A 115,343-nucleotide genomic window follows, 5' to 3' on the forward strand; every position below is an offset into this window, starting at 1 on the left:
TTTGTCAGAATCTACACTTGCGTTTCCGCTATTATCGCGCTTCAAAATAGGCGTGCAATCTTTATCTTGAGGCTTGTTATTGTTCATCCAACGCACGCATACTTGAAGATTCTTCTCAACTACGTCTCGAGAATCAAAATCATCGCTAGCATCTACTAACAATTCTTTGCCGCCCACTTTACCGTTAGTGTCTGGATTACCCGTGAAAGTGAACTTAATGTCATTAGCACTAACCTCGTAAGGCTTACTCATAGTCGATTTCTGAAGCGAACCTATAGATTCAGCTTTAGGCTTTATTACATCAACCGGCACTACGTATACTGGAAGAAGTGTAGGTGCAGAGGCAACATTCTTAAAATGAGTTTGTGCATTATAGCCATACGTGTTCTTTAAGCTATTCATTGCCCAACCGTTAGAAAGCGACAAAGCATAAACTGGAGCAATAGCCTTTTTAGATGTTCCTTTTATGTCATCTGCAGTTTCTATGTTCTTATGTCCGCCTAAAACTTTTTCAAGATTAAATGATTCAGAATTGACACTCGTACAATTTGGATTTGCAGTATCACCGCCCTCACACCATTTGTTCACAGTAATATCTTGAGGACTCATATTCAAATAATTATTACCCAATGTACTGTAATTCATGCCATTAGTGTTAGAAACATTTAATCCGCCACCATAGTTTCCATTACCTAACACTAAATCAGGTATATTGATATACTCATCGTTCAGCGTGAAGAAACCAGAGCCATTGCCGAATTTATCTACTCTAGTTTTGCCATCAGGGAGCTGTACCGTAACTTCCTTACTACCTTCGCCATTTTTCTTATCTGTACCACTTACAACGCGCAAAGATGGTTGAATCTTCTTAAACTCATCTTCACTCATACCAGATGGAACATTCGGCTTAAGAGTGAGAGCATTCTGTAATTGGTTTAAATCGATGCGCTTGTCTTTCGTACTCGCGTTATAACGGTACACAAGCGATTGATGACCAGGCGCGCCAACCAGTTCAAAGCCAGGGTCGCTAGAACGCTCACCAATATATGGCTTCTTCTTATCCCAAGTAATCGTGTAGTCAGCGGCAGAATTACTATCACTTCGCAGCTTAGCAAATCTTGTTACAATATTGCGCCTAGGCTCTGGCGTTACAGTTCTCCTACGCCATCCGCGCGTAAGTATAAACGAGTCCTGCTCGCTACCTACATTAGAGTAATTATTGCGTCCATCATCCTGTTTTTGAGGAGCAATATAGTTCCCACGTTTCCACGTAACTTTCGACTCATTTGCGGCAAGAGTATCGTCATCATCATCTAAGCTAGCGTTACTATTGTCTACACTAACACCACTTCTTGTATTAGTAGCATTATCGAGCGAATCGTTATCACCCGAGTCTAGCCATTTGCCTCCTGCATTTCCGTTGCGCAATACATGATTCACAGCACGCTTTTCGGAATCATTCAGAAGCAGTGGATGCACTTGTACTACTTTCTTATTGACTACGACTGGGAAGAATACACAGTCAGACGGTTCACTCCACACCTTTGGAGCCTTACTTTCAAGACGGCATACAGAACTTCTCTTAGAAGACAAAGAGTCAACTGATTGAACACCTCGCATGTCTTCTTCTTTTGCACTATTTGCTCCGTTTTGAGCCTGACTTACATTTTCACTACCTGAAAGCTTCTTCAAATCATTATTAACAGAAGTAGTTTCATTAGCATCATTTGCTAACTCATCCAAATTTTCGGATTTAACGCCAGGCATATCTGACCAAGGTCCGTAAGATCCAGTGCGATTCCTTGCACGCACTACGCTTCCAGGGGCAAGGAAACCTGATGGGAACAATATTGCAGTTTTATCGCCACCAAATGCTGTCTGATTTAGATCATTTGTACTTAGCCCTTCTGGGAACATGTAGCCATCACACAAACTCCACCTATCACCTGTTTTAGATCTACATAAGGCCAATGATTCACTAATATCACTATCATCATTTATACCTGCAGTAGCATCTGCACTTCTACTGTATATTGCATTAGCACCAGCATTCCTTAGCGATACTGTATTACCAGTTTTTGCTGCAGCTTTCTTTGCGCGAGCAAAATACACTACGAGTCGAGTTGCATTATTTCCAGAAATCACAGACACCTTATTGCTGTAATTAGGAGCAGAGGCTCCTTCCCAATCATGAAGCCACACGCCAGAACCAGACAAATCATTATAGTGATTACCATCGTATGCTCGCACAACTGGAGCTTTAGCTACAGTCCAATTGAACTTGAATTTGCCTACTACTGCTTCGTCACTCTTGTTTCCAGAGTCGTCAGTTACTTGCGCAATCATCTTGAAGGTTGGAGACTTCGCAGCATCTTGCCCACGCCATTTTTCTATGAACGCACGCAACAGTTCCCTGTTAGTATTGCCTCCTGTTACAAACCTTACGCGAGGAGCTTTTTTAGTTTTCGGATCTGTTGCACCTTCTGCTTCAATGTCTATGCTCAGAGTATCCTTCAAAGCTTTGCTTACATGCGTAGTCTTATCTGCAACATTGAAATCATCATCCAGTGCAAGCAAATCTACTACGTTGAATAATCCCGACTGCTTTGTAATATCAGTCTTGTTCATATCAATAGTCGTAACAGTTCCGCAAGAATCAGACTTTGTTTTAGTAGGATTGCACTCGCCAAGAAGCTTCTTACTAGGATCGTTAGCATCTTTTACTGAAATCCACGGCTTGTTCTTGTCTACTGGCACGAACCACACGTTAATTACATTTGGCGTATGATCTTTGTCACCCTCGTCTCTGGCCTCTAATTCTCTCCACGGATTACCGTTGAAAATATATAGCTGCGCATGCAAAGGGTATTTGTTACCACTTTTCTTTAGAATAGCAGCACCAATATTAGCTCCAGAATCTTGCTGATTATAATCTTCGCCACCTGGCATAACGTAACCTTGAGGCTGAACAAAATTATCTTTATCAGTAATATTATTTGTGAATATAGTCTGACCGCCGCCAAGATTACTATAATTAACTAAATCAACAATATTAGCCCATTCTCCGCGCGCATTATTTACTTTACGTGCGTAGCCAATTCCATCACCGCGATTAGGCATTCTGTTGTATCCACCCCACAGCTTTTCTATGGTTGTCTTATTAGTAGAATCAGCAGCATTAGTGTTCAATGGGTATAGTGATGGCTGTATTTGGTTTCTAAGCCATCGGCTTTTCTTTGTGCCTTGGAATAAGCTCAAAGCCTCATTCGTGTTGAAGTTTTTATTATCACCTTGGTTGATGTTGAATCTGTACACCAAATACTGTGAGCTATTTTCATCACGACCGTACCACTTAAAGCCATCGTCTGTGTTACGACCGTTTATTTTTCCACTGCCGTATGACCAATCATAATCTGCACGAATATTAACAAATCGCGTGATTTTCTTCTGCTTTGGATCAAGTACAGTTTCCTGATTTAGATCATCTTTAGTGTCATTGCCTGTACCAGTTGCTTTTACTACTTTAAAAGTCTTTTCTGAACCTGACTTACCTTGAGCTGTATTTTTAGTGTCAGGAGTTACAGAAAGGCAGATTTTATACTGCTTTGTGTTGTCTTTACAAGAATATTTATCGCTTGTGCCGCCAAGAGTTTTAGTTTCATCTTTCGACCAACCAATTTCATCTTTTCGGTATTGGAACAAACGCGGATTCTTTTGCTTAATTCTATCTATCAAACCTTGTTTTTCGGAAGGATTCAGCTCATACGGGTTCACCTGAACCATGCCATCGTCTGGCCAAGTCATATCTAATGGCAATGGGTCAGAAGATGCATTCAAAGTTGTTTGAAGCTGAGAAGCATTATTGCCAACACCCGCATAAATTCTTGAACCAATCTCTGCCAAATGCTCTGGGATAGTTATTTCACCAGTTTTTGGATCAAATGTTATATCCTTCTCATAAGGCATAAAGTTAGTAAAGTACGAATGATCAGGTTTATCATCGTTAAGCTGTTGCCAATCTTCACCTGCTTGACGAGTTAACATAATACCGTGGCATGATTTATTAGGACAATCACTAAATATTCTGAATGTATCAGTTTCTCCTACAGGCTTCTGCTTTGGCTCACCTCTTTTCCATATGCGAACAGCTAATACTGCAACTTGCTTAGATTTTGTTAAAAGATTAACTTTACCAACGTATCTACCATTTGGCTGTTTTTGCCAACGAACATTAGGAGCAGTAAACTCATCGCCAGTTATAATAAGCTTAATCTTTTTTTGAACCTTATTTCCAGCATCATCCCAAGCGTGGAACGTAAACTCTTTAACACCAGAATCATTAGATTTAAGTTCAGGACCATTTGTTTCACTTGTAGTTACATAACCTGATTGATCTGTAGCACTATCAACGCCTACAGGCTTAGATTGATCATATTTATTAAAAGCAGTTGCTTTAAATTGTTCACTTGTTGACTGTATATCTGTTTTATTGTTGTTATCTTTTACCTTTTCCTTGGTTCCCATGTACACGTGTTTATCATCGTGACCAGTTACTAGGAATCTAATTCTGCTGCCAACCGATATTTTCATACCATTTTCAGGCACAGATCTAGGCTCTCCACCATTGATGCTAACTTTTACGTCTATAGTCGGCTTCTCATCATCAACATGCGTAAACACAAGTGGTAATACGCCAGTAGACTCATCCCAATACGTTATTTTTGCGTACTTTGCAGCAACATACACTGGCTTTACTTCTGGCTGTTCACCAAATTGAAGCATAATACGATTTTCATCATTAGGATTAGTTGGGGTTGCGTATTCTTCCTTTACAGGATTTGAGAAGTAGTCTTTTGCAAGTTTCGCATATTTTGCTTTTTCGTCGCCAGTTAACTTTTGGTCAACTGTTTTACCACTAGGCGCATCATAAAGTTTCCAAATATAACGCTTTGTATAATTTAGCGGACTAAGCTTACACTCTTGACTATCTTTATTTTTCGCAGCTGCATCCGCTTGTGCAGACTTATCTGCAGCTTTATCAGCAGCTTTGTCATCATCGCCCTTGCAAGGGTCTACTACGTTTACAACTGGTACTCTTACAGCAACCTTCGTTTCTGCATCTTTCAGAGTGTTAGATTTCTTAAGCGAACCATCTGCATTTGTCCATTCAACACTATAAATGGCGCGATCTTTAATCGCCGCGTTTGCACCAGAATCTTGGCTATACAAATAACTATCGTTAAGCGGATACTCTAAACCATGAGCATCACCAGGAATTTTACCATCCTTAATAGAACCGTAATAAACAGAGTCTTCTGCATCTGAATAATTATCATAGTTGTCAAGATTCTTCTTAGTGTGAGCATCTGGCATATATAAACGCGGATTCAATGCGTGAGCAAATTCATATATTTTACCCTTGTTATCAAGATAATTTACATAATCTGCAGCTTTTCCTAAACTATCTTTAGAAGACCTATATTTTGGATTATCTTGCCACTCTTGAGTCTGCAGTGGTCTAAACACATCCGCTTGACCAATAATATCGTACTTTACTTTTTTAGCAGAACCCATTTGAAGCTTGTCATTCCAATATTGAACAGTCAAATCGTGTATGCCAAACTTTGAATCTTTTGTATTAATGTTAGTTTTAGGATCTAATGGTTTTCGCCACCATCTGTTTCCACGAGCGTACTTGTTTTCTGACGCATTATACTTTGGCAATAATGAAAGCTGGCCTTTAGCCCAAACTGTATTATTACCACATTGTGCTTCAGTATCTTTATCACACACTTCTTGTCTTGTAGGTTGGAATAACAAACTCGTAACATCAATATTCTTAGTATGAGCCAATAATTGACCATTATTGCTAGTAAAAGGACCTAAATGTGTACCACGAAGGAAGGAGTAATGCGGCACATTTATATCTACAAGATTAGGTATTCCATACCATTGCTGATACAAAGTAGTGTATTCGTAAGTTGTATGGCCTGATCCAATACGATAATTTGACAAAGAGTATTTAGGATTCCTACTATATGGATCGCCTAAACCGTATCTTGAAAGAGGACCATGCCAAGTATCTCCATAATAGCTTCCTGCACCATAGTAGGAAGTACTCAGTTTTCCATATTTACCATTATTCGATGTTGTATAGTGAATATGGTAGCTATAAGGTGATTTGCTCTCATCAAATTGATTACGTAATGCAAAAATCTTTGCTCGTGGCTCTTTATCAGTTCCTCGAAGCTCAGAAAAGAGGTTATCTATCAATTTTATATAAGTGTCATTAAATTTTTGAGTACCATCTGGAGGAAGACGAGTACCAGCTTTATGTTCACCTTCACTTGGGAAACCATAGTTACCAGAATGATAGCAGTCAAAGCCGTAAGAATCACATAATCCAAGTTTACTATTGCTATCATCTCTAGACTTTTGCGTTCCACCTTCAAAAACACCAACATTGTCTATAGCATTTGAATTACCAATTCGATACCACGCTTTATCAAGGGTCTCGCCATCGTTAAGTGTCTCTTTTCTAGTGCCCTCATCAATACAAAAACCGTTTGGATTAACCCAATCTTTTGCGCAACCGCGATTCTTTGCATCAAAATGCAAGCGCTCTACATACTGGTCATACTGACCATTACTTGTGTCGAGACTCTGATCTTTAGGAACAACAAAATAGGTCAAAGCTTTAGCAGCACCATGAATGCGCGCACCCATGTTTACAAGTACATCCCAAATATATCCATTACCATCACGTTTAGGAGTACGTTTCATAAAAATGTAATCGTGAACATCGTCAAGCTGAATACGATTTAAAGAATCAACACCATTTTTATTTTTCAAATAAGCTAAGTTACGTATACGTTTTTGCAGGTATGTTCCACGCGGATATGGAGTAAAGTTTGGGTCATTATTCGTATAAATACCCTGAGGTTGATCATAACCACTATCTTCGCGCCAAGGATTATCTCCACGTTCCATATCAGCACCTTTTGACGCTCGATGACCTGTTTCATCACCATCATCTGTAATGCATTCAGAACGAGCATAATTACGATTACAGCCGGGACGAAACTCCATCCTGCTGCGATCGTAACCCATTTTGTCTCCATTTGAAGATCGTTCTGTATTATTGAATATTTCATTGGAGCGATCCATGCCAAAAGAAGTATAAGATGCACCCTGCTTAGCCATACCTTTGGCAGCGCTCATCATAGCACTGTCAATAAGTCCTTTATCAGACGCATCACCCTTAGCGGCGTTGTTAGCAAGATTATTATTTACGCTTACACCATTTTTCAGCTTTGCAAACGCATTGTTTTGCCCATCTACAAAAACTGGAGGTTGCGATGGCGCAGAAATATCGGCATTATCTGCATCTACATCGGCATTAGGCTTAGCAGCAGATTTAGGCTTATCGCCAGACTTATTGGACTCATGCTTTTTACCAGAATTACCAGAGATATCTGCATTCGCAGCAGTGCCACTGTCAGCAGCTACAGCAGTGTTTGCAGTTAGGCACATCGGCAGCCACATCGCCACCGAAATCAGGAAAATAAGAGCAGCCTTAGTCGCCTGCTGAGCTAAACGCCCTATCAAGACGATAACGCTTAGCAAAACCGTCCAAATACTTCTCATTTGTCCACCTAAACTCTCGTGTGCTAATTTCCACATGCCAATCAATGTATTAAGTTTTAAAATCTTAAATTTTGAGGTATTTAAATTTTGATGTATTAAACGCATCAACTTATTTAACCTATTAACTTTTCAGTTTTTTAAGCTTTGAAGCCTTCGGACGCTTGCCCTGCGCAAAACCATCAATAATCGACTCAAAGGATTCCTGACTAATCCTTCTCGCTTCTTCGGAATCCCTATACATCTGCTTGTTTTGGTCGCCATAAATGCCAAGCCAAAGAGTATCGTTAGTCTGGTCATCACCATTGGCATCACTATGGTCATCACCATTATTTCGATCATCGCCGTTCTGCTTATCGTTTTTCTTCTTTTTCTTCTTAACAATCGGCAGACCAGCCCAGTAAATGTAGCCTCCAACCACACTCAAGCTTGCAATGCTCCCAACAAGCCACCACGGGAATCTCGGAACATCTGGCTTTTTACCAAGCAAAGACTTGTCGGCGACAGGCGTCGGCACTACTCGCTCTCCCGTCACCAAGATTCTCTGTGTGTTTATTCCAAGCGGCGTGCAAGTAATCAGAGTCACAAGATCCTTGCCTGGCACTGCAGCAATCTTCTTTGTTTCGTCTGGGTTTACAACAATTTTTTCTATCACCTTGTAAGTGAGAATCTCGTCAAAAACCTCGATCGTAAAAGAATCGCCCTTATCTATCTCATCCAATCTCGTGAACATTTCCGCACTAGCCAAACCGCGGTGGCCAGTAATCACGGAACGAGTCCCTAATCCTCCAACTGGTAGAGAAGTTCCGCGCAAATGTCCCAGTCCCTTAAGCAGAGTATCGTCCTGCGTACCGTGATACACGGGCAAATCTAGGTCAATTTTCTTAATGCGAAGGCGAGCCATAAGACCATCGTCATTCGCTTTCAACTGATCCCAATAGTTTTGACTAACGTCAGATGTTTCGCCATGGGATGTTGGAATATTCGTGTTCGCCTCATATATTGCGCCTACGGATAGCTTGCGATTGTATTCGCGCGCGCGAGCCAGCTGCTCATGCGGAGCTGGAATAGCATGCGTGATTAGCTTAGCGTATTCTGCGGCTACTTCCGACATGTGATACTGGCTTAACCACATTGCTGCATGTGGGTATAACAGTGAGGCGAACGATGCGGTTAATAGAAGCGCTGGAACGATAGAAGATTTAGAAAATCTCCACTTTCGTTTATCGCGTTTCTTATGCTTAACCGCAACGTTTCGATTTAAGAATAAAAACCTAAGCATTTGTTGCTTTGCGATTGGACTTGAAATTGGATTTACGATTTTATTTGTGATTTGATCTGCGACTTAATTTTCGATTTTGTAAGCCGATGCGAGTATTCGCGAATCCGCGCAATTCACTCACTTGAATACGCAAACACTCGCATACAGCTTAAATCACAAAACAATCACAAAATAATCACAAAACCAAGTAAGCCTTACGCTTCTTCTTGTTCCTTGCGGCGACGGGTGATGATGTAGAACAACGTGCCGCCCAAGCCAACAATGCCGAATGCAGTGAGCAACACTAAGCCGCGCGCACCAGTCATTGGCAGTGCGCCAACAATCTTGTCCAAGGCTGTTGAAAGCTTGTTGACTACTTCTTTACTGTTCTTAGTTGCAGCATCAGCCTGACCCTCAACAGTTAAGTCGTAGCAAGTTGGCGTGTCTGAAGGCTGATAACCAGCAGGAGCCTTGGTTTCCACAATGCAATACTTCTTAGATGTAGTATCACCATTGCCAATAAACAGTTCTACAGAAGCTTCACCATTGTCGCCAGTAGTAAGGGTAACGCCTTCGACCTTCTTGTTGCCTTTATCATTGCCAGTTACATCAGCATTGGTTGTTGATGTAGCATTATCTTTCATTGCGTAAACTTCGAACTCAGCACCCTTAAGTGTCTTCTTATCTTGACCTGTCTGTTCATTAACCTTAGTAACCTTTAGTGTTGCAAAGTTAGTTACAGACTGACCAGGATTATCGCACGGCTTACTTGTAGTTGGAACGCATGGCTTTGGATCATCTTTTTGACCAGTTACAGTATTATTAACCTCAGTATTAATAACGTTAACAACCTTTGTAGCGCCTTGCTTAACCTTAGCAGTAATCTTGGCAGTAAGCTTCAAAACATTACCATCGCCAAGATTCTTATACAATGAATCAGCTTTACCTAAACCAGTATTATTTAAAGCAACAGTAACTAATGTGAAGCTTTTTTGATCATTGCCAACTGCATATTTCTTGCTAGTATCTGTAGTGACAGTGTAATCAGTATCTTTGGTAAGATCGTTAAAATCATTAGTCTTTGTAGAAGCTGTATCGCTACCTTTAGCAAACTTTGAAATCTTAACATCGCTTATGCCGCTAGCAGCATCAAACACTAAATCCTTCATTAAAGGATCAGTGAACTTAATAGTAGTGAATTTTGTAGCAGGAGCAATAAGGTTCAAAGGAATAGTAATATCCCAAGACATTGTTGTAGCATTATTGCTCTTTATGTCGAGCGAGCTTGGAGCATTAGCAGGAGTCTTCTTTGGAAGATCAGTGCTTGTATCATTCTTTGGATACACGTTCACATCGTAAATCCACTTCTTCGTAGTTTCATTAGCGAGTGGAGTCGTCACAAAGAATGGATCCACACCCTTTGTAATGGAAACTGGCTTCCATGTCTGTCCATCTTTTAATTGCGCTCCAGAAACATCCGTTTCCTCAACGTAGTACAAGCCCATCGGGAGTTGTTCAAACTTGCATGAGCCATCTTCACCTGTTGTGCACGACTTTCCACTAGCCTTATCAACACCTTCACCAGCATCGGTATACTTATTAAACTCTGGATTAGTGCCAGCTATAAAATCATGAGCGGTCTTCTTGTTGTTCTCAGCTGTTGCGACTAGATTTTCTAAGCCTTTGATCTTCTTCCATCCTTCAGACGTAGAAAGATCAATTTCATCAGCACCCTTCTTTAATCGCCACAGAGTAAACTTAACACCCTTAACTGGCTTTCTATTAGAAAGATCTTTTACTTCCTCACCATTAGCGCGTATAGTTCCAGCAGGGTTATTCTCATATTTATGAATAGTAATGGATGTAGTACTTTTCTTTGTAGTATCAATAGTAGCTGTATTAACACCAGCATCCTTAGCATAAGCAATAGAGCCAGCAATACAGCATGTTCCAAGTGTGCATACCGCCGCCAAAACAGCAACGGTGCGCTTCAGCGAATTCGTATTTAAACGCATGTTTCCTCTCTTCTTTAGAGTGACATCTCGTTATGAGAATTTTGTGTTTAGAAAGAATCGCCCATGTGATTAGACTTTTCCGCAAAAATCGCATAAATATCGCGAACTACAGATTCCTCTCACTGGGCTTCTATGCGCACTAAAGCTGTGCGCCAAACCTTCATTGACTAAAACAGACTAGCATTTTGCAGCGTAAAAATCACCTAACAAAAGCCTACTAAAATAAGCTTTTAATACCCCCCCCCCGGTATCGTTGAAATATCAGGGTTTTCTCAGCTTAATAAGTGATTAAAATTGTTAAAAATTCTTTCCGAATTTTTGCTAAATTCGCACCTTGGCGTGTCGAATAAACCGCGTCGTTATCGCTTGCGCGAACAGCGCGCGAACGTCTTCGCCGCGCAGAAGCAGTGCTTCTGCTTTGAGCGGCTCAGCGCTCCAAATTGCCTTTTCGCGCTACGCTCTAAGCGAAAAGGCAGGTCGTCGCGCGCGTTTGTTTTTCCCTTTTTCAGCAAATATGACTACAAACACGGGCAAAAATACACAAACACAAGCGAATCAAGTCAAATTGCATTTTATAGCAAAATGTCGATTCTGCAATAAATCATCAAAATAAAATTGTCGATTTTGCAAAAATCTGTTAAAATAAAATAATCGATTTTGCAAAGAATGGCGGAATTACAATGATTTATAACCTTAATCAATCAGCATCTAGCACAACAAACACTGCACGCAAATTTCCACGCAAAATCTATTCGCACATGCTCAATTGGAAAAACTCTTCTAACGGGAAAAGAGCACTACTCATAGAAGGACCACGACGCGTAGGAAAATCCACTATTGTAAAAGAGTTTGCGCAAAATGAGTATGAAAGTTACATATTAGTGGATTTTTACACAGCATCTCCAGAAGTAAAACAACTATTTGAAGATCTTTCAGATTTAAACTACATCTTCTTGCAACTCCAGCTTACATATAAAACAAGCCTCAAAGAACGCAAGTCGTGCATTATTTTTGATGAAGTTCAACTCTGCCCAAAAGCGCGCCAAGCAATTAAAGCCCTAGTCAACGACGGAAGATACGACTACATAGAAACGGGCTCACTAATTTCAATCCACAAAAACGTTAAAAATATTCTTATTCCAAGCGAAGAACGCAAACTAAAAATGCATCCTATGGATTATGAGGAATTTAAATGGGCACTTGGCGACAATACAACCATTCCGCTTCTAAAAAAACTCTACGATTCTAAAAAACCAATCGGTCAAGCAGCATGCAGAAAAATGCTAAGAGATTTTAGACTTTATATGCTTGTTGGAGGAATGCCACAAGCTGTTGAAAGCTATATTGAAACCAACGATTTTAGTGTTGTAGATAGAGTAAAACGCGATATTCTTTCACTTTACGAAGATGATTTTAGAAAAATAGACCCTACTGGTAAAATATCTGCAATTTTTGATTCTATACCAGCTCAGCTCATGTCTAACACTTCCCGTTACCATGTTTCGAGCGTTCTTGCTGGCAACAGAGCAAATACTGTTCTTGAACAACTAGCTCAACTAGAAGATTCTGGAACTGTGCTAATCTCCCACCATACTAACGATCCTAATTCTGGAATGGCTCAACACAAAGATTTATCTAAGTTCAAACTCTTTCTTGCAGATACTGGCTTGTTTGTTACGTTAGCATTTAAAGACAAGTCTTTTACAAGCAACGACATTTATATGCGATTGTTAAACGATAAGTTGCAAGCAAATCTAGGTTATGTATACGAAAATATTGTTGCTCAAACTTTGAGCACTCATGGACACGAATTGTATTATCACACTTTTATGGACGGCGACGCGCGCTTAATCGCGGACGATACTAATGTTGAGATTGACAATCACGATAATCGAAATAATCACAACAATCGCAGCTATGAAGTAGATTTCTTGATTGCTGATAAGAACAAGATTGTGCCGATTGAAGTAAAGAGCTCAGGTTATAAAACGCATGCTTCGCTTGATACTTTCGCGCGCAAGTTTTCTTCGCGAATCGCACGGGAAATTCTGATTTATACAAAAGACTACCTACATAACGGAATGCTGGAATACATTCCAATAGTAATGACTGAGTTCTTGTAATTCCCCACGTTTGTTCCCTTTTTAAGCACATACGACTACAAACACGGGCAAAAATAAACAAACACAGGCGAATCTACGACTTCGAGCTTAAAGCGTAGCGCGAGAGGCGCTTTGACTGAGCTTGAAATTGCATAACGCATTTCAAGCTCCTTCAAAGCGTGATTTGGCTCAAGCATAAAGTCCAGTGGACTTTATGTGCCAAATCAGCCGAGCGGCTACTAATAGCCGCGAGGAATAGAGCGCTGAGCCGCTCAAACGTAAAGTCCAGTGGACTTTACGTGCGGCGAAGACGTGAGCGCGCTTAGACCGCGCGAACGAAGTGACCGCACTTTACACCAGATTTAATACAAAACACGCAAACGCAAAAAACAAAAGCCGCTGCAAGATGTGTAAAACAACTTGCAACGGCTAATTCAATTCAGACTAGCAAAATCAAACCTAGAGATTTAAGCAAATCACCCATAAATAATATAGATAGCCTAAAATCGCCAGTTATACCTAGCCTGATTAGTTAAGGTCATCGTCATAATCACCCTGACCACCCTGATCATCAAGGAAGTCATCTGGATTAAACTCATCCCCAAGCTGCATGTCGCCAAAATCAATGTTCGAGAAATCAACATCTCCCATGTTGCTCTCGCCAAAGTTTGACGGAGTGCTATCTGCTCCACCCAAACCAAGGTTTGGATAAACAGCATCACGCACCTCAGGATCTGCAAAGACATCCGCATTACGATAACGCGCCAAACCAGTACCAGCTGGGATGAGCTTACCAATAATAACGTTCTCCTTCAAGCCCTTAAGATCATCTTCCTTCTGGCTCAAAGCAGCTTCAGTAAGCACGCGAGTAGTCTCCTGGAAGGATGCGGCAGAAAGCCAAGAATCTGTAGCCAAAGAAGCCTTTGTAATACCCATAAGCTCTGGACGACCAGCAGCAGGCTTACCACCATTCTTAACAGCCTCAAGATTTGCTTCACGGAACTTAGCCTGATCCACAAGTTCGCCTGGAAGAAGGTTCGTGTCTCCAGAATCAATCACCGTAATGCGGCGAAGCATCTGGTGAACAATAACCTCAATATGCTTATCGTGAATATCAACGCCCTGAGAACGGTACACGTTGTGCACTTCTTCCACAATGTTCACCTGAGCAGCACGAGGACCAAGAATTCGCAGAATCTTCTTAGGATCCACAGAACCTTCAATCAGCTGCGTACCAACCTCAACGTGGTCTCCATCCTTAACAAGCATTGGAGCACGACGAGTTACTGGGTAAACGATTGGCTCAACCGTAGTATCGTCTGGAGTCAAAGTCACCTGACGACCATGGTCAGTATCCTCAACCTTCACAACACCTGGGAACTCAGCAATTGGAGCTTCGCCCTTAGGTGTACGAGCTTCGAAAAGCTCGGTAACACGAGGAAGACCCTGCGTAATATCGCTTGCCGAAGCAACACCACCAGAGTGGAAGGAACGAAGCGTAAGCTGCGTACCAGGCTCACCAATGGACTGTGCTGCAACAATACCAACAGCCTCGCCAACATCAACAAGAGAGCTTGTAGCCAAAGACCAACCGTAGCACTTTGCGCAAACGCCACGCTTAGACTCGCAAGTAAGCACAGAACGAGCCTTAACTTCTTCGACACCATGCGCAACCAAGTCACGCAAAACATCCATCGAAAGCGCGTCACCACACTTTGCCAAAACGGTTGTACCATCTTCTGGATCGAGAACATCTGCAGCAAGCAAGCGCGAGTATGGACCACCATCAGCAGCCTTAACAAGCGTCAAATTGCCATTTTCGTCGCGGTCCGCAATCTTCATCATAAGACCACGCTTTGTGCCGCAATCTTCCTCACGAACAATAACTTCCTGAGAAACGTCCACAAGACGACGAGTCAAGTAACCAGATTCTGCAGTACGAAGTGCGGTATCAGCCAAGCCCTTACGCGCACCGTGCTGGGAGATGAAGTACTCCAACACAGAAAGACCATCACGGTAGTTTGACTTAACAGGACGAGGAATAATCTCACCCTTAGGGTTTGCCACTAAGCCTCGCATACCAGCAATCTGACGAATCTGCATCCAGTTACCGCGTGCACCAGACTGAACCATGATGTTCACGTTGTTATCATCATGGAAGTTCTCGCGCATAGCATCTGCAACCTTATCGGTGCATTCAGTCCACAAGTTAATCAACTCTTGACGACGCTCTTCATCTGTAAGAAGACCCATATCGTACTGGGAGTTAATCTTTGCAGCCTGATTCTCATAGTCTTGTGCAATAGACTCACGATTTGAAGGAAGCACAATATCAGAGAATGCCATTGTAACGCCAGACCAAGGTGCTCGAGTAAAGCCAAGATCCTTCAAAGCATCAAGGGATGCGGCTACCTGAGCAGTGGAATAACGTGTAGCAATATCGTCAACAATCTTGGAGAGAACACCCTTTGGAACCTGCTGGTTCACAAACGGATAGTCCTCTGGAAGAGTGCCGTTAAACAACACGCGACCGTAGGATGTGGCGAACAATACAGTTCCATCCTTAAAGCGCTCTTCATGAACAACATCTGGGCTGCCTGGCTCTGGATCTACGACCTTAAGTTCTCCTGGCTCCCAATCCTTTGGTAGCACAAAGTCCTCTGGCACGCGGATTAATACCTTTGCCTGCATGTCAATCTCATGCTTGTCGAGTGCCATTTGAGCCTCTGCAAGCGAAGAGAAGATTCTGCCTTGACCCTTTGCACCGTCTATTACTGTAGACAAGTAGTACAAGCCCAAAATCATATCCTGAGATGGCATGGTAACAGTGTGACCATCTGCTGGCTTCAAGATATTGTCGGATGCCATCATCAAGCTGCGAGCTTCTGCCTGAGCTTCGGCGGAAAGTGGCAAATGCACTGCCATCTGGTCACCATCGAAGTCAGCGTTGAATGCGGCGCAAGCAAGTGGTGGAAGGTGAATTGCTTTACCTTCAACCAAAATTGGCTCAAATGCCTGAATACCCAAACGGTGAAGTGTAGGAGCACGGTTAAGAAGCACAGGATGTTCAGAAATAACTTCCTCAAGCACACCCCAAACCTCGGAATCTCCGCGATCTACAAGGCGCTTTGCGCTCTTCATATTCTGAGCAAAGCCCTGATCCACCAAACGCTTAATAACGAATGGCTTAAACAGCTCCAACGCCATTGGCTTAGGCAAACCGCATTGATGCATGCGGAGGCTTGGGCCAACAACGATTACGGAACGGCCAGAATAATCAACTCGCTTACCGAGCAAGTTCTGGCGGAATCGACCCTGCTTACCTTTAAGCATATCGGAAAGCGACTTTAGTGGACGGTTCGATGCACCAGTTACTGGGCGACCACGACGACCGTTGTCGAAGAGTGAATCAACTGCTTCCTGAAGCATGCGCTTTTCGTTGTTAAGCATGATTTCAGGAGCACCAAGTTCAATCAACCTCTTCAAACGATTGTTACGGTTGATTACTCGACGGTACAAGTCGTTCAAATCGGATGTTGCAAAGCGTCCACCATCAAGCTGAACCATTGGTCGCAAATCTGGTGGGATTACTGGAATAACGTCCAAAACCATTGCTTCTGGCTTGTTTCCAGTAGTCAAGAACGCGTTTACAACTTTAAGTCGCTTCAAAGCGCGCGCTTTGCGCTGACCAGTACCATTGTCGATTTCTTCGCGAAGTTCTACGGCAGCAGACTTAAGGTCGAAGTCCTGCAAGCGCTTCTTGATTGCTTCAGCACCCATGCAGCCTTCAAAATAGTCACCGTAGCGGTCTTCCATTTCTCGCCAAAGGTCAACATCGCCTTCCATGTCTCCTGCGCGTAAGCCCTTGAAGCGATCGAAAACTGCGTTCAAACGCTGAATCTGCTCATCGTAGCGAGTACGAATAGCAGCCATTTCTCGCTCTGCTCCAGCGCGCAATTTAGACTTTGCGTTGCCTTTTGCTTCGCCTGATTCTTCCAGCTCGTGCAGGTCTTCTTCTACCTTCTTTGCGCGAGCTTCAATCTCATTGTCGCGGCGCTTACGAAGATTGCCGATTTCCGTATCGAACTCGTCTTGTAAGTCTGGAAGATCTTGGTGACGCTGCTCTTCATCTACCTTAGTAACCATGTAGGCTGCAAAGTAAATAACCTTTTCCAAGTCTTTTGGAGCAATATCAAGCAGGTAACCCAAGCGGCTTGGCACACCCTTGAAGAACCAAATGTGTGTTACAGGAGCCGCAAGCTCAATATGACCCATGCGTTCACGGCGAACGCGGCTGCGTGTAACTTCCACGCCGCATCGCTCGCACACGATTCCCTTAAAGCGCACGCGCTTATACTTGCCGCACGCGCACTCCCAGTCGCGAGTAGGACCGAAAATCTGCTCACCGAACAGACCATCCTTCTCTGGTTTAAGGGTACGGTAATTAATGGTTTCTGGCTTCTTAACCTCGCCGTGGCTCCAGCTACGGATGTCGTCGGCGGTTGCCAGTCCAATCCTCAGTTTGTCAAATGCGTTGACGTCCAGCACTATTATCGTCCTGTCTCATGAAATTGTTTTTCTAAGTTTCTTAAAGTGATTAGTGATTAGTGATTAAGTTATTTCTAATCACTGGCATCACTGGTATTCAGGTTCTTGAATAACTTGATCTTCCTTGGCGGACGAATCTGGTCGTGCACCAATGTTGAAGCCCAAATCTTCAGAAGACGACACCGGATCATCATCCTCATCCTTCATGTCAATTGCCACTCCTTCGGAGTTAAGCACCTCAACATTCAAGGAGAGAGACTGCATTTCCTTGAGCAACACCTTGAAGGACTCAGGAATACCAGCTGGTGGAAGGTTATCGCCCTTGACAATAGCGCCATACACGCGCACGCGGCCGTCAACGTCATCAGACTTTGTGGTCATCATTTCGTGCAATGTGTAAGCAGCGCCATAAGCCTCAAGCGCCCACACTTCCATTTCGCCGAAGCGCTGGCCGCCGAACTGCGCCTTACCACCCAACGGCTGCTGGGTAATCATAGAGTAAGGACCAGTGGAACGAGCGTGAATCTTATCATCAACCAAGTGATGCAGCTTCAAGATGTACATGTAGCCAACAGAAATTGGCTTAGGGAATGGCTCACCAGTGCGGCCGTCAAACAATGTTGCCTTACCGTCGGAACCAACAAGCTTATTGCCATCGCGGTCTGCAAGCGTAGTGCTCAAAAGACCCTTCAAGGTTTCTGGGCGCACGCCGTCGAACACTGGAGTTGCAACAGGAGTGCATGGATCGCCGTGCTCAGCGCCTTCTGGCACATACTTCTTCCAAGCAGCCTCAAGGTCTGGATCCAAATTAATATCCCAACCAGCGTGAGCAATCCAACCCAAGTGAAGCTCGAGCACCTGACCCAAGTTCATTCGAGAAGGCACACCCAACGGGTTAAGCATAATGTCTACTGGAGTACCATCAGCCAAGAATGGCATATCCTCTTCTGGCAAAATGCGGGAAATAACACCCTTGTTGCCGTGGCGACCAGAAAGCTTATCGCCCTGCGTAATCTTACGATGCTGAGCAATGTACACGCGAATCATCTGGTTTACGCCATTTGGAAGCTCATCGCCATCGTCTTCAGCGTCTTCACGAGTGATTTCCTTAACAGCAATCACAGTACCAGTTTCGCCGTGTGGCACGCGCAAAGAAGTGTCTCGAACTTCACGGCTCTTTTCGCCGAAGATTGCACGAAGCAAGCGCTCTTCTGGAGTAAGCTCAGTCTCGCCCTTAGGCGTTACCTTACCAACCAAAATGTCGCCAGCTTCCACCTCGGCACCAATGCGAATAATACCGCGCTCGTCGAGGTTTGCAATAGCGTCTTCGCCAACGTTTGGAAGGTCGCGAGTAATCTCTTCGGCACCAAGCTTGGTTTCACGAGCATCGATTTCGTACTCTTCAATGTGAATCGAAGAAAGCGTATCGTCTTGCACAAGACGCTGGGAAATAATAATAGCATCCTCGTAGTTGTAACCATTCCAAGGCATAAACGCAACGAGCAAATTCTTTCCGAGTGCAAGCTCACCCTTGTCTGTTGCAGGACCGTCTGCCAAAACTGTACCAGCTTCAACACGCTCGCCATCTTTAATAAGTGGCACCTGGTTGTAGCAAGTAGTCTGGTTAGAACGCTGGAACTTAGAAAGCTTGTAGCTTGACTGAGTTCCATCGTCGTTCATAACGCGAATAATATCTGCAGAAACGTAGGTTACAACGCCTGGCTTTTCGGAAAGAATCACGTCTCCAGAATCAACTGCAGCACGCCATTCGGAACCCGTACCAACAAGTGGACGCTCCGACTTAATAAGCGGCACAGCCTGACGCTGCATGTTGGTACCCATCAAAGCACGGTGACCTTCATCGTGCTCCAAGAATGGAATCAAGCTTGCGCCAAGGGAAACCATCTGTCGTGGGGAAACATCCATGTAGTCAACAGTGCTTACAGGCACATCGACTGCTTCTTCTTCGTCAACACGAGCAAGTGCCTGAGTGCCAACAAAGTTGCCATTTTCATCGAGTTCCTGATTTGCCTGAGCAATAACATGCTCGGCTTCGCGGTCTGCAGTCATATATTCGACTTCGTTAGTCACATGACCGTTAACAACCTTACGATAAGGTGTTTCAATAAAGCCGAATGGGTTGATGCGACCAAAGGTAGCAAGAGAACCGATAAGACCGATGTTTGGACCTTCTGGGGATTCGATTGGGCACATACGACCAAAGTGGGATGGGTGCACGTCTCGAACTTCCATAGATGCGCGGTCTCTAGAAAGACCACCAGGACCAAGAGCAGAAAGACGACGCTTGTTTGTAACGCCTGCCAAAGGATTGTTCTGATCCATAAACTGGCTGAGCTGAGAAGTTCCGAAGAACTCCTTAATCGTAGCGTTAACTGGTCGAATGTTAATCAACGACTGTGGTGTAATCGCCTCAGCATCTTGCGTGGTCATGCGCTCGCGCACAACGCGCTCCATACGGCTTAAGCCAGTACGAATCTGATTCTGTACAAGCTCGCCAACCTGACGGATTCGACGGTTTCCAAAGTGATCAATATCGTCCACGTCTACACGCAATTGCACATCTTCGCCATCGCGCTTGCCTGGGAAGGTCTTTTCGCCCGAGTGCAAAGTAACCAAATACTTGATTGTGGCAATAATGTCTTCGCGATTCAAGCTGCGATCGTTGTAATCCGCTTCCAAACCAAGCTTGCGATTGATCTTGTAGCGACCAACGCGCGCCAAATCGTAGCGCTTTGTGTTGAAGTAGAAGGATTCGAGCAAATTGCGACCCGCGTCTGGAGTTGCGGTATCTGCTGGGCGAATCTTGCGATACAAGTCTGTAAGAGCATCATTTTGAGTGTCGATTGGCTCTTTTTCTAGAGCGTCGAGAACAAGAGGATACCCTTGGAATGCCTCGGCAATTTCTGGCTTAGTCATGCCAATTGCCATCAAGAACACGATTGCAGACTGCTTACGCTTGCGATCTACGCGCACGCCAAGAACATCGCGCTTATCAATCTCAAACTCAAGCCACGCTCCGCGACTTGGAATGATTTTTGCGCCAAAAACGTCTTTGTCGGAAGTGCGATCTTGCGTGCGGTCAAAATACACGCCTGGGGAACGCACAAGCTGGGACACGATTACTCGCTCAGTGCCGCCAATAATGAATGTTCCGTGTGGTGTTTGCAGCGGGAAATCACCCATAAACACAGTCTGGCTCTTAATCTCGCCAGTTTCGCCGTTTTCAAACTCTGCGTTTACGTACAAAGGAGCGGAATATGTGTAATCCTTCTCTTTGCACTCAAGCACAGTGTGACGTGGCTCTTCAAAATATGGATCCGAGAATGTGAGGCTCATTGTCTCAGCAAAATTCTCGATTGGAGAAATCTCTTGGAACACTTCTTCTAGACCAGAGACATGAGGCACAGTGTGAGTGCCATTTGCCTCATCTTCTTCGACGCGCTTCTTCCAACGCTCGGAGCCGATCAGCCAGTCAAAGCTGTCGGTTTGCACACCGAGGAGGTATGGCACATCGATTGGCTCACAAATGGAGCCGAAATTCACACGATCCGACGCTTTATGCAATTTAATGCTGTGCTCGTCGGCACGCGCGATGACTTTGGTGGTGTTCGTCGTAGCTTGTTCAGCAGCCAATGGACGTTCCTTTATCGCTAGCTAGTTTTCTTAATCCTTGGGAGCTTTAGAAAATCGCAGCAAACGCGCTTAAAATCAACGATTTTGGGTTTGCGGGCGCCTTCTTCGGTTCCTTGAGTATGCCCGCTATATGACACACCTTGTACAAAGAAACGATTTTACCCCTTCACATCGACTTTTGGCGCCATTTGTGCATGTGCTAGCGAACAGAAATAACCACGGGATTGCTTTGTAATCCTGACACATCCTTATGCGCAATTTGTGCAATGTAAGTTCCGCGCGAAACTTTAGGCAAGTCGGCGTCATCTAAGCAATCTTTGCCGGTAGGCGTTCCGACTGTAGCATCCGTGCTCCATACGATTTTTTTCTCGTACGAATCACCTTTTGCCATTAACAAAGGCTTGAGTGGAATTCCGCACACATCTGATCTCCACTGCGGCTCTATTTTCTGCTGCTTTTCTTGCTTTTCTCTAGATTTATCTGATTTATCTGATTTATCTGATTTATCAGCACTTACGCTGTCTCCAATTGTCAACACCATTCTGCCATCCGACGCATCTATTCTGCAAGAATCGTCTCCTTCATGAACTATGCGAGCAGTAAATTCTACGCTTCCTCCCATCGGTACAGATTGCGATGCTGAGGTTAATTCAATACGAACGTCTTTTGCACTACATTTTTTTATGATTCCAACAGGCCTTGGATCTGGCACAAGTTGTTTAGATAGAGTAACGTCTGAATGTTTGCTTATAGCACTTCCAATTGCAGATACGCCTTTAAAAATGCTAATTATGCAAAAGATACAAAACACTAAAACAGCCAGCAGCCCCACGCAAACTACGATTCGGCGGCGAATGTACATGCGACGGCGCGCAGCACTAATCTTCCGCTTCGGTTTACGTTTTAACACAGGCATAGTCACCATTGTAATGCATGAGTAGTTTTAAGACTATTTTTGACTATAGGCTATTTTGCTATTTTCTATAAGCTATTTTCTGTAGACTATTTTCCGCCCTCAAATCCAAGCTGACGCCACGCTTCATAAATGGCGATTGATGCGCAATTTGTAAGATTTAAGCTTCTAAGCGAAGGACGCATTGGCAAGCGAACCTGTTCCGCAACATGAGGGCCAGCCATAATATCCATTGGGTCTGGAATATCTCCTGGCTCTGGTCCAAAAAGCAAAATATCGTTCGGCTTATACTCAATATCTGTGTAAAGTTTTGTGGCATTTGCAGTAAACGCGATTATGCGAGAATTTGGCATTGATTCCACAAGGTTTTCAAAATTCGGGTGCATAACAACGTGTGCCATATCGTGATAATCAAGACCCGCGCGACGAAGCTTTGTGTCTTGAAGATTAAATCCAAGCGGCTCTACAAGATGCAAAATGGTGCCCGTTACCGCGCAAAGGCGAATCGCAGAGCCTGTGTTTCCTGGGATTCTAGGCGAATAGAAGCACAAGTGCGGAGTTTGAGTTTGCGCAGTGCTTGCATCTTGCGCGCTTAGCATGGCATCCATAACGCTGATTGGATTTCCGTGCGCGTCTGTTACAAGCTCGTCCGGACCGTAATTTGACTTTCGGTAGCCGTACTCATACATCTGCTCTACACGATTGACTGGGTTTTGTGCGTCTTGATTTTGTGCGTCTTGCATATTTTTATCTTCTTTACTTTTATCTTCTTTACCTGTGACTTGCATACTCGTAATAATCACCTCAATAAAATCATCATAATAAAAATAAGCGCAAATCCTGCAAAATCAGCCCACGAGAACACAGCTCCCGTAAACACAACAGCCGTGATTGCAGCCATAACAGGCTCGCTCGCCCCCAAAAGCGTTCCGCGCACAGATCCAACTCGCATAACGCCAGCCAAAAACATCCAATATGCGCCAAAAGTTCCGCCAACAATCGTAAAAGTAAACAGCAAGTACGCGCGCAAATCCAAAGGAGGCATTGTTTGCCATGGCTTCACAAATGGCATCATAATAAGACCTGCAATAATAAACGTAATTCCGTTTACAGTAAGATTTCCCCATTTTGCAATCAATTTAACTGGCATAATCGCAAGAGCCGCCGTACTTGCAGCATCTGCCAATCCCCACAAAAGTCCCATCAGCGGCAGCGAAAGCGAGCTAAAATTGCCTCCCGTTGCCATAAGCGCAGTTCCTGCAAATGCAAGCAAAACACCAATGTTTTCGCGCAAAGTCGGAGTTCTTTTTGACCGCAAACACACATAAACAAGCACAAAAAGCAGATTCAGGCTTTGCAAAACAGTAGCCGTGCCAGAATTAGTCCAGTCAATTGTAAAAAGATACGCCACTTGCGTTAAAAGCACACACACAATACCTGTTACAACTAGCATTGGCCATGATTTTTTTGTGCTTAATGCACCAACGAGTTGCTTACGATTAACAATTGACGCAACGATTACAAAAAGCACGCCTGCAGCAAGCTGACGAACGCACGCGATTTGCAACGGACTCACAAGGTATTGCGACATTAGAATCTTAGAAACAGTAGCATTCGTGCCCCAAAGCGCGCCACCAAGAATCGTCAAGATTATGCCAATCATCATTGTGCGAGGACTATGATCCACCGCAGGATTTGGCTTTTTAGGCTTTATTTTTTGGATATTCTTTACAAAACCAACATCCATGCTAAACACCTTCTAAACTTACATCCCGTACTCGCTAATAATCCTGTAGTTTTGCGCATATGTAGCAAGTTGTAAGTCGCAAACCTCGCAAATCGCTTACTACATATGAAAAATCTACACTATCACATAATCAACAACACGCACATAATCAACAACACGCAATTGCAAGGATTGCATACTCAAACCAATACGCCACGCGCGACTTTGCATTATCCTCAGTTTATGTTATCTTATTTAAGTTGTCTTTCGTTATGCTGTTTAGCACAATGATTGATGTGGAGAATTCGCCTAGTGGTCTATGGCGCACGCTTGGAAAGCGTGTTGGTGTAACAGCCTCACGAGTTCGAATCTCGTATTCTCCGCGAGTAGGGGTTCTAGCCAGTATGAGTGGTTAGAACCCTTTTTATATATTTGCCTATGCATCAAAATATATGAACATAAACAAGCAGCTTAGCGTCGAACTCAACTGTTAGGCAATTTCTGCGCAGAACAACCATGCAAAATTGAAGCCATGCTACGTTTTTCCGCATTAGTAACGCTAAGATCGTACTTATACTTAACAGCAATCTGCCTAGCAACATAATCGCATCTAAAGAATTTATTAGATGGCAGCCAATAAGCCGCAGAAGCAGATCCTTTTTCTTGGTTCGCTGCTCCTTGAACAGCAAGAAGATTAAGCATATCGTTACCAAACTTAAGCCTCTTGGCATGACTCCATTTCCAAGCGCCTGATTGCCAAGCGTTTTCTAGTGCTACAACATGGTCGATTTGAACAAGAGCACTAGTTTTTCTTCCTCGAACAAAATTAATATTTAAACCGGTATAAGGATCGTGCAAAAGCCCTGATGCTACTTTGCAAGAACCAGAATACTTAAAACGAACCTGTTTTAAATCGCGAGCAAGAACATCTTCTCTAACATCACAGCCATTTTTATCAACATCTGTAGTCCTGTATCCAAAGACACTCCTGTTGTATCCAGACGGATGTGATTTAGAGACTTTTAGCTTATTAAGAAGAGCAGCAGCATCTCCATCAGCAGCGTATTCACCAGTAATTTCGCCAACATCATGATTGATTTTTGGCAAAACAAGCCCAATAACAATGCCTATAATAATAGCCAAAGAAATAAGCCATATAAAAGAGGCTATTCTTTTAGATATAGGGTTACTTGAATAATGCGTATTATGATCGTACTGCATGATTTATATCTACAACCCAAGGAATACGCCTAATAACAACGTCTAGAACTTGTTGAATAAGGCTAATAAGCACAATAATTGCCATAACTGCGTAAACAACATTCCATTGTGGATTCTTAGTGACAATTGGGTGAATAGTGTTAGAAACAAGCATTATTGCGTTCGCAATACCTATAAGAGCAACAGACATAAGAATTGCCTGCATTCTTCCCACTTTACGAGATAATCGCACTCGCTGTTGTGAAAGCTTACGCATTGAATCAACAACACGCTTAACACAATGCTCGCCCTGTCGGAAAGCTAGAACCTCATCAATACCAAGTTCTACATCATCAACTTCAAGCTCTACCATCTTTTGCTCTGAATGAACTTTTTTAATAAAACTGCGGAGTCTAAGTCTAAATAATCCTGGAATTATAAACACTATTAGAGCACAAATCACAACAGCAAAAATAGCAATTTGAATATCAAAGTAACATAACAAAACGATTGCTGGAATAATCGACAAAACCATTCCAACACTCATGCTTAAACCTGCCTTGTGCAAATGCGCATGATGAAGATCCACGCCAGCAAAAGATGTTACTAATGTTATGCATCTTAAACATGCGCATACGCTTACGATAAGCACGTATTCTTGCATAGCAAGTCCAAAAAGCGGTCGATTAGCGATAGCGAACATTGCTGCAAAAGTGCAAACAGGTATCAATACTGCGCAAACTATATTGATTGCTGTAGAGAATGCTGAAAGAATCGCAAAAAACGCCTTTTTCAACGAAGATATAGTTGATTTACTTTCATGAGATAAATCTTTCAATAAGCCTTCGTGTTTGGCATTATTAAAATTCTTATTAGAGTTTTCATCAAAACTTTTAGCATATTCGTCTACTTTATTAGCTTTATCAACGCTACCATCTGCGAAATTTTCGGCATAAGAGCTAATAGAACTAGAACTGGTGTAATGCGAATTATGATATACACTAACGTTAATCAAATTGTCCGCTTTAGAAGCGTAGTTATCGTCTGGCAAAAATACAAGAATCGTAGTTTTTTTAGCAACATGACGCAAAATATCACATAAATTCTTAGCTTCATCAGAACTAATATCGCTTGAAGAATAGTCGAAAATATACACTGGAGTTCTACGAATAAGCGCACGAGCCATAATAATTCGTCGGAAAATATCTTGCTTATTTTCAACCTGAATATTGTCTACACGCAAATCTAATCCGTTATAATCCGCATAAACAACACCATCTACATGAGCAGTACGCAATGCTTGCCACATAGATGTAGTAGTAGCATTAGACGATGCCATGAGCAGATTCTCTCGCAAAGTGGCTGAAAACAGATGACTATTTGAACGAACAATAGTAACAAGATCTGCAATAGCACCAGGATTTTCATTATTTAGTGAAACATAAGTTGAGTTTCCAGAAATATCACCAAAATCAGATACTACAAAAGGCGATTCAACATCTACTTCAGAAAAACCATATCTATCACTGTAAGATAACGCAACATCTGATTTATCGCTAAAAACTACGCCATTCAAAACATTATTAGTAAATAATTCGTAGTATTCCTTTGGCATTACATTCAATTTTCCACTTGAAATATTAAAGGATGCACGCAAATGTTTATTATTTTCAGTGAAATTGCATCGCACATGAAGAGAAACATTATTAGCTCCATCTGGGATGCTCAGTGACTTTTTATTATCTGAGAAATCTATGGAATCTGCAGAAGCAGAAGATTCTACAGAGTCTAAATTAGAAGAATGAACTTTACTAGAAGCAACACTTTTAAACAAGTTACTAATGTTATTCAAACCTAAAACAGCCCGATTTTTAATATGCATACAGTTAGCAACTCTACGTATTGGATCTACGCTTAGCATAAGAAGTGGCAAAGTTAGCATTGCAGCAGGAAGACCAACAGATTTAACAGAAAGAAGCCAAACTGTAGAAATAATTGCCACGCCAGTCATTAAATACGTTAAAAATACGCATAAACAGCGCCACAAAACGCGAACATCTGCAAGAGCAGATACAAGTGCCAAAGTAGAAAAAATTGACGCAAAAACGCAAATAGTGGCAACATAAGAGTTTATTGAAAACATTGCAACACTAACCGCAAAAGGCATAGGAAAAGCAGCAATGATCTGCGGCAAAAGTAAACCATACCAACGTTGAACCCACTCAACATCATCGTTCACACAAATAGAAGAATATCCCTTAGACCACTTTTTAGAAGAACTCAAAGAAAGCATAGAACGCAACATTTTTGGTCTAAGCTTCATAGATACGCGAGTTCCAATTTCGGTAGAAATAGTGCATGACTGATGGAACGCAATATATTTTACGATGAGTATTCCAACAAGAGAAATAAGATAAGACGTCAATTCAACAGAGCTTAACAAGGATTTGCCAGTATATTTTGCAGGAATAAGCACTGGCGAAAGAATTCCAACACAAACATACACAAAACCAATATTCGCAAGAGAAGATATAGCAAGACATGCCGCTCTTAAAACAACCAAGTGCTTAACACCTGGAACAAAAGCGAAGAAACGACCAATCATTTAACTATCCTTTTCTTTTCCATAGAAAACTCTTTTAAATTCCAAAAATACTTTCACGCACTACAAAGTACACACACGATACCCTGCAGATTGAATCTACAAATTCGAGTAGCTCGCACTGTTAAAATCAGCTTTAAATCTCTTAAAAACGCTATCTAAACACTCTCTACAAACACATACCCACGCACTAGCTCACTACCCCTTTAGCATTCAAGATTACGCTGAGCATCAGGCATCAACACGCCGAAGAACTTTAGCTTAAATGCCAACTAATACGATGCAAATCACTAGGACCATACTCTAAAATCGCAGCTCTATGCGATTTAGAACCATAACCTTTGTTATGTGCCAAATCGTAAATTTTATATTTAGGATCGTCAGACAAGCTTGTCATAAGAGAATCTCGAGTCACCTTTGCGATCACAGAAGCTGCAGAAACACTAGCACACTTCTGATCAGCCTTAACTAAAGTGTGAACTTTAACAGGAAAATCCATACTAGGTGCATCAAAAGTTCCAGAAACCTTACCAATATAATTAAATGGTCCATCTAAAATCGCTGCAATATGAGCATTTTCAAGCTTATATCTCATACTGTTTTGCACATCTGAAATTGCACGAATCGCGGCAACACCAAGAGCATAACTTATTCCCCACTCGTCAATCTCGCGATTTGTACAAGAACCAACAGCAAAAGCATCGCACCAATTTTCAAGAGGCTCCAATAATCCTTCACGCTTGTGAGCGTTAATAAGCTTGGAATCAGCTAATCCATCAGGAAAATAACCAGAATTAATTTTATCGGCACCAAAAAGAGCAGCACCAACCATAACAGGACCAGCTAAACTACCACGTCCAACCTCATCTAATCCAATAACCCAATCGAAGCCACTTTTTAAAATGTCTTGCTCAAAGTTAAAAGACGGAACAGCAGCCAAAATCTCCCCAAATCTAATATCTACGCACGTTTAAAAGAACTATTTAGCATCTGACTTATTTCTTACATCATCAAACGCATCGCTATGATTTTCAAAAATACCCATACGATTCAAAGGCCAAAAACGCATAAATGCCACGCCTTCAACCTTAGAAATAGGTACCAAACCATCGTCACCATCATTCTTATGATACCTAGAATCCGCAGAGTTAGCGCGATTATCTCCTAGAACAAATACATGACCAGGTTTAACCTTCACCTTAAACGGGAAGGAACTAGGACTTACACCTGGTTTAATATAAGCAGATTCAAGCACAGGAACACCGTTAACAAGAATTGGGTCACCATCGCCCTTACATTCAACAGTATCCCCAGGCAATCCAATTAGACGCTTTATAAGATCTTTACCAGACACAATTCCGCCGCGACTATTTTCACCTTGAAGCCAATTAGCAGGATCTTCAAAAACAACAATATCTCCACGATTTAGTGAAAACAGGCGAGGAGTGAGCTTAGACGTAACAACATAATCGCCAATATGAATTGTGTCTAGCATGGAGCCAGATGGAATAAAATATACGCCGAGAATAAAAACACGAAGAAAAATAACAACAAGAATAGGCACAAGATACCATGCAACAAGCTCTTTCCAAGATGTTTTAAAAAGCTTGCGAGTACGAACCTTGGACTGAGATTTAGAGGAATCATAATCACTATCTTGATATCCAGAAATATGATTCCCTTTTATTTTTCCATGCCTAGCACGTTTAGCACTGAAGCCAGAAGTTAGACTTGGTCTTTCTTCTGGCTCCGGTGGAACTGGAGAAGGATTTAAGCCGTGACCTGCCACATTAACAATGTGACCATCGCTATTTTGCAAGTCTTCGGCAGACATATTAATCCTTAATGTTAAATCCTTAACCTTAAATAAATTTACTTAGCAGCGCTGTTGTCACGACGCTCGGCAATACGAGCAGCCTTACCACGCAAAGCGCGCAAGTAGTAAAGCTTAGCGCGACGAACGCGACCACTACGAACCAGCTTAATCGAATCGATAGCTGGGGAATGAAGTGGGAAGCGACGCTCAACACCAGTGCCGAAGCTCACCTTACGTACAACGAAAGTCTCGCGAACGCCAGCACCCTTACGAGCGATAACAACGCCAGTAAAGGTCTGAATACGAGTGTTGTTGCCTTCCTGAATCTTAACGTTAACGTCAACAGTATCTCCAGGACGGAAAGCTGGGATTTCCTCAGCAGACTTAAGATGCTTAGCATCAAATGCTTCTACAGCATTCACCATGATAATTCCTCCTCGCCGCCGCATATCGACGTAAGCTACATCAAAGTAAGTTAGTCTAATTTTAACTTTTTCAACTTTACTTTGAATAATCCTTCCCAAAAAGTTTACTTTTCAGGGCTTCCATCTGCCAAAACTTTAAAAAAGCAGGCTAGACTATTGATAAGTCGACTATGCGGCATCGCCTTATCGAAAGCATACAGAACACAAATTTATGCTCAATAATGGACATTATTGAGCATTATTTCGCACTATTTCAGCGCACAACGCCATTAAGCGGCGCCGTCTCAACAGTACGAGTTAATTCGTCATCATCGGCATCGTAGTCAAAAAGCTCACCATAACGACCCCAGCTAATCGCAATATCAAATTGCTGACGAGCCAAGGCGTCCGTATGCTTGCTGCGAAGCAAATCCAAAATCAACTCGCCACGAAGCTTGCCATTGCGGTTTCGGCTCAAAGCCTGATCAATTGCATGAACAAGAGGAGCATGCTCAATTGCAAGACGCGCAAACACCTGCTTACTGTGCAAAATGTCGGCATTATGCCATTCTTGACCTGCTGGAGTAATAGTAATATGACCATTTTCTGCTGTAAGCAAATTAAGCATTGTTCCAGCATCTACAAGTGGGAACAAATCATCGATTTCGAACGACAGATCCGCAGCCAAATCAGCCAAATCAATGCCATCTGGCTCTTCCGAAATAACGTCTAGCAAACCTGCCATTCCTCCTGGCGTTGCGTTCGGCAGCAAGTGCACAGCAACAGGCTCAGGCTTCGGCTCCCCCGCATCCGCCTGCTCCTCGTTTTGCTTAGCTTCTGCCTCCGCGTCGTGATGCTTTTGAATAAGCATGTCGGCGATTGCAGCAGCTTCTGTTTCTTCCGCATCCGTCTGTTCCACAGGTTGAGAATCGCCATCTGCAGCAGACAAGTCGCCAGCAACCGTTGTATCAGTATTATCTGGCTCAGATTCACCCTCTGGCATAGAACCAGTCAAAATCGCATAAAGATTATCAACCATCGCCTCAAATTCAGCACTATGTTTGTCTCTCGGGCGAGGCAAATCAACTTGCACGTCTGCAATCAAATGCCCAGGATGAGATCCCAAAACCACCACGCGATCTGCCATTTGCACAGCTTCTTCAATATTGTGCGTAACGATTACAACAGACTTGATATCACGCTCTTCACTAGACCAAAGCTTAAGAACTTCCTGACGAAGATTTTCTGCTGTAAGGACGTCAAGCGCAGAAAATGGCTCGTCCATAAACAGAGCATCTGGGCGCAAAACAAGCGCGCGCGCAATACCTACGCGCTGACGCATGCCGCCAGAAAGCTCCTTTGGGTACGCTGTTTCAAAGCCGTCCAAACCAATAGCATCTATTGCTGCGAGAGCAAGCTCCGTGCGCTTTTCTTTACTAACGCCTCTAGCGCGCAAACCAAGCTCCACATTGTCTTGAACTGTAAGCCATGGCATAAGTGCGAATGTTTGGAAAACGATTGCCACCCCTGGGTTTGGACCAGTAAGCTCGCGACCGCGATACGTTACAGTTCCCTCTGTTGGCTGAATTAAGCCTGCCATTGTTCGCAAGAAGGTTGATTTTCCAGCGCCAGAACGCCCTAGAATTGCAACGATTTCGCCTTCGCGCAACGTAAACGATATATCGTGAAGTACGTGCTGAGTAGTTCCACTATCCGATGTGAAACTTTGAGTTATGTGTTTTGCGTCGATGATATCGCTTGTAACTGAAGATTGCGCAGCCAAATTCTGCGCAGCCTTTTCTGCGGTTTTGTTCAAAGTGTTCATAATATTTGCCAATCTGTTTTGTAAAGTTAAAAAGTTTATAAACTTAAAAAGTTTAATTTTCCGTAGTTTATTTGATTTATTCGATTGATTAGTCGATTGATTAGTCGATTAATTCAAAACAAATCTTTTTGCCGAATACCTTTGCAAAGGCGTCCAGAACAGTCGATTACTTAACACCACTATTAAGCTCATAACCGTTACTCCCACAAGCGTTTTTACAGAATCACCAACGGTTGTTGCATTCGTAATATACGCGCCCAAACCCTGAGTTGCCATGTGATTCTTGCCATATTCCACAATCTCTGACACAATCGAAGCGTTCCAAGCACCGCCAGCGGCAGTAATTCCGCCAGTGCACCAGGATCCAAAAATCGCAGGCAAAACAAGAGTTTTCCACTTGAGCATACGATTTAATCTAAAGCTTCTTGCCATTTCTCGTAAATCGTCTGGAATCGCGCTAGCGCCTGCAATAACGTTAAACAGAATGTACCATTGCGTGCCAAGCGCCATCAAAATAATACTTCCCCATCCAAGGTCAATATGCCAAGCCATAAACCACATCATTGCAAATGGGAACACAAAGTTTGCTGGGAAGCTAGCCAGAATTTGCACAACAGGTTGCATAATTCGCGAAATCTTAGGATTCATGCCAATATATACGCCTACTGGAACCCAAATCAGCGAGCTTACAAAAATCAACACAGCTACGCGAGCAAAAGTCAAAGCTCCTAACGCTCCAGCTGTAGCGAACTCCTGCAAACCTGTGCGAGTTGCTACAAAGTAAAGCATTTGAGCAGCAAGCCCCAAAATCAGCACAGCCATAACAATGTTGAAAACCAAGTCGCCAAGTTTACGCTGTGATGCTTTACGCGGCCACTGTGAACCTGTGCGTCCGAATGGTCGTGTAATAATTTCAAGCCATTCGCGAATCGGAGAAAACAGCTTGCTAATAACTTCGTCGGCATGCGAATGACGAATAAGTGTCAAAACAGCACTCTTTCGCTCCTCGTCGGATGCGCTTTGAGTTATGCGGAATCGTTCTGCCCAGGCGGTAAGCGGCTTCCAAAGGAAGAAGTCAATCGCTAGCACAACAACAATCATGGATAAAATAGCCCACCAAATGTTTCCAAGCTTGTTTTCTGCTGCAGATTGCGCCACAAAACTACCTACTCCAGGAAGCGCGTAAGTGTGATTGTTTACGGAAATCATTTCGGAAGCAGTAAGGAAGAACCATCCGCCGCCAACGCTCATCATGCAATTCCAAAGCAGCGGAATCATTGCGTTTGGCATATCTAGTACCCAGAATCGCTGCCAATGCGTAAGTTGCAAGCTGCGCACTGCCTCATCTAGCTCTTTTGGCTCGCTTAAAAGCGAACGGTGGAACGAGAAAGTCATATTCCAAGCCTGGCTTGTAAAAATTGCAAAAATCGAAGCGGCTTCAACGCCCATCATCGATCCTGGGAAAATCACCAGCCAAATCGTTACTGTAGCTGAAAGGAAGCCAAGAATTGGAACGGATTGCAAAATGTCTAGCAACGGAATAAGAACCTTGCCTAGTCGGCGGCTGCGCGCTGCAAGAGATCCGTAAACAATCGTAAAAATCAGCGACGCAATAAGCGCAAGCATCATACGAAACACTGATCTAAGCGTGTAGTAAGGCAAATTAATAAGGTCGGTTGAAACCGTGGAAGGTATTCCTTTAGGTCCAATTGGCTGGTTAATGCGCTGCAAAAGGAATGCACTTACGCCGAAAAGTGCGATTATACCAACGCACACAATAATGTCGGACCAAAAACGAGTGTTTTCGTCTACTTGCGTACTAGCACCGTTTTTTCCAGATGTTGTAAATATTGTCATGATAAGTCCTCTGGGAACGCGTATTTTTACACGCGTTTGCCGCTTATCACCACTATTTTTTGCGTTTATCTTAAATTTTGCTTAGAATTTTAGACTTTATTTTAGAAGCGCCTATTTAGCGCGCGGCTGCTGGCGACTTATCCCAACAAATCAAATAAAATAAAATCTTTAATCGCAAAACCTGTAATCGCAAACATTTTGGCGGTGACTGCCGGTTTTTTATATTCATCTTTTGTATATTCAGGGGGAACGTCCGTACTACTACTAATACTGTCTGAATCGTCACTAACGGCATTAACTGTATTAGCACTTTGATTACAACTGGTACTACTGCTACTGTCATGTTTCACGGCAATCACCTCCTCTAGCTTGTGCGCGCCAACGCAAAACCGTATCATCGTATCATCATTGAACCGGACGGCAAGCAAGAAGACACAAGGTGATTTTTAAATCAAAAGAAATCAACCTTAATCTTGTCGTTCAAGCTTCAGCTTCGCAGGGCGGTGGTGTTGCATTAGTCGAAGCCTTGAAATCGACAACGACTGTTGACCAACTTGCAGTGTCTCCACTGTGTTGCGGCAGCAACCCGTATCCCCGTGGTAGCCTTACCTACCGACCGTGCTCATTATAAATTATCACTGCTCTTGTGTCAACCTATTTTTGAATCGAAGTGCATTCGCGCGCTACGCTCTAAGTGCTCATGCAAGTCGATTAGAGAAAAAGCCTCTTGAAGATTTAATCAACAAGAGGCTTTAAATCAACAATCAAATAAGATTGCTACACACTCACTACTACTTGCGATGAGCGCGATAGAAGCGAATCAAGCTCTGGGTAGAAGCATCCTGAGCTGCCAAAGCATCGTCATCCTTAGAGATTGCAGGAGTAATCTGCTTTGCAAGCTGCTTGCCAAGCTCCACACCCCACTGATCGTAGGAATCCAAGCCCCAAACAGTGCCTTCGACGAAGGTGATGTGCTCGTAGAGAGCAATCAACTCGCCCAAGCTAAATGGAGTCAAAGCTTCGCCGAAGATAGAAGTGGTTGGACGGTTGCCGCTAAATACGCGAGCTGGAACAATCTCTTCTGGAGTTCCTTCAGCGCGAACTTCGTCAGCAGTCTTGCCGAAAGCAAGAGCCTTAGTCTGTGCAAGATAGTTGCCCAAGAAGAGCTCGTGCACATCCTGATCGCCATCTTTAGTAGGATTTGGCGTGTTCACGAAAGCAATGAAGTCAGCTGGAATAAGCTGAGTGCCCTGGTGAATCAACTGGTAGAAAGCGTGCTGGCCGTTGGTGCCTGGCTCACCCCAGAAGATTTCGCCGGTTTCGCTTGTTACAGGAGTGCCGTCCCAGCGCACAGACTTACCGTTGGATTCCATGGTGAGCTGCTGCAAATAAGCTGGGAAGCGGTGCAAGTACTGATCGTATGGAAGCACAGCGTGGGAAGCAACCTTGTAGAAGTTGCGGTACCAAACGTTGAGCATACCGAGAAGCACAACAACATTCTTCTCGAATGGGGTTTCAGCAAAGTAAGTATCGATTGCGTGGAAGCCCTTCAAGAACTCTTCGAAGCGCTCTGGTCCAAGAACTACAGCCAAAGAAGTGCCAACAGCGGAATCCACAGAGTAGCGGCCGCCAACCCAGTTCCAGAATCCGAAAGCGTTGGTTGGGTTAATGCCGAACTCTTCAACCTTCTCGAGGTTGGTGGAAACAGCCACGAAGTGCTTAGCAACAGCTTCAGCCTTCTTTGCGTCGCTGCCGTCAATAGCACCGCACTCCTGAAGCTTATTAAGCAACCAGGTACGAGCGGTACGAGCGTTGGTCAAAGTCTCCAAAGTGGTGAAAGTCTTGGAAACAATGATGAAAAGCGTGGTTTCTGGATCCAAATCCTTGGTCTTCTCTGCCATATCATTTGGATCGATATTAGAAACATAGCGAGCGCTAATTCCAGCATCAGCATATGGCTTCAAGGCTTCGTAAACCATGACTGGACCCAAATCAGAGCCGCCGATACCAATGTTTACAACGGTCTTGATGTTCTTGCCAGTAACGCCCTTCCAAGCGCCGGAGCGAACTTCGTTAGCAAAATCGTAAATGCGACCCAACACTTCACGCACGTCGGCAACGGTATCCTGACCGTCTACCATGAACTTACCAGCATCTTCGGCTGGACGACGCAAAGCGGTGTGCAATACTGCACGATCTTCGGTGTTGTTAATGTGCACGCCAGTGTACATCGCCTTAGTGCGCTCATCAAGCTTAACTGCCTTTGCAAGGTCGGCGAAAAGCTTAAGCGTCTCTGGCTTAATCAAATTCTTAGAAAGATCGAAGTGGAGGTCTCCAGCTTCGAAGCTCAACTTATCCACGCGATTTGCATCCTGAGCAAACCACTTCTTCAGGCTCACGCCTTCGGACTGCAATTCATCATAGTGCTTCTGCAAAGCAGCCCATTCAGGTGTTTTAACGGCGTCAACTGGTGGATTGATGGCCATTTCTTGGTCCTTTCATCTTGAATGAAGTGACGTGATGCCTTGTTTTATCAATCTTTAGGCACACTCGAACACGTTTTAATCACAATAATCATCGAGAATCACAGTGAACTATAAAGTAAACACGTGTAAATGCGCGCAAAGTGGAACTTGTGCATCACTATCTTCCAATTGCCAAGATACTCACAAAAGCGGACAGAAATACACTTTGACTAGAACACATGCGAACATTTGCGGCGCGTCATGCTAGACAAATTGCAAATATTAATATATAGTATTTGATTTGTGCGCGAGTCGCGAATGCTTCTCGGGCAAATTGCCACTTTAGCTCAGTCGGTAGAGCGTCTCACTCGTAATGAGAAGGTCGACAGTTCGATTCTGTCAAGTGGCTCTTAAAGTTTCTTTTTCGCTTGTTTTAGGCGATTTAAGCGCGAGTGGCGAAATGGTAGACGCGCAGGATTTAGGTTCCTGTGTCTTACGACATGTGGGTTCAAGTCCCATCTCGCGCACAAAAATGGACCAAATGCTATTGCACCTGGTCCATTTTTCTCTTAAACGAAACAACCAAAGAAAATATTAACTCTTAGTCTAAAACTACACTCCAAAAGCATAAGTCTTAGTATCTTTGAGTGTACCATTAGATGTGTAGGCTTCAAAATGTGTCCAATAAATTCCAGGTTTAGGACTCCACAAAGCCCATGGACCCTTAAATTGGCTCACCCATTGTTTGGCGTTATAGTCATATATTTTGATAATCGTGTAACCATTAGGATTATTTGTAGTAGCACCTAGTAAAACATTGCTACCACGCCAAGCCGCATAAGTGCCAGAAATCACGGTATCACCTGTAAAAACAGGAGCCGGTGCATTTTGAATCTCATAATGGAAAGCAATGGTTTTGTTACCCAAAGGCTTCTTAGTGAACGAATCACGAACATCACAGTGAAGCCAATAATCACCGTTGCTTGTCACCCAAGAAGCCCAATTGCTAACAGACCAGTCAGAAATAGTCTTCCACTGCTTATTAAGCAAATCGTAAGCAAGCCAACGGTATTCCATATGATTGTAAATACTACTACTTGCTGCAGCGCCTACAGCTATATCGTTACTGCGAATAATCCACGTAAAATCGATGTGAGCGCGGCTTGTAGGCGTAGTTGGCCTAGTACCAAATGCATTTAAATCAACATTACCTTGAATTCCAGATACAGAACCGCTAGAAGTGTACTGCCAGCCGCCTAATGGTGTTGTAATGTTAAAAAGCGTAGTGGCACCATAGCTAGCAACCCAGCTTGTACGATCGTGAATATATTGGGAATTAAGCGGACCGTTTAAATAATTAGCATAAGAATAAACACCTAGATTAGTGTATCCAGCAGAAGCCAGCTGATTCCACCACGATGCGACAATATTCTGATAAACGTATGGATCAGTAGGTGGTTGATGCCCTGCCCACTCCCATCTTTCCAAATCGTAGTAAACAGGGTATGAAAGGTCACTTGGATTAACTCCAGCACCTTGCAAAAGCCTTGCCACATCGGCACCTTCGGAAGCGCCATCAGAAGGCGTTTCAGCGTAGGAATAAACATAAACTCCAAAAGGAATACCTAAACGCTTGCATTCGTTGATATTTCGTACAGCATACTTATCGTAGCCATTATCCCAACCGTAGCTGATGCGAATTATTGCACCTTCTACTCCAGCGGCTTTAGCAGCAGCCCAATCAATTTCATGCTGATGTTCAGAAACATCTATAACACCTCTAGCGTTATAAGCAAACATGTTTCCGTTGCCATCAAAGAATGATTGAGAACCATTGTAATCTTCCCATTCCACACCATAATTTGTTACAGGCAAATAGGCTTTGCGAACAATACCATCAGTTGTTGTGGCTGTTTTAGAAGACAATATTGTTGAATCTTTTGCTTTAGCAGAAGATTTAGACTCGTCTGGAATAGGCTGATTTGAGCTTATTAGACGAACTTTGGAAGGATTGGCAGAATTTGTAGGATTGGCAGAATTCGTAGAATTGTAGCGCTTAATTGCTTTTCGCAAATCTCCAACAGTAATAGGCGTAAAACGTCTTCCATCGCTCTTAGCAAGAGGATCTGGCTGCTTGTCTTTAGTACCAATAATTTTAGGATCAGTAACAATATCGCCAGTTTTAAGAGATTTCAAATGACCAGTAGATGTAAGAGCATATTTTGAAGAAACTACTTCGTCACTATTCTTAAATGACGACGCCACTTTTGAAGGCAACTTAAAATCAGGATTATTGGCATCACCATCGGCAAAACCATTCAAACGATTATCTTCAGCAGAATTACTATTCCCATTATCTGCACTTTTTATTGCATTATTTTTGGCACTTCTTAATGAACTTCTTGATGAACTAGAAGCAGAGCCTTCAAAAACACCACGTCCTTCAACATTAATAGATGGAAAAACGTTCATAACAAATGCAGCAGCAACAGAAACTAAACTTGCAATTACACGTACAATAATTTGTCCCACAACTCCTCCAGAGATATGCTTTTACGTGTTTTTACCTCATACAACCATAGCAATATGCGCAAACAGTAAAGAAACAAATCGCAAATCAGAATAACGAAAAAACACAAAAATAACTATGACTAATCACGATATATTTAGAACAATCGGAATCAAAGAAATCACAGAAATCAAGTGGAGCGGATGACGGGAATCGGACCCGCGTCATCAGTTTGGAAGACTGATACTCTACCATTGAGCTACATCCGCAATTGCACGTAATGGAATTTTTATAAGACCCCAAAACAGCGACTCGAACAATTATACAGATGATTTTGACATAAAACAACTAACGACACTCCACTTAGATCCTCAAGAGCGTTGTACCACACAATTAACATTCCCGTGTTTGTTCCCTTTTTATGCAAATACGACAACAAACGCGGGAAAAAATACACAAAACCATACAGCGCAAATCGCAAAATATCTAAACTATTTCTAGAATCACAAACGCAGATGCGATTGCAGATACGTCTTCAAGCAAACCATCGTGGCTCAAAGAAACATGCCATCTAATAGAAAAGCCATTCTGTGCATTAATCATAGGAACCGTGCTCAAAGATTGCATAAGCTTTTCATTAACAGCATCATCAAGATTAACACTTGGGCAACCATGAGAATCATCTAAAATCTCAATACTCGACCACGGTGTGTTATCTAGCGTGTAAGGATATTTTGCATCTCCAAACGAAGATAAAGCCTCGCACCAAGATTTTATAACCGCCTCTTTTCCAGCCCAGCGCGCTGCAATATGCATCGCCTCAGCGTCGTTTTTTGAGTGCGCTCGCATGGCGCACTGTCTAAGCTCTCGCGTAGAAAACAGCGCGCGCCAACCATCGCCATCATGCATCTGCTGAGCGAATTGTGCAATCTGCACTATGTCGTGTCCAATGCCAGCAATCATCAAACTCACTTCCTAATTACTCGCTATCGCACTATTTAGCGCAGGTTATGCGGTGCTTTTACCCCCGCGTTTGTTCCCATATTGGGCATTTTGGAAAACAAACGCGGGCAAAAAGAAACAAAAGCCGCTAGCAATCTAGCATTTAGCAATAGTAGCCGCTGGCATCTAGTCGAGCGTCTGGGTTTAGCAGCATAGCTTTTTCTGCCTCATGCCCATCGTAGCGCGAACCATCTGGCATACGCGTACCGTCTTTAAGCAAACGGCGATTTTCCACAGGCTCAAACAGTTGCACATGACCCATCATGCCCTCTTGCAGACGTCGCTGACCTGCAGCCAAGCGCGCATTCGCCTTGGCTCGCCATTCGTTAAGCGCATCCATACCAGCGCTAGCTGCCACAGAAGCCTCAAACGCACCAGGATGCACAAGAGCCACAAATCCGCTAACATGCCCAAATCCAAGCGATGTAGCCAGAGCCGCTTTAACCATGCCAACTCGCATTGGGTTTCGCAACCACACCATATGATCATCATGCGCGAGCTTAGGATCCACACAATCAAGCGACATATTCCCAGGAATCACGCCACTTCTAAACAGCTGCGTTAAACCGTTGATTTGGAATATGCACGCACCGCCCTTTGCGTGGCCAGTAAGCGTTTTTTGGCTGATTACAAACAGCGGATTTCCGCTTGTGCGCCCAATAGCATGAGCCAAAGTATTGTGCAGCTCAGACTCGTTCGGATCGTTTGCATTCGTAGACGTATCGTGCTTAGAAACCACAGCAATATCGTCTGGTGTAACTCCAAGCGCCGCCAAATCGTGCACAAGTTTGGATTCGCGCCCACCCATTCCTGCAGCTAGCGCACCCAATCCTGGAGCTGGAATCGAAGTGTGCACACCATCTGCATAAGAGTGAATAAATCCGACTACGCCAGCAACAGGCAAGCCAAGCTTAAGCGCAATATCTCCTCGCGTAACGAGAATCGTGCCTCCGCCTTGCGCTTCCAAGAATCCTCCGCGACGTCGATCGTTTGCTCGCGAGAAGAATCGTGGATTTATGCCCTTTGCATACATTTCCTCGCTGTTTGCAGTTGCGTTCATGTTGCCGAAACCAACCACGGACTCAACGCCAATATCGTCAATCGCGCCCGTTACAACAAAGTCTGCTTTGCCGAGAGCAATCTTATCGACGCCTTCTTCAAGCGAAACCGCTGCAGTGGCGCATGCTGAAACTGGCTGAATCATGTTTCCGTAGCCACCAATATATGTTTGCATTACGTGCGCTGCTACAACGTTTGGCAATGCTTCTTGCAATACGTCTGTAGGGATTTCGTGGTTTAGGAAGCGATCTAGATACAGTTTTCGCATAGACGTCATTCCGCCAAATCCTGTGCCTTGAGTCGATGCTACAAGGGACGGATGCACGGCTTGCAAAATTTCCGAAGGCGTGAAACCAGCGGAAATGTAGGCGTCTACGGTTGTTACGATATTCCACAAAGCAATCGGGTCTACACTTCCCACCATCGAAGCTGGAATTCCCCACTTTAATGGGTCGAAGCCTTTAGGGAATTGTCCTCCAACAGTTCGGGTCATGGCTGCGCGCCTTGGTACGCGTATCATTGAGCCAGTTTTGCGTGTAACGGTCCATTCTCCCGATTCAGCATCTTGCATAATCGTAGTGTGTTCTTCATCTAGCGCCACGTATTCGCGAGCAATCGTTTCTGTTGGCACACTGAAGCTCACGTCGTGGTCGAGGAAGATTTCGGCTTCTTCTTCGTTTGCTCCGTCTTTGTAGTCGCCACCCATGCCGGTTTCGAATGGTCTAATACCAGAACGTGCAACTACCTCATCGCGATACTTTTCTGCAATATCTTCTTCTGGCACAAGTGTGCCGTCCGCATCATACCATCCTGGTTTTGGCGAGTCTTGCCAAGTTAGCAAGCCCATGTTCCAAGCCAATTCCAATACTGCTCCTGCAGAAATATCAACGGAACCGTCTTCTTGTATTCCAAGTTCTGCTTCGAATCGTGTTCGCCCAGATCCCCATGGTCCAAGTTCTCCAACAGATACTATTACAATCTGGTTTTCTGGTCGCGCTGTAACGTTCTTCCAATCCGCTAGATTTACGTGAGGTTGTTGCAAAGCGTATGGTGTTGGAAGTGCTTTGTTTGTTATTTTTATAGAAGACTTTGCGTTTGGATATGACTCGTCTAAAGCTTGCGACTTTTGAGCGTTAGTTTGGGATAAGTCGTAAGCCTCCGCGCGTTCTTGATCCGCAAGTGCTTCTGCGCGAAGCGCGTTCAAATCAAGAGCATCCTTACCTAATCCTCCTGTAAAATCAACGTCCAGAGGTGCAATTGCAGCCTGTTCGCGCGCTTTACGAGTGCACAAATCTAGCAAACGGTTTGCCATTTGTTGAGTTGAATACGTTGTTATGCCGTGTTTTTCTACGACTTTAACAAGCGGATCATTGCCTCCCATCAAACCTGTGCCACGCACCCAACCGATTTTTGGATGTGCAAAAGTCACGCGATTTGACCATACGCTTTCGGCATGTGCACGGTTCACAATCGCATCGAATGCGCTCTTGACTTCGCCGTAAGCGCCGTCGCCGCCAAACATACCGCGGTTTGGAGAGCCAGGTAACACAACGTGCATACGATGTTGCACATCTGTATCTGCTCCGATTTGCGCGAATCCTGCGATTGCACGCTCCACACCCCATAGCATTAGGCGAGATTGAGATTCGAAAAGCGCACCAGAATCAGCCAAAGTGCCGTGAACTGGAGGTGCTGCAAACGGGAAGAACATGCTTGGCTCATAAGCTGGCTTCAAAATGGTGGTTGTTGCGCCGCTGACTTTCTTTGAAACTGTGCCAACCCACTTTACTAGAGCATCTACATCTCGGTAGCTAGATAAGTTTGCTGGCACAAGCCATAATTTAGCTCCCATAACAGCGTTTTCACGATACGCTTTTTTCGCCCATGCTTTAACGCTTGGCTTAAAACTGTGAGATGTTGCTATAACTGTTGCTCCACCTCTTAGTAAACCGCAGACGACTGCTGCAGCAATTGAATTCGGTGCAACGCCTGTTACAACCGCAACATCTGATGCGAAGCGATTTGAGAAAATAGGACGAGAATCAAGGTTTTCGCTATTGACTTCTTTAGTATCTTTAGGAAGATCATTAATATCTGTTAATGCATCTTTAGATATGCGCTTGAATACGCAACTCAAATCATCAAGTCCGGTTGCTTGCGACTTTTGAGCGAACCATAATGCTTCTTCAGCAATAGTTTTTCCCGTGCCAACAAAACAACCAAAATTGTTGATTTCAGATAAACCAGGATTTGAACCAGGGTTTGAACCAAACCCCTGATTAGCCTTATTCGCGTAGTATATTCTAGCCAAATCTTCGCGAGCGCTAGCCCAGCGATCATCGAAGAGAATCGCCTTGCGCTCATCGAATCGAGGCTCCACTTGCTTTGGCCAATCCGCTCCAAGCTCAGCTTCTACAGCTGCAACAACAGCCGCATTTTCATCCGATTCAGCTTCTGCTTTAGGAGCTTCAACACCAAGCTTCGCTAACACGAATTTAGCAGTAGCAGCCAAAACGCCGTCAGCACCAACAACCTTCTGCGCAAACTCGTCTAAGGCTGCAGAATCAACTACTGCGCCGCCTGCTGTGCCCGCGGAACCTGGTTGAGCGAGAGCAATTCCGTGTTCTTTAGCAACCTGATTAATAGCAGAATCGATCAAATCTTGCGCTGCAGAAGTATTCTTTGCTGGCTCTGTAGAAAGTTGCGCCAAGTCGCCTCCGCGTACGCTTGCTCCTTCTCGCGTTTGCAAAATAAGAGCAGCCAAAACGTGTGCTCGCCAGCCTTCACCTAGCTGCCATACTTGTTCAATTCTCTTATCTATTTGCGTAGGCTTAAATCCAGCTGCGCCGAAGAGTGCGCGCAAGCGTTCTCTCACAACGTCTGAAAGAACCGCCCCAAAAGCTTTATAACGCGGAGCAACAGAATCCACTAACTTGTTTAGTGCGCTCATCGGAGCTTCTGCAGCACCATCTACGCTTGCCACTCCCAGCTCGGCGCTTATGTCCATTAAAAGCTGGTTTCGCCTAGAGGATACGCCGTTTGTTAGCGTGTCTGTGGTGTCTGCGTCTCCGATTTGGTCGGCGCGAATTTTTGCACTGTAAGCTATAAGTGTTTTTATAGCATCAGACGCTTTAAACTCAATATCTGCCACAGACCCAGATTGCACATTTTGCACATTTTGTTGCACATTTTGCACAGAATTATCTGCATTTATTTGAGTAGATGCTGCACTTGCTGTGGCGGCTGCTTGCGATTTTTCCGCGTTAGTTTGGGATAAGTCGCCAGCAGCCGTTGCTTCTGCAACCACAGGTTCTTCGTCTTCAAAAACTTCTGGCACAAGCGAATCCGTGTCTGTCATATAAACACGACCCTCGTCTCTACCAACGTTATAAACGGTAACTTTCTGTCCGCTAAACTGTGGCATAGAAAGCGTTTTTGCTCCAAGATTTGCCAAAGTTGGCGCGTTTCCTAAACCAACTTCAACATATTCTTCTACGCCTAATCCACCGCATGCAGCGCTTTCAAACATAAGCGCCTGCGTTTCAATCCAGCGAACAGGGGACGCAAACTGCCAGGAAAGAAGCTCCGTAAGAAGCAACCTGCCGAGTTTTTGCTCATCAGCTGCATAAGAATCCCAAATTTCGTCATTTTCTAGCGCAGCCTTAATACGTTCTGAAGGAACAACGTCTAGAATCTTTTGCGCAAATTCTCGCGTAAGCTCAAACGGGCAAGCCACGAGGTTTGGAATGTAACGGCCTACAAGCACAGAGTAATCAATATGCTTCGGCAGCAGCGAATCGAGCTTGTCGCGGAATTCTGGCACACCCTTTCGAAGAATTCGAGAGTGGAACGGCACGTCAATTCCTGGAACAAGCATAAATGGAGGCTTACCGCCATACTCTTTAGCCCTCTTGGCAGAATCTTGAGCCAAAGCTTTCAAACCTTTTATTGTGCCTGCTATTGCGTATTGTTGACCTGCCAAATTGTAGTTTACGATTTGCAAGAATTCGCCAGTTTGCTTAGAGATTCCTTCAACGTACGCGTTTACACCATCATCGTCCACACCGAACTGGTTTGGACGCAAAGCGCCCATTCGATAGTTGGATCGTCCTTGCGCATCTCGCTCAATCAAGTGATGCATTGTAGATCCGCGGTGGAACACGAGTTCCAACACGGTTTCTAGCGGAATAATTTGAGCGAAGGAGCTTAGCGCATTGTATTCGCCAAGCGAATGACCAGCAAAATACGCAGGCCAAATATCGCATCCTGCTTCTCTTAAACGCGCGGTTTGCGCAAAAGCAACAGTAGCGAGCGCAACTTGAGTAAATTGCGTTAAGTTGAGCAAGCCTTCTGGATGACGATATGTTACGCCATTTGCTGTTAATTCCTTAGGATTATCTCGCACTACAGCAAGAATTGAGAATCCTAGTTTTTCGCGAGTGAGTTTGTCTGCGCGCTCCCAAGTTTCGCGCACAGCTGGCGATTTGGCGCGCTCATCCAATGACATTCCTTGTTTTTGGATACCCTGACCTGGGTATACGAATGCTGCTCGCGGCGCGCGTGTAAGTGCGCTCGCTTTAGAAACTATTTGCCCGTTTACTCGGCATGTGATTTCTAGCGCTAGCCCTCCGCGGCGTACTTTCCCTACTCGTTCTACGGTAATTTCTACTTCGTCATCAAGCTGCACCATGCCGTACATGTTGTACGTCCAGCCAACAAGATCATAGCGTGCGCCTTTTTCATCCAATGCTTGAGCAACATGCTGAGCTGCTGCTGAAAGCCACATGCCGTGTACTAGAGGTGCGGAAAGTCCAGAGATTGCGGCTCCTCTTTTGGATGTGTGTATTGGGTTAAAGTCACCTGATGTGCGCGCAAAAGCTGTCATGTCTTTAGGTGCGCGAATTACGACGCGTCTAAGCGCTCTTCTAGGCGTGTTGTCTACGCTAAATCCGTGTAATTCTGCCGCATCTCCGTATTCTGGAGCAGACTTTGGTAGTGCTGCACTGTAGCTTCGCCCACGAATCGCGAATCGTTCTGTTTCGTGCGCGATTTTTGTTCCGTCTTGCGCATTGTGAATTATGTGTATTGTCACTACTCGCCCAGAAGCTGATTCGGCGTAATCTTCTGCCCAACCAGTGAGGTTTATGCGTGTTCCAACATATTTTTGCAGGTCGTCTGTAGATAAATCTAGTTCTATTAGGTGGTCTAAATGTACTGCGTTGAGTAGTCCTTCAATTACTGGGTATCCGTCTACCATTACGGATCCTAGTGCTGAGTATATTGTTGGCCATGCTGGACCTACTAGCGCGTCTGGCACGATTCTTGATGCTTGCAAACCTTCTGGCAGGCGTCCAGCTGTAGCAGATTCGTGGTCGATTCCTAGGTTTCTAGAAAGCGTGTATGCTGATTTAACTACGCCAAATGGTATTTCGCAGGCTGTTTCACATGTTGTTTCACAGGCTGATTTGTTAGCTTTTCCACAAGCTATTTCTTTTTTAACTTGCTCGCACGCTTCTTGGCTTGCGTCTACTTTTGGCATTTCACTTAAAACATCTCCAGTAATCGCAGTATTTCCAATGCCTGCGGTTGCTGCCAACATGTTATAAACGTGTTTTGGTAGTCGCTCGCGGTCTACTACTGGTATGCTTCCAGCACGCTTTGCGTCTACAATAAGCGGAATTACGATATCTCTAACAGCATGATTTTTGCCGCTGTTCTTTACGCTATTTTTACCACTATTTTCATTGTCGGCTTCGTGCTCATCCCAGAACGTGTCTAGTTTAATGTCTAGATCAAGCTTAATTACGCTATTTTCTTCACTTATTACGGTTATAACATAGTTTCCACTATTATTTTGCGTCTTATAAGCAGGATTATTGGTTACGTGACCAATCCAAGAAATATTCGGACATGAGCGCACATATTCTTCAACATTTTGCGCACAGTCTATTTGGCTAAATGCGTTTTGATTAAAGCCCAGAGGCAAGTCGCAAGCAACCGAACGATTTATAACCGCAGCCTCAAATCTTCCTAAAATATCCGCGATTGGCTCATCCATTGTGATTATGCCTGCAACAGAAATAGGTCCTGGAATTACTCGCACAGCATCCGCAGAATATCGCGAATCTTCCGACTGCCAAAGCTGATCCTGACCCCACCAGCGAAGAAGATCATTGTCAATTACTGGCACAAATGGCATTGGCTTAGGATATTCACGCACCAAGGTTGGGAACCACGCAGCATCCATTGGAACAACGTTCATCGTGCTCGCATTAGGAAAAACTTGCACAAGAGAATCGAGAGCAGACTGAGGATTTTCAGCAACCTGCTTAATATCTGGCAAAATCGAAGTAAATTCGCCAGAATCTTGGCTTATTAAACGCGCTTCAATTCTCTGCAACAAATGAAGGTAGCGATCCGCGTAAGTAGGATCTGCCCAAGGATAGCTTAAATCAAGGAATCGCTGCGCAAACTGGGTATATGTCATATTTTCAACATCGCCAAAATATGGTTTTGCAGTAGAGTTAAGAGCAGCAATAACCTCGTCTTTACGTAATTCAAGCTCTTCTGGATGCTTCATCATATGCACAAGAAGACGACCACAGCGTGCAGACGCATTCTCAATCTCGTAAATATCCGCGTGCAAATGGCTTAAACCGCTTGTTACTCCGCCAACAACCTTTCCAGAAGGCACCCAGCGCTCGCCAATCGGAGCAAACGGATCTTCACTTGCGCCAAGACCTTCCACACACGCATCATTTGCTTCTGTGATTCCAGGCGTCTCCACCAACATGCGCTTAACTTGCGCGCTTGTGTGCGCTTCCTTTGCTGTCATTGCTGCCGTGCCGATCATCACAGCATCTACTGGCATATTTGGCAAACCGTACTTATTGGACCATTCGCCACTAATGTAGTCTGCTGCACGAGCTGGGGTGCCGATTCCGCCACCTGCTACAAGCACCAAATTATTGCATTCGCGCACTTGAGCATAAGTGCTAATCAGCAAATCATCTAGCGACTCCCATGAATGGTGGCCGCCTGCAGATCCGCCTTCTACTTGCGCAATAATTGTTGCTGGCTTAACAGCTTTTGCAATGCGAACTACTTGGCGAATCTGCTCTACTGTTCCTGGCTTAAAAGCAACATACGGGAATCCGTCGGCTTGAAGAGTTTCAACAAGTTCCTTCGCTTCATCTAACTCTGGGATTCCTGCAGAAATTACTACGCCGTCGATTGGCGCTCCAGAAGCACGCTTTTTTGGAACTATACGTTTGCTGCCAAATTGCAAATTCCACAAATAGCGGTCCATAAACATGGCGTTGAATTCTACGGTTGCTCCTTCTTGCAATTGCTTGCTCAAAGAGTCCATGTGCCTGTCGAATACTTCTTCTGTTACTTGTCCACCGCCTGCAAGTTCTGCCCAATATCCTGCGTTGGCTGCGGCGGCTACAATTTCTGGGTCTACTGTGGTTGGAGTCATGCCGGCAAGAAGCACAGGAGCTTTGCCTGTTAGCTTGCTGAATTTTGTTACAACTTTCTTTCCAGCTGGAGTATCGATTACTCGCGGCGCAAAATCCTCCCAGCAGCCAGTACGCAATAATTCAGCTTCTGCAGCGCTAGTTGTGCTTGCTTTTGCGCGCGCGTTCATTGTCCCGACTTCTACTACGCCAGCTCCGCTTCCTTGTAGTAGCACGTTTGTTAGCTTGCCAAGCACTTCTCCTGGACCCATGTCTAGTACGTATAACTCTCGCGCATTCACGTTATTTAAAACTTTTGCTATTTGCTTCGCCCAATCTACTGGCTCTACTAGCACAGCGTTTGCAAGCTTTAGTGCAAGTTCAGCATCTAATCCTGCGTCCTTTGCCCAGGCTTCAACTTGCTCTACAGCAGGTTTCATGATTGGAGAATGGAATGGCACTGTAACATCTAAATACTCTGCAATTGGCGCAAAAACCGATCCGCCTCGTTCCTTCATTTCGCGCATTTTTTTGGAACGCTGCGACTCTTTCTGTGCCTGATTTTGCACGGCTTCCATGTCTTCTGGATATCCTGATAGCACAATGTGATTTCGCGAGTTTTTAACTGCGATTGATATAACGCCTCTGGTTCTTTCTACTCGCTTAATCAAGGCTTTTGCCTGTTCAAACGTAACGCCTTTTAGCGATAGCATTGGTGTTTTTTCGCCGTTTCCACTGATTTCTAACATTCGCGCTTCGCGGTCTGCTGCTGCTCCGATTATGTATGCGATTGCTATAAGTTCAGCTATTTGGTTTTGCGCGTTTTGCCATGACCCTGCTTTTATACGAGCTTCTACTATTTTTGCGGCTATTATGCCTTGAGAGTGTCCAAGGCTTGCAATTGGCTTGTTTACTTCAAAGTTGTAGCCTAGGTTTGTTAGGTCTTTTACGCTTGCAAGCTGAGCAATTGTGATTCCTGGTACGCTTAATTGTGCGCTGGCTGTGTTGATTTTAGGATTTTCTAAAGCATCGAATACGTTTATGTCAGTTCCAGCATTTGCTAATAACTGTGGATATATGTTTGATAGTAAAGTTTTTGCTAATTTGTTATATTCGCGTAATTCTTTATTTAATTCTGCATCGTTTTGTGTTTCTTTTAAGGCTTGCACCCATGGTGTGGATTGTCCTGCGAAGGTAAGAATGTGTGGTGTTTGTGCGAGCTGGTCAAATAAGTATGTTGTCATTTTATTTTCCTTTGTTCGTGGGTTTAAGTTTTATTTTTAAAATTTATTTGTGCTTTTTGGATTATTTGTGTTTTTTGGATTTATTTATCTTTGGTCGCTTTATGCGCGGTTGCTGGCGACTTTTGAGTGCTTTCCAAATCATTCCCGAATTATTCCCGAATTATTCCCAAATCACATTGGCTGGTTTCCATGATGCTTCCCCGTTCTCGAAACACGTTTTTTACTTCTTAAAATCTTCAAAGAATTAGCAATAACATCTCTTGTTTGCTCTGGATCTATCATTGCGTCAATCTGGCCAGTTTCCAGCGAAAGATTCGCGTTTACAGTGGTATTTTCGTAATTCTCAACAAGCTTTTTTCTTAAAGCGTCAACATCTTGACCGCGCTCTTTTGCTTTTTGCAAATCCTTGCGATGAATAATGTTCACAGCTCCTTGAGCACCCAAAACCGCTATCTGGCTGGTAGGCCAAGCGTAGTTAAAGTCTGCGCCCATAGACTTTGAGCCCATTACAATGTACGCTCCACCAAAAGCCTTGCGTAAAATCACAGTAACAAGCGGAACTTGCGCGTTTGCGTACGCGTAAATCACTTTTGCACCTCTGCGAATAATTCCAGCATGTTCCTGATCTGATCCCGGCTTGTATCCAGGAGTGTCTACAAGAGTTACAACAGGAAGATTAAACGCGTCGCACAATCGCACAAATCGCGCTACTTTTTCGGAAGAATTAACGTCTAGAATTCCAGCATTGACTTTAGGCTGATTTGCCACTATTCCAACAGGATGACCTTCTATGCAAGCAAAACCAACTACTGCGGATGCCGCGTAAAGCTCTTGAACTTGCACAAATTCGCCATAATCTACGATTGCGCGAATAACGTCTAAAACATCGTACGGCTGGCGATCATTGCTTGGAACAATAGTCGCAAGCTGCTTAGCGGTTTCTCTGTCTGCGCGCGTGGCAGCGTATGCGAATGTTGGCGGATTTTGATTGCAATTTTGCGGCAAATAAGCCAAGATTGTGCGCGCATAGTCAATGGCGTCTGCCTCGTCTTCGCCCAAATAGTGAGCAACGCCCGAAGTGGAGTTATGCACATATCCACCGCCTAAATCGTCCATGCTAATCGACTCGCCAGTAGCTGCCTTAACAACATCTGGGCCAGTTACGAACATGTTGGAGTGTTCGCGAGTCATGATTATAAAATCCGTAAGAGCAGGGCAATAAACTGCACCACCAGCGCAAGGTCCAAGAATTAGTGAGATTTGCGGAATTAAACCGCTTGCTTCACAAGTTTTTTTGAAGATTCTGCCATATTGCGTAAGCGCGTTAACGCCTTCTTGAATGCGAGCGCCACCCGAGTCGATTAGGGCAACAACTGGAACTCCAAGCTGCAACGCCATGTCTAGAAGATGGCATATTTTCTGTCCTTCAGCGCGTCCAAGCGTGCCGCCACGAACGGAAAAATCCTGCGCATAAACTGCCACTTTTTTGCCGTATACTTCGCCAAAGCCCGTGATTACAGCGCATCCTGCAATATCGTTATTTATGTCTCCACCGTTAAAGCGGCCGATCTCTTCAAACGTTCCCGTATCAAAAAGCAAATCCAAACGCTCTCTTGCCGTGGATTTTCCCTTTGCATGCTGGCGCTCTAAAGCATTCTGTTCAGCGTCTCTAGCAAGGCGAGCCGCGTGTTCTACGGCTGCTTTTCCACGCTGAGGCTGCGTAGGCTGCGCATTTTGCATAGTTTGTGCGTCTTTACTAACTTGCGCAGCATCTTTATTAACATCTTTTGCAACTTGTGTAGCATCTTTAGTAAGCGCACTCATTTTGCACTACCGCCTTTAGTCACGTCAATTGTTACAAGCTTTTCGCCTGCTTCTACACCATCTCCAGGCCCTACAAAAATGCCAGTAACTACGCCAGCTGCAGGTGCATAAACGTAGTTTTCCATTTTCATAGATTCAAGAACAGCAAGTAAATCGCCTTTTGCTACGTTCTGACCTTCCGCAACGTTTACGCGTGTAATCACAGCTTGCATTGGAGCAGAAATCACTCCAGGAGCATCCTTTGGAGTTTCCGACTTGTGAGTATCTCCTCTTAATCCTCGTCCTCTAAGCGGCTGCGATGCGCGAACTGTGCTTCTAACTCGTGCAGAGCCAGTAAGATTGTCTACAATATCTTGCGGAATCGTAAGTTTTACGCGCTTATTGTCTACTTCTATTACAAAAGACTCCATTTTAGTTGGCTTATTTTGCGCGTCTTCACCAGACTTATTGGAATCCAAAGAAGCAGGCTGTCCGCCATTTGCCGCTGCAGGAGTGCGGTTCAAATACTTGTGTTCAAGCCATTTTGTAGAAATATCAAAATCGTGATCTTGCGCTGTAAAATCAGGATCGTTAAAAATTTGCTCAAAAAGCTTAGCAGGAGTGGGCACTCCCTCAATGCAAAGCTCCTTAAGCGCGCGTCTTACGCGAGCAATCGCCGCATCGCGATTTTGAGCCGTAACAATAAGCTTGCCCATCATGGAGTCGAATTTTGGAGACACGCTATCTCCAACTTCTACTCCAGAATCCACACGGATTCCAGGTCCAGATGGCCACTCGATTTTTGTTAGTGTGCCTGCGCTAGGCGTAAGATTCGTTGCTGGGTCTTCCGAAGTGATTCTAAGCTCAAAACTATGCCCGCGCGAAGGGTGATTTTGCGTAAGCTCACCGCCGTCAGCAATCGTAAGCTGTTCGCGCACAAGATCTAGTCCGCTAACTTCCTCACTAACTGTGTGCTCAACTTGCAATCGTGGGTTCACTTCCAAGAAGTAAACCTTGTGTTGAGATGTCACCATATATTCACACGTGCCCAAACCAACGTAGTCAACAGCTTCAAATAGGTTACGAGAATATCGGTGAAGCTGCGCGTTCTCGTCATCGGTAAGGAATGGCGCTGGTGCTTCCTCAACCAACTTTTGGTTTCGGCGTTGCACCGAGCAGTCGCGCGTGGAATATATGGTGAAGTTTCCATGCGAATCGCGGCCAACTTGTGTTTCCACATGGCGCGCCTTGTCTATAAAACGCTCAATAAAGTACTCGTCAAGGTCGCCACCTTGCAAAGCGTCGTGGTTCATGTAGAATCCGCGAAGCTCGTCATCGTTGTGCACAACGGTTATTCCGCGACCGCCGCCGCCATCCGTGCGCTTCATCATAACCGGGTAGCCGTGTGTTTGCGCAAAAGTCAACAATTCTCGAATGTCTTTTACAGGCTCCGATATGCCTGGTACGGGCGGCACTTTAGCGCGAGTTGCCACGCGGCGAGCGGTTATTTTATCCCCTAAATCAATAAGCGCTTCTGGCTTCGGACCAATCCACACAGCGCCAGCATCAATCACCTTTTGCGCAAAACTCGCTACTTCCGATAAAAATCCGTAGCCTGGGTGTACAGCATCCGCGCCGCTTTTATGCAAAATGTCTATAATCGCGTCTTCGTTTAAATAAGTGTCTCTGTACGTGTCTCCAGAAAGCGCGTAGGCTTCGCTTGCCATCTCAACATACTGTGCTTGACGGTCGGATGCCGCATAAATAGCTACAGTTTGTATTCCCATTTCTTGAGCAGTGCGAATCACTCTAAGCGCGATTTCGCCGCGATTTGCCACAAGTATTTTTTTGATATTCGTAACCATACGTTACAAGTTATAGGAAATTTGGCTTATAGTATCCGTGAATTTGAACAAAACATTATGCGATTTTTTGTAAACTTCTCCAACGCGCGGCTGGTGATTTTTGTCTAATCTTTGATTCAGCAACGAAAAACAATACGAAAGAAGGATATCGTGGCTAATTTTGAATCTAACTCTGGCGTAAACTCTGGCGCAAACTCTAGCGCAGTTGCATCTAAGGCTTTTGATGTTAATCGTTTGGCTGTTCCATTTGCTAAGGCGTTTTTGTTTACTGTTCTTATTAGCGCTGCAACTATGGCTGGCGCATTGCCGATTCCTAGAACTCCTGTTCCTGTAACTTTGCAAACTTTGGTTTTGGCTTTGGCAGGTCTTACTTTGACTTGGCGCCAAGCCGTTAGCTCTGTGCTTATGTACCTTGCGATTGGCGCTGCTGGAATGCCAGTGTTTGCAGGCGGAAAGAGCGGCGTTGTGGCTTTTGCAGGCCCTAGCGTTGGATTCCTTGTTGGATTCGTGTTCGGTGTAGCTGCGATTGCGCTTGTAAAGTCTGCGCTCGAAGGCGTTGTTAATGCTGCCATGCCAGAGGATTCTGTTGCTAAGAAATTTGCACGATTTGGCGCGTATTTTGCCGCATCTGTTGTTGGTTCTCTTGTGATTTACGCATTTGGATTTGTAGGTCAATCGCTTATGATGCACTTGCCTGTTTTGGCAATCGCCGTTGCTTCTACTGGCTTTATTGTGGGCGATATTATTAAGGCTGCAATCGCTAGCGCCGCTTGCGCAGGATTGTATGGCGCGTTTAAGCGCAACACCAATGCGTGATTAATTGCAATAAATCGCGTAATACGTAATGCGCTAATCGTGATGCGTTATGCGTGACTAATCGTAATGCGCAATTAATCGCAAGCGTAACGCGCTAACTATCTAAGACCGCAGTCTCGTCGCTGCGGTCTTTTTGTTCTAAACGCTAATCGCGCAACCCATAATCCCGCGTTTGTTCCCTTTTTAAGCAAATTCGACAACAAACACGGGCAAAAATAAACAAACGCGGGCTAGCGTAATCAACAAAAAACACAATTATATTAAAAACTTAAATTAATACAACAATACAAGGGTGCGCATGCTATGCATATTTGTTACGCAAAAGCATGCACACCCAACTTATTTCTAATTACAATTCTTCTTCAAATGGTTCATATGTCTGTTTCAAAACAAAATCAAAATATCTTACATGATCCCATTCGTCAGGATTACCAAAATGTAATACTTTCAAATTGTGATTATCATACGAAAATGCGTATAAATCTTTATTACTTATATCATATGCAGACGTATATTGAGTCCATGGAACCAACATCTCATCATCTACCGATATTCGTAGAACTCCCTTAGGGGTGTTCTCCATTGACAACAACTGAAATACTTCATTAATCGCATTCCCGTCATCAACTGGCATAGACATTAATTTTGCATAAGCCGCTCTCAAAAATCGACTTTCTGGTTTATAGTCGCTAGGTATATCGAGTAATCCACTTATGTTCTCATCCAATCCTACATTATTCACAGCTTCATTGTTGTCATAAAGATATTTGCGATTGGTAGAACGTTCAAGATGAGCCTTCAAATTATTAAGATGCCAGTCAAAGGTCGGAGCATTTGTAAATACACCAACTGTATTTTCAAATATTTTAAAACCATTAGAAATAGAAGGTTCTACAACTATAGATCTCCCTGTTTCGTCGGAAAAAACAGCATGTTGCGGAACAGACATCCCCATCATTGGACCAGGTTCATTAACTATTCCTAAATCCGAATTGAGTGAATTAATGATCTCATCGAGAGAACGATACTGAGTTAATATCCATGTAACTAATTCTTCTCCACGAAGCGCAATTTTATTAGAATCATCAATTTCTTTCTTACTCACATATCGGAAGAAGTGATCGAAATAGAAAGACCCACCGCATATTCCGTATTCATTTATTCCATCTAAAATAACAGGGTTCTTATGCACATCTTTAGCCCAAGCAACACCCATTACTGCACATTTAGTAATAAATGGTGTATAGGTTGATTCTATAGAGGTACCAGACGGTATCTTCATACCAGCATATTCAAACTCTTGTTCAAAATCTTGGGTTCTTCCCCAATATGAATTTCCTTGTTTGCTTCTTATTCCAATTCCAGTACACATTGTTATTACTCCTTTATAATAACTAACTGAAAATAAAAATTTTTTATCAATTGACTTGTGAGACTAATTCATCCTGATCATTACGAGCAGAAGGTATTGCAGCTATAACAGCACCTACTAGTGCTACAACTGTTCCAATAAGTGTAATAACGTATACTTTTGCACCTAACGCCGGAACAAGCCAGTCGATCAACACAGACCCAAGTAATTGTCCAGCCGTCGAAGCTAGTCCTAGAAGAAGTAGACCTAATCCTCTCACCAATAAAGCCATTAAGGCTATAGACAATAATCCAAGCGGACCACCTAAGTACATCCACCAAGTCAATGGAAGATGGAAAGAAGTCTGACCTGTAGCGATTCTAACAATAAGAGCAATTGCTAGTACGGAAAAACCTACTATAAAGTTCCAAGTTATAGAAACTAACATAGAACCAGTTTCATTAGCCACTGCCGAATTACCAGCAGGTTGCCATCCCGCTAAAAGACCAGCAGCAAATGGTAGAACAGCTAGAAATACAACTGACGGAGCATGCCAGCTTGGTGAAACAACCATAATAGTTGCAACAATTGCAAGAATTGCACCAGATATACGAGGTAAATTAAACGGTTGCTTTGTATCTACACCTATTCCAAATCTATCGCATAATAATCCAGACAAAACCATTCCGCAGATTAAGGTTGTCTGGAATGTTGCAACACCAAGTACAGATGCAGATGCTCCTTCAGAAAAAACAACCATAGCTCCACATAATCCAGCTAGCCAACTCCACCAAGGTATATTATTAGAGCGAATTTTCGAAGGAATTGAAGCAAATTGTTGTCTTGTAGACGCTCGAGAGAGAATTATGATAAACATAACAACAAGTCCAGAACCGAATGATACTACTGCGCAAGCATTGCCATCAGCTAATTCTTTTCCCAATTGTCCATTCACAGCAGATTGCATTGGAGAAAGCATACCAGCCAATACCGTTCCAATGAACAATAAAGGAACCATATAACGTTGTTTACTATTCATAATGATTATCTCCTTTCATATAATTCTTCACTCTTATAGTGAATAATAATTTTAATTTGCAATTATTAAATTTCTTTAGAAAGCCACTTGACACAATTAGAAAATAGTTGACCATATCCACTCCATTGCATAAACGCTTCCGGAGCCCAATGAGGAGCTATATCTGATGCAAAAGCAATACTTCTGCCTTTATCTACCTCATTAACAATGAGCAAAGGATTATCATCAACTTTCATGAGAATATTAGAACTTTCTTTAGCTAAAAGCTTTTGATATCCAAGAAGAATTGGAATAGGACTCAAATCATTCACAATTGTATGATTGGATACTATTTTAGGAATTACACCTTGAGGTTTTTCAGCTCTATCATCAAATGGACTTATTTCAACAGGAAGCACATCTTCAATAGATGTACCATGATAATGAGCTTTACCTTCAAATCCAGCAAAGGAAAGATATCCACCTGCCATCATCAGTCCATGACCTTCACGAACCCATTTAGCTAATAAATCTAAACGATTTACGCATCTTTTTCCTTCACCAAATACCCTATTAGGTAGTAAAAATGAATTACTTCCTATATCTGAAAGTATCACAACATCGTATTTGTTTAATTCATCCATTGTCCATGGAAAGTTTTCTGGAACATCATGAGCTTTTAGATGTGTAACATCGTGACCAAACTTTCTAAGAGCATCAAGAAATTCCACGCAACCAATTTCTAATTTAGTGGATGTAAATTCATCAAAACCTTTATATTCTGTAGTAGATGAAATCCAAGATTCTCCAGCTAGTAAAACTTTTGTCATATAAACAGCTCCTTTGCTTTGAATAAATAAAAACATCTCTACTTTGTAAATCTCACACATTAAGGATGTTCTTATAAAAAATAATAAATCTTTTGCGCAAATAAAACAAACACAAAAAACGCTAAAAATATGGGCTAAAAGGGCTTCATTGCTAGAATACTATAATATTTTTGCGCAAATTTTTCTATTGTAAAAGTTTTTGCGCAATAGTAGCATTAACAGTATTAAATTACTTATTAAGCTATTGATTTTTCAATAAAACTTATGGAGTCTATATGTCAATTGTTCAAGTGGCTAGAAGAGCAAATGTATCTACATCTACCGTATCGAGATATTTGCATGGTACGTTAAACGTAGAAGACTCTACAGCACAAAGAATTGACGAGGCTGCACATTTCTATAAATACACAACTAAAATAAACTCAAAGACAACTTACAAAGCACTGGCGCTTGTTATTCCTGGATTAAATAACCCATTTTATAGTGAACTATGTCAACAAATATCCATGGCAGCAGATGGTTTAGGATATACATTAAATATTAAAATATCGCAAGGAAATCCAATAAAAGAAAGAAATATTGTTGAATCCATAATTAAAGAGCAAAAGTATATTGGACTTATATACGCTGGATTAAATAACAATAATATAGCTTTGCGTAAAGTAATACCTTCTGGAATGAATGCCGTTCTAATAGATGAGCAAATGAATGATGAAAAATTATCTAATATATCAACAGTAACTGTTGACAATTACTCTGGAGCATACCAAGCTGTCTGTTATTTACTTTCCCTGGGGCATAAGAGAATAGCCTACGTGTCAGGACCAGATGGATTAAGCACAACCTCAGACAGAAAACATGGCTATTTATCCGCTTTATCAAATAGCAAAATATTATACGATGATTCCTTAATATTTTCTGGTCCATATACTGAGGAATTTGGAGAAAGTATATTCCCATACATAGTAAGTAACCCAGATCCACCAACCGCAATATTCTGTAGCTCAGATATTTCAGCACTAGGGTTACTTGGAGCAGCTGAAAGATATGGATTAAAGATACCAGATGATTTATCTGTAATAGGCTGCGATGGAATTCATATTGGCAAATGGGCGCATCCTAGCTTAACAACATTGCAGCAACCATTTGAAGCTATTGCTAAATCTACTTTAGAATTAATAAGTTTTAATGGAGAAACAAAACATATTCAATTACCATTAACGTTAACTATTAGAAATTCTACTTGCAGAATAAAAAGTTAGATTAGTTTTGAAATGCATTATGCATTTCAAAACTAATCTAATTGTACTATCACATGTTATTGATATTTAAAAACAACTACTTACAGACAACCAATATTCGCTAAAGCAATACCAAAGGCACATGTAAAAGTTAACGCTATATTTAGTATGCCAAAAACTTTTAGCCACATGCATTAATATATCTCACACTAAACTATAAGAATACGAAATATTTTTTATATCATATACCCTCGTTCCACAGCACTCTAATTTTCCAGAATCGAAAACAGCTAAATTTTTACCTTTCCCACGCATAACACTCGCATACTCTATTCCGTCATATCCTTGACTTTTAATATAGTCACTAATATATTGCGTCGGAATATAATCGAGTTCATTATTGTTTCTAACGGGTTTAGAAATTTCTTCAGCGATTTTCTTTAAATGCTCGATATTAATTGCATACTGCGTATAATCAATAGTGTTTATGAATGGACTAATTTTATCAATCTTTTCCAGGTCTATAACTTTGATGTTGCTCTTAAGCTTAAAACGTCCAACTGTAACATAATCATATTTTCCTGCACGAATCTCATACAATGTTGTTTTCATCGAATCAGAAAGATATAGAACACCAATACCAATCGGATTAACCCTACCACCTTTTGCCTTATGGTTTGGCGGCTCACCCATATCAGAAGGAGAATAACCTTGCTCATCAGAACATATTCTTGACCTGTAAAAAACCTCACCTGCAGCATATTCGCTTACAGCATATTCCAGAAACGTAGCTAACTTATCTATGCTAATACATGAACTATGGAATCGGTTTTTAGTTTTAATATCTTTTACAAAGTCATCCCAATGCAAATTCTTTAAAATAGAATTTTCATCCAAATAAGTATCATCTTTGAATTGCAGCACACCAACTGGCTCATCGAACAATTCTGGATGACTCTTATATTTTTTCGCACATATCGCAGTAACAAGATCATAGATCTTATCTGCTGTTAAGTTAAAAATAGGCCATTTATCATGAAGAATATTTTTAATAAGTCCTATCTTATCTTTAGGAAAATTAGAAGGTAAAAGAGACGCAGGAGTATAAATATCTAACAATCCATTAAAATTATCCTCAATAGGACCACCTTTAGTCGTGTCATATACATAAACACCTTTTTTACCGCAAAAATCACAATCGCCAGTTTCGCGATTTTTAATATTGCAATTATCATCATCCTTCTTACCATCTATCATTGGCTTTATTTCAGTATCAGTGAAACAATTACTGCAACATAACATACTTATTTCACCTCATTCAAATACAAATCCATCAATTCCAGATGATGCATAAGAGATAATTTTTTGACAGTTCCAAGCCCAGGATAAGTTCCATTATTATAATGATTCAATAAATTCTTAAAGCCAGTAGTCATAACAGCGTACTGTGGATTAGACACATACCATTCATGCAATTTTGATACAGCCTCATAAAACTTACCAGCAATATTTGTAATATCCTCATTCGATTTGGAAACAAAATGTCTAATTCGTAGATTTTTATTAGAATCAAAATATACTAAATGAATCGCAACCGCATATGGAGCAAATCCAACCTCATTATAATCTCTTCCAACTATCGAATAATCAGAAAATCCCTCAAATTTTTCATCCTTATAATATAAGTGATCATCTGAGAAAAACTCATCAACTTTATCAGCATAATCCGCATTCCTAGATTGTTTTTTAAACTTGTCATCAAGAAGAACTCTATTTGATTGCACTCTTCTTCTAAATGTTCCTTCATCTGGTATTAGAACATATCTAGGTGTGACTTTATCAAATTCTTCTCTGTATAGATCTAAATAGTCTTGATCAATGTTTATAACAATCAACTGAGACTTATCTATTCCATTCTTTTCGCAAGAATCAATAAAATTTCTTGCATCATTTTTCAATATGATTGATTTTATAACATGGTTATTTTTATATTTTTCTAAAGCATATTTAATATAATCAACTTCTTCAGTTTTTTCTTTGGAATAATTAAAATCGTTTACAAATGTGCCAACATCTGGATTAAGTATTATAGCTATATCATGATTAGCTTTTACAAATGCATCAACAGTACTTGCAAAAGTTGAATTCATCTTAACAGGCTCTACAACAGGAATTATATTGTTACCAAGTTTATCGTTGGTTACGAGTTCTCGTAAAGCCAGTAATTCATATTGACGCCCACGAAGATATGGGAAATACATAATCTATCCTCCATACTTTTTGCTTAAGAAACAGTCTATTTTTTGCCAATCGCATTTTGACGGAAAAGAAAAATATATTAGAGACTTTAACTCGTAAGGAACGTTATTAAAATCATGCATTTCTATTATCTTATTCCGCTTTTTTAGTTGTTTTAATGTCATTTTATAAGCTATATCTATAGGAATTTTTTGGAACCAATCCAAACATTCTTTGTAATAAAATACTTGCTGAACATTAGGCAATTCATTAAAGTATTTCTCTAGTATATTCTCGAACTCACTCTTACGAAGAACCTTAAAAATATCAACATGATTAAGCTTTGAATTATCTTCAACAGGTTCTTTACGCATTTTTTCACTTATGGTATTTTGCTTAGTAAGTACATAAATTCCAACTGGTGTGTTCCTGAGAATTTTAAGAGCGTTATCATATTTATCTTCAGACGTAACAACACAAACATGATTGAAAGCCTTGAAATAATCATCAAGTTGTCTTCTTAAACGTCCAAATGTGTCTAGCCCAGTTTTTATTTCATACACAACGGCTTTACCATTAATCAAGATAAAATCTGCCTTTGATTTACCAATAGGGATTTGCGTCAAAGCAGTTGTAGTATTTATACTGTGCTTACCAAGTAAAAGTTTATTCAACAAAGTATTTTGATAGAAATATTCATTTCTATACGATTTTGACATAAACTTATAAATTTCAGCAATAAGCGTGTAATTATTCTTATTTTCAGTATTATCAATAAAATATTTAATTACTGTATTGTATGTTTTACTATTGTTTTTCAACATGTTAAAGAAGACACTACGAGTAAAGAAGCGGTTCAATATAATGGTCTTATTCATACTTACCAACACTCCTTTCCTGTATTACGCCTAACACATATCGCATAAACAAGTAAACACATATTGTTCATCTATTACACATAAATATCCTCAATATTAGAACAATACACACTCACCTAAAAACAAAAAGGTAAATTAATACCTATTATGCTTTCTTGAACTATTTTATCTCAGGTACGGCTATACGCACAAATGCCGAAATATAGATTATGCAATGATCTTGTAGGAAAAATGCGATTGCAATCATAGCAAGCATTTTTATTCATGTTGGTTGTTTATTCAACGGCTTATTCGACTACAAAACCAAGAACACTTCCCCACATTTGTTTATCAAACCACCACATCCGACTACAAACACGGGCAAAAATAAACGAACGCGGGCTAGCGTAATCAACAACGTAAATTTAAAACAAAGGATTACGAGTATAGTACTCTTTCAAAGAACTATATGCACTTCTCTTTTAATATAAGAGATTATATTGCGTCCGCTAAAACAACCACTTTCTATTAGAACACATGCTTAAAATAAGCAATGTAAATTTAATTTATAAATCTACATTGCTTATTCTGTATGCGCACTATGTCTTATGCACACTTCTTCAAGTCTTATTAACAATAAGATATGACTCATAATTGCCCATAATAACAACACATAAATACAGTATTAGCATTGCACTATTTTACATTTTTGCTCTTTTTAAACTTACAGATGTATCTATGGTTTCGGTAAGTATGAATTTTATGTTTAATACTTTTTTCATAATCTAGATGTTTTTCTATAAATTTCTTTATTGATTTTTTACACATGAAAAATATTAGGCATGTTATAGCGTAAAAAATTAGAAAAATAATTATTAAAAATAATCCATTCCATGCACATGAATGAATATCAACACCTTTTAAAAAGTTTTTATTTTTTCCGTCATAATAATTTTTATATAAGGAATTTAGGCATACCATTGATAAAACAATCAATACTTGAGATAGAAGAATCAATACCTTAACTTTAATTAATTTATATTTATTTTCTTCTGTGTCTTTTATATTTAATTTAAATATTTTCTTAGCCAAAACACTCAAATTTTCAAAGCTAACTAAAACTGTAAAAAGTCCTATTAAGACGGTAGTGAAGTAAGAAATATAATTATTGAATATTCCTCTACTACTAAAAATAATCCCTAGAATTATAGGCAAAAAGGATATCGGTATTATATATTTTGTATTTTCTTTCAAAACAAGTTGAAAAGATCTATATATAAAAGAACATGTTATTGCAAAATAAATGGCAACAACTAATATAGCAAGAACACATTTCAAAATAGGAATACATTTGATACTACTATTCAATATACTTACATAAGTATTGGAATATGTATACATACTAAAAAATATATACGTGAGAAAACTAATTATAAAACCAATTATATAGTGCTTTCCTAAGAATAAATTTATAATAAAAGCCACTGTTAATGATATGATTGTAGCACACTCACAAACAGAAAGATCAGAAAAACAAGTCGCTACTATCACAGCACAAAAAATTATAGCGGACACAATACTTACTGCTTTGCGTTCCTTAAAATAATCGGTAATTTTCTTAATAATATTCTTATGCAAATCATTCTTATTAGACGAATATGAAGTATCGTTTACGGTTTTATTAAACATAGGCAGCGTCGCCTCGATTCAATGAGTAATTTATTTAGATATGAAAATGGGGGCTGAGAGAACCCAGCCCCCGAGTGGCTTAGTAAAACCAAACCACTGGAAGTTGCAACTTACTCAGCTCTACCGCAAGAGCATACGCTCTTAGTTTAGTAAAGCCAAGTAGGTAGTGCTTAGTGACGCATCTTGCGAACAGCAGCACCCATACCAGCAAGCATAGAAGCAGCCAAAGCAGTCAAAGCAACACCAACACCAGCATTACCAAGCTTCTCGCCAGACTTACCATGACCATTGCCACCCTTAGCAGCAAGCTCACCCTTAGCAGCAGCCTTACCAGCAGCAGCTGGAGCAGCAGCCTGCTGAGCAGCCTTACCAAGCTTGCCACTAGCAGCATCATTCATAGCCTTAGCAGCACCTGGAACATCCTCAAAATTAGGAGCCAAAGGATCAGAAGTCACAACAGGAGGAAGCTGAGAAGCCTCAACACCGAAAGTCACCGCATCGTTATAGCAAGCCTTGTACTCAGCCAAAGCAGCATTATACTTAGCAGTAGAAGCAACAGCCTTAGCCTTAGCCTCAGCATAATCCTTATTAGCCTTAGCAGTCTCAGCAACAGCAAAAACAACCTTAGCCTGAGCACGATCTACAGCATCAGCAAGACGCTGAGCCAAAGCAGAATCATTCTTAGCAGAAACATTATAAGCTTCCAAAGCATCCTGAGCAGCTACCTTACCAGCCAAAGTAGCCTTAGCCTTCTCATACTCAGCATAATCCTTAGTATAAGCAGCAAAAGCATCATCAAGATGCAACTTAGCAGTCTTCACAGCCTCAACAGCCTTAGCCTTATCAGCAGCCTTCACATGAACATGCTTTGCTTCACCTGGCTTAGTTGGCTGTGAAGTTGTAGTTTTACCACCAACGAGTTTAGCAAGCTCTTCCTTCAAAGCCTTAAGATTAGCAACATCCTGAGTATAACCAGAATTATATGCCGCTACCTTTCCCTTGGCTTCATCAAACGCAGTCTTAGCCTCGTTATATGCAGTCTTCGCAGCCTCAAGTGCCTCACTTAAGCCCTTACCGCTCTGATTCTTTTCAGCTCCGTAAGCCTTATCAGTATCTTCGCTGTCGAAGTCATCAGTCGTCTTTTTATCATTGCCTTGCTTTGCTTTATACGCCTTAAATCCAGCGTCATAAGCGCCATAAGCAGCAGTAAGAGCCTTATCAGTCTCTTCAAACTTAGTCTTAGCCTGATCATATTTGTTCAGAACTTCCTCAGATGGCTTAAGATTGTTATTCTTCATCTTTGTCTCAAGAAGAGCAATAGACGTCTTAAGATCTGCAATCTTAGCATCAGTATCAGCATCAGCCATTGCAGGGGTTGCCATTGCGAAGCCGGCAAGCAAAGTAGCGCCAGCAGCGAAAGCGGCGACAGCCTTCTTATTCATCATTTTAATTTCCTTTCTTCTTCTCCTCCGTGCTAGGAACACGAAAAAGAATTTGCCTTATGCGGTTTCCCGCGTAGCACCAGTTGAACTAGGGATTCACTGGTTGCTGATTCAAAAGATACAACATGCTTTAACAAAAATCAACCAAAACATTCAGCTTACATTCAGGTTTGTTTTGAAGTTTTTCTGAAAATTCACAATAATATAACCAATAAAGCGTAAAAATTACGATTAATCATATTTAAAAACAGAAAAATATCCAAGACACGCCGTATATAGAATTTTTTTAAGATTCTTTCAGGTTTTTTTAAGGTTTGCATTTAATTGGCGTGTCGTCTGTACCTGCCGACAAACTTTTGCAATCATTTTCTGCAAAATAAAACATGTACACAATCAAACAACAAAACGGCATGAAGCTTATGCAAAAGCACAAACTCCATGCCGCACTATAGGAGAAAACTACGGGCACATACTTATACTGTCCACCATAAATCACTCGTAGTTTCGATGACGATAAGACATATCCTCATACGTAATTGATTCACTGCTATGAATAGCATATATAACAGAATCAAGAAATATCCAAGATGCCGTCTCCCACAATGTTCCCATTGGGTGAATCGTAGGAACCAAATCCCCCTTCCCCTTATAAACAGAAGCAGGTATAAAAATAGTTAAATCAGAAAGTTTAGCTGCACTACTATCTGGAACACCAGTAACACATATCAATGTTGCTCCACTTTCTTTTGCCAATCTTGCAACAGTCAACAAATGCTCAATCTCACCAGATCCACAAGTAAAGAAGAAAACATCTCCCTTAGAAATAGATGGTGCTGTGTCATCCCAAATCCAATGACTAGAATACCCAAGATGCATTAATCTCATACAAAATGCCCTACATGTAAGACCTTCACGACCTACACCAGCACAAACTATTCGTCTAGCAAATTTAATTTTTTCTATTACTTCATCAATTGATGAATAGTTCATAACATCAAAAGTTTGATGCAACTCATTTAAAATAGATTCTACATCTTTAGAATTCATAAAAACTCCTTTGTTTTAATAATTTCCCTAATAATTCAATAACATAATTACATGTTATTAATACTATTTTTTAGAAATATTATTATCTTTATTATCATGTGATGATTTGCAATTTACAGATGTTTTATACTCCAAAAGCCTATTGACAATCATCACAAAAATAAGAGCCGCTCCCCATGTAAGATTTTTAATAAATGGAGAAAAGTTTAATATAGTAAAACCAGTTTGCAAAACTTGAAGCATAATGACTGAAAGGAAAAGATTGGCAAACTTGCCTCTACCGCCAAATGGATCAAATCCAGCAAGAACTACAACCAACAACGCCTGAAGCAAATATGTTCCACCAAAACCAACTCTAGCTGAATTCACCCTAGCAACCATAACAAGAGCTGCAATAGCAACAAATAAACCAGAAATTGCATAAGTTATAATAATAGTTCTATTAACTCTATGCCCTGAGAACAGAGAAGCTACAGGATTTGAACCATAGAAATATAGTTCTCGACCATATCTAGTATGAGAGGCAACCCATCCAGTAATCGCATAACTAATTATTCCAATCAAAAACACGGTAGGAATACCAGCTACAGATGATATTCCAAACATAGAATAATCAATCACAGATACTCCTATAGATGAGCCATTGGTAGCAGCTGTTGCAATGCCTGCAAATAAAAGTTGCGTGCCTAATGTAGCAACAATAGGATTCACTCCAGCCATGCTAACTAAACACCCATTAATAACACCACATACAATTGCGGAAAGAAGACCAAGTACAACAGCGATAACTATAGATAAGATTGGCGAACCAATTCTACCCAATTCAGATCCCGACAATATCCATGCAATAACTATTGCAGCAACGTTCATATTCGCAACTACAGATAAATCAATGCCACCAGTTAATACAACAAGTCCCATAGCTAAAGCAAGAAACATAAACTCACCTATTTGGAAACCCATTGATTGTAAAGTACCCCAGTTATATAAAGTATCGCCTAATAAAATATAAAATATAAGACAAACTAATATAACAGAACAATAAAGAACCTTACTAGAACGCTCAATATTTGACCATACACGTTTAATATTCGATAAATTGAATATATTTAATCCAGCCAATAAATGATTTAACATAATTTAACCAATCAATCTTAAATTTATTTCAAATTTCAGCCAAGAAAGGACATATTCTTACGATTACGCAATTTCTCTCCATAGTAAATCGCAACTACTGCAGCAATCATCACTCCGCCAATAAATAGATTGTTCCACGATGACTTCAATCCCAAAAAGACAAGAGTATTATTAAGTAATTGCGTTAAAGCAACGCCAAGAAAAGTGCCAAATAATGTACCATATCCGCCAGTAATTCTAGTTCCCCCTATAACTACTGCAGCAATAACAGTTAACTCTGTACCCATAATGCTTGTTGGGTCAACAAACTTTAAATTGGCAAATGAAATAATTGCCATTATTGCAGCTAAAACACCCATAAGAGGATAAATGAATAGTTTTATACCAAGAACTGGCAGACCAGCACGTCTTGCAAACTCCTCCGAATTACCTATAGCGTAAATACTGTGTCCCAAAGAAGTATGATTCATAATAAACCATACAAATATGTAGACAAATATAGATATTAGGAAGAATATAGAAATACCATTTTGCTGACCATTCACTGTGAAGGAAACAATATTACATCTTCCAAATTCTAATAAAGAAGATGGCATCTTACTGATAGTAACTGGTTTAGTTCCAACCGTAGTTGTCATTAACCCGTAAAAAATAGAAGATGTTCCCAAGGTAACTATAAATGTTGGTAATTCAAGCCAATGAATTAAAAGTGCGTTTATAGCTCCTAGAATTGCTCCTATAACAGCAGCAATAATAAGAATAACTAAGATTGAGTTTATCTTAGCGTTAACAGCAAATACAACTGATGTATATCCAGACATAATAGCTACAGCTGGAAAAGATACATCAATACCTCCAGCAATCATAATAACGTATACTCCTGCAGCAAGTATCGCCATTGTTGCACCATTACGCGTCAAATCTGCAAGAGTTCCCAATGTAAAGAAGTGCTTATTCACAACAGAAACAGTCATGGCATACAAAATTATTATTGTGAGCAATGTCTTTTCCATAGAATTTGGTCGTTTTACATTAGGCAACAATGATCTTAATTTTGGGATCACAACGCACCTCCATTTTGAACAAAAGAAACAGCTTTGTCTGAAGAAGATATAAAACTTTCATTGGATTTATGAGAATTATCTCTATCTGTAGATTCCCTGAAAATCTTAGAAAATCCAGGTTCTAATTCATCACCAGTTATTTGAGTAGAAACTTTTCCTTGTTTAAAAATGTAAATTTTATTGCAAACAGCAAGGAGCTCTTCTTCCTCATCAGATATAACTATAACCGATATGCCTTTCTCAGCTAGTCTGCGTATGATCTGATAAATTTGAGATTTAGATCCAACATCAACACCAACGGTTGGAGAATCTAATATCAACAGCTTTGGGTTAGTTGCAACCCACTTACCTAAAAGAACTTTTTGTTGGTTACCTCCAGATAAAGATTTAGCTAACAAACTGAGATCATGTGTATTAACTTGCAAATCATTGAGGATTTCATCCCCAACTATTTTTTCTTCATTTTGATTTACAATTCCAAAACAGTTAGATATCCTACTCAAAATTGCAGAAGCACAATTACTTAAAAGATTACTATCTTGGAAAAGACCTTGCTTATACCTATCTTCAGGAACTAAAGCGATACCTCTTTCTATAGCATCACGAGGATTATTTATATCAACAATTTTTCCATTAATCTTCACAGAACCACTAGTTATATGATTAAGTCCAAATAGAGCAAGTGCTGTTTCTGTTCTGCCAGAACCAAGCAATCCACTAAATCCAACTACTTCACCAGGATTTACACTCAAAGTAACGCCATTAACTCTAGAAGCTTTTACATCTTCCATATTTAATGTTGGAACAACTTCCTTGTTCATGTCATAATTATTAGGAATACCGAATTGAACATCATGACCAATCATAAGAGAAGATAATTTTCTAGGATTTAAGTCCTTTGCATTATAAGTTCCAACTAATTCACCAGATCTAAATACTGTGATTCTATCTGCAACAGAAAAAACTTCATCAAGCTTATGCGATATAAAGACTACAGAAACTCCATTCAATTGTAGATTTTCTATAGTCTTCAATAATTCTTCAACTTCTGAATAAGTAAGAGCAGTAGTAGGTTCATCCATAAAAATAACTTTTGCATTAAGCACTAATGCTCTCGCAATAGCTACCTGCTGACGAGCAGCCATTGATAAATTCTCTACTCTTTCATAACAATTAATATTAGCTCCTATACGTTCGAGTGCTTCTTTTGCAACCTTATCAGCCAAAGAATTATTTATAAAAAATCTGCGGTGATGGACTTGCTCTGGCAAACAAATATTATCCTTTACCGTCATCGTGTTAAACAATGATAAATCCTGATGAATAACAGCTATACCGAGATCGATTGCTTGTCTAGCAGTTAAAGCAGAGTAATTCTTACCATCAACTTCAATACTTCCAGAATCAGGTCGCAAAACTCCGGATAAAATCTTAACTATCGTTGATTTACCGCATCCATTGCCACCAGCTAAGCAGTGAACTTCACCACTAGAAATATCAAAATTAATATTTTTTAAAGCATGCACTCCACCAAAACTTTTAAAAATATTCATTGCCTTTAGACGCATGTCCATCACCTTTATTCTTGAATCACTATGAAACTTAAAAGATTAGAAAGGATACTTTCCGTCTGGGAAATCACCTTTCTTAAGAACCATAGGAGCATTACCTCTTACTTGATGACCATCAACTTGAATATCTTCATAACCTTTTACATTTAGGTTTGTACCATTACTAATCTTCTTGCCCTTAATCTTGTTATATGCAAGAGATAGAGCTGCGTAACCAGCATCAGCAGGACGCCAAGCTTTAGCATACTTAACCCAACCTTCATTTATGTAAGGCATATCAACAGATGGAATACCAAGAGAAGAAACAAATACGTTTTTATTTCCTCGCTCTTTCAAAACAGCAGCCATATTAGCTCCTGCAGAAACGGATGTGCCAAATAGTCCTTTCAAATCTGGATGCGCATTAAGTATCTCCGTTGAAACCTTTCGAGCAGTATCATCATTATTGTTATCTTCATACGGTTCGTCAGATACGAATGAAATATCTGGATATTCCTTTTCTATCAAAGACTTACATGCCTTGTACCAAGCCATATGTGTTTCCATCGTCTTTGAACCAACTATCGCTGCTATCTTGCCCTTACCACCTATTCCATCAGCAAGAGGCTTGCAGAATCCCTCACCAAAGTCTTTATTCTTAAATGCTTCTATATCATAGTCAACATCATCAGCAATATTGCCACCTTCGTGAGAAATAACAACTATGCCTTTAGCCTTAGCTTGCTTTATTACTGGCTTAAGAGCTTGAGGATCATTTGGAACAACAACAATAGCTTTGACGTTTTGCGAAATTAAATCAGAAATCATCTGAGCCTGCTTTGCAGAATCACCAGAATCTGGAGCAATTTGTTTAACTTCAACTTCTCCTTCATGATCTTTACCAAAACGTTCAACACCACTTCGCATATCATCAAACCATGGAATTCCCTCTTGCTTGGCAACAAGAACCATTTTTATTTTTCCATTTTTTGACGATTGCTTTGATCCTATTAGACCACCTGATCCACATGCTGACATAGGAGCTAAAAACGCAACAGTCAGCATCGTTGCCAATGTTACTTTCATTGATTTACGCATCTTATTCTCCTTTGATTAGTGATGCATATGATTTTTTAATTTATAAACTATAAATATTATTTTTTACGATTATCGATATATATTGGTTTCAATGTTTTATCGTATCTATTGCCATACAATCTACAGCTTCTGAACGCGTTATAAAACGTTCAGAAACTTCATTAAATCGCTCTGCAATAAATGGAACATAATCACCTATATACTCACTAGACAATCTAGGCACCCATTCTGGAGGCTCAGAACCACCACAATAAACCCACGCAGCTTGTTTTGAAGCTCCATCCGCAACATATTCGCTATATTCTGGTACACTGACAGGCAATCCAAGAACGCATGGAGCAATTCTTCTAACAGCCTCAGACTGAGCGCCGCCTCCTATAAGATTAATCTTATTAACTTTCATTCCTAGAGATGTCATAGCTTTTATTCCGACACCAACTCCGCATAGCATTCCTTCAATCGCAGCACGTGCAATATTTGAAGGAGTAAAATTCTCACAAGTAACTCCATGTATTGCACCAGTCGCATCTGGCAAATTCGGCGTTCTTTCTCCTTCAAAATATGGAAGAACAACCAATCCTTCTGATCCAGGAGGAGCACACAAAGCAGAATGCGAAAATTCTTCATGTGTCATATGTAAAATTTGCCTAAACGAATCAATTACTCTAGATGCGTTTAACGTACAAACAAGTGGCAAATAATTTCCTGTAGCATCTGCAAAACCCGTAACATATCCTTTTGAATCGTGAATTGGAACTTTAGACACCAAAGACACAACCCCAGAAGTACCAATAGATAAAACAACTTCCCCTGGCTTTAGACCCAACCCAAGAGCAGCAGCTGCATTATCTCCAGCTCCTGGACCAATCTTCATATTAACGCCACAAATATTTGATTCACCGATACACTCATGAGGTCCTACCACTCGAGGTAAAACAACTTTACTTGCAAAATCATCTCCAGCAGTCATAGAGATTATACTTCTCTTGTATTCATTATCTTCTGAAGAAAAATATCCAGTTCCAGATGCTTCTGAACGATCAGTTGTTAAAGTATTTATGTCTTTACCGTCTTTTAAAACCCAAGTAAGCCAATCATGAGGAAGTGCAATAGCTGCAGTTCTTTTTAGATTATCAGGTTCTTCACGATTCATCCATCTAAGTTTTGTAATGGTTAAAGATGCGACTGGAACACTACCAACAGACTTAGCCCATTTTAATTTTCCATTTTCAGTAGAACCATTTCCAAATTCGTTTATTAATTCATACGCATCAATTGCAGATCTTGTATCATTCCATAAAATAGCATCTCTAACTACGTTACCATTGTTGTCAAGCGCAACCATACCATGCTGTTGACCTGCTATAGATATAGCGACTACATCATCCAATCCGCCGGCTTGTTTAACAGCTTCATCAAAAGCATTACGCCAAACATAAGGATTTATTTCAGTACCTCGACCATGCTTGGCAGAACCAGACCTTACTAATGCGCCAGTTTTCAAATCGCGAATAACTATCTTGCATGATTGAGTAGAAGAGTCAACACCCGCTACCAATTTATGAATACTCATATTACCTCCCAACACCATCGTCAGGTTTAGTTGCTTTATGCAACATAATACGTCAAATAATTAACTTTGTCTACACGAGCAACAAAAATATCTTAACAATTCCAACACGTACGGCATACTATATATATGCAGTTGATGGATTACAGTAAACACACAAGCGCGATGTCTCTATACAATAATCAACTCGACCCAGCAAGGTCAAAATCCATTCGAAACCATAATTTGACGTTAATAGCTAACACACTGACTTCAAGCAACAAACATTATTCTAGAGCAGAATTAGCAAGAATAACTGGATTAAATAGGTCAACTCTTACACGTTTGGTAGATTCACTAATAGAATATGGAATAATTAGCGAATTACATTCAGAAATAACTGGATCAGGAAGACCAGCAGTACCACTGACCCCATCATTACATACTTATGCATCAATAGGATTATCTTTATCAAAATCAAATTTGGAAGCCTGTGTAATAGACATATCTGGAAATATTCTTTCAAGATATTATGAACAAATAAATGACACAAATCCTACAATAATATTGAAAAAAATCAAAAACATTATTTACTCAACGAAGCAAAAATTACAAAAAGCAAATCTTCCAACAGTATCAATATCTATAGCAATTAGCGGTTTAATGAATACAACTGAACAACACAAAATATCAAGCCCAAATCTTAAATGGAGCCACGTTGATTTATCTGACTTCTACAATAAGAACGACAAAGATAATAACTTAGAATTCATACCAATATCATTTATAGACCTTGCTGCAGCTGGAGCATATGCAGAAATCTATTTAAGAAACAAAAAAGGTAATACAATACCGAATTTTCTCTATATACATAGCGGCAATAGCATAGATACCGCATTAATAAAAAATAACACTTTTGAACAAGGGTGCAATAATTGGGGCGGAAAGTTCGGGCACGTTTTTGTATCATCTGGAAAATCTAATTGTTCGTGTGGGCATACAGGCTGTTTAGAAAGCTTTGCTGGAAGTCGAGCCTTAATAAGGGAAGGAAAATTAGGAGAAAATGCATCGATAAATAATTTTTATGCAGCACTATTCAGAAATGAGCCTGCTGCAACTCGAGCCGCAAATATAGCAGCAGAAAAGCTTGGAATAGCAATATCATCATTTATAAATATATTTGACATACCAGTTTTCATATTTGATGGAATATATTCAGAAATTTTCGATTCTGTAAAAGATAAAATAATTGAGACTATCAAAGAAAGAGCAATATGCTCAAACTGGTCATCTATAGAAATAATGAAATCTACTGTTCCAGGTAATGCATCAGCACTAGGTGCAGCATGGAAAGGTATGAACGAATTCTTAAATACTCCAGAATTATGGATTAAAAAGTCTAAGGAAGCTTTGTCATACTACCCTATACAATCCATGTCTTCAGATATATAACTCATTACATTATTTGCATAACACATTTGTATATGACATACAAAAATTTTATGCGAAGTGAATATATAGACTACGCAGTACACATTGTATTCACTTATTGGGGAAGCTAAAACCTTCAACTGTCACCTGAGCCTGCATCAATACGCCATAAGATTGCTGAAGTATTTTAAACGCCTCGGACATATCAATAAGAAGAATGCCGCCTTCATGTAACTGAACGGTCTCTCCAGAACCTACGAAATATTCACGATCGTTTAAATCACTGTAACGCTCAACTGGTAGCAAATTTCCTTTATCAGCAATATCAATATAAGCAGTACCGCTTACAGAATACAACGCAGTTTGATATCGTCTCGAACCTATAAACCGTTTTTCAACAACGCATCGCAAATCATGAGTCCAAAATGTAATAGAATCCCCTATAGAGTAAGCCTCATCATTAGATAAACACTTGACCTTACCAATAGCCTCAATAAAACGCTTCCATTTTCGACTTCCATTTATACATACTTCAAATTCTGAAACATTGTTATAAATACGCATAATATCTTTCTTTTCATATCAATCCATTGTTGCATTATCGCAAATAGGCATAAAGGAAAAAGCGAAATTACAATTCTCAAAACGAATTCTATGAGAATCTAAAACCTCACTGCCCCATGAGTTAGATCCCAAACCCAATATTTGATCATTGAGATTTATTGTAACAAGATCATCTTCATGTAATTCATTTCTATGCTTCGCCTGTTCAATAGTATTGGAAGTAAACGGCCAAGCAGAATAAGAGAATCCATCAGTCATAGAACTACTAGACAAACGCGTTACTAAAATACCTACCCCACTACTATTACGCACAGATACCCACCGCGTATTTTGATGGTTTCCATAATCTTGCGGACGAACGTATGGAGTTATCATATCGTCGACACTGGCTTCCCAGAGTCCAACAACTTGAGAACTACAAGAATCTGGATATGTTTCACCCGGACCACGACCATACCAAGTAATATTGTCATACTCTCGAGGCATAGCAAAAGTTAATCCCACACGCGGAATAATATCTTTATAACTACCATAAGCTTCAGCGCATATTTCAAGATTAAGCACTCCAGACGAATTTACAACATACCTACTATTTAATTTCATTCCGAACGATAACACAGGAGGAGCAAATCTCTGTTCTACAGTGACTTCAGCAATATCATCACAACTCTTCCAATTAACGGAACGAGTATCTAATTGCATAATATCTAAGAAATTAGGCTTCCATAATTCATTGTACTCTTGTCGATAATTATCAATAAGAGGTCGCCAAATATCAAAATGAATCGGAGTTTTAATCATATCATGGGAAGCATTGTACCAATGTATGAGATCACCAGAAATTCTGTCAAACACATATTTCTGCGATTTCGATGTGATAGTAATATAGTCTTCATCAACTTTAATATCTGGTCGAAATACAGAACATTTTTCTTGCGAACATGGTAGTTCTATATTACCAGCCCGATAACAATACTGATATACACCAAGCGGAGAATGCTCATCATTCCACCAATAACGATGCAAACTATAAACATAAGCAGTTATTAATAACTCTCCAACATTTGAACCTAGTTTAGGAATATTTAATTTCACACGTATCGTATTAGAAGGATGTAATTCTCCTGGAGAGATAGTCGTATTATAGATGGCATGACCATTCTCACTCAATGAGAGATCAATACGAATATCATCAAGGTCAGTAAAATAACGCTTATTGGTTATAACTATATATTCACCATCTAAATCTACATGAACTGGACATAAAACCTGTTTATACTCTAATAGACCAGGGCTTGCCGCTTTCCATGGAAAAACAAGACCATCGATGCTAAAGTTGCCATCATTTGGGTAATCATGGAAATCTCCGCCATACGCATTATATGAACGACCCTGCGAATCAACTTGAGCAATTCCATGATCACACCATTCCCAAACAAAATGCCCTTGAATACTAGGATAACAATCAATAACCTCCTGATATTCCTGTAACCCACCAGGACCATTGCCCATAGAATGTGCATATTCACACAATATTCTTGGCTTTTTTGTTGGATGCTCACCAAAATCATTCATTTGAGAAACTCTCGAATACATAGTTGAAAGAACATCAACAACTTCGCCAAATCTATCTTCCTCATAATGTACGGGTCGCGTTGGATCAAGCTCTTTGCATCTATGATACATAGCCCGGAAATTACATCCAAACCCAGATTCATTACCAAGAGACCACATAACAATACACGCATGATTACGCTCTTGAAACACTTCACGTTCAATGCGTGACACGTAAGCTATTTGCCAATCAGAATCATCACTAATCATGGAGATATTACCAACATGTTCAAACCCATGACATTCGAGATCAGTTTCAGCAACAACCATAAAACCAAGCTCATCACATAATTGATAAAACCTAGGATCATTAGGATAATGAGAAGTGCGTATTGCATTTATATTATGCTGTTTCATCATTATAAGCTCATGTTTCACATCAGCAATATCAATAGCACGACCTTTATTCTGATCAAAATCATGACGATTAACTCCATGCATAACAAAATACTTACCATTAAGATACATGAGACCATCTTTAATGCTTATTTCAACGAGCCCAAGACGATGCGACACAACTTCGTTAGATCCAGTATCACTTGTAACAGTAATTACCATGTCATATAAATATGGGTCTTCAGGATTCCAAAGATGCGGATTGTCAATATACATTTTTGTATGTACTTCTCCATTTGGAACCTTTTGCTCAATACGCGAAACAACAATACCATTATCCTCAATACTGCATGAAAAAGAAGAAGTTCCGCTTATTGTAGCGTCAAAAGATAAACAGGCTCTACCATCATCTAATAAATGAGTGCGAGCGAAGAAATCTTTCAAATGTACCTTTGGTCTACGATATACATATATATCACGAAAAATTCCACTAGCCCACCACATATCTTGATCTTCAAGATACGTTCCATCGCAATATTGCATTACAACGATAGAGAATAAATTCGTGCCTTCAACTACGGCTTCAGTAATATCAAATTCAGCAGAAAGACGCGATCCTTTTGTCATTCCAACATATCTGCCATTTAGATAGACTTCACCATAACTTTCAATACCGTCGCAACGCAAAATAATCTCTTCATCATCGTCAATAGATGAAATTATTATTTCCTTCTGATAAACAGCCGTTGGAGTCAAAGTTGGAACTCTAGGAGGATCAACAGGAAAAGGAAATGCTTCGTCAGTATATTGCAGTTGACCATAACCATCAAACTGCCACATATGAGGAACATTTACTTCATCCCAATTGGATTGTAATTCTGTTTTCATATACTTTCGGACAGAATTGGGACTTTTCAATAATGCAAATTTCCATTTTCCATTTAAACATACATATCCATGCGCAAATTCACGCTTATAAGTTTTTGCTAAACTAGAACACTCATAACTTAAGAAATATGCTCGAGCCGGTAATCTATTTTTACCAGTCAACGAAGGGTTCTCCCAATCATTAACACTTTCTACCATTGTTAAACCCCATTTACTTACGAAATACTGCTAGCAAATCGCTAAATGCATGGATATTATACTCAGCTTTTAGTGATGAAATTGCAATACTACCAAAAGCAGCACAATCCATACATCCAGCATGGGCCGCTTCAATTCCAGCTATGGCATCTTCTACAACAAGACACCTAGATGCCTCACACTGCAATAATTGCGCAGTTTTAACAAAAACCTCTGGATTTGGCTTTGAGTGTGTAATATCATTACCATCACACACTCCATCAAAATAATCATCAAGTTGAATCTGATGAAGAATATACTTAGCATTTTTACTAGATGATCCAAGCCCCAATTTTATTCCATCACAACGAAGCGACTCCATAACTTCTTTTACTCCTGGCAATATGTCATCTGGGCTCATCTGAGAAAGCATACTACGATAATATTCGTTTTTTTGATCCGTCCACTTTATTTTTTCTTTGTCAGTCATTTGACCTTGGTACTTCTCAAGAATAATATCAAAACTTTCCATTCTGCTAACGCCAAGTAAGCGTTTGTTTATCTCTTGATTAAATTCAATATTTAGTTCGTCTGCTATATGTTTCCAAGCAAGATAATGATACTTGTCAGTTTTACAAATAACTCCATCTAAATCAAAAATAACAGCCTCGTACTTATACATTGTTATATCACTCCTTTGTTGAACGACGTATAAATGATGAAGGAAGACTAGAAATGAGCACCGCACATAAAATAATTGCACTGCCAATAATCATACGAATGGTTACTATTTCATTAAGCAGTATAATTGAGAATAAAGTGCCAAAGACCGCCTCTAAAGATAACACAATAGCTGATTGCGTTTCATTAACGTATTTTTGACATGCTGTTTGCAGAAGATAGCAAACAGTCGTACTTATAAAACCAAGATAAATTACACTAATCCAACCGTTTGGCGAGGCAATCCAATGGCATTCTCCAGTAAATTGCATTACAACAAATGACAATAAAAACGCAGTACACATTTGTATACAATTGAGTACATTAGGTCTATAAACTTTTACAAATATTCCAGTTAGGACAATCTGACTAGCAAAACCTAAAGCACAAAGCAATGTCAGCAAATCACCAAAGGAAATCGTAAAATTATTACTTAAAGAAAGTATTGCGACACCTAAAACGGATAAAATAGCTCCCACAATCTCCTTCAAGCCTACACGTTTTTTAAATAAAAACATACTCAAAAAAGGAACAATTACGACATTCAGAGAAGTAATAAAAGCATTTTTTGATGGCGTTGTATACTGAAGCCCAAATGTTTGTAAGGAGAAACCTGCAAACAAAGCTACACCCATACCTACGCCAGCTAAAATCTCCTTATAATTAATGACAGTAAATTGCTTAGCAGAGATTACAAGCATAACCAATGCAGCAATAGCAAATCGTATTGTCATTATTTGCATTGGTGCAAATGAGCCCAGTGCTATATCACTTGCTACAAATCCACCACCCCATATAGCAGTAACAACAGTTAAACCAATTATTGCCAATTTACGACGCATATTAAATACCATCCTCAGCACACCCATTTATAACTACTGGTGCACCATGTATTAGGATTGTCATGCTGCGACCTTGCAATATGTGAACTTCAACTTTATCCGATGATATGTTGATTTCCAACCATCTACCAGCATAATGTAATCTGAAAACTATAGACTTCCATAGAGCTGGAAGTTTAGGATCTATAGTCAATACATTTTCAGCATTAATATTTATGCCAGCAAATCCAAAAATAACAGTTTGCCACACTCCACCAGCATTAGCAGCATGTATCCCTTCGCGTGTGTTACCCTGTAAATTAAGTAAATCGAGTGTAGCAGACCTCTTTATATAACGATATGCTTTAGAGTCATCTCCAACTACAAGACCCATAATGGCATGGATACTAGGACTAAGAGAAGAACCATGTAGTGTCCTAGCTTCATAAAAATGATAATTGTTTTTTACCACTTCTTTAGAAAACTCATTCCTCAAAAGATGCATTAACATCACAACATCAGGCTGTTTAATAATCTGAGTTTTCTCTACTGGATACTCTTTCAATGCAGCTGGACGAATTGGCCAATCATTCTCATCATATTGACTAATAACCACATCTTTCAAATTAAAGTATCCCTCAAATTGCTCAATAATTCCATTACAATCTTTCGGAAGATATATGTGATCTGCTACATACTTCCAATGAGCAATCTCCTCTTGAGTAAGGTCAGAATTATGAATAATTTCACTATACTTTTCAGGTTTTGCCACTTTTATTTGTGATAATAGTTGCAAAGAATAACGTATATTCCAACGCGCTAGATAATTTGTATATGTATTATTATTGACTGGCTCATGCCATTCATCAGGACCTGTAACTTGATTAATCTCATAACGAGAAGATTTTTCTACCCACTCACAACGACTTACCCAAAAACAAGCAGTCTCTAATAAAATATTTATTCCTTTTGAATATAGAAATTCGTGATCATGAGTAATTTGCAAATACTTAGCAACACCAAAAGCAATTGCAGCAGTCACATGCTGCTCATATTGCGCAACATAGCAACGATAACAAGTACCATCTGGCTCAATCGTCCAATCTGGGCATTGTTCAGATCCGTCATCAGCTGACTCCCATGGGTACTGAGCCCCTAGTAGTCCATTCTTTTTCGCATTCCTCTTAGCTGCTGGTAAAAGATTATATCTATACTCTTCTAACTTACGTGCAGTATTTGGAAACACAAAAGCAAAGAATGGCAACATGAACAACTCGCTATCCCAGAAAGCATGTCCTCCATATTCCTCTCCACTTAATAACTTAGCACCAATATTAACTCTATTATCTTCTTCATTCGCAGAACTCATAAGATGAAAAATATTGAATCGTATTGCACGATTTAATTCATTATCTCCTACAATTTCAATATCCGCGTGATCCCACATCTTCTCATACACCGCGATATGATTTTGCAGTTCTTTTTCTACACCATCAAGAATCATTGCATTTATTTCTGACTCTACATCTTCAAACAAATGATCAACAGGTGTATCTCTACTATCTTTTACTGCAACATATTTCACGAGAATAATAGGTTTTTTGCATTGAACAGAAACGTCACAAAATTCAACACCTCGTTCTCCAAAAGCATGAAAACAACGATTCTGTAATATGTTTACAGTAGACTCAAAATTATTGTCGTATTCATATCCCAACAATCTTGCACCAACTGCAACATGAATATTGTCATCACGTGTAGCCACTTCTAAATACGTACCATCAGAACTTAAACTATTATTACGTATTAGCTCTGTATGCTTTACTTTAAATCGTGGAGCATCGCAAAAATTGATAATAGAACCATCAATAGTGTGTTCTATTTCCAACAAACCATTGTAATTTAATGGAATTACTCGAACCACAACTGCCATACGATTACGATGAGCGCGACTCACAAATCGCAATGTATCAATCTGCGTATCACGCCCTTTTTTATCACGCAACACAGTATATTGTCGTAGACAAGCACGTTTCATATCGAGCCATCTACGATATTGTATAATTTCACAATCTTCAATACCTATACACTGCTTCTCAAGATATAAGCGAACGCCTAACCAATTAGGTAATGTTGCTAATTCTTTCATAAAAGTTTCGGATTTATCAAATATGCCGTTTATATACACATAAGGAAGAGAAACACTAGTTCCTTCTTCATGAGCACCACGAATTCCTAAATAACCATTTGATAATGCAAACAAACTCTCATATTGTAAATTTTTTTCAGAGCAATATGAATCTTCTGTTATACACCAATCGCTATCAAACACGCTGAAAATATCAGAATTCATAAGCATAGAACAATCCCCCTTTTTTGCGAAAATATATACAATGACAAACACTGAAGAAATAGAAAAACTACTTTTACTTTATTGAACCACTAGTTCCCTCAACTATGTACTTCTGACCAGCTAAGAAAGCAATAACTGGAGGAATAATCATCACGACAGTAATACAAAGCATTGGAATAATTTGCGTTTGATGCACACCTTTGAATGATGCCAAGCCTAACGCAAGCGTGTACTTACTACGATCTTGCAAGAAAATCAAAGGTCCTAAATAATCGTTCCACACGGTAATAATGTTCAACAAACCAATTAGAATGAGGCACGGTCGCATGATTGGCATATATACTTTCCACCAAATCTGCAAGTCATTACAGCCATCAATGCGTGCAGCTTCTTCGTATTCTTTTGGTACTCCAAGAAGGAATTGCCGCAATAAGAAGATGTAATACGCTGATCCAAAGAACGCTGGTACAATCAACGGGAGCAATGTATTTATCCAACCAAAAGCCTTAAATTCCATATACTGAGGAATCATTGTTACATCCCAAGGAATCATCATCGTACTTAGCAAAATGATAAAAAGAACATTCTTCCCTCGGAAATTGTAACGAGCAAATCCATACGCAACAAGTGAACAAGAAAGAATCTGACCAATTGTAGTAAATACCGTCACTATCATAGAATTCATGAAAAATGTTCCAAAAGGTTGAGAATTCCAAGCTGTGACGTAATTATCCCAGTGCCATTCTTTTGGAAAAAGTGTAGGTGGATATGCAATAGCTTCAGAAGATGTTTTTAATGTTGAAAACAACATATACCCAAATGGTGCAAAGAAATAAATTGCAACCATTACCAATAAGGCATACACAACCACCTTAGACTGGATAGACATTTTCATAGCACAACCTTCTTACGCCCAAATTTCTTTATATTTTTTGCTGCATTTCGACCCTCAGTCTCATAGAACACCCAAGCGCTGGACGAACGAAAAACTAACGCAGTTAATAACAGTACGATAATAAACATCACCCAAGCATTCGCGCTCGCATAACCTAATCTATGGAATTTAAAGGCATTTTCGTATGTCATCAAACCGTAAAAATAGGTTGATTTTAGAGGTCCGCCATTGGTTAAAAGCATCACTAAAGTTACCTGTTGGAAAGAGGTAATAATAGATGTAACCAAATTAAACAATAGAGTAGGTGTAATCATAGGCAATGTAACATTGAAGAATTGCCTAGTCATACCTGCGCCATCAATAGCAGCCGCCTCATATAGATCTATTGGAATATTTTTTATATCTGTATAAAAAATAAGCATCATACTACCAACACCAAAGGCACTAGCAATAATTACTGCTAACAATGCCCACTTTGGATCAACAAGCCATTGTGGACCTTTAATTCCTAAGAAAGATAGAAGATAGTTAAGAACACCATAATTTCCATTTAGTATCCACCCAAAAATTATAGAAACTGCAACTCCTGAGATAACACATGGAATATAAAACAATGTTCTAAAGAATCTTACTCCCTTCACGGGCATAGCAATAAGTACAGCAAGAAACAGAGCGATTATTAGATTTAATGGAACAAAAATCGCCGCATATTTAAGCGTAATGCACAACGCATTCCAGAATTGTACATCATTGAACAACATCTCACTATAGTTTCCTAGCCCACGAAAAACTGGAGATCCAGTTATTCCCCAATCAAAGAAACTAATAGCAAATGATAAAAGCAGCGGTCCTAATGTAAAGACCAAAAATCCAATAATCCAAGGAGCAATAAAAAGATAGGGCCAAATGCGCCGAGACACTGACGCAGTCAGCCTCTGTGTCCTATTAGATATAACACTCATAATATGCTCTATTTCAACACTTCTGACAGAGCATCTTTAGGAGATACACTAGAGCTTGGATTATACATTTTTTCAAAAGCTAGAGAAAGCTGATCAGATTTTTTGCTCCAATCTTTAACAATGAAACTAGCTGGAGTAAATCCATCAGACAATTGCAACATATCATAGAATGGGCGGTAATGCGGCTTTTTATTCATACCTTCTGATTTCACAACACTTATTCTTACAGGTAATTCAGTTCCGATACGAGACTTATTTGCCTCATCATTTGTCCAGAACTTCATAAACTTCCATGCCAAATCCTTATGTTTGCTATTCTTTGACATAGCAACACCCGAAGAGCTTAAAATAGAAACAGACTTTTTCTTCGCATGGTCAAATGACGGTATATTTACAATCCCATAATTAAGCCCATCTTTATCAAAAGTATTCAAAGCCCAAGCTCCATAAACGAACATAGCTACATTGCCAGATCTAAATTCATCAGTACCATTAGATTCGGTGGCAACTGCAATGCCTTCTTTGCCCATATCTTGGAAAAGCTTGAATGCTTCTAAAGCTTTATCAGAATTTACATTACCTTTCAAATTACCGTTTTTATCAGTATATTTTGCACCATTACTCCACAAATACATTTCAAAATCATAAGGATCAGGTTTCATTTGATATGCAAAACCCTTAACGCCAGTCTTTTTCAGAATCTTCTTCGAAGCAGAACGAACATCATCCCAAGTCCAATTATTTGTAGGTTCTTCAACTCCTGCTTTCTTAAAGATATCCTTATTGTAATACAATGCGTGAGTGGTGAATCCAACAGGAAGACCTAAAGTTTTGCCATCATAAGAGTTATAATTCCAAAGAGTTGGGTAGAAAGCATCTTTGTAAGACTTACCTTCTTTCTTAATGTATGAATCAAGAGGTTCGAGACCATTTGCGTACCCAGGATAATTCCACATATACATTACATCTGGCGCATCATGAGAACCCATTCCAGCACTAATTTTTGCGTCAAAGTCCTTACCATACGCTTCTAGCGTTACATGAACATCCTTATTTTCAGAATTAAACTTATCAACTAACTGCTGTTGACGATCAACATCTTCCGCTACATCCCATGTAGCAAATCGAAGTTGAACTTTACTATTATCAGCAGTTGAAGAACCGCATCCAGACAAAAGCATTGATGTTGACGCAATCAATGCACATGCAAATAAAATTGATGACTTTTTCATAGAAACTCCTTTGCTAAACACAGTGATTTATCAGCAAGGATTCGACGTATATTCGCCGATTAGCATCATTGCTTAATGTCATTCTAGCGAAAAAAATACATTTGTGCAATCGGTTGTCCTACGGCGTGTCGGCATCATACTTCTGGCAGATTATAATGATAATAATAGATTTTTATTTGTTGCACGCATTGAGGACATATGAACACATCCCGTAAAAAAGCAGTAACTCTTGCAGATGTTGCTGCAGCTGCAGGAGTGTCTCGCTCAACTGCATCACGCGCACTAAATCATTCTCCGCGTATAAGTAAAGGTACAACTGAGCGCATAGAAGCTCTTGCAACGACGATGGGATTTGTTCCAAACGCTCAAGGACGAGCACTTGCTTCTGGTAGAGCAGAAGCAATCGCAATACTAGTCACTGAACCACTTAATGAATTATTTACTGATCCAACTTATGGAGCATTTATCGGAGGGATCACTGCAAAATTAGCTCAGACTTCTTATCTACCGATGTTACTGCAAGCAAGCAGCGATGATGAACGCCAAAGAGTAAAACGACATTTGGAATGTAGGTCTTTTGACGCAGTCATTGATATATCTCCATACACTGATTCTTACTTGTTAGATATAATGAATAAACTTCATACCCCTGGAGTATTGTTAGGACAAATCACAAATGAACGCTATCAAGGTATGTTTTCTGTAGTATATTCTGACGATACAAAAGGAGCTAAATTAGCTGCTCAGACAATTGTAGATCGCGGAAGAAAGCATCCTGTAGCAATAGTAGGACCTCGCGATAATCCGGCTTCACAATACAGAATTAAAGGATACACTTCCGTCTTTGGAACTAAGTTAAGTCCAGATTCTATAATCTACACACAATGGGATGCAGCTGCTGGATTTGCCGCAATGATGCAAATCCTGAGCCAAAAGAAGCCAGTTGATGCAGTATTAGCTGGATCTGATCGCATAGCAGTAGGAGTTCTTGAGGCATTAAAACAATACAACCTACAAGTTCCTGACGATGTGTCAGTTATTGGTTTCGATGATCATAACCTTGCACAAACTACAACACCATCGCTTACTACGATACATCAGCCGCTCTATGAAGAAGGACAATTAGCTGCTGAGCTTGCTATGAAAATGATTGAAGGTCAAGAGCCAATAACATCCATTCTTCAAATGAAATTAGTAATAAGAGACTCAGTGTAATTACTCCACAACACACATTATTTTGTGAACAAATACACTACAAGGTAATCACGATTACCTAAGCCTATCTTTCCCGCATTTGTTCTCTTTTTAAGCAAATCTGACTACAAACACGGGCGCTAGACCTGCCTTCGCGCTTAAAGCGTAGCGCGCGAGCGATTTTCCCGAGATTGTTTACGTATTTGGCGATTTTGGAAACAATATCGGGCGAAAAGAAACAAACGCAGGCAAAAATACACAAACGCAAACAAAAAGGGCTTCTAGCCAATCGCTAGAAACCCTGCTTGCGGATGAAGCGAGATTTGAACTCGCGGAGGGTGTAACCCTCACACGCTTTCGAGGCGTGCTCCTTAGACCGCTCGGACATTCATCCATTTTGCGCAAACTGCAAAATGCAGAAAGAAACGCAACTTTTCAATTGTAAACCAACCCTAGAATATACACAAATTTGTGTTGAGAATTTTGCAAACAATCAATCAAGTTCTTCAAGAGTTCGACGAGCGCGAATCGCATTAGCCCTAACTTCAAGTTGATCTTTCGGAGGATATTCAACATATTCCAAAGTCAAACCATTAGACGCAATAGGACCAGTAGATCCTTCTCGAATCGGATTTTCAATCTTATCCTTAAACCAGTCAACAGAACGCTTACCGCAACCAACTTGTACACAAGCCTGAACAAGAGAACGAACCATATTATGTGCAAACGCATCAGCAACAATAGTAAACTCAATCAAACCGTGCTCAATAGGTGGAATATTGCCAGTTGATCTAGAAGCAATAGACGAACCAACAGGCGCGCAACCATCCAAACAAACGCGATTCCAAACCGCTTTTTTAACGCAGCGAATCGTAGTTCCACCAGGATTTGGACGAGCAAAAGACCCAAAATCATGCAAACCAACAATCATCTGTGCTGCCTGATTCATAGAATTGACATCTAAATCGTAATCAATTTGCAACACAAAACCACGCATACGCGGATCCAAATTCTCGCGATTTGCCGCATCACTAATCCTATACACGTATGTGCGATCAAGCGCAGAAAAACGAGCATCAAAACCGCTTGGTGCAATGCTTACACTGTGAATCGAAATATCTTTAGGCAAAACCCCACGAAGCCTATATTCTAAAGCTTTTACAGGCGTCAAATTTGTGTGACCGACGCAATTTTGTAAAATATCATCTTCTACATCTAAATGACAAACCTGATAAGAAGCATGAACGCCAGTATCCGTGCGCCCAGCAACTGTTAGTCGAAGCGGAAAACAAGAATCGCCATCATGTACACGCAAAACTTTATATAAAGCGTCTTCCAAAGTGCCTTGAACTGTTCTTAAATTCGGCTGCCTAGCCCAACCGTAAAAATCACCGCCATCATAAGCTAAATCTAAACGAAGACGCATCAAAAAAACCTTCCAAAACAATTATTATAAAAACCGAATATTAGTCGCCCTAGTCGCCCTAGTCGCCAGACTGCAACGATAATCTTTTCAATTCTTATGTTCTGCTCCACCAACACCAGTAAACGCACTCATAATATTACGAATTAACTCATAAGTCTTTGAATCCATATGCGTTGCTATGCTCAATATTTTCGGCAAAAGCTCAGACCAATGCGCAGAAATCTCGTCAAAAGTCGGATATCCTAAGCTAGTTAAAGCGTTGTAAACACTATCGATTCTGCGTTTTCTTTCTTCGAAAGGCAAATTCAACATCCAATCATTAGCAGCTTTAGAAACAGCAAGTGCACGCGGAGTTACATGATCACAATAGTCAAAATCTCCATCTTTAACCTGCCAATACATGCCAAAATGTTGCATCAATCCAATAGAATCAGCAAGCGTAACCTTATACGGTACGCCAGTATCCATAATCAATCCAATAAAAGCAGATTGTGGAACGACTTTTTCAATCCTGGAAACAACGCGAGAAAAAACCTTTGGATCAACAACATCCGAGCCAAAACTAGGACCGTCCATAGAATAAATTTTACTGACAAGATCACCAAGTTGTTGATTTTCTGCATCCAAACGCATTGCCGCATATGCAGCCATATTCCCGCCTTTTGAATGACCCACAACAAATATTTTAGGATTATCACTTAAATCGCAATCATTGCTATTTTCTAGATTGCTATTCTTATTATCGCTATTTTCTAGATCGACCTTATCCAGATCGATATTCTTAAAATCATTCTTCTTATTAAACAAATTCGCGAAATAATCGGCAACACTGCTACAAATCCCACGAATACCGCCACTTTTGCAAGAATCTTTACACGCGCGCCTAGATATAGAGAGCAAATATTCTGCAGCAGACTCTTGAGCTGGAACTGGGCAGCGAAAAGCCATATTAAAATCTTCCTTCCACCCAACAAGAGTGTTATCAGTCCCCCTGAAAGCAACAACAAAACATCTATAGCCAATACAATCAGTCAAATCAAAAGTAACTGCAGCAAACTGCTGTTCACACGAATCATCAACCTTCGACTCATCAAAACGCTCAAGAACCTCGCCGACTCGCATTCCCCTATATCGCGGACTAGCTGCAACAGCGAGAAGAAGACTCTTTCGAAAATCATCAACTTTAGCTGAACCAGAGCTAAACATTGAAGAAAAATCCTCACCGCGAAGCAATTCGCTTAAAGGAACGGTTGCTAGTGCGTTAGAATCGTCATTATACTTTGGAATCGATTCAGGCATGCAAACATACGCCAACTCGCATAAAATAAGCGAATCTACGGCGTTGAATTTTCTATCTTTAAAGTTAGTAAAATCGTTATTCACTAAATCGAGAATATTTGTCATATTTCAATAATAATTGATACCAGATATAGAAAAGATATATCAGATATAGAAAAACGGGCTGGAGATAAAACTCCAACCCGTTCAATAAATCTAAAACACGACGACTACTCGTCGAAAGATTTACTTACCGATGCATCAAGATGCTAATCTAAGCTACTCGGCTGCTTCTTCTTTAGCAGCAACTTTAGCAGCAGACTCAGCTTCCTTAACGACAGCCTTCTTTGGGCTTACTGGCTCAACAACAAGCTCAATAATAGCTTGTGGAGCAGTATCACCACGACGAGGAGCCATCTTAACGATGCGGGTATAGCCACCTTCACGCTGCTTCATCTGCTCAGCAATTTGAGTGAAAAGCATGTGAACAACGGACTTATTGCGGATCACGCGCAACACACGGCGGCGCGAATGCAAGTCGCCACGCTTAGCGAATGTTATCAAACGCTCAGCAAGTGGACGAAGACGCTTTGCCTTTGGCAAAGTAGTCACAATACGACCGTGCTGGAAGAGGCTAGTAGCCATGTTGGCCAGCATCAGGCGCTCATGCGCTGGGCTAGAAGCCAGACGAGGCCCTTGTTTCGGTGTAGGCATTATTACTCCTTATTGTCGCAGAATTCAGGTGGGCAAAAACCCGAACATCCAAAAACCACGACGATTGGCGGTGGACTGTTTACTCGTCTTCTGGCGAGAAGAACGTGCCACCTTCGAGATTATTGGCGTCAAAGCCAAGCGGCGAGGCCTTAAGAGACAATCCCATAGACTGCAATTTCTCTTTAACCTCATCGATGGATTTCATGCCGAAATTACGAATATCGAGCAAATCCTGCTCAGTGTGTACTACCAGCTCACCAACAGTGTGGATTCCCTCACGCTTCAAGCAGTTGTAGCTGCGCTGCGTAAGATTCAAATCCTCAATCGGAGTAGCCATCTGAGAATCAACTTCTCCCATGACTGGAGCTGGACCAACTTCAACACCTTCTGCATCGACGTTAAGCTCACGGCAAAGACCGAAAAGCTCAACCAAAGTCGAACCAGCAGATGCAACTGCATCTCGTGGTGTAATAGCTGGCTTAGTTTCCACATCCAGGATGAGCTTATCGAAGTCCGTGCGCTGTTCCACGCGGGTAGCTTCGACCTTATAGCTCACCTTCAAAACTGGTGAGTAGATCGAATCCACTGGAATGCGACCGATTTCGCTGTTTTCCTGCTTGTTCATCTGAGCAGGTACATAGCCACGACCGCGCTCCACGGTGAACTCAATTTCAAGCTCACCATCTTCAGCAAGTGTAGCGATATGCATCTCTGGATTGGCAATAGTGACGCCAGCAGGAGGAGTAATATCTCCAGCTGTTGCTTCACCCTTGCCGCTCTTGCGAAGATACATCACTACTGGCTCGTCATACTCACTTGTAAGTACGATACCCTTAATGTTCAGCAGGATTTCAGTGACATCCTCTTCAACACCTGGCAGAGTCGTGAACTCATGGAGAGCACCAGAAATGCGTACCGAAGTTACGGCAGCACCTGGAATGGAGCTCAATAGGGTACGACGCAGCGAATTGCCGAGCGTGTATCCGAAACCTGGTTCCAACGGCTCAATTGTAAAGCGAGAACGCTGGGGATTCAGTGATTCCTCGGTAAGTGTTGGACGCTGTGCGATAAGCACTTTTGTATCCTTTCAGCTTCTGGTCGGTGGTGCACTCGCCGCCCATAAGCGGGTTGGATGGATGGATTCGTAAGAGTGCTCAGACGCGGCGACGCTTTGGTGGGCGAACGCCGTTATGCGCTTGTGGGGTGACGTCGGTAATAGAACCGACTTCAAGACCCGCGGACTGAAGGGAACGGATAGCGGTTTCACGACCGGAACCTGGACCCTTAACAAACACGTCGACCTTCTTCAGGCCATGTTCCATTGCCTTACGAGCAGCAGACTCAGCAGCCATACCTGCAGCGTAAGGAGTCGACTTGCGGGAACCCTTAAAGCCGACATCGCCACCGGAAGCCCAAGAAAGGACTGCACCCGATGGATCGGTGATGGAAATAATCGTGTTATTGAATGTTGATTTAATATGCGCCTGCCCAACCGGTACCGACTTGCGGTCCCGGCGACGCGGCTTGCGCGAGGCTTGCTTTGCAGCTGCCATTGACCCTCGTTTCCTAATGACGAATTAGTTGGTATGTCTAGGCGATGAGAATTAACTCGTGGCCTAGAGCCGACCACCGACTACTATCTGGTGGCCTTCTTCTTCCCGGCGACAGTACGCTTCGGACCCTTACGAGTACGAGCATTAGTCTTAGTACGCTGACCACGCACAGGAAGACCCTTGCGATGACGCTGGCCTTGATAGCAGTTGATCTGAATCTTACGACGAATGTCTGCATCGATTTCACGACGCAAATCGCCTTCAATCTTATAATTAGCTTCAAGATAATCACGCAAAGTGATTAACTGTTCATCCGTAAGATCCTTGACGCGAGTATCCGGATTAACACCGGTCGCGGCAAGCGTTTCCTTAGCGCGAGTACGGCCTACACCAAAAATGTAGGTGAGGGCAATCTCAATGCGCTTCTCATTGGGAATATCTACTCCGGCAAGACGTGCCATTGTAATTCCTTTACTATTACGCAGGTCGTGCACCAAGTCTCCCGCAATCATGCGGCCTGGGCCTGCGCACCCAGGGTTCAGCTTTAGCTGCGACTTAGCGCCTTATCCTTTATCTTCGCGGTGGGGATCCACTCAGCCCTGACGCTGCTTATGACGTGGGTTGATGCAAATCACCATGACGCGACCGTGACGGCGGATCACGCGGCAATTTTCGCAGATCCTCTTCACGCTAGGGCTGACCTTCATGGTTTTCCTTTGCTTGTACCTTTACTTATAGCGGTACGTAATACGACCACGGTTCAAATCATAAGGGCTCATCTCCAGCACAACACGATCTTGAGGAAGAATACGAATATAATTCTTACGCATCTTTCCAGAAATCGTAGCCAGTACAATGTGCTCGTTCTCAAGCTGAACGCGAAACATCGCGTTTGGCAGTGCTTCAACTACCGTGCCTTCGACTTCAATCACACCGTCTTTTGCCATGAGCCTCGTTCCGTTCCTTGGACGTACTACTTTACGTATCCGAAGACACGCCAATCTTCTATGATACAGTAAATGCGCCCAATACAACACTCGGCGTGTCGCAAAAGGCGCATTATAAATACGAGAAAATCTAAATTTTAAATAAATCTCATACCAAAGACTCAACTATGCGATTGTTGATTTCAGCAATATCGCCAACACCATCAACCTCAACAAGCTGACCACGGCTTTCATAAATATCAAGAAGAGGAGCAGTTTCCTTCTCGTAAGTTTCCAAACGAGTAGCAATTACCTCAGGAGTATCATCTGAACGACCCTGCTCAATTGCGCGCTTCTTCATACGCTCAAGCAAAACCTCACGCTCCGCTTCAAGAGCAACAACGTGATCCAAAGGAGTACCAAGCTCCTCAAGCATAAGATCCAAAGCCTTAACCTGAGACGCATTACGTGGATATCCATCAAGAATCCAGCCATTCTTAGCATCATCCTGAGCAAGACGATCCTTAACAATGCTATTTGTCAATTCATCTGGAACAAGCTCACCCTTATCAAGATAACCCTGAACCTTCTTACCAAGCTCCGTTTGATTCTTCAAGTTGTAACGGAAAATATCGCCAGTAGAAATAGCAGGAATCCCATAATGCTCTGCAAGCAAAGCAGCCTGAGTGCCCTTACCAACGCCCTGTGGTCCCATAATTAGCAATCGCATATTAATCTCCTTGTTTCTTTATGCTCCATCGCAAATCTTAACAACAAAACCTATCTAGTAATACTATTTAGCAACTTGCTTACTATCGTTATGATCAAACAAGAATCCAGCATATTGGAACTGCTCGGTCTGAGCCTTGGCTTGACGCAAAGTATCCAAACCAACACCTGCGATAATAAGAATCGTAGTACCACCAAATGGAAGCTTCATATTAAGGTGCAAAGACATAATCAAAACTGTTGGAATCAACGCTACGAATAGCAAATAGACAGCACCAACAGTGTTTAATCTATTCATGACATAGCTAAGATAGCGACTTGTAGCACTACCAGCACGAATACCTGGAATAAAACCGCCGTATTCCTTCATGTTATCTGCAGTTTCATCTGGATTAAAAGTAATCTCAGTGTAGAAGAAGCAGAAGAACACAATCATAACTGTGTACAAGGCTATGTACCACACAGAAGTAGAGTTTGCTAAATTGGCATTAATCCAACGCACCCAATCCTTACGACTATCACCGAACTGAGCAAGAAGAGTTGGAATAGCAAGAATCGAGGATGCAAAAATTGGTGGGATAACACCACTCATATTGACCTTAAGAGGTAAGTATGTAGAAGAACCGCCATACATCTTACGACCAATCATTCGGCGCGTATACTGTACAGGAATTCTACGCTGAGCAAGCTCCACGAAATCAACAAAAATAAGAATTACAAGCAGAACGCCACCGACAATAGAGAACTTGGTCCAATCGCCATTAGTACCATTGGTTCCCCAACCAATTTCCCACAGCTTTGGAAGGAAGCCAGAGCAGATAGACATGAAGATTAACACTGACATGCCCTGACCAATACCCTTATCCGTAATAAGTTCTGCCATCCACATGATCAAACCAGTGCCACCAGTCATAATCAAAACCATAACCAGTAAGCTCCACATAGAGCCATCTGGAATAACCTGACCACACTGATAATTAAATAGTGCACCAGAACGTGCAGTAACCAAAATGGTTGTGGACTGTAAAATTGCCAAGCCAATAGTCAAATAACGAGTGTACTGAGTAAGCTTTGTTTCTCCAGACTGACCTTCCTTGTGAAGAGCCTCAAAACGAGGAATCACAACCCTAAGCAGCTGAATAACAATAGACGCCGTAATATAAGGCATAACGCCCAATGCAAAAATAGACAGCTGCAAAAGCGAACCACCAGAGAACAGGTTCACCAAACCAATAAAGTTTTCACTAGAAGAGGCAAGCTTAGCTGTGCAAGCACGTATAACTTTGTAATCAACGCCAGGAATTGGAATAAAGGAACCAATTCTGTAGATGATAATCATTGCGAAGACGAAGAGGATCTTATTCCTCAACTCCTTCGTCCTGAAGGCCTGGATTAACGTTTTCACCTGGGTCTTCCTCCCTTTTTTGCGCTACGATCTAGGCGCAACAGTAAAAAAACAAACTCTGAGGCAATAGTTTATATCACGGTGCATACCGATACAGTCATTCCGTGAGTTTAGACAATAAAAAATAATCCCTCCAGCCAAAACTAGAGGGATTATTAAACAGTCAAATCACTGCGTTAATTAGCATTATCAGCTGAGTACATTACTCTTCGCTAACAGAGCCACCAGCAGCTTCAATCTTGGCCTTAGCAGATGCAGAAGCTTTAACTCCCTTAAGAGTCAAAGCAACCTTAAGATCGCCATCACCCAAAACCTTAACTGGGTAACCATCACGCACAGCGCCCTTAACTACCAAATCAGCAACAGTAACTTCGCCACCATTTGGGAAGAGCTCTTCGAGGGCTGCAACATTAACAACCTGGAACTCTTTCTTGAATGGGCTCTTAAAGCCACGAAGCTTAGGCAAACGCATGTAAAGTGGAAGCTGGCCGCCTTCAAAGCCTGGACGAACTTGGTAACGCTTCTTCGTACCCTTATCGCCACGACCCGAAGTCTTACCCTTAGAGCCTTCACCACGACCCACGCGAATGCGATCCTTCTTAGCTCCTGGAGCTGGACGCAACGTGTGCATGTGCAACATTGGTTCTTCATTAGCCATAATCAGTCAACCTCCTCAACGCTCAGCAAGTGGCGAACGGCCATAACCAAGCCACGATTGACTGGATTGTCCTCGCGAACAACGCTCTGGCCAATCTTGTGAAGACCGAGAGTTTGAACGTTCGCGCGCTGACGCTCGGTGGAATGAACCAAACCGTGCACCAGAGTGATCTTCAAGTTAGCCATCACTCACCATCCTTTGCTTGGGCAGCCTTAGCAGCCTGAGCTTCTTCACGAGCCTTGCGAGCTTCGGCAATGCCTGCAGCGCGCTCACGAAGCAATGCGTCTGGTGCAACTTCCTCGAGGGAAAGTCCACGACGAGCGCAAATCTCCTCTGGCTCTTCAAGCTTCTTCAAAGCATCCACAGTAGCGCGAACCACGTTAACAGCGGTTGCAGAGCCCATGGACTTGGTGAGGATATCGGTAATGCCAGCGCACTCCATAACAGCACGCACAGCGCCACCAGCAATTACACCAGTACCTGGAGCAGCTGGACGAAGCAAAACTGTGCCAGCAGCATCGTGACCCAACACAGGGTGGGTTACGGTACCACGAATACGTGGAACAGTGAACATATGCTTCTTAGCATCAAGCTGACCCTTAGCGATAGCTGCTGGAACTTCGCGAGACTTACCGTAGCCAACACCAACAGTGCCCTTACCGTCGCCAACAACAACAAGTGCTGCAAAGCTAAAGGTACGACCACCCTTGTGAGTCTTGGAAACACGGTTAATAGTAACTACGCGATCCAGAAGCTCTTCGCCGCGGTTTTCTTCACGACGGTTACGACGCTCTCCGCGCTTACCTTCGCCCTTAGAGCGACGGGAACGGCGATCGTCAGTACGCTCCTCGGCGGATGCCTGAGTGTTCTGAGTTTCTTCAGCCACTTGGGTTTCCTTTTCGTTATCGCTCACAGTGCTAGACCTCCCTGACGGGCGCCTTCAGCTACTGCTGCGACGCGACCATGATACTTATTACCGCCACGATCGAAGATTACAGCGGTAATACCCGCTTCCTTCGCCTTGGCAGCGATTAACTCGCCAACCTTGGTAGCAGCTTCAGTCTTCGTACCAGTAAAACCAGCGAAGTCAGAAGTCAAGGTGGAAGCGCTTACAAGGGTAAGACCCTTAGTGTCATCCACAATCTGAGCAACCATGTGACGGTTAGAACGAGAAACTACCAAACGTGGGCGCTCTGGAGTGCCAGAAATGCGCTTACGAAGACGGGCGTGACGACGCAAACGCGCGACTTTGGTACCCTTACCGAAAATCTTAACGCTCATATCACTTACCAGCCTTTCCAGCCTTGCGCAAAATACGCTCATCGCTGTACTTAATGCCCTTACCCTTATAAGGTTCTGGAGCACGCAGCTTGCGAATGTTAGCGGCAGCCTGACCAACGGCCTGCTTGTCAGTACCCTTGACGATTACCTGATTTGCGTTTGGCAATTCAAACTCAATACCCTCAGGTGGCTGAACGGTAATAGTGTGAGAATATCCGAGTGAGAACTCAATGCCCTTACCCTTCATCACAGCACGATAACCAGTTCCAACAATGTCCAAAGTCTTGGTGTAGCCTTCATGCACACCCTTAACCATGGACGCTACGATTGCACGAGCCAAACCGTGCTTTGCACGAGTTGGACGCAAATCATCAGCTGGGGTTAAAACGATCTTGCCATCAGCAACTTCAGCGGTAATACCTTCTGGAATTACATAGGAATCAGAACCCTTAGCGCCCTTAGCACTAAAGGACTGACCTTCAATCTTTACTTCCACGCCTGCAGGAATGTCGACGGGGAGCTTACCAATATGCGATGCCATTTTCAGCTCTCCTTTCTCACCATACGTAGGCGACGATTTCGCCGCCAATGCCTCTGTCGAGGCATTCCTTCTGAGTCAACAATCCCGAGCTGGTCGAGATAATAGCGATACCGAGACCACCAAGAGGCATAGGCAAAGAATCAGACTTTGCGTAACGACGCAAGCCTGGCTTAGAAATGCGCTTGATGCCCTGGATGGAACGCTGACCATTGGAGCCATACTTTAATGTGACTTCCAAAGTCTGTCCAACCTTGGCTTCCTTAGCAGCAAAGTCTTTAATATAGCCTTCACGCTTCAGAATCTCGGCGATATTCGCCTTGAACTTGGAGTACGGCATTTCCACGGTATCGTGCTTTGCCGCGCTCGCATTACGCAGACGTGTCAACATGTCTGCGATAGGATCTGTCATTGTCATGTTGGGCTAACGCCCTTTCTCGCCGTGGTTTCCACCGCCTGTTTTAGTTATTCTTAAAGCAGTGGACCTTCAGCGTCGATATTTACCAACTGGACTTCGTAACACCCGGCAACTCACCGCGATGTGCCTTTTCACGAAGGCATACACGGCACAGACCGAACTTGCGATACACGGAGTGAGGACGACCACAAACCTGGCAACGCGTATAAGCGCGCACCTTGAACTTCGGCTTAGCGGCCGCCTTGTTTTTCAGAGCGGTTTTTGCCATATCAGTTCTCCTTGAATGGGAAACCGAGGTGCTTAAGTAGCGACTTCGCTTCCACATCGTCCTTGGTGGTGGTCACCACGGTGATGTCCATACCACGCTGATGATCAATCGAATCAGGATCAATCTCGTGGAACATTGACTGCTCCGTAAGACCAAAGTTATAGTTACCCTGACCGTCGAACTGGTTGCCATTAATACCACGGAAATCGCGGATACGTGGCAAAGCCAGAGTGAGCAAACGATCCAAGAATTCCCACATACGATCACCACGAAGAGTTACGTAAGCGCCAATAGCCTGACCTTCGCGCAAATGGAACTGCGCAACAGATTTCTTAGCTTTAGTAACCTTTGGCTTCTGACCAGTGATCAAAGTGAGATCCTTAATCGCACCTTCGATAAGCTTGGAATCGCGAGCTGCAGCGCCAACGCCCATAGAGACGACGACCTTCTGCAAACGAGCCACCTGCATAGGATTAGTGTGGCCAAATTCCTTTTCCAAAGCTGGAACGATTTGATCATTGTATTGCTGCTTTAAGCGCGGAGTTGCCGGCGCCTCAACTGTAGTATCGGTCATGCCAGCTCCTTTCCGGACTTCTTAGCTACACGCACGCGCACGGTCTTTACTTTGCCGTCGCGAGCTTCTTGCTTAACAATCACGCCCACGCGGGTTGGTTGCTTGGTCTCTGGGTCAATCACCATAACGTTAGAACGGTGAATTGGAGCCTCAACAGAGACGATGCCTGCCTGCTGACCCTGCTGGGTAGCACGCACATGCTTCTTAACAACCTGAACACCCTCGACGATCAAACGGTCTTCGGCGAGTACACGAAGTACTTTGCCTTCCTTACCGCGATCCTTGCCGCGGATAACCTTTACCTGGTCGCCGGACTTAATCTTGGCTACCATCTCAGATCACCTCCGGGGCGAGGGACACAATCTTCATGAAGCGCTTATCGCGCAATTCACGACCGACTGGTCCAAAGATACGAGTGCCCTTTGGTTCACGGCCGGAGCCGAGAATAACAGCGGCGTTCTCGTCGAACTTAATATAGGAACCATCAACACGACGATGTTCCTTGACCGTACGGACGACGACAGCCTTAACTACGTCGCCTTTCTTGACCGACCCGCCAGGAATAGCATCCTTAACGGAGGCGACGATGATGTCGCCGATGCCGGCATAGCGTCGCTTCGATCCACCGAGCACGCGGATGGCAAGCAATTCCTTAGCACCCGTGTTGTCGGCGACATGAAGCCGCGTTTCCTGCTGAATCATTGATTCTCCTTAGTCGAGCTGGTTCTCCCCGCTCACCCGTACCTACTAGACAACAGGCACAGGTGAAGCGCGGAGCCTTGCTGAACTTGTTTACTTGGCGCGCTCGATAATCGAGTCGAGACGCCAACGCTTGGTCTTGCTCAAAGGCCGAGTTTCCATGATACTCACGAGATCGCCAATATGCGCCTCATTGTGTTCATCATGTGCCTTGACCTTGCGTGTGGAGCGGACGACTTTACCGTAAAGTGGGTGTGTCGAACGCTGCTCCAGCTCCACGGCAATTGTCTTGTCCATGGCCTCGGACACGACGTAGCCGCGACGAACCTTGCGGAAGTTGCGCTCTTGGTTCTCAGCCATGCTTACTTCTCCTTGACCTCAGTGGCGCCAGGCTCTTGGCTGATGCCGAGTTCACGCTCACGCAGGATAGTATACATCCTGGCTATGTCGTGCTTGACCGCCTTGAGGCGAGCGCTGTTTTCGAGTTGACCAGTTGCTGCCTGGAAGCGCAAGTTAAAAAGCTCTTCCTTGGACTTCTTTAAGAAGCCTTCGATTTCAGCATTAGTCTTCTCGTTTAAATTCTTGATGGTGTAGTCTGCAGTTCCGACTGGCATCAGATGTCACCGCCTTCACGCGCAATAACACGGCATTTCATTGGGAGCTTGTCGATAGCGCGGCGCAAAGCCTCGCGAGCGACGTCCTCAGAAACACCACCGATCTCGAACATTACACGACCTGGATGGATGTTAGCAATCCAGAATTCTGGAGCGCCTTTACCGGAACCCATTCGTGCACCAAGCGGGTGCTTGGTTAATGGACGATCAGGGAAAACCGTAATCCACACGCGACCACCACGCTTAATATAGCGGGTCATTGCGATACGGGCTGCCTCGATCTGACGGTTAGTGATGTACGCCGGAGCCAGCGCCTGAATACCGAAATCGCCGAAAGCGATAGCGGTTCCACCCTTAGACATGCCGCTACGGGTAGGACGGTGCTGCTTGCGATATTTAGTCCTTTTTGGGATAAGCATCTGCTCACTCCTTCGTTTCCGTTGCGGCAGGAGCTTCAGCAGCTGCAGCTTCAGCTGGCTTCTCAGCCTGTGCTTCGGCAGCCTTCTGCTGGTTGGCAGAGCGTGCGCCACGACGTGGACGACGATCGCCACGGCGACCTTCACGCTTACCCTGCTGGGCCTGCTGCTCTTCGAACTCACGCTCGGTCATATCACCCTTATAAATCCATACCTTTACGCCGATACGGCCGTAGGTAGTCTTAGCTTCAAAGAAGCCGTAATCAATAAGGGCACGCAGGGTCTGCAGTGGAACGCGACCCTCACGATAGAACTCAGAACGGCTCATTTCGGCGCCACCAAGACGACCAGAGAGCTTAATACGGATACCCTTTGCACCTGCGCGCATTGCATCCTGCTGTGCTTTACGCATAGCGCGACGGAATGTAACGCGATTGGTTAACTGTTCCGCAATTCCCTGAGCAACCAATTGAGCGTCAAGTGCAGCATTCTTCACTTCGAAAATGTTGAGCTGTACTTGCTTACCAGTGAGCTTCTCAAGCTTTGCACGAACACGCTCGGCTTCTGCGCCACGACGACCGATAATAATACCTGGACGAGCGGTGTGAATATCAACACGAACGCGGTCACGAGTACGCTCGATAACGATGCGGGACACGCCTGCACGTTCGAGGTCATGGCTCATTTCCTTGCGAATCTTGTCATCCTCAAGGACGAAGTCACGGTAACGCTCGCCGGCTTTAGTAGAATCAGAGAACCACCTAGAGCGATGATTCTCGGTAATGCCCAGGCGATAGCCGAAAGGATTGATCTTCTGACCCATCTTTAGCGATCCCCTTCCTTAAGCGAGACGATAACAGTGATATGGCTTGTGCGCTTGTTAATGCGCGCAGCGCGACCTTGTGCACGAGCGCGGAAACGCTTAAGCGTTACACCCTCATCCACATAGGTTTCCTTGATGACCAAGTCTTGCTCACGGAATGGTTCTCCAGCCTTTTCAGCCTTAACGCGAGCGTTAGCGATCGCGCTTTCAAGAACCTTACGCACTGGTAAAGATGCGTCCTGAGGAGCAAACTTCAAAATGGTAATAGCTTCGCTTGCACGCTTGCCTCGGATGAGGTCGACCATGCGGCGAGCCTTGCGCGGCGTCACACGTACGTGACGAGCGATTGCTTTAGCTTCCATGTGTCCTAACTCTCCTTTAGCGGCGTGCTTTCTTGTCGTCCTTCACATGACCCTTGAAGGTCTTGGTTGGGGCGAATTCACCGAGCTTATGACCAACCATTGCTTCGGTAACGAATACCGGCACATGCTTGCGGCCATCGTGTACGGCAAAGGTGTGTCCAATGAAATCAGGAGTGATCATCGAACGACGCGACCACGTCTTGATGACGTTATGCGTGCCCTTGTCGTTTTGTTCGTCGACTTTCTTCTGTAAGTGGGCGTCGACGAAAGGGCCCTTCTTGATGCTACGAGTCATCTGTTCGACACTCCCTTACTTGCGGTTCTTACCATTCGGACGACGACGAACAATCATCTTGTTCGAAGCCTTCTTCGGACGGCGGGTACGAACCTCGCCCTTGCCCCATGGAGAAACAGGTGGTTTACCACCACGGGTACGACCACCATGAGGGTGATCAACAGGGTTCATAGATTCGCCTCGGGTGATTGGCCTGCGACCAAGCCAACGAGCACGACCTGCCTTACCAAGCTCGATATTAGCGTGGTCAGAGTTGCCAACCTCGCCGATTGTAGCGCGGCAACGAGCGTCCACGTTACGAATTTCGCCGGATGGCATACGCAACTGAGCGTAAGCGCCATCCTTAGCTACGAGCTGAACGGCAGCACCTGCGGAGCGTGCAATCTTTGCGCCACCAAGTGGACGAAGCTCGATTGCGTGCACCACGGTACCAGTTGGGATGTTCTTAAGAGGCAAGTTGTTGCCTGGCTTAATATCAGCCTGGGCGCCAGTCTCAATAACATCTCCCTGGGAAATGCCTTCAGGAGCGATAATGTAGCGCTTCTCACCATCTGCATAATGCAACAATGCGATGCGAGCGGAACGATTAGGGTCATACTCAATATGAGCAACCTTTGCTGGCACGCCATCCTTGTCCCAACGCTTAAAATCGATGAGACGATACTGACGCTTATGTCCGCCGCCGCGATGGCGGGAAGTCATGCGACCGTAAGAGTTACGACCGCCAGTTTTGCTGAGTTTGCGTACCAACGACTTTTCAGGAGTGGAACGCGTAATCTCGGAGAAGTCCGAAACGGATGCGTTACGACGTCCTGCAGTCGTAGGCTTATAAACGCGGATAGCCATAATGTAGTATTCCTTTACTTTTCTCGGCTAGCCTTCAGTTACCAAAGATATCGATTGTCTGGCCCTGTGCCACGGTGACAATAGCACGCTTCTGATTCACACGACGACCGAAGCCGGTGCGAGAGCGCTTAAGCTTGCCAGCGCGATTCAAGGTGTTAACATTCGTTACCTTGACTTTGAAGATTTCTTCGATAGCCTGCTTGATCTGAACCTTGTTAGCATTTGGAGCTACCACGAAGGTGTACTGACCACGATCGGAAGCTGCATAGCTTTTTTCAGAAACAACTGGCTTTAAAATGATGTCATGTGCTGGGTTATGGACTGCGACCATTTAAATCAGGCCTCCTTAACTTCAGGCTCGGTCTTAGCTGCAACGAAGGCTTCGAAACCTTCCTTGGAGAAGACTACGTACTGAGCGGTGATGACATCGTAGGTGTTGAGCTGATCAGCGAAGATCACATGCACCGTTGGAATGTTACGAACAGACATCCACTCATTGATGTTTTCACGAGAAAGAACAACAGTGGTGAACTGATCCTTAGTTACTGGTGTAAGTGCTGCAACTGCTGCTTTGGTGGATGGAACATCCTTAATACCAAAGTCCACAACTGCAATGCGACCAGCATTTGCACGATCCGAAAGAGCATAACGAAGAGCAGCTGCCTTCATCTTCTTTGGAGTACGCTGATCATACTTGCGAGGAACTGGACCATGTACAACGCCACCATGCACCCACTGTGGAGCACGAATGGAGCCTTGACGAGCACGTCCGGTGCCCTTCTGCTTCCATGGCTTCTTACCGCCGCCAGATACATTAGCGCGATTCTTAACCGCGTGAGTACCCTGTCGAGCAGCAGCAAGCTGAGCAATAACGACCTGATGAACCAATGGACCGTGAGCCAAAACGTCTTCGTTGGAGATGCCGAAAATCTCAGCAGGAGCTTCAACAGTTCCGTTTGCATTGCCCTTGGTGTCAGTTACGTTCAGAGTTACGTTTGCCATTTAAATCAGGCTCCCTTCACTGCCGAACGGACGAGAACGATAGCACCTTTAGGTCCTGGAATAGCACCCTTAATAGCTAAAATACCGTTCTCAACATCCGAAGAAACGATTGTGAGGTTGAGCGCAGTAGAAGTCACATGACCCATGCGACCAGCCATACGCTTGCCCTTCAAAATGCGGCTTGGAGTTGCACATGCGCCCACAGAACCTGGACGACGTTCATTCTTGTGCGAGCCGTGAGTACGACGGTAAGACTTGAAGCCCCAACGCTTGATTGTGCCAGCAAAGCCTTTACCCTTTGTAGTACCCGTTACGTCGACTTCGGCACCTTCAGCAAATACTTCAGCGGTCAATTCTTGACCTGGCTTGTAATCTGCTGCATTTTCAGTGCGCACCTCAGCGAGGTGACGACGAGGAGTCACGCCAGCCTTTGCAAAGTGACCAGCCAATGGCTTGGTAACCTTGGTAGGATCAATCTGGCCATAACCGAGCTGTACGGCGCAATAACCGTCAGTTTCTTCGGTCTTAACAGCGGTAACTACGTTAGTAGCAACCTCAACCAGAGTTACGGGGACAAAAAGGCCGTTTTCATCCCAAACCTGGCTCATGCCCAGCTTACGGCCGAGCAAAGCAGTGCGATTCTTATTTTGCGACATTATTTACCCCCCTTCCTACAGCTTAATCTCGATATTTACATCCGCAGGCAGGTCAATGTGCATCAAAGAATCCACAGCCTTTGGCGTTGGATCAACGATGTCAATGAGGCGCTTATGAGTGCGCATCTCGAAATGCTCGCGAGAATCCTTATATTTGTGAGGAGAACGGATAACAACAAACACGTTCTTCTCGGTCGGCAGAGGAACCGGACCCACTACTGTGGCGCCCGCGTTCGTCACCGTCTCGACGATTTTCTTCGCCGATTGGTCGATGACCTCATGGTCATAGGACTTAAGCCTGATGCGGATTTTCTGTCCCGCCATTGCCGTCCGCCCTTTCTAGCGATTCGTTTACTGTTTACCAACCTGTATTAAAGGGCACCGGGAGAATAGACACTAAAGGTCATTCCACATCAGTGCGCAGCCTACAAAAATCAACAAAAATTGCGATTTCTGTTTCTGCGCTCGCTTTTTTGAATTACAATATGCGAGCCTTAAAAACAGGCAACTAAGTAATTAAACCATCAACCTTGGATTAACAAAAATCGGGCGTGTCGGCTATTTTCCAACGAAAAATGGCAGAAACTACAGCTAGTGCAGCCTCTGCCATTTGCAACTAAATATACAATAATTATTCAATAATCATCTAAATAATCATTCGAAAATCACTTAAATAATTATTCAATAATCACTTAGATTCGCGCTCCAAACGCATACGATGTCCTTCTTCTTGGGAAACACCATAATACGCTGCAATCGCAATATCTTTCATATCTTCGATTTGAGGAATACGAGGATTTGCAGGAGCGCACTGATCTTCGTAAGCACGCATGCCAATCTGATCCAACAAAGACCAATAGTATTCTTCATCCACACCGCATGCCTTAAACGAAGCATCCATACTAAGAAGATTATCTCGATAATTTTCAACAGCGCGCGCCAAATTCTCAACGCCCTCTTGAGGAGTTTTACCAGGATCTATGCCAAGATTCTTTGCAATCTGCTGGTATCGCTCCGGAGCGATGTAGCGATTGTACTTTGGCCAGCTTGTAGGCTCTTGTGGAATTTGACCATTGTAGCGAATCACATAAGGCAGCAAAATTGCATTCGTGTGGCCGTGCGCAACATGGCACAAAGCTCCGATTGTATGCGCCATTGCGTGGCACATACCAAGGAACGCCGAACCAAACGCCATTCCAGCCATAGTAGCCGCATTATGCATTTTTTCTTGAGCTTGAATCTTGCGTTCGGAATTATTGGAATTCACAGAATCGTTAAGATTATCCCAAATCAACTTTGCTGCATGCAATGCCATTGCGTCCGTAAAGTCGTTAGCATAAACAGAAGCAAAAGCTTCCATAGAGTGCGTCAAAGCGTCAAAACCAGAATCGCAAGCCAAGCGACGAGGCTGTGTGCGTGCCAAAACTGGATCCACGATTGCCACTGAAGGCGTAATTGCGTAGTCAGTAATCGGGTACTTGTAGCCAGTCTTATGATCTGTAATAACTGCAAACGGAGTAACTTCCGATCCTGTTCCAGAAGACGTTGGTACACAAATCAAGCAAGCCTTTTTACCAAGAGGCGGAATCTTAAATGCGCGCTTTCTAATATCGAAGAACTTTTCGCGCAAATCAGCGAAGGAAATTTCTGGATGCTCGTAAAGAAGCCACATAATTTTTGCAGCATCCATAGGAGATCCGCCGCCAACAGCAATAATCGTATCTGGTTGGAACTCTTCGCGCATCATTTCCGCGCCGCGCTCAACAGTTTCAACGCTTGGCTCTGGCTCAACGTAGTCAATAATCCTAAACGTTACGCGATTGTCTCTAGCGCGAAGCTGATCAATTACCTTGTCTATAATGCCAAGCTGCTCCATAACTTTATCGCACACAATAACTGCGCGCTCAATGCCATACATGTCTCGCAAATAGCGAACAGCATTCGGCTCAAAATACGTTTTGGCCGGAATCTTGAACCATTGCATATTGTTATTCCTTCGCGCTATGCGCTTTATATTAATAAGATTTACTGCTTGAACGTTTCCAGAAACAGAGTTTCCACCATAAGAACCACAGCCCAAAGTGAGAGAAGGTGCGATTGCGTTGTAGATGTCACCAACACCACCCAAAGATCCTGGGGAGTTCCAAATGATTCGGCAAGCGTGCATGCGGCTGCCATATTCGCGAGCAAGCTGCTGATTATTAGTGTGAATCACAGCAGTGTGACCAGCTCCGTGAACAAGCATCTTCTCGCACATTTCAAAGCCTTGTTCCTTATTTTCAGCGCGAAGCAAAGCATGAACAGGAGCCAACTTTTCCATTGTTAGAGGCTCCATCTCGCCAACTTCCTTGCACTCGGCAATAAGTATCACAGCATCTTCTGGAATCTCAAACCCAGCTTCATGCGCAATATATTGAGGAGATTTTCCTGGAACAACTGAATTAAGCTTAGGAGTTTGACCTGAATACGAAGTGCAACCAAACATATACTGTTCAAGTTTCGCTTTTTCATCGGCATTAACGAAATATGCTTTTCTGCGCTTCAATTCCTTTAACAATGGCTCATACACGTCTTTATGCGCAATAATCGCCTGCTCTGTTGCGCAAATCATACCGTAATCAAAATGCTTTGAAAGCACCAAATCGTTTGCAGCGCGCACAACATCTACGTCCGCATCAACATATGCTGGAGCGTTTCCTGCACCAACGCCAAGTGCTGGCTTTCCCGAAGAATAAGCAGCTTTAACCATTCCAGGACCGCCTGTTGCAAGAATTGTTGCAACATCTGGGTGCTTCATTAAAGCTCCCGTAGCTTCGATTGATGGATGTTCAATCCACTGAATGCAATTTTCTGGCGCGCCTGCTTCTATCGCTGCATCGCGCACAACTCTTGCCGCTTCTGCGGAGCATTTTTGAGCGAATGGATGGAAGCCAAAAATAATTGGGCAACGAGTTTTAAGAGCAATTAGCGATTTAAAAATGGCTGTAGATGTTGGGTTTGTGACTGGAGTCACGCCTGCTACTATGCCAACTGGCTCAGCGATTTCATCGATTCCAAGAACATCATCTTCGCGAATAATGCCTACTGTGCGCTGGCCTGCAAGATAATGGGTAATATGCTCGCATGCAAAAATGTTTTTTGTGGCTTTATCTTCAACTAATCCTCTGCCTGTTTCTTCAACAGCCATTTTTGCTAATACTAAATGCTTGTTTAACGCTGCAATAGACGCTTTTGCTACTATTCTGTCTACTTGCTCCTGATTTAATTTTTCAAACTCTTCTAAAGCAACCTTTGCTTTTTTAGCTAATTCATCTACTTCTCGTTTGGCTGCTAATGCGGCTTGCTCTTTTTCATCAAGCACTGTTTCTTGCGCCTTTTCTTGCGCCTGCGCCATTTGGTCCTCCTCGATCATTCATATATTTTTATATTTACATTTCATATGCAGACATTTACATGAAGAATCTTCTTTATAAACACATCTTAAATGTCTAACAATGTGATACAGTTCACAATCTACTTGATTTACTGTACTATTTTGGATTTGCAGCGAGTTGCGCTATTTATGAGCGAGGTTTATCCTCTAATGTTCGTTATTTGTTATTATTTGTGACTATTTATGTGCGATTATCCTCTAAATTTTCTAGAATGTTAGATTTAATGATTACTTATAAACGATTAATAACATTTAGAACATTCAACCGCATTAGATACAAAAAATGGCTTCCAGCAAAAGCCAGAAGCCATTGAAAATATAAATTCTTCGCAGCTTAACGCTTTGAGAACTGAGGTGCACGACGTGCCTTGTGCAAACCAGCCTTCTTGCGCTCCACAACGCGAGCGTCGCGAGTCAAGAAGCCAGCCTTCTTCAAGGAAGCACGGTTTGCATCACGGTCAATAGCATTCAAAGCACGAGCAACACCCAAACGGATTGCACCTGCCTGACCAGTGGTGCCGCCACCGTCTACCAAGACGACAACGTCGAACTTACCTTCAAGCTTCAAAAGCACAAATGGGGAATTAACTTCACGCTGCAATAAGCGAGATGGGAAGTATTCCTCAAGAGCGCGACCATTAATAGTCCACTTGCCAGTGCCTGGAATCAAACGAACGCGAGCAACGGCTTCCTTACGACGACCAGTGCCATAGCCTGGAGCAACGGCAGAAGTACCAGTGCCTGCGCCAGCGTTTGTCTCAGTTGTATAGCTAGTCAGTTCTTCTTCATTCTCAAGAACCGCGGAGTTGTTGTTATCTACCATAATCATATTCTCCTTACGATTCACTTAGCCTGCTGAGAGACCTGAGAGATCTCGAAGACCTGTGGTTTTTGCGAAATATGAGGATGCTCAGCACCAGTGAACACACGAAGGCGATCAAGCTGAACCTTAGCAAGACGATTCTTTGGAAGCATTCCCCTCACAGCGGAAACGATGATGCGCTTTGGATTCTTCTCCAAAAGCTCAGCATAGCTATCGCGACGAAGTCCACCTGGACGACCAGAGTGAGAATACAATTCCTTGCTCAACTTATTGCCAGTTAAAGCAATCTTATCTGCATTAATGATAATGACGTGATTGCCAGAATCAGCATGAGGAGCAAATGTTGGCTTATTCTTGCCACGCAGCAAAATGGCTACCTGGGAAGCCAAACGACCAAGCACCACATCAGTGGCGTCGATAATATACCAGTCATGAGTTAAATCTGCTGGTTTCGGTGTGAAAGTCTTCACAATCGTACCTTTTCTCTATTGTGTTTCGAGCTTTATATCTTCTTGGTTTATAGGAGATATGCTGCTCATAATCCGTGGGCTCCCTGAAAGTCCTCGATGGCGAGTGGGAAAAGCGCTTTGAAGGACCCCTTAGGGAAACACAACAATCTGCAAGTATATCGCCATATGACGACTATTTGCAAGTTTCTATTTTACATACAATGCGGACTGCAACGCTCACGAATATCAACAAACGCTGCAGCCCGCAATTAATCACGCATCTAGAACTACTTATTCATGATTTGCGCTAAAGACTTAACTCTAGGCAAGTCAAATAAGTTGTCTAAAAGAACAGGATTACAATTAGCATCAGCCAAAGGAATACGCCAATTTGGATATTCATCATTGGTGCCAGGCTGATTCTGAGCACGATGTTCACCCGTTGCATCAACAATGGATGCAGCAAGCAGCTTGGAAGGAGCAGCTTTAAGTGCTCGATATAATGCTTCTACAATCTCTTGCTCATGCTCAGATTCATTTTCTAGAGCCTTCTTGTCTAAGAAACCTCCAGAAACAAGCATTTTCAGCATCGCATTATGCTCTTTAACAGCACCAGCGCGGAATTCTTCTACGGATCCCGAAAGAAGATTCAAACGCTCGCGAATATTAACGTGCTCGTAGTTTAAGTAGCCTGCAGCCGGTGGCAAATCGTGAGTATTTACAGAAGCAAGCGTCATTTCGCGCCACTTCTTAGGCTCGCGGAATGCACCATCCCTCTGTTCAAACCACTCAACCGTGCATCCAAGAACCTTATTCTTAGCCAAAACTTCCAAAGTTTCAGTTGGCACAACACCAAGGTCTTCTCCAACTACAACACCATTTGCGCGCGTGGCTTCAATCGCAAGAATGCCAAGCATAACGTCTGCATCATAGTAAACGTAAGCTCCATCACCTGGAGTAGATCCTTCTGGAATCCACCATAAGCGGAAAAGCCCAAGAATATGGTCAATTCGCACAGCGCCAGCAGACGCAAACATTCCGTGAACCATATCTTTGTACACTTTAAATCCAGTGCGCTCAAGCTCGAATGGATTAAGCGGAGGCTGAGACCAGTTTTGACCCTGCTGATTGAAGTAATCAGGAGGCGCACCTACGCAAGCACCATTGGCAAATCGCTCTGGATTCCACCAAACCTCGGAGCCTGCAGGATGCACGCCAACAGCCATATCCGACATAATGCCAATGCGCATACCCGCATTTTTAGCTGCAACTTGAGCATCATGCAATTGCGTAAACGCAATCCACTCAAGCCAACGATAAAACTCTAGAGTATCTGGGAATTGTTTACATAAAGCACTAATCTCATCGGAATCTTTAGTAAGATGCTTCTCCCAGCAGTCTTCTCCCTTAGGAGCACCCCACTTATCGTAGCAAAGGCACCAAGTTGCATAAGATTCAAGACGCTCACCCATGTCCTGCTTAAATGCTTCAAATTCTTCGGAGCGTTCAGCAGAAAGCCCAGACTTAAAAATAATCCACAAAGCATGCATTTTTACTCGCCACATGGAGTCTCGATCAACAATTTGAGCATCATTATTAAGAGGCTCTACTTCGTTATGAAGATCGTCAACAGTCTTACGATCCTTATCATTAAGCGAATCATATTCTGGAATTATTTCTGGGCGAATATAGGTTACATTAACCATTCCTCTTGCGACTGGCAAATAAGGAGACGGTGTTAATGGTGCAACTGGTTCACCTGCATGCAATGGGTTTACAAGCACAAAATCTGCACCTGTTTTTTTCTTTGATTGCACAAGAAGATCAGCTAAATCTGCGTAATCGCCAACACCCCAAGACTTAGAAGAACGAATGGAATAAAGCTGAGCCATCCATCCCCAAATCTGCTTTCCATCTTTTTCAAGCTTTTCTAGAGTATCAATGCTTTCTGGAGCACTAATAAGTGACGCCTCTTCTACTCGATCCGCAACGCTTATTCGTAGAGTGTGATACCCCATAGGCACGTCTGCTGGAATTGTCAACAAAGAGCTTGCCACAAAAGTGCCATTAACAGGGAACGCAACATCATCTTTACATGGAGAAATCTGCAAGTCACCTTGGTACTGTTCTCCATCTTCCAATATCAAAGTTGCTGTAGGATACTCCAAAATACCTGTGTTGATTATAACAGTGTCTTCTTTACCAACTGTATGCAACACCGTTGGAGCAACTAAACGTGTATGACGTTCCAAAAGAATCTTCTGCATTGATTCTTCAATCGCTTTATCAGTACTTGCATCTACGCACAGAGAGCGCAATACTTTTACAAGCACGTTATCAGCAATCTGATGTTCTATTCCATCCGATCCAACGAATTTGGAGCGCACTCCCATTAACTCAGCCAAACGCCTTAATGGGCTTGTTTGCTGAGTACTTTCTTCATTTTTATTGTTCATAGTTTCCATCGTAGTATATATGTGAGTTTTTTATGCAAACGTATGCAATTATTGTTTAATTTAATTTTACACTCAAGACTTATCTAAATTTTTTTATTTATTTAAAACTTTATTTATTTAAAACTTCTAATGCGGCAGAGGAAACATCTGGGTCTTTGTCTTTTGACAAAGCTATCAATGTTGACTGCGACACACCAGGATTAAGCGCCACTGCTCTTCTTACCATTGCGGAAAGTACTGGCGAATCCTTACTTTCTTCACCTACACCAAGTGAGGCTAAGTAATCTAATGTTTGTGCCCCAACGCCTTCGGTTTGAGCACCCTCGAGACGCATTTTCCATGATGTCTGCGGATTGCACAATGCAGCATCTCTAACTTCTCCGCAAGAATCTTTAGTAAGTCTTCCTACTAGCCAATTTTTAGCATTACGATTTTTAGCAACAGCTAAACGAACGTTATCAGATTTATCCTGTGAAAGTTTAACCAAAATATTAGGGAATGGCATCACTGTTGCTAGATGAATACGATCTTCTTCTGGAGTATTTATGTTGCCTGCTACAGCTTCTAGTAATGCCGTAGCCCTAGAAAATTCTGCTTGATCTGCTCTATCTGGGAGTTCTTTTACAGCAAATTCGTGAAGCTCTTTAGAATTACTGGAGTGGCGTAAACGCTCATAAATAGATGTCAAAGGCTCATAAATTTCATGAGAATCGTCATGAGAATTACTATGCGAATCATCATTGTGTTCAAGATTATTTTGATCTTGTATATCACTCATAATCTACTCACCAACCTTTTAGCTACCAATATCCAATATAATGTATCAGTTTTACGACACAAATTCTAAAACCGACAAGGTGAGAAAAACTTTATCAGGAAATCCTACTGTAAACACCACATGATTTAGGAATTATTATAGCTGAAAATGTATTTTTTACTGATTCTAAAAATCTGTCTGACTCTTCAAAAGGAACACAAACCTTTAAATCTACAGAAATTCCGTATTCTTCATCCATAATTTCTGCGTTATGTTTTAACAATAAGCTTTTAAACATTCTTAGCTGAGTATATTCGACTTTGCAAGAAAAACAATTACATTCTATGATATCTGCCATTTTGCTCGACTGTATAGCGCCAGCTGCTGCATGTGAATAAGCGCGCATCAATCCACCAGAGCCAAGCAAAATCCCACCAAAATAACGCGTAACTGTTACAACTGTATCTGTAAGATTAGAAGCCCTTACAACATCTAGAATAGGTTTCCCAGCAGTACCTGAAGGCTCTCCGTCGTCACTCATGCGCTCACACAGTCTGCCATTATTGTCTCCGCACACAGCAGCATAAGCCACGTGCCGCGCCTTAGGATGTTTTAGCCTAATAGACTCTACAAAATCTATTGCTTCTTCAAGAGTTGTTATATGGCAAGCATCTGAAATAAATTCAGACTTCTTTTCCACGAAGGCAAAGTGCGCAGGATTTTCGCATAAATCAGTTACGGTTCGCATATTATTCATACTTAATATTCAAATCGTTTTCAATTCAAACAGTTTAAACGCTATCGATAAATCATACGAAACCGTTAGAATCACAAATCACGATTTATCGTATCTCATTAAATGATCTACAACATCAACAAGTTCAGCAACTTTCTTGTCGGTAACTTTTTGATCTGAAGCATTTTGCGCCGCCTCTAAAGCTTTTGAGATTTCCTGATGAGCAACTATAAGAGCAACAGCTCTAAGAGCTGCAGTAGAAGCAGAAAGCTGCATAAGAATATTTGTATAATCTTCTCCCTTTTCGATCATATTCTCAACAGCATGAACCTGTCCACATACCCTATGTAGACGAACCAACATTTTTTCTTTATCTATGTTGTAGTCGCTCATATAAAACCTCGTAGTATAAACAGTACTTCTTACATATTGTCTATATCAAAATTGTGCGTTGTATAGTATGCATGCATAAACTACGCCACATCAATAAACTATATCTATAGAAAACGATATCTATAGAATAAATTATGCATATTATACAACGCAACAATTTTATTTGTATTTAATATTTTGTTAATATACAACGCGATATATATTTTTTCCCAAAACTATAGCACCAGCAATAAGTAATACTGCCATAGAAAGCATCAAGACACTCTCAATTTTTATACCAGCATTAAATAAAGATGTGGCACTTACAACACCTGCACGAGCATGCCTGCGCTTATTCCTTTTTGTATTTGTATATTCTGATTGGCTTTCTGCAAGAGACTCAGATCCTAAATCAGATGCTTCTTTTTTAGATTTATTATCATTCTGTTCATCAGTATTTAGGCTGGAAACCGCTGCAGAAGCTGTTCTCTTTGTTGTGCGACCATCTTTTTTATCACTATTCGTATTGCCTTTATGCACAGTTACGCTACTACCAGAATCTTTCTTAGATGACTTATCTGCTTTATCACTGTGAACATTTTTGCTACTCAAATTCTCATTATCGGCATTTTCCGTATTCTCTGCATTCACAGATTTATCTGATTTACCAGCACTACCAGCGTTTCTTGCATTATCTGATTTACCAGCATTATCTGTGTTACCAGCATTCCCAGCATTATCTGATTTACCTGATTTACCTGCGTTTGTTTTATCTACTACGCCAGCATTATTTTCTTTATCACTTTTATCGACTTTGTTACTTTCATTATTCTTTTGCGAAGAACCGTTTACATTTGTATTATCACTATTAACAGCAGAATGAGAATCAGAACCACTCTGAGAACTATCTGCATTAATATTGCTATTTTGTTTACCTTCAACATCACCAGTTTGCTTATGTTGTTTTTGCGAACCAGCATTTTGACCACCTTGATTCTGCGCAGTTTGGGTACTATTGCCTTGACTTTGTGTATTTTGATTAGTATTTGGCTGCGTATTTGACTGAGTATCTTGTTTATTATTTTGTTGCGCACCTTGATCATGAGAGTTTTGCTTGTTGACGATATTGTCTACAACAGCGCCTCCAGCAGACGTTTTTGGATCTATCTCATTCTTAGTGACTTCACCAGATTCTTCTACTTTATTATCATTGTTGTTTACTTTATTATCATTGTTATTCGTAGATACGTTATCACTTTTATTACCACCATTCGGCTTCGCATCACCACTTGGCTTTACATCACCACTCGGCTTATCACCACCATTCGGCTTAACGTCACCGTTTGGCTTCTCATCACCATTTGGCTTATTACCATTTGGTTTCACGTCATCATTTGGTTTTACATCTCCGACACTCGGCTTAGACCCACCATTCGGCTTATCACCATTCGGCTTTGCGCCACCACTCGGCTTTACATCACCAGCATTACCTGCAGAATTATTATTTACTGTTTTATGCTCTTCTTTTTCTTGAGTAAATATGCTTCTACTGTCTTCATCGTTAAACGCTGTTTTAAACGCTTCTGCTCTAGAAGAACCAGGGAAATCATATACAAACACATACATTCCACTTTCGCCCGAATTGCCAGACTTCAAATTAACAATATCGGCAACTTTCTTTCCAAGCTCTGACTCTTCTTTTTCATTACCCTTTTCACTATTGCCAACAGCACCACTATTACCAGCGCCATCCGCAGAATCTTCCTTTAGCATCACTTTTCCGTTAGCAATCGTATAAACGCCATTTCTAAGCGGAACTGACCATTCGCCAATTTTCTTGTGATTATCGTCTTCCTCAGGCTCTTTATCTGATTTTGGATTTAACTTACTCATAGACTCTTTATCAACAGTGCCATTTTCATACCCAATCCACCACAAGCGAACTTTCATATTTTCATCGCCATCAAATCCATACTCTTTATTGCCTTTAAACATTCCGTAATCTTTTGGCGCGCCACTAACAACAATCGTATCTGATACTTCATTTGAATCTTTATTTTTAGCATTTTTAACATGTTTTATGTTTACTTTTGTCATATGAGTTAAAGTAGATTGTGCTTTACCAAAACCTTCAATAAAATCACTAGAAACAAAATCTTTAACGTCATTATCTTGCTCATTTTTAGCAATAGTCCAAACCCATGTACCAAATAGTCCAGCATCTTGTTCACCAACTTTATATTCTGTTGCTTTTTCAAGATTTTCTGGTTTCATATCTCCATTTGTTACATGAACAACTGTTTTAGCTTCTTCACCTGATTTAGTAAAGTAAACGTCACTTGCACCTACTTGTCTAATGCTAGAATCAGCGCGCAACTCTTTTATGTAGTCATCTACGCTACTACCCACTGCACGTTCTTTTAGAATATTTTCATACGATCCTACAAAGTAGTATCCGCGCGCACGAATCTTCTTATTTTCAATCCAAGGCTTATTCTCTTCGTTATTAACGCTACTTTTTACATTACCTTCTACAGAATCGCCTAGTTTTAACTTTTTAACTTCAGATTTTGATGTAACAGCTGGGTAAAAATCTCTATGCGCATCAATAGAAATTGAACTATCAATATTATATTTCACAGGAGATTGCGACAACCTAAGCAAGTAGCAACCGCTTTTTGTATCTCTTCTCTCCAAGTTTGGAAGATAATATTCGCCATTAATATCAACTTTGCCTTCTCCAGACGCAACCCAAACAAATTCATCTGAATAATCTTTGTCTGTACGTATAAAACCTTTGCGTTCTGCTTTTAATTCATTATTGTTGTAATAATAGTTATCTTTGAACATAATATTTCTATTCGATGCAGTTATTTTAAAATCAACACCGTCATCACCGTTATATGCTGTTCTTAGAACTCCTTCTGCTTTTACTTTTATTTCACCAGAATTGCCTGAAGTCCCATACAAATTTTCAAATGAAACTTTTGTAGGAATTTTGCTAGCAGCTTCATTCCAAAGTTCATCAGCTTTAGCAGCTATTTCACTAAAATCTTTAGTACTGGTGAACGAATGCTGTTTCGCATTATTCCATTTGTCTTTATCTTCAAAATGTTCATGAATAGCATAAGCAATTGCGACTCTGTCTCTATAGTCACCGCGCCAATACTTTCCATTAACGCTCAGTTTTATCATCATTGCAGCAATCGCAACATCACGATTATTTACTACAGGACCCCAAGAAGTATCTGCAAACGCGTTTCCAGACTCATAAAGATCAACGCAATATGTAATGTCGTCATTAACTGAATACAATCTATGGTCACCTTCAGCTCCGCAACCATAGTAATTGCTTATATACGTAGGAATATCGTCAAACGCATATGCTCCGCTAATTACACCATTTCCAACAACAATTGCAATAGTCGCCAGCAACGCTGTCAGTAAAGAGAACATTCGCGTGCGCTTATTGCGTAAAAAGATTGGAATCTTTTTACATACATGTTTTCCCATATCAACTCCTTAAACGTTGTTTTCTCTTACGTGACAAACGTTTTGCTAGCCACGATGAACGAAAAATCGCTCATGCTCTAACTATGATTTAGGGATTTAATTATGTAAATAAAAATTTATCAATGTGGTTAAAGCCTATTTTAAAGGCGACTTATCCACAGAGTTATCCACAATTCTTGCGGTTGCTGGCGACTATCCAATGAGGAACAGGGGTTATAGCCCAAAATATCTCAAGGAA

At 42.0% G+C, this 115,343-nt stretch carries 88 protein-coding genes, 5 tRNA genes and 1 riboswitch (1 of these 94 cut by a window edge); of the genes, 8 read left to right on the forward strand and 85 right to left on the reverse strand.

All coding sequences use genetic code 11. The features are described from left to right. The 3 genes from HXT25_RS01600 to HXT25_RS01610 form a co-directional block, all read right to left on the reverse strand. Window positions 1–7,647, reverse strand: the 5' portion of a protein-coding gene (locus tag HXT25_RS01600) for a cell wall-binding protein (protein WP_422118613.1). 393 nt of this gene lie to the left of the window's left edge; the window shows 7,647 of its 8,040 coding nt (coding positions 1–7,647); it begins with the start codon at window positions 7,645–7,647; its stop codon lies off the left edge, out of view. Between the two features lie 121 nt (window positions 7,648–7,768). Beyond that, entirely contained in the window at window positions 7,769–8,926 is a 1,158-nt protein-coding gene (locus HXT25_RS01605) for a class C sortase (RefSeq protein ID WP_119675506.1), read from the reverse strand. Between the two features lie 194 nt (window positions 8,927–9,120). Next, window positions 9,121–10,920, reverse strand: coding sequence for a SpaH/EbpB family LPXTG-anchored major pilin (locus tag HXT25_RS01610; RefSeq protein ID WP_075038685.1), 1,800 nt, complete (start codon window positions 10,918–10,920; stop codon window positions 9,121–9,123). 680 nt (window positions 10,921–11,600) lie between these two features. On the opposite strand from HXT25_RS01610, the gene HXT25_RS01615 reads away from it, so the two are divergent. Then, window positions 11,601–13,043 carry an ATP-binding protein gene (locus HXT25_RS01615; RefSeq protein ID WP_422118614.1) on the forward strand — a complete coding sequence of 481 codons (1,443 nt, stop codon included), beginning with the start codon at window positions 11,601–11,603 and terminating at the stop codon, window positions 13,041–13,043. A gap of 507 nt (window positions 13,044–13,550) precedes the next feature. Here HXT25_RS01615 and HXT25_RS01620 read toward each other — a convergent pair. The 5 genes from HXT25_RS01620 to HXT25_RS01640 all read right to left on the reverse strand — a co-directional run bounded on the left by HXT25_RS01620 (window position 13,551) and on the right by HXT25_RS01640 (window position 23,884). Further along, window positions 13,551–17,570 (reverse strand): DNA-directed RNA polymerase subunit beta', encoded by a 4,020-nt coding sequence (locus tag HXT25_RS01620; protein WP_422118615.1) that lies wholly within the window; start codon window positions 17,568–17,570, stop codon window positions 13,551–13,553. 87 nt (window positions 17,571–17,657) lie between these two features. Beyond that, window positions 17,658–21,224: a DNA-directed RNA polymerase subunit beta gene (gene rpoB / locus HXT25_RS01625; protein ID WP_004116667.1), complete on the reverse strand. Its 3,567-nt coding sequence runs from the start codon at window positions 21,222–21,224 to the stop codon at window positions 17,658–17,660. A gap of 199 nt (window positions 21,225–21,423) precedes the next feature. Then, window positions 21,424–22,140 (reverse strand): hypothetical protein, encoded by a 717-nt coding sequence (locus HXT25_RS01630; RefSeq protein ID WP_004116666.1) that lies wholly within the window; start codon window positions 22,138–22,140, stop codon window positions 21,424–21,426. Between the two features lie 86 nt (window positions 22,141–22,226). Then, window positions 22,227–22,880: a tRNA (cytidine(34)-2'-O)-methyltransferase gene (locus tag HXT25_RS01635; protein ID WP_225622766.1), complete on the reverse strand. Its 654-nt coding sequence runs from the start codon at window positions 22,878–22,880 to the stop codon at window positions 22,227–22,229. A 56-nt stretch (window positions 22,881–22,936) separates the two neighbouring features. Continuing rightward, window positions 22,937–23,884, reverse strand: coding sequence for a DMT family transporter (locus HXT25_RS01640; RefSeq protein WP_004138573.1), 948 nt, complete (start codon window positions 23,882–23,884; stop codon window positions 22,937–22,939). A 277-nt stretch (window positions 23,885–24,161) separates the two neighbouring features. Between HXT25_RS01640 and HXT25_RS01645 the strand changes: the two genes are divergently transcribed. Continuing rightward, window positions 24,162–24,246, forward strand: a tRNA-Ser gene (locus HXT25_RS01645). A gap of 100 nt (window positions 24,247–24,346) precedes the next feature. Here the strand turns inward: HXT25_RS01645 and HXT25_RS01650 are convergent. The 9 genes from HXT25_RS01650 to pgi form a co-directional block, all read right to left on the reverse strand. Beyond that, complete coding sequence (locus HXT25_RS01650; protein WP_422118616.1) at window positions 24,347–25,084, reverse strand: HNH endonuclease family protein; 738 nt, start codon at window positions 25,082–25,084, stop codon at window positions 24,347–24,349. After that, the gene (locus HXT25_RS01655; RefSeq protein WP_422118617.1) at window positions 25,068–27,668 is read right to left on the reverse strand and encodes an ABC transporter ATP-binding protein; all 2,601 of its coding nucleotides are present in this window, start codon (window positions 27,666–27,668) and stop codon (window positions 25,068–25,070) included. The genes HXT25_RS01650 and HXT25_RS01655 overlap by 17 nt, the downstream gene beginning before the upstream one ends. Window positions 27,669–27,921: 253 nt before the next feature. After that, entirely contained in the window at window positions 27,922–28,605 is a 684-nt protein-coding gene (locus tag HXT25_RS01660; RefSeq protein WP_075038694.1) for a ribonuclease HII, read from the reverse strand. A 39-nt stretch (window positions 28,606–28,644) separates the two neighbouring features. Beyond that, window positions 28,645–29,499, reverse strand: a complete 855-nt coding sequence (gene lepB, locus HXT25_RS01665) for a signal peptidase I (protein ID WP_004116642.1) — start codon at window positions 29,497–29,499, stop codon at window positions 28,645–28,647. A 38-nt stretch (window positions 29,500–29,537) separates the two neighbouring features. After that, window positions 29,538–29,906, reverse strand: a complete 369-nt coding sequence (gene rplS, locus HXT25_RS01670) for a 50S ribosomal protein L19 (RefSeq protein WP_004114457.1) — start codon at window positions 29,904–29,906, stop codon at window positions 29,538–29,540. 253 nt (window positions 29,907–30,159) lie between these two features. Next, complete coding sequence (locus HXT25_RS01675; protein WP_020760650.1) at window positions 30,160–31,710, reverse strand: nitrate/sulfonate/bicarbonate ABC transporter ATP-binding protein; 1,551 nt, start codon at window positions 31,708–31,710, stop codon at window positions 30,160–30,162. Between the two features lie 108 nt (window positions 31,711–31,818). Further along, window positions 31,819–33,567: an ABC transporter permease gene (locus HXT25_RS01680; protein ID WP_004116636.1), complete on the reverse strand. Its 1,749-nt coding sequence runs from the start codon at window positions 33,565–33,567 to the stop codon at window positions 31,819–31,821. Between the two features lie 137 nt (window positions 33,568–33,704). Then, window positions 33,705–33,917: a hypothetical protein gene (locus HXT25_RS01685; RefSeq protein ID WP_226913173.1), complete on the reverse strand. Its 213-nt coding sequence runs from the start codon at window positions 33,915–33,917 to the stop codon at window positions 33,705–33,707. A 113-nt stretch (window positions 33,918–34,030) separates the two neighbouring features. Further along, a riboswitch (M-box (ykoK) riboswitch) is annotated at window positions 34,031–34,191 on the reverse strand. Between the two features lie 167 nt (window positions 34,192–34,358). Beyond that, window positions 34,359–36,053, reverse strand: a complete 1,695-nt coding sequence (pgi, locus tag HXT25_RS01690) for a glucose-6-phosphate isomerase (RefSeq protein WP_174190809.1) — start codon at window positions 36,051–36,053, stop codon at window positions 34,359–34,361. 315 nt (window positions 36,054–36,368) lie between these two features. Here pgi and HXT25_RS01695 point away from each other — a divergent pair. Both HXT25_RS01695 and HXT25_RS01700 read left to right on the forward strand, forming a co-directional pair. Further along, window positions 36,369–36,441, forward strand: a tRNA-Thr gene (locus HXT25_RS01695). A 37-nt stretch (window positions 36,442–36,478) separates the two neighbouring features. Next, a tRNA-Leu gene (locus HXT25_RS01700) sits at window positions 36,479–36,559 on the forward strand. Between the two features lie 85 nt (window positions 36,560–36,644). Here HXT25_RS01700 and HXT25_RS01705 read toward each other — a convergent pair. The 6 genes from HXT25_RS01705 to HXT25_RS01730 all read right to left on the reverse strand — a co-directional run bounded on the left by HXT25_RS01705 (window position 36,645) and on the right by HXT25_RS01730 (window position 52,971). Beyond that, on the reverse strand, window positions 36,645–38,564 hold the full coding sequence (locus tag HXT25_RS01705; RefSeq protein ID WP_422118618.1) for a glycoside hydrolase family 25 protein: 1,920 nt from the start codon (window positions 38,562–38,564) through the stop codon (window positions 36,645–36,647). A gap of 172 nt (window positions 38,565–38,736) precedes the next feature. After that, window positions 38,737–38,810, reverse strand: a tRNA-Gly gene (locus HXT25_RS01710). 217 nt (window positions 38,811–39,027) lie between these two features. Then, window positions 39,028–39,504: a holo-ACP synthase gene (locus tag HXT25_RS01715; RefSeq protein WP_422118619.1), complete on the reverse strand. Its 477-nt coding sequence runs from the start codon at window positions 39,502–39,504 to the stop codon at window positions 39,028–39,030. A 142-nt stretch (window positions 39,505–39,646) separates the two neighbouring features. Further along, on the reverse strand, window positions 39,647–49,303 hold the full coding sequence (locus tag HXT25_RS01720; RefSeq protein ID WP_422118620.1) for a fatty acid synthase subunit beta domain-containing protein: 9,657 nt from the start codon (window positions 49,301–49,303) through the stop codon (window positions 39,647–39,649). Between the two features lie 171 nt (window positions 49,304–49,474). Continuing rightward, complete coding sequence (locus tag HXT25_RS01725) at window positions 49,475–51,127, reverse strand: acyl-CoA carboxylase subunit beta (protein WP_415702455.1); 1,653 nt, start codon at window positions 51,125–51,127, stop codon at window positions 49,475–49,477. Continuing rightward, window positions 51,124–52,971, reverse strand: coding sequence for a biotin carboxylase N-terminal domain-containing protein (locus HXT25_RS01730; protein WP_004114443.1), 1,848 nt, complete (start codon window positions 52,969–52,971; stop codon window positions 51,124–51,126). Before HXT25_RS01730 ends, HXT25_RS01725 begins: the two co-directional genes overlap by 4 nt. Window positions 52,972–53,121: 150 nt before the next feature. Here HXT25_RS01730 and HXT25_RS01735 point away from each other — a divergent pair, with 150 nt between their 5' ends. Further along, window positions 53,122–53,787 (forward strand): biotin transporter BioY, encoded by a 666-nt coding sequence (locus HXT25_RS01735; RefSeq protein ID WP_422118621.1) that lies wholly within the window; start codon window positions 53,122–53,124, stop codon window positions 53,785–53,787. Between the two features lie 349 nt (window positions 53,788–54,136). Here HXT25_RS01735 and HXT25_RS01740 read toward each other — a convergent pair whose 3' ends face one another. The 3 genes from HXT25_RS01740 to HXT25_RS01750 form a co-directional block, all read right to left on the reverse strand. After that, window positions 54,137–55,159, reverse strand: a complete 1,023-nt coding sequence (locus HXT25_RS01740; RefSeq protein WP_075038664.1) for a linear amide C-N hydrolase — start codon at window positions 55,157–55,159, stop codon at window positions 54,137–54,139. Between the two features lie 46 nt (window positions 55,160–55,205). Then, window positions 55,206–56,177 (reverse strand): DMT family transporter, encoded by a 972-nt coding sequence (locus tag HXT25_RS01745; protein ID WP_004114440.1) that lies wholly within the window; start codon window positions 56,175–56,177, stop codon window positions 55,206–55,208. 65 nt (window positions 56,178–56,242) lie between these two features. Continuing rightward, the gene (locus tag HXT25_RS01750) at window positions 56,243–56,986 is read right to left on the reverse strand and encodes a glutamine amidotransferase (RefSeq protein WP_032840907.1); all 744 of its coding nucleotides are present in this window, start codon (window positions 56,984–56,986) and stop codon (window positions 56,243–56,245) included. 275 nt (window positions 56,987–57,261) lie between these two features. On the opposite strand from HXT25_RS01750, the gene HXT25_RS01755 reads away from it, so the two are divergent. Then, window positions 57,262–58,248: a LacI family DNA-binding transcriptional regulator gene (locus tag HXT25_RS01755; protein ID WP_020759436.1), complete on the forward strand. Its 987-nt coding sequence runs from the start codon at window positions 57,262–57,264 to the stop codon at window positions 58,246–58,248. 183 nt (window positions 58,249–58,431) lie between these two features. Here HXT25_RS01755 and HXT25_RS01760 read toward each other — a convergent pair whose 3' ends face one another. From HXT25_RS01760 to HXT25_RS01810, 11 genes are all read right to left on the reverse strand, one after another. Continuing rightward, window positions 58,432–59,484 (reverse strand): RES family NAD+ phosphorylase, encoded by a 1,053-nt coding sequence (locus tag HXT25_RS01760; RefSeq protein ID WP_020759435.1) that lies wholly within the window; start codon window positions 59,482–59,484, stop codon window positions 58,432–58,434. A 47-nt stretch (window positions 59,485–59,531) separates the two neighbouring features. Beyond that, window positions 59,532–60,488: a sce7725 family protein gene (locus HXT25_RS01765; protein WP_004114436.1), complete on the reverse strand. Its 957-nt coding sequence runs from the start codon at window positions 60,486–60,488 to the stop codon at window positions 59,532–59,534. Window positions 60,489–60,491: 3 nt separating this feature from the next. Further along, window positions 60,492–61,343 carry a sce7726 family protein gene (locus HXT25_RS01770; RefSeq protein WP_422118622.1) on the reverse strand — a complete coding sequence of 284 codons (852 nt, stop codon included), beginning with the start codon at window positions 61,341–61,343 and terminating at the stop codon, window positions 60,492–60,494. 675 nt (window positions 61,344–62,018) lie between these two features. Further along, complete coding sequence (locus tag HXT25_RS01775) at window positions 62,019–63,011, reverse strand: hypothetical protein (RefSeq protein ID WP_020759550.1); 993 nt, start codon at window positions 63,009–63,011, stop codon at window positions 62,019–62,021. 170 nt (window positions 63,012–63,181) lie between these two features. Next, a complete protein-coding gene (locus HXT25_RS01780) occupies window positions 63,182–64,456 on the reverse strand; it encodes a hypothetical protein (RefSeq protein WP_422118623.1) in 1,275 nt (424 codons plus the stop codon). 489 nt (window positions 64,457–64,945) lie between these two features. Further along, the gene (locus HXT25_RS01785) at window positions 64,946–65,500 is read right to left on the reverse strand and encodes an SIS domain-containing protein (RefSeq protein WP_009993566.1); all 555 of its coding nucleotides are present in this window, start codon (window positions 65,498–65,500) and stop codon (window positions 64,946–64,948) included. Window positions 65,501–65,563: 63 nt separating this feature from the next. Further along, window positions 65,564–66,439 carry an ABC transporter permease gene (locus HXT25_RS01790; RefSeq protein WP_004114428.1) on the reverse strand — a complete coding sequence of 292 codons (876 nt, stop codon included), beginning with the start codon at window positions 66,437–66,439 and terminating at the stop codon, window positions 65,564–65,566. A gap of 233 nt (window positions 66,440–66,672) precedes the next feature. Next, window positions 66,673–67,611: an ABC transporter permease gene (locus HXT25_RS01795; RefSeq protein WP_422118624.1), complete on the reverse strand. Its 939-nt coding sequence runs from the start codon at window positions 67,609–67,611 to the stop codon at window positions 66,673–66,675. An 86-nt stretch (window positions 67,612–67,697) separates the two neighbouring features. Beyond that, the gene (locus tag HXT25_RS01800; RefSeq protein ID WP_162860825.1) at window positions 67,698–69,269 is read right to left on the reverse strand and encodes a sugar ABC transporter ATP-binding protein; all 1,572 of its coding nucleotides are present in this window, start codon (window positions 69,267–69,269) and stop codon (window positions 67,698–67,700) included. 42 nt (window positions 69,270–69,311) lie between these two features. Next, window positions 69,312–70,349 carry a substrate-binding domain-containing protein gene (locus HXT25_RS01805; RefSeq protein ID WP_013399756.1) on the reverse strand — a complete coding sequence of 346 codons (1,038 nt, stop codon included), beginning with the start codon at window positions 70,347–70,349 and terminating at the stop codon, window positions 69,312–69,314. Window positions 70,350–70,437: 88 nt separating this feature from the next. After that, on the reverse strand, window positions 70,438–71,922 hold the full coding sequence (locus HXT25_RS01810; protein WP_004114421.1) for a xylulokinase: 1,485 nt from the start codon (window positions 71,920–71,922) through the stop codon (window positions 70,438–70,440). A 222-nt stretch (window positions 71,923–72,144) separates the two neighbouring features. On the opposite strand from HXT25_RS01810, the gene HXT25_RS01815 reads away from it, so the two are divergent. Then, window positions 72,145–73,350, forward strand: a complete 1,206-nt coding sequence (locus HXT25_RS01815) for an ROK family protein (RefSeq protein ID WP_227644073.1) — start codon at window positions 72,145–72,147, stop codon at window positions 73,348–73,350. Window positions 73,351–73,440: 90 nt separating this feature from the next. Here HXT25_RS01815 and HXT25_RS01820 read toward each other — a convergent pair whose 3' ends face one another. From HXT25_RS01820 to HXT25_RS01855, 8 genes are all read right to left on the reverse strand, one after another. Continuing rightward, the gene (locus HXT25_RS01820) at window positions 73,441–73,893 is read right to left on the reverse strand and encodes a hypothetical protein (protein WP_004114412.1); all 453 of its coding nucleotides are present in this window, start codon (window positions 73,891–73,893) and stop codon (window positions 73,441–73,443) included. An 18-nt stretch (window positions 73,894–73,911) separates the two neighbouring features. Further along, window positions 73,912–76,929: a glycoside hydrolase family 2 TIM barrel-domain containing protein gene (locus tag HXT25_RS01825; protein ID WP_004114410.1), complete on the reverse strand. Its 3,018-nt coding sequence runs from the start codon at window positions 76,927–76,929 to the stop codon at window positions 73,912–73,914. A gap of 13 nt (window positions 76,930–76,942) precedes the next feature. Continuing rightward, window positions 76,943–77,590, reverse strand: coding sequence for a beta-phosphoglucomutase (gene pgmB / locus HXT25_RS01830; protein ID WP_004114408.1), 648 nt, complete (start codon window positions 77,588–77,590; stop codon window positions 76,943–76,945). Window positions 77,591–77,597: 7 nt separating this feature from the next. Then, window positions 77,598–78,470 carry a DMT family transporter gene (locus tag HXT25_RS01835; protein WP_004138715.1) on the reverse strand — a complete coding sequence of 291 codons (873 nt, stop codon included), beginning with the start codon at window positions 78,468–78,470 and terminating at the stop codon, window positions 77,598–77,600. Between the two features lies 1 nt (window position 78,471). Further along, entirely contained in the window at window positions 78,472–80,808 is a 2,337-nt protein-coding gene (locus tag HXT25_RS01840) for a glycoside hydrolase family 65 protein (RefSeq protein ID WP_165844599.1), read from the reverse strand. 67 nt (window positions 80,809–80,875) lie between these two features. Next, on the reverse strand, window positions 80,876–81,697 hold the full coding sequence (locus tag HXT25_RS01845) for a carbohydrate ABC transporter permease (RefSeq protein ID WP_004114402.1): 822 nt from the start codon (window positions 81,695–81,697) through the stop codon (window positions 80,876–80,878). Continuing rightward, window positions 81,694–82,659, reverse strand: coding sequence for a carbohydrate ABC transporter permease (locus HXT25_RS01850; protein ID WP_075038417.1), 966 nt, complete (start codon window positions 82,657–82,659; stop codon window positions 81,694–81,696). Before HXT25_RS01850 ends, HXT25_RS01845 begins: the two co-directional genes overlap by 4 nt. A gap of 8 nt (window positions 82,660–82,667) precedes the next feature. Beyond that, the gene (locus tag HXT25_RS01855) at window positions 82,668–83,891 is read right to left on the reverse strand and encodes an ABC transporter substrate-binding protein (protein WP_075038418.1); all 1,224 of its coding nucleotides are present in this window, start codon (window positions 83,889–83,891) and stop codon (window positions 82,668–82,670) included. Window positions 83,892–84,089: 198 nt separating this feature from the next. Here HXT25_RS01855 and HXT25_RS01860 point away from each other — a divergent pair, with 198 nt between their 5' ends. Beyond that, window positions 84,090–85,106 carry a LacI family DNA-binding transcriptional regulator gene (locus HXT25_RS01860; RefSeq protein WP_004114395.1) on the forward strand — a complete coding sequence of 339 codons (1,017 nt, stop codon included), beginning with the start codon at window positions 84,090–84,092 and terminating at the stop codon, window positions 85,104–85,106. A 287-nt stretch (window positions 85,107–85,393) separates the two neighbouring features. Here HXT25_RS01860 and HXT25_RS01865 read toward each other — a convergent pair. From HXT25_RS01865 to HXT25_RS02060, 40 genes are all read right to left on the reverse strand, one after another. Then, window positions 85,394–85,479, reverse strand: a tRNA-Ser gene (locus HXT25_RS01865). Window positions 85,480–85,578: 99 nt separating this feature from the next. Next, window positions 85,579–86,511 carry a tRNA pseudouridine(38-40) synthase TruA gene (gene truA / locus HXT25_RS01870; RefSeq protein WP_004116034.1) on the reverse strand — a complete coding sequence of 311 codons (933 nt, stop codon included), beginning with the start codon at window positions 86,509–86,511 and terminating at the stop codon, window positions 85,579–85,581. An 87-nt stretch (window positions 86,512–86,598) separates the two neighbouring features. Continuing rightward, window positions 86,599–87,915, reverse strand: a complete 1,317-nt coding sequence (locus HXT25_RS01875; RefSeq protein ID WP_004138632.1) for an Mbeg1-like protein — start codon at window positions 87,913–87,915, stop codon at window positions 86,599–86,601. A 153-nt stretch (window positions 87,916–88,068) separates the two neighbouring features. Further along, complete coding sequence (rplQ, locus tag HXT25_RS01880) at window positions 88,069–88,503, reverse strand: 50S ribosomal protein L17 (RefSeq protein ID WP_004114389.1); 435 nt, start codon at window positions 88,501–88,503, stop codon at window positions 88,069–88,071. A gap of 79 nt (window positions 88,504–88,582) precedes the next feature. Further along, the gene (locus HXT25_RS01885) at window positions 88,583–89,578 is read right to left on the reverse strand and encodes a DNA-directed RNA polymerase subunit alpha (RefSeq protein WP_004114387.1); all 996 of its coding nucleotides are present in this window, start codon (window positions 89,576–89,578) and stop codon (window positions 88,583–88,585) included. A gap of 79 nt (window positions 89,579–89,657) precedes the next feature. Then, window positions 89,658–90,056 (reverse strand): 30S ribosomal protein S11, encoded by a 399-nt coding sequence (gene rpsK / locus HXT25_RS01890; protein ID WP_004105468.1) that lies wholly within the window; start codon window positions 90,054–90,056, stop codon window positions 89,658–89,660. Window positions 90,057–90,139: 83 nt separating this feature from the next. Next, entirely contained in the window at window positions 90,140–90,517 is a 378-nt protein-coding gene (rpsM, locus tag HXT25_RS01895) for a 30S ribosomal protein S13 (RefSeq protein ID WP_004105472.1), read from the reverse strand. 132 nt (window positions 90,518–90,649) lie between these two features. Further along, window positions 90,650–90,763, reverse strand: coding sequence for a 50S ribosomal protein L36 (rpmJ, locus tag HXT25_RS01900; protein ID WP_003842636.1), 114 nt, complete (start codon window positions 90,761–90,763; stop codon window positions 90,650–90,652). Between the two features lie 21 nt (window positions 90,764–90,784). Further along, a complete protein-coding gene (gene infA / locus HXT25_RS01905) occupies window positions 90,785–91,003 on the reverse strand; it encodes a translation initiation factor IF-1 (protein ID WP_004105485.1) in 219 nt (72 codons plus the stop codon). A gap of 148 nt (window positions 91,004–91,151) precedes the next feature. Beyond that, a complete protein-coding gene (locus tag HXT25_RS01910; RefSeq protein ID WP_004114385.1) occupies window positions 91,152–91,712 on the reverse strand; it encodes an adenylate kinase in 561 nt (186 codons plus the stop codon). 63 nt (window positions 91,713–91,775) lie between these two features. Beyond that, a complete protein-coding gene (gene secY, locus HXT25_RS01915; RefSeq protein ID WP_004116039.1) occupies window positions 91,776–93,116 on the reverse strand; it encodes a preprotein translocase subunit SecY in 1,341 nt (446 codons plus the stop codon). 202 nt (window positions 93,117–93,318) lie between these two features. Next, window positions 93,319–93,774, reverse strand: a complete 456-nt coding sequence (rplO, locus tag HXT25_RS01920) for a 50S ribosomal protein L15 (RefSeq protein ID WP_004114381.1) — start codon at window positions 93,772–93,774, stop codon at window positions 93,319–93,321. 2 nt (window positions 93,775–93,776) lie between these two features. Further along, window positions 93,777–93,959, reverse strand: coding sequence for a 50S ribosomal protein L30 (rpmD, locus tag HXT25_RS01925; RefSeq protein ID WP_004114379.1), 183 nt, complete (start codon window positions 93,957–93,959; stop codon window positions 93,777–93,779). Beyond that, window positions 93,959–94,687, reverse strand: coding sequence for a 30S ribosomal protein S5 (rpsE, locus tag HXT25_RS01930; protein ID WP_004114377.1), 729 nt, complete (start codon window positions 94,685–94,687; stop codon window positions 93,959–93,961). Before rpsE ends, rpmD begins: the two co-directional genes overlap by 1 nt. Beyond that, complete coding sequence (gene rplR, locus HXT25_RS01935; RefSeq protein WP_004114376.1) at window positions 94,684–95,055, reverse strand: 50S ribosomal protein L18; 372 nt, start codon at window positions 95,053–95,055, stop codon at window positions 94,684–94,686. Before rplR ends, rpsE begins: the two co-directional genes overlap by 4 nt. Before the next feature lies 1 nt (window position 95,056). Continuing rightward, a complete protein-coding gene (gene rplF, locus HXT25_RS01940) occupies window positions 95,057–95,596 on the reverse strand; it encodes a 50S ribosomal protein L6 (RefSeq protein WP_004114374.1) in 540 nt (179 codons plus the stop codon). Between the two features lie 16 nt (window positions 95,597–95,612). Continuing rightward, window positions 95,613–96,011: a 30S ribosomal protein S8 gene (rpsH, locus tag HXT25_RS01945; protein ID WP_004114372.1), complete on the reverse strand. Its 399-nt coding sequence runs from the start codon at window positions 96,009–96,011 to the stop codon at window positions 95,613–95,615. Window positions 96,012–96,093: 82 nt separating this feature from the next. Next, the gene (locus HXT25_RS01950; RefSeq protein WP_004114370.1) at window positions 96,094–96,279 is read right to left on the reverse strand and encodes a type Z 30S ribosomal protein S14; all 186 of its coding nucleotides are present in this window, start codon (window positions 96,277–96,279) and stop codon (window positions 96,094–96,096) included. A 1-nt stretch (window position 96,280) separates the two neighbouring features. Next, window positions 96,281–96,853, reverse strand: coding sequence for a 50S ribosomal protein L5 (gene rplE, locus HXT25_RS01955; RefSeq protein WP_004114368.1), 573 nt, complete (start codon window positions 96,851–96,853; stop codon window positions 96,281–96,283). Then, window positions 96,850–97,185, reverse strand: coding sequence for a 50S ribosomal protein L24 (gene rplX, locus HXT25_RS01960; protein ID WP_004114367.1), 336 nt, complete (start codon window positions 97,183–97,185; stop codon window positions 96,850–96,852). The genes rplE and rplX overlap by 4 nt, the downstream gene beginning before the upstream one ends. Window position 97,186: 1 nt before the next feature. Continuing rightward, the gene (rplN, locus tag HXT25_RS01965; protein ID WP_004114366.1) at window positions 97,187–97,555 is read right to left on the reverse strand and encodes a 50S ribosomal protein L14; all 369 of its coding nucleotides are present in this window, start codon (window positions 97,553–97,555) and stop codon (window positions 97,187–97,189) included. A 90-nt stretch (window positions 97,556–97,645) separates the two neighbouring features. Continuing rightward, window positions 97,646–97,912 (reverse strand): 30S ribosomal protein S17, encoded by a 267-nt coding sequence (gene rpsQ / locus HXT25_RS01970; protein WP_004114365.1) that lies wholly within the window; start codon window positions 97,910–97,912, stop codon window positions 97,646–97,648. Window positions 97,913–97,914: 2 nt separating this feature from the next. After that, window positions 97,915–98,166 (reverse strand): 50S ribosomal protein L29, encoded by a 252-nt coding sequence (gene rpmC, locus HXT25_RS01975; protein ID WP_004105502.1) that lies wholly within the window; start codon window positions 98,164–98,166, stop codon window positions 97,915–97,917. Continuing rightward, a complete protein-coding gene (gene rplP, locus HXT25_RS01980) occupies window positions 98,166–98,585 on the reverse strand; it encodes a 50S ribosomal protein L16 (protein WP_004114362.1) in 420 nt (139 codons plus the stop codon). The genes rpmC and rplP overlap by 1 nt, the downstream gene beginning before the upstream one ends. 4 nt (window positions 98,586–98,589) lie before the next feature. Beyond that, window positions 98,590–99,405, reverse strand: a complete 816-nt coding sequence (gene rpsC, locus HXT25_RS01985) for a 30S ribosomal protein S3 (RefSeq protein WP_004114360.1) — start codon at window positions 99,403–99,405, stop codon at window positions 98,590–98,592. Window positions 99,406–99,407: 2 nt separating this feature from the next. After that, a complete protein-coding gene (gene rplV, locus HXT25_RS01990) occupies window positions 99,408–99,767 on the reverse strand; it encodes a 50S ribosomal protein L22 (protein WP_004114358.1) in 360 nt (119 codons plus the stop codon). Window positions 99,768–99,783: 16 nt separating this feature from the next. Beyond that, complete coding sequence (rpsS, locus tag HXT25_RS01995) at window positions 99,784–100,062, reverse strand: 30S ribosomal protein S19 (RefSeq protein ID WP_004114357.1); 279 nt, start codon at window positions 100,060–100,062, stop codon at window positions 99,784–99,786. 15 nt (window positions 100,063–100,077) lie between these two features. Then, on the reverse strand, window positions 100,078–100,908 hold the full coding sequence (rplB, locus tag HXT25_RS02000) for a 50S ribosomal protein L2 (RefSeq protein ID WP_004114355.1): 831 nt from the start codon (window positions 100,906–100,908) through the stop codon (window positions 100,078–100,080). A 34-nt stretch (window positions 100,909–100,942) separates the two neighbouring features. Then, a complete protein-coding gene (gene rplW / locus HXT25_RS02005) occupies window positions 100,943–101,239 on the reverse strand; it encodes a 50S ribosomal protein L23 (protein WP_004114354.1) in 297 nt (98 codons plus the stop codon). Window positions 101,240–101,244: 5 nt separating this feature from the next. Beyond that, the gene (rplD, locus tag HXT25_RS02010) at window positions 101,245–101,910 is read right to left on the reverse strand and encodes a 50S ribosomal protein L4 (RefSeq protein WP_004114353.1); all 666 of its coding nucleotides are present in this window, start codon (window positions 101,908–101,910) and stop codon (window positions 101,245–101,247) included. 5 nt (window positions 101,911–101,915) lie between these two features. Then, window positions 101,916–102,566 (reverse strand): 50S ribosomal protein L3, encoded by a 651-nt coding sequence (rplC, locus tag HXT25_RS02015; RefSeq protein ID WP_004116043.1) that lies wholly within the window; start codon window positions 102,564–102,566, stop codon window positions 101,916–101,918. 15 nt (window positions 102,567–102,581) lie between these two features. Continuing rightward, entirely contained in the window at window positions 102,582–102,890 is a 309-nt protein-coding gene (gene rpsJ, locus HXT25_RS02020) for a 30S ribosomal protein S10 (protein ID WP_003808013.1), read from the reverse strand. Between the two features lie 364 nt (window positions 102,891–103,254). Next, window positions 103,255–105,960: a bifunctional acetaldehyde-CoA/alcohol dehydrogenase gene (gene adhE / locus HXT25_RS02025; RefSeq protein WP_004573722.1), complete on the reverse strand. Its 2,706-nt coding sequence runs from the start codon at window positions 105,958–105,960 to the stop codon at window positions 103,255–103,257. A gap of 373 nt (window positions 105,961–106,333) precedes the next feature. Next, window positions 106,334–106,822: a 30S ribosomal protein S9 gene (gene rpsI / locus HXT25_RS02030; RefSeq protein ID WP_004114350.1), complete on the reverse strand. Its 489-nt coding sequence runs from the start codon at window positions 106,820–106,822 to the stop codon at window positions 106,334–106,336. A gap of 20 nt (window positions 106,823–106,842) precedes the next feature. Next, complete coding sequence (rplM, locus tag HXT25_RS02035; protein ID WP_004114349.1) at window positions 106,843–107,292, reverse strand: 50S ribosomal protein L13; 450 nt, start codon at window positions 107,290–107,292, stop codon at window positions 106,843–106,845. Window positions 107,293–107,558: 266 nt separating this feature from the next. After that, entirely contained in the window at window positions 107,559–109,727 is a 2,169-nt protein-coding gene (malQ, locus tag HXT25_RS02040) for a 4-alpha-glucanotransferase (protein ID WP_048730704.1), read from the reverse strand. Between the two features lie 109 nt (window positions 109,728–109,836). Further along, window positions 109,837–110,505 (reverse strand): hypothetical protein, encoded by a 669-nt coding sequence (locus HXT25_RS02045; RefSeq protein WP_004138770.1) that lies wholly within the window; start codon window positions 110,503–110,505, stop codon window positions 109,837–109,839. A gap of 94 nt (window positions 110,506–110,599) precedes the next feature. Further along, complete coding sequence (locus HXT25_RS02050; protein WP_020759949.1) at window positions 110,600–111,241, reverse strand: IMPACT family protein; 642 nt, start codon at window positions 111,239–111,241, stop codon at window positions 110,600–110,602. Between the two features lie 78 nt (window positions 111,242–111,319). Then, entirely contained in the window at window positions 111,320–111,613 is a 294-nt protein-coding gene (locus tag HXT25_RS02055) for a metal-sensitive transcriptional regulator (protein ID WP_004114342.1), read from the reverse strand. 180 nt (window positions 111,614–111,793) lie between these two features. Further along, window positions 111,794–115,105, reverse strand: coding sequence for a hypothetical protein (locus HXT25_RS02060; RefSeq protein ID WP_004573716.1), 3,312 nt, complete (start codon window positions 115,103–115,105; stop codon window positions 111,794–111,796). Between the last annotated feature and the right edge of the window lie 238 nt (window positions 115,106–115,343).

It is taken from the genome of Gardnerella sp. DNF00476 (assembly GCF_049262735.1).
Lineage (GTDB): Bacteria > Actinomycetota > Actinomycetes > Actinomycetales > Bifidobacteriaceae > Bifidobacterium > Bifidobacterium vaginale.

Coding starts and splice junctions, on each gene's coding strand:
- pgmB (WP_004114408.1), bottom strand. CDS start 77,590: ATGTATAAGTACGAGGCTGTTATTTTTGATTTAGATGGAGTTATTTGT.
- rpsK (WP_004105468.1), bottom strand. CDS start 90,056: ATGGCAGCTGCAAAGCAAGCCTCGCGCAAGCCGCGTCGCCGGGACCGC.
- HXT25_RS01635 (WP_225622766.1), bottom strand. CDS start 22,880: ATGCAAGACGCACAAAATCAAGACGCACAAAACCCAGTCAATCGTGTA.
- rpsQ (WP_004114365.1), bottom strand. CDS start 97,912: ATGGCTGAGAACCAAGAGCGCAACTTCCGCAAGGTTCGTCGCGGCTAC.
- rplB (WP_004114355.1), bottom strand. CDS start 100,908: ATGGCTATCCGCGTTTATAAGCCTACGACTGCAGGACGTCGTAACGCA.
- rpmJ (WP_003842636.1), bottom strand. CDS start 90,763: ATGAAGGTCAGCCCTAGCGTGAAGAGGATCTGCGAAAATTGCCGCGTG.
- rpsM (WP_004105472.1), bottom strand. CDS start 90,517: ATGGCACGTCTTGCCGGAGTAGATATTCCCAATGAGAAGCGCATTGAG.
- rplR (WP_004114376.1), bottom strand. CDS start 95,055: ATGAGCGTTAAGATTTTCGGTAAGGGTACCAAAGTCGCGCGTTTGCGT.
- rplN (WP_004114366.1), bottom strand. CDS start 97,555: ATGATTCAGCAGGAAACGCGGCTTCATGTCGCCGACAACACGGGTGCT.
- HXT25_RS01820 (WP_004114412.1), bottom strand. CDS start 73,893: ATGCGTATTTATAACAATGTTTCAGAATTTGAAGTATGTATAAATGGA.
- rplE (WP_004114368.1), bottom strand. CDS start 96,853: ATGACCGATACTACAGTTGAGGCGCCGGCAACTCCGCGCTTAAAGCAG.
- malQ (WP_048730704.1), bottom strand. CDS start 109,727: ATGAACAATAAAAATGAAGAAAGTACTCAGCAAACAAGCCCATTAAGG.
- HXT25_RS01655 (WP_422118617.1), bottom strand. CDS start 27,668: ATGATTGGTCGTTTCTTCGCTTTTGTTCCAGGTGTTAAGCACTTGGTT.
- rplX (WP_004114367.1), bottom strand. CDS start 97,185: ATGGTAGCCAAGATTAAGTCCGGCGACCAGGTAAAGGTTATCCGCGGC.
- HXT25_RS01650 (WP_422118616.1), bottom strand. CDS start 25,084: ATGCAGTACGATCATAATACGCATTATTCAAGTAACCCTATATCTAAA.
- HXT25_RS01725 (WP_415702455.1), bottom strand. CDS start 51,127: ATGAGTGCGCTTACTAAAGATGCTACACAAGTTGCAAAAGATGTTAAT.
- HXT25_RS01770 (WP_422118622.1), bottom strand. CDS start 61,343: ATGAATAAGACCATTATATTGAACCGCTTCTTTACTCGTAGTGTCTTC.
- HXT25_RS01795 (WP_422118624.1), bottom strand. CDS start 67,611: ATGACTGTTTCTGTTGTGAATAAGCACTTCTTTACATTGGGAACTCTT.
- HXT25_RS02055 (WP_004114342.1), bottom strand. CDS start 111,613: ATGAGCGACTACAACATAGATAAAGAAAAAATGTTGGTTCGTCTACAT.
- HXT25_RS01875 (WP_004138632.1), bottom strand. CDS start 87,915: ATGACAAATATTCTCGATTTAGTGAATAACGATTTTACTAACTTTAAA.
- HXT25_RS01740 (WP_075038664.1), bottom strand. CDS start 55,159: ATGTGTACTGGAATTGGAATAAGAAGCAAACAAGGAAATTCATATTGG.
- HXT25_RS01750 (WP_032840907.1), bottom strand. CDS start 56,986: ATGACAAAAGTTTTACTAGCTGGAGAATCTTGGATTTCATCTACTACA.
- HXT25_RS01790 (WP_004114428.1), bottom strand. CDS start 66,439: ATGTTTCTTGCTTTAGCTATGGGACTTGTTGTATTAACTGGTGGCATT.
- HXT25_RS01720 (WP_422118620.1), bottom strand. CDS start 49,303: ATGACAACATACTTATTTGACCAGCTCGCACAAACACCACACATTCTT.
- HXT25_RS01605 (WP_119675506.1), bottom strand. CDS start 8,926: ATGCTTAGGTTTTTATTCTTAAATCGAAACGTTGCGGTTAAGCATAAG.
- HXT25_RS01780 (WP_422118623.1), bottom strand. CDS start 64,456: ATGATGAATAAGAAGGCTGTCGCCGCTTTCGCTGCTGGCGCTACTTTG.
- HXT25_RS01745 (WP_004114440.1), bottom strand. CDS start 56,177: ATGAATAGTAAACAACGTTATATGGTTCCTTTATTGTTCATTGGAACG.
- rplV (WP_004114358.1), bottom strand. CDS start 99,767: ATGGAAGCTAAAGCAATCGCTCGTCACGTACGTGTGACGCCGCGCAAG.
- HXT25_RS01630 (WP_004116666.1), bottom strand. CDS start 22,140: ATGCCTGTGTTAAAACGTAAACCGAAGCGGAAGATTAGTGCTGCGCGC.
- HXT25_RS01675 (WP_020760650.1), bottom strand. CDS start 31,710: ATGAACACTTTGAACAAAACCGCAGAAAAGGCTGCGCAGAATTTGGCT.
- HXT25_RS02060 (WP_004573716.1), bottom strand. CDS start 115,105: ATGGGAAAACATGTATGTAAAAAGATTCCAATCTTTTTACGCAATAAG.
- HXT25_RS01730 (WP_004114443.1), bottom strand. CDS start 52,971: ATGGTTACGAATATCAAAAAAATACTTGTGGCAAATCGCGGCGAAATC.
- HXT25_RS02050 (WP_020759949.1), bottom strand. CDS start 111,241: ATGAATAATATGCGAACCGTAACTGATTTATGCGAAAATCCTGCGCAC.
- HXT25_RS01860 (WP_004114395.1), top strand. CDS start 84,090: ATGAACACATCCCGTAAAAAAGCAGTAACTCTTGCAGATGTTGCTGCA.
- rplQ (WP_004114389.1), bottom strand. CDS start 88,503: ATGCCTACACCGAAACAAGGGCCTCGTCTGGCTTCTAGCCCAGCGCAT.
- lepB (WP_004116642.1), bottom strand. CDS start 29,499: ATGTCTGCCGAAGACTTGCAAAATAGCGATGGTCACATTGTTAATGTG.
- HXT25_RS01850 (WP_075038417.1), bottom strand. CDS start 82,659: ATGAGTGTTATATCTAATAGGACACAGAGGCTGACTGCGTCAGTGTCT.
- HXT25_RS01845 (WP_004114402.1), bottom strand. CDS start 81,697: ATGAAAATGTCTATCCAGTCTAAGGTGGTTGTGTATGCCTTATTGGTA.
- rpsS (WP_004114357.1), bottom strand. CDS start 100,062: ATGACTCGTAGCATCAAGAAGGGCCCTTTCGTCGACGCCCACTTACAG.
- HXT25_RS01640 (WP_004138573.1), bottom strand. CDS start 23,884: ATGGATGTTGGTTTTGTAAAGAATATCCAAAAAATAAAGCCTAAAAAG.
- infA (WP_004105485.1), bottom strand. CDS start 91,003: ATGGCAAAAGACGGTGTGATTGAAGTCGAAGGCACGGTAGTTGAAGCA.
- rplS (WP_004114457.1), bottom strand. CDS start 29,906: ATGGTGAATGCTGTAGAAGCATTTGATGCTAAGCATCTTAAGTCTGCT.
- rplO (WP_004114381.1), bottom strand. CDS start 93,774: ATGGCTAATGAAGAACCAATGTTGCACATGCACACGTTGCGTCCAGCT.
- HXT25_RS01775 (WP_020759550.1), bottom strand. CDS start 63,011: ATGTTTAATAAAACCGTAAACGATACTTCATATTCGTCTAATAAGAAT.
- rpsI (WP_004114350.1), bottom strand. CDS start 106,822: ATGGTAGATAACAACAACTCCGCGGTTCTTGAGAATGAAGAAGAACTG.
- rplW (WP_004114354.1), bottom strand. CDS start 101,239: ATGGTCGCAGTCCATAACCCAGCACATGACATCATTTTAAAGCCAGTT.
- HXT25_RS01810 (WP_004114421.1), bottom strand. CDS start 71,922: ATGAGTATTCATAAATTGGTAGCGGGTGTTGACTCTTCTACTCAATCA.
- HXT25_RS01950 (WP_004114370.1), bottom strand. CDS start 96,279: ATGGCAAAAACCGCTCTGAAAAACAAGGCGGCCGCTAAGCCGAAGTTC.
- rpsC (WP_004114360.1), bottom strand. CDS start 99,405: ATGGGTCAGAAGATCAATCCTTTCGGCTATCGCCTGGGCATTACCGAG.
- pgi (WP_174190809.1), bottom strand. CDS start 36,053: ATGGCCATCAATCCACCAGTTGACGCCGTTAAAACACCTGAATGGGCT.
- HXT25_RS01855 (WP_075038418.1), bottom strand. CDS start 83,891: ATGAAAAAGTCATCAATTTTATTTGCATGTGCATTGATTGCGTCAACA.
- HXT25_RS01615 (WP_422118614.1), top strand. CDS start 11,601: ATGATTTATAACCTTAATCAATCAGCATCTAGCACAACAAACACTGCA.
- rpsJ (WP_003808013.1), bottom strand. CDS start 102,890: ATGGCGGGACAGAAAATCCGCATCAGGCTTAAGTCCTATGACCATGAG.
- HXT25_RS01840 (WP_165844599.1), bottom strand. CDS start 80,808: ATGCTTATGAATTCTGATATTTTCAGCGTGTTTGATAGCGATTGGTGT.
- HXT25_RS01785 (WP_009993566.1), bottom strand. CDS start 65,500: ATGAATTCTAAAGATGTAGAATCTATTTTAAATGAGTTGCATCAAACT.
- HXT25_RS01755 (WP_020759436.1), top strand. CDS start 57,262: ATGTCAATTGTTCAAGTGGCTAGAAGAGCAAATGTATCTACATCTACC.
- truA (WP_004116034.1), bottom strand. CDS start 86,511: ATGCGTCTTCGTTTAGATTTAGCTTATGATGGCGGTGATTTTTACGGT.
- HXT25_RS01800 (WP_162860825.1), bottom strand. CDS start 69,269: ATGCGTCTAAAGGCAATGAATATTTTTAAAAGTTTTGGTGGAGTGCAT.
- adhE (WP_004573722.1), bottom strand. CDS start 105,960: ATGGCGCAGGCGCAAGAAAAGGCGCAAGAAACAGTGCTTGATGAAAAA.
- HXT25_RS02045 (WP_004138770.1), bottom strand. CDS start 110,505: ATGAGTGATATACAAGATCAAAATAATCTTGAACACAATGATGATTCG.
- HXT25_RS01835 (WP_004138715.1), bottom strand. CDS start 78,470: ATGCGTCGTAAATTGGCAATAATTGGTTTAACTGTTGTTACTGCTATA.
- HXT25_RS01765 (WP_004114436.1), bottom strand. CDS start 60,488: ATGTATTTCCCATATCTTCGTGGGCGTCAATATGAATTACTGGCTTTA.
- rplC (WP_004116043.1), bottom strand. CDS start 102,566: ATGTCGCAAAATAAGAATCGCACTGCTTTGCTCGGCCGTAAGCTGGGC.
- rplP (WP_004114362.1), bottom strand. CDS start 98,585: ATGCTTATCCCAAAAAGGACTAAATATCGCAAGCAGCACCGTCCTACC.
- HXT25_RS01760 (WP_020759435.1), bottom strand. CDS start 59,484: ATGATAGATGGTAAGAAGGATGATGATAATTGCAATATTAAAAATCGC.
- rplF (WP_004114374.1), bottom strand. CDS start 95,596: ATGGCATCGCATATTGGTAAGCTCCCCGTCGACATTCCTGCAGGCGTG.
- HXT25_RS01715 (WP_422118619.1), bottom strand. CDS start 39,504: ATGATTGCTGGCATTGGACACGACATAGTGCAGATTGCACAATTCGCT.
- rpmC (WP_004105502.1), bottom strand. CDS start 98,166: ATGCCAGTCGGAACTGCAGACTACACCATCAAGAATTTAAACGAGAAG.
- HXT25_RS01680 (WP_004116636.1), bottom strand. CDS start 33,567: ATGACAATATTTACAACATCTGGAAAAAACGGTGCTAGTACGCAAGTA.
- rplD (WP_004114353.1), bottom strand. CDS start 101,910: ATGGCAAACGTAACTCTGAACGTAACTGACACCAAGGGCAATGCAAAC.
- rpmD (WP_004114379.1), bottom strand. CDS start 93,959: ATGGCTAACTTGAAGATCACTCTGGTGCACGGTTTGGTTCATTCCACC.
- HXT25_RS01805 (WP_013399756.1), bottom strand. CDS start 70,349: ATGCGTAAATCAATGAAAGTAACATTGGCAACGATGCTGACTGTTGCG.
- HXT25_RS01825 (WP_004114410.1), bottom strand. CDS start 76,929: ATGGTAGAAAGTGTTAATGATTGGGAGAACCCTTCGTTGACTGGTAAA.
- HXT25_RS01610 (WP_075038685.1), bottom strand. CDS start 10,920: ATGCGTTTAAATACGAATTCGCTGAAGCGCACCGTTGCTGTTTTGGCG.
- HXT25_RS01910 (WP_004114385.1), bottom strand. CDS start 91,712: ATGCGATTGCTAATTATGGGACCACAGGGCGTTGGTAAGGGCACTCAG.
- rpsH (WP_004114372.1), bottom strand. CDS start 96,011: ATGACAATGACAGATCCTATCGCAGACATGTTGACACGTCTGCGTAAT.